This window comes from Rufibacter roseolus (assembly GCF_017916365.1).
GTDB classification, from domain to species: Bacteria; Bacteroidota; Bacteroidia; order Cytophagales; family Hymenobacteraceae; genus Nibribacter; species Nibribacter roseolus.
Window position 1 is genome coordinate 1153432 of sequence record NZ_JAFMSU010000001.1, and the last position, 115343, is coordinate 1268774.

A 115343-nucleotide genomic window follows, 5' to 3' on the forward strand; every position below is an offset into this window, starting at 1 on the left:
TCGAACCAAGGACCCCATGATTAACAGTCATGTGCTCTAACCGACTGAGCTAAGGAGGAGTTTATTACTTTCTGGCCGTGTGACCTTGAATGATGATGCAAAAGTAGGGGCTATTCTGATTGTGTGCAAGTCTTAGCAAATAAAATTTTCATGATTTCTGATAAGTGGCTGAAAATGAAATCAGAAAATTTTCTGTTTAGGGGCTCTTTATTTGAAAATAGCCCCTAAACAGAGGCAGTGCCGCGAAATGCTTTTACCCCGCTGTTCTAGATTGCCTCAAATTGACGCAGGAAACGGGCATCGTTCTCAGTGAACAGGCGCAGGTCCTTGATCTGGTACTTGAGCATGGTGATCCGCTCAATACCCATCCCGAAAGCGAAGCCAGAGAACTCCTTGGAGTCGATGCCACAGTTTTCCAGAACCTGAGGGTCTACCATGCCTGAGCCACCAATCTCCACCCAGCCACTGTGCTTACAGATATTGCAGCCTTCGCCTTTGCAGATAAGACAAGTGATGTCAATCTCAGCGCTGGGCTCAGTGAACGGGAAGAACGACGGACGGAAACGGATCTGGGTGTCTGGCCCAAACAACTCCTGCACGAAGTAATATAAGGTATCTTTCAGGTCTTTGAAGCTCACGCCACGGTCCACGAACAAGCCTTCTACCTGGTGGAACACACAGTGCGCTCTTGCCGAAATGGCTTCGTTCCGGAATACGCGGCCTGGAGACAGCGTGCGGATAGGTGGCTTTTGGTGCTCCATCACGCGCACCTGCACACTGCTGGTATGCGTGCGCAGCAGCATGTCTGGGTTCTTGCTCAGGAAGAACGTGTCCTGCATGTCGCGAGCGGGATGGTTCTCAGGGAAGTTCAACGCCGAGAAGTTGTGCCAGTCATCCTCCATCTCGGGGCCTTCAGACACGTTAAACCCGATGCGCTCAAAGATCCGGATGATCTGCTCCCGCACGCGGGCCAGCGGATGCCGGGTGCCCAAGGCATTAGGCACAGGCGGTAAGGTGAAATCAAGGCCCGCCAGCGCATCTGGTGTGGCATTCTGCTCCAGCGCTTCCTGCACGGTGTCCATCTTCTGCTGCGCCAGCTGCTTGAGCTGGTTCAACTCCTGGCCTACCTGTTTGCGCTGCTCAGGGGCAACGGTTTTCATCTCGTCAAACAGCGCAGCAATCTGGCCTTTGCGGCTCACATACGTATTCCGGAAAGTTTCCAGTTGCTCTTTGTTCTCTATAGCATAGGCCTCTACCTCTTGGGTCAGCCGTTTAATGTTCTCCAATAGCATAGCGCAAAGATAAAGAAGTAATGGTGAATGCGTAAGGTTTTGTAAGGAAGAGCAGCGGCTAGCTGAGCTTGTTGATATGATTTACGCCTGTTTTACGGAAATCGGCTCCTAAACAGATTGCAGGGAAGTGCTTAGGTAGCCTTTCCCTTGTAATTGGCTTAGTTTCTTTGGGAGAATGGTTTGAAGCTGGTGCATCACGGCAGTTGCAAACTGCCGGCCATGGTGGGTCCAAGTCGCAGACTTGAACCATGTCATATTATTCAGAAGACCTCACAGGTTTTCAAAACCTGTGAGGTCTGGGTCGTTCCTGCTAGCGCATTCCCAATTCCAGCCTTTCGGTGGAGCGCCTTGTCAGGTTCCGGTGCCGTTAGGCATTGCGACTGAAAGGAGCAAAGGAAGCTGGCGCAGCGCGAGACCGGAAGGCGGGGCCTCGCGGCCGTGAGCGCACGGAGAGAAACGATGCAACAAATCAGGTTATGCACCCACGCAAATAACGGCGCCACGCCAGCGAAAGCGGACTACAATCCCACAAGAAAACTGAAAGTAAACAGCTCCGCCATGCTAACGCAAACAGACCAAACAAACACAAAAGCATCGGTAAAAAACAAATTACCTCCGTTTACCTACGCCCACCCGCCATTCACCTACTTTCTCTGGGGCTTAGCCTAATTCCCGTTGTGGCGCGCAGCGGTTCTGCCTAGTTTTGGAACATAAATCAGCAAGGTTATGGAAAATCCGAACATAAAACGAGTAGGCGATTACCGGCACTGGGAACGACCTATGGGCAAAGGAGGCCGGGTGGCCGCCGGGTTATTGATCATTGGGGTTGGCGCTATGTTGCTGGCCTACCAGATGAACGCTATCTTCTTGCCGAGCTGGGTTTTCTCCTGGAAGGTGCTTCTAATTGTGATAGGGCTGTTTTCGGGGATCAGGCATTCGTTCCGCAATCCCGGATTCATTGTGCCCATCATCATTGGGGGCGTGTTTCTGTTGGAGGACCTGATGCCTGGTATTCGGCTCAGAAATTTTTTATGGCCGATCATCCTCATGGTGGGCGGTCTTTGGCTTATCTTCAAACCACGGCACACCTGCGAGAAACACATGAAGAACGTAAGGCGCTTCGGACCGCAGGGACCTAACTTCAACCGGACTAATTCCCCCAACGAGAGCTTTTCCAAAGACGACTTCCTGACGGCCACCGCGGTGTTTGGCGGCATCACCAAAAACGTGATCACCAAAGACTTCAAGGGCGGCGACATTGTGACCTTCTGTGGCGGGGCCAAATACAACCTCACCCACGCCGACATGCAGGGAGAAGTGATTCTGAACATCACCGAGTTCTTCGGGGGGGTGAGCCTGATTGTTCCGCCCCACTGGCGGGTTCGCTCTGAGGTGGTCACCATCTTCGGGGGAGTAGATGATAAGAGAGGCTTCGTGGAGGCGGCCCTGGAATCAGACAAAGTACTGGTATTGAGGGGAACTGTGCTCTGCGGAGGCATAGAGATCAAGAGTTACTAATGATATCGGTTGCGCCGGCTTACGGGGCAAACAACTGCTTGACTATGTCTACCTTCAAGAATATTCTGCTGTACCTGGGTTGGGCCTTGCTGTGGGCCCTGGTGCAAACCGCGGTGATTTACCAGGCGGGTTTCCCGGTAGAGCTAGCTTGGAAAGACGCCTCTTTAAGCAGTGGTCTGGTGGTGAGCAGCGGATATGTGATGGCCTTGGCGCTTCGGTTCTATAGGCCGGGCGGACGGCAGGTGGTGTATTTGATGGGCTGGAGTTTGGGCGTGGCCATGATCAGCCTGGTGCTCTGGGACACCGGAATGGAGTACCTGCTGGGGCCGCAAACAGAATACCTGGCCTTTGTGGATAAAACGTTCTTTGTGCGGCTGGCCTTCGCGTGGCTCATGATATTGTTTATTGTGTTGCAGAACTGGCTCTGGTTTTATGCCCGCGAGAAACAGGAAGCCGAGGAGCGCAAAGCGGCCACTGAGAAACTGGCCCGCGAGGCCGAGCTGTTCAACCTGCGGCAGCAATTGCAACCGCACTTCCTGTTCAACAGCTTAAACTCCATCAGTGCGCTGGTGAAAACCCAGCCCGACCAGGCCAAGAAAATGGTGCAGCAACTCTCTGATTTTCTCAGGGGAACCCTGCGGAAAGATGACCAGACCATGGTACCCCTCGCCGATGAACTGCAGCACCTGCAGATCTACCTGGAGATTGAGAAAGTGCGTTTCGGGCACCGGCTGCAGACCCAGGTAGATTACCAGGAAGAGAGCCTGCAAGGGACTTTGCCTTACCTGTTGCTGCAACCCATCGTGGAAAACGCCATCAAGTTTGGCTTATATGATACCATTGACGATATTTTAATCAAGATTACCGCCACCCTCCAGGATTCCATGCTGGTCATCAGCACCCTGAATCCTTTTGACTCCGCGCTGCTGCAGCACAAGCAGGGCACCGGTTTCGGGCTGGACTCGGTACGGAGGCGCCTGTACCTGTTGTACGCCCGCACCGATCTGCTCACCACCCACCAACAAGACAACGTTTTCATCACCACCGTTAAAATACCTCAGAAATTATGATCAAGTGTCTGGTAATTGATGATGAACCCCTGGCGCGGAGCATTGTCTGCGAGTACCTGCAGAAGTACCCAGATATGGAGATGGTGCAGGAATGCAACAACGGTTTTGAAGGCGTGAAAGCCATCATGCAGCATCAGCCGGAGCTGGTGTTCCTGGACATCCAGATGCCCAAGATCAACGGTTTTGAGATGCTGGAACTGGTGGAGGCGGTGCCGGGCGTCATCTTCACCACCGCCTTTGACGAGTACGCCATCAAAGCCTTTGAGACCAACGCCGTGGATTACCTGCTCAAGCCTTTTACCCAGGAGCGTTTTGATGCCGCTTTAAAGAAATGGCGCCAGAAACAGCAGCAGCCGGTACCAGAGACTACGGTGAAAGTGCTGGAAGAAGTGCCCGCCAAGCAGCCCGAGGAGCAGGTGCGCATTGTGGTGAAGGTGAACAACGACATCCGGATCATTCCGGTGCAGGACATCCACTATCTGGAAGCCTACGATGATTACGTGAAGATTCATACTGCCAACGGCTGTTTCCTGAAGAAGAAAACCATGGGCTACTATGAGAAAACCCTGGAGAACCGCCAGTTTGTGCGGGTGCACCGGTCTTACATGATGGCCCTGGACCAACTCACCCGCATTGAACCCCTGGAGAAGGAAACCCACGTGGCCCTGCTCCGCAACGGTACCCGCCTGCCCCTGAGCAAAGCAGGTTACGCCCGCCTGAAAACCGTGCTGGGTATTTAGCGCCTGAAAACCCGAAAAAAGCACCAAAAAATATTTCTAAGAATAAGCCTAAACCCCGGCCGGAAGCCTGGGTAAGGGAACCGTTTTAGGGTTGCTTATGCAAAAACAGCCTCAGAACGGCACCAGTCCTGATAATGATGGTTCCGGTTTTGGTACTCGTTTCCGGGATGTTTTTGAGGGTATCGGCCTTAAACAGCACTCCGGTAATTGTAGCTCTCTGCTGGTCATTTGAACTCGCTTCGGAAAGTTATAAAATCAGATAATCAATGGTTTAGGGCGCTGAAAACATTTGTGATGGAAACTTTGGGAACAAGAAAAGTTTCCATAGGTTTACCCCCGATCAACGGAAACAAATGGAAATCAGAGACAGGATATTGCAGGAGGCACTAGCCCTTTTCTTTCAGAAAGGGATCAAGTCAGTTTCAATGGATGATGTAGCCGCGCGTTTGGGGGTGTCTAAAAAGACCATCTACAAATGGTTCGCTAACAAAGACGAGGTGGTGTTTGAGGGCATGCAGCAGTACATCAAGGGCATGGAAGGAACCTGCAGCCAGGCGCTGGCCTCTACAAGCAACGCCCTGGAAGCCATGTTCCAGATTGTGGAGATGGTACGCGGGCTCATGCGGCAGATGCACCCCAGCATTTTCTATGACCTTCAGAAATATCACCCCACCTCCTGGGGGCTGTGGCAGGAGCATAAAAACAATTTCTTTTTAAAGCAGACCAAAGAGCACATCCAGCGCGGCATCAAAGAGAAGCTGTTCAGGGAAGATATTGACGTGGAGATTCTGGCCAGGCTGCGCCTGGCGGAGGTGGAGCTGGGTTTTGATTCAGAGACTTATCCGGCCACCCGGTTTGACTTGCAGAAAGTGCAGATAGCGCTGCTGGAGCATTTCATGCTGGGGCTGGCCACCCTTAAGGGGCATAGATTGATCAATCAACATAAACAGATCACTGAAGAAGACTAAATGTATGAAAAAGCGCCTCTCCGTTAGTTGGCTCCTGTTAGCCTGGCTCCTCACTGTACTGGATCCTTTGCCGTCCTGGGGACAGGAGCAGTCGTTCTCGCTGTCCCAGGCCATCCAGTTCGCCCTCCAGAACCGCCCCTCGCTTAAGACGCTCCGGAACCAGGAACAGATAGACAAAGCCAAAGTAGGCGAGGTACGCGCCATAGGGTTGCCACAGGTGAACGCCGGGGTAGATATCAGCAACAACTTCATCCAACAGAAGGCCATCGTGGATTTCAGCGCGTTTGGGGGCGGCGGGCAACTCAACAGCTTCACCATCACGCAGCAGCAACTCAACTCGGGGCAGGACATTGTGCTCACGCCTACCTATACCGTGCCCGAGGGAATGTCAGGCCCGCAGGCCATCACGTTTGTGCAGCCCTGGACGGGGGCGGCGGCACTCTCGGCCTCCCAGTTGCTCTTTGACGGTTCCTACCTCATTGGGCTGCGGGCAGCCTCTACCTATACCCAACTCTCAAAGAAAAACACCCAGCAGGGCGAGATTGAAACCGCTGAGCAGGTAAGCAAAGCCTATTACAGCGTGCTGGTGGCCGCGGAGCAGATCAAATTGCTGGACCAGAACCTCACCCGCCTAGACACGCTCTTGCGCCAGACCTCCATTATGAACCGAAACGGGTTTGTGGAGAAGCTGGACGTGGACCGCCTACACGTAAGCTATAACAATCTTAAGATAGACCGCGACAAAGCCCAGCGGCTGCTCACACTGGGAGAGCAACTGCTCAAGTTCCAGATGGGCTACCCCCAGGCCCAATCCATCCTGCTCACCGATCAGCTCAATGAGAACAGCCTGGTCACCGGCAAGCCCAAAATCAACTACAGCGCCTTTGCCTATACCAACCGCGTGGAATACTCCATCTTGGAAACCCAGCGCGACCTGGCCCTTTTGCAGCAGCGCAACATCAAATCTGGTTACTGGCCCCGGCTGCTGCTCAACGCCAACTACGGCTACAACGGCGTGGGAAAATCGGCCTCTAGTCTGCTGGATGTGCGCGCCGGAGCCAACAACACCACTACCCGCAACTGGTTTGATTTTGGGGTGGTGGGCGTGAGCCTGCAGGTACCCATCTTTGACGGCCTGCGCAAAAGCTATCAGGTGCAGCAATCCAGAATACAGTTGGAGAACGTGAAGCTGGGTTTTGAGCAGCTGCAACAGGCCATTGATTTAGAGTTGCGGCAAGCCGATGTCACGGTAGAGAATACCATGAGCGTGTTGCGGGCCCAGCGGGAGAACCTGCAGCTGGCCGAGGAGATTGCCCGCGTGGCGCGCATCAAGTACCAGGAAGGTGTAGGCTCCAACCTGGAAGTTATCACCGCCGAGACCGACCTGCGTGCCGCCCAGACCAGCTACTACAGCGCCCTCTATGACGCCCTCATTGCCCAGGTAGACGCTGACCGGGCCACTGGTGCCTTACTCCTGAAATAAACCCCACCCATGAACCTTTCATCTCTATCTTCTATGAAAATCTACCTCATCGCCGGCTTTATTTCCATGGCCCTGTTCGCCTCTGGCTGCGGGCAGAAAGAGAAAGACAAAGCCACCCAATTAGCCGAACTCAAGAAAGAGCAGGCCGCCCTGGCCAGCCAGATAACCCAACTGGAAACCGAACTGCAGAAAGAAGGCAAGGGCAGTGCGTCCAAAGTGGCCACCGTACCGGTATCGGTGGTGAAGGTGCAGCCCGAGACCTTCCGCCATTACCTGGAGGTGCAGGGCCGCGTGGACTTTGACCAGAACGTGATGGTAAGCCCCAAGGTGCCGGGCGTACTCACCAGCCTGCGCGTGGACCCCGGCAATCGGGTGAGCCGCGGCCAGACCCTGGCCACCATTGACGCTGGCCCGCTGGACCAGCAGATTGCCGCTCTGCGCCCCAATCTTGATTTGGCCCGCACAGTGTACCAGAAACAGAAGAACCTCTGGGACCAGCGCATCGGCACTGAGATCCAGTACCTGACCGCCAAAAACAACGTGGAGAGTTTGGAGCGTCAGTTGGCTGCCATGCAGGCCGCCCGGGCCCAGTACATCGTGAAAGCGCCTATTTCCGGTGAGGTGGACCAGGTAGTTCCCAAGTCAGGAGAGGCGGTGGCGCCCGGTATGGGCATCATCAGGCTGGTGAATGCCAGCAGCGGCAAGATTGTGGCGGAGGTCTCAGAAGCCTACGCGGCCAAGATCAAAAGGGGCGATGACGCGCTGGTGCTCTTCCCCGATCTGAATCGGGAGATCATGACCACGGTGCGCGTGGTGGGCAGCAACATCAATCCCAATAACCGATCATTCACTGTGGAATTGGGCGTGAAGCCTTCTGAACAGGGCAAGGTGAACCTGCGGCCCAACATGGTGGCGGTAGTACGCATCCAGGATTACGCCAAAGAGAATGCGCTCACCCTGCCGCTGGACATTGTGCAGAAGGATGAGCAGGGCAATTTTGTGTACGTGGTGGAGCAGAAAGGCAACCAGCGCGTGGCTGCGAAGCGCAACATTTCCACAGGTACTTCTTACGGCGGTAAAGTGGAAGTGCTCACGGGCCTCAATTCCAATGACCAGGTGATTAGTGCCGGAGCCCAGAACCTCAATGAGGGGCAGCCGGTGAGTTTCTAAGGCGTTTTTCCAAAAAGAGGCCCCAAACGCACCTCGGTGCCCAGGGTTTCCTAACCATGAACCAAATGGAACAGTCTCATAACATCAAGGAATTCAAGCCCACCAGTTGGGCCATTGATAACCGCACCAGTATCTACATCATTGCGTTCATCATCTCCATTGCGGGTATCCTTACCTATAACCGCCTGCAGAAAGAGAACTTCCCGGACATCGTGATCCCCACCATGATCGTGACCACGGTGTACCCCGGTACCTCGCCCTCAGACATGGAAAATCTGGTGACTCGGCCCATTGAGAAGCAGATCAAATCCCTGAACGGGGTCAAGAAGGTCACCTCTACCTCCATGCAGGACTTTGCCATGATCAACGTGGAGTTCAACACCGATGTAGACGTGGAGGTAGGCAAGCAGCGGGTGAAAGACGCCGTGGACAAAGCCAAAACCGATCTGCCCACCGATCTGCCCCAGGCGCCCAACGTGCAGGAAATCAGCTTCTCAGAGATGCCCATCATGTACGTGAACCTCTCGGGGAATTTCAGCGCTGAGAAACTGAAACAGTTCGCCGAGGACCTGCAGGACCGTATAGAGGCCCTGCCCGAGATCACCCGCGTGGACATTGTGGGCGCCCTGGAGCAGGAAGTGCAGGTGAATATGGACATGTATAAAATGCAGGTGGCCGGCGTCACGTTTGGTGACGTGGAGCGCGCCATCTTCACCGAGAACATGACCATTTCCGGAGGCACCGTGCGGGTTGGTGACATGAAAAGGGCCGTGCGCGTAGTAGGTCAGTACACCGATCCGGCCATCATCGGGGATATTGTGGTGAAGTCTCTTAACGGGGGTAACATCTACCTGCGGGACATCGCGCAGGTCACCGATACCTTTGAGGAGCGTGAAAGCTTCGCCCGTCTGGACAATGACCCGGTGATCACGCTCAACATTGTAAAGCGCAGCGGCGAAAACCTCATTGAGGCCTCAGACAAGATCAACGCCATCATCAAAGAGGCGCACGGCACCACCTTGCCCCAGAACCTGAAGATCACCGTCACCGGTGACCAGAGCAACAAGACCCGCCACACCCTCAATGACCTCATCAACACCATCATCATCGGGTTCATCCTGGTGACCTTGATTCTGATGTTTTTCATGGGTACCACCAACGCCTTATTTGTGGGCTTATCGGTGCCGATCTCCATGTTCATCGCCTTCCTGATCATGCCCATGATTGGGTTCTCGCTGAACATGATTGTGCTCTTCTCGTTCCTGCTGGCGCTGGGGATTGTGGTGGATGATGCCATTGTGGTGATTGAGAACACACACCGCATTTTCCACCAGACCAACTGGAGTATTGCCAAATCTGCGAAGATGGCGGCTGGCGAAGTATTCCTGCCCGTGCTGGCCGGGACGCTCACTACGGTGGCGCCGTTCCTGCCGCTGGCCTTCTGGCCCGGCATTGTGGGCGAGTTTATGTTCTACCTGCCTATTACGCTCATCCTCACGCTGATGGCCTCGCTGCTGGTAGCCTTTATCTTCAACCCGGTTTTTGCTGTATCCTTCATGAACCGTGACCATGATCCGGAGAAACAGAGAAAGTCCTTTAGGTTATCTATGATTATCATGGCTGGGGTGGCGCTGCTGAGTTATGCGGTAGGCTGGGCAGGGGTTGGCAACCTGGTGGTAGTGCTCATAGTGTTTGTGGTTTTAAACAAGTATGTCTTCACCGGCTGGATAAATGGTTTCCAGGGTCGGGTGCTACCCGCCTTTATGAGTAGGTATGAGGGTTTGCTGCGCTGGATGCTGGTGGGCCGCCGGCCTTACAAGGTGGTGGCCGCGGTAGTCGGTCTGCTGGTATTCTCCTTTGTGGTCACCGCTATCAGGGTCCCTAAAGTAGTGTTCTTTCCGCAGGGTGACCCTAACTTTATTTACACCTACATCCGGATGCCGGTGGGTACCGACCAGGTGGTGACGGATTCTATCACCAAGGTAGTGGAGAGTAGGGTGTTCAAGGTGGTGGGCCAGAATAACCCCAACGTAGAGTCTGTGATCTCTAACGTGGCGGTGGGCGCCGGTGACCCCATGGCCGGGGGGCAGCAGGCGGAGTCTAACCGGGGGCGGGTAACGGTGGCCTTTGTGGAGTACCAGTACCGCGAGCCGGGCGTAAGAACCTCTAAGTACCTTGATGACATCCGGGAGGCGGTGAAAGGCATTCCCGGCGCCGAGATCACCGTGGAGCAGGAGCAGAACGGTCCGCCGGTGGGCAAACCCATTCTGGTGGAGGTAGCCGGCGAGGATTTCGCTGGCCTCATCAAGGTCTCCAAAGACGTGCAGCGCTACCTTGATTCCCTGCAGATTGCCGGCGTGGAGGACCTGCGTACCGATCTGGAAGATAAGAACCCCGAGATCACCGTGGAGATTGACCGCGTGCGGGCCAACCGCGAAGGCCTGAGCACCGCCCAGATAGGTTCCGAACTCCGGACAGCTATCTTCGGGAAAGAGGCTTCCAAGTTCAAGAAGGATGAAGACGAGTATCCTATCCAGATCAGGTTGGCTGAGCAGTACCGCAAAAACATTGACCAGCTCATGGGTATGGTGCTCACGTTCAGAGATGCCGCGGGCATGGTGCGCCAGGTACCGGTATCGGCGGTAGCCACCATCAGATATTCCACCACGTACGGCGGCATCAAACGCAAGAACCTGAAGCGGGTGATCTCGCTTTCCTCCAACGTGCTGGGCGGCTACAACCCCAATGAGGTGGTGGGCAATATCCAGACGGCCCTGGACCGGTTCCCTACGCCCGAGGGGTACGAGATACGAATGGGTGGCGAGCAGGAAGACCAGAAAGAAACTATGGATTTCCTTTCCCTGGCGGGTATTGCTTCCATGGGCCTCATCTTCCTTGTGCTGGTGACGCAGTTTAATTCGGTTTCCAAATCCCTCATTATTTTATCAGAAGTTATCTTCTCTGTAATAGGGGTATTGTTGGGTTTCTCTGTCTTTAATATGGATATGTCAATAGTGATGACCGGGATTGGGATTATTGCCCTGGCCGGGATTGTGGTAAAGAACGGGATTCTGCTGGTTGAATTCACGGATGTGCTGAAAGGGGAGGGAATGGAGCTGAAGGAGGCGATTGTGATGGCCGGCAAAACGCGTCTGAGTCCGGTGGTGCTGACCGCTACCGCCACCATTCTAGGTTTGATTCCCCTGGCCATTGGTCTCAACTTCAACTTCTTCACGCTCTTTACGGAGTTGGAACCGCACTTTTTCCTGGGCGGCGAGAACGTGACTTTCTGGGGACCCCTGGCCTGGACCATCATTTTTGGTTTAAGCTTTGCTACGTTCCTTACCCTGTTGGTAGTGCCTATGATGTACCTGATCAATGAGAAAATCAAAAGCAAGGTACTTCCCAAACGCCGCGAGAAAGAAGCGGTTCTGGTAGGCTGATTTGTTTGAAAAAGGACCCTTTAAATTTTTACCTATATGATTACCGCCCATATCCCCGCTGTTACCCGCAAAGTCGTTAGAATCATTAGCAAGACCAAGGAGATAAAGCCCTCCCGCCTCCGGGCCTCCGCAAACCTGAACAAGGAGTTTGGTTTTGACACTGTAGATGTAGTGGACATTATCCTAGAGCTAGAGAAACGCTTCAAGATCGTGATCCCCGATGAAGTACCGCTCAACACCGTTGGTGACTTTGTAGACTATGTCTCCAGCCACACCATGCGACAGGCAAGTTAATCCCTTTATTAAAGTGCTCATTTTTTGACTTGGAAAGGCAGAGGGATTATCCTTCTGTCTTTCTTCATTTATAAAGGTTTTGGAAGGTTTTGCGGCTGTTTTGAAGAAACCGGGTGTAAAACAGTTTCCAAGCACATGGTTCCATTTGTTAGAACATAGTCTCCCTTTGAACGTGAAGGGATGACTTCTTCTGGTGATCCTTCTTCTCTCATCCCTGATTCAAGTTTTCAACTTGGACCTATCATGGTCTGCAGTTTGCAACTGCAATGAGGCGTGAGCCTCAAGTTCGCATTTTTCTGTGCATAGCCGGGATTCTCCACTTGAGGATTGCCCAAACGAGAGTTTGAGGCAGCGAGCGGCGCTCTAAAGAGAGCTGTTTACACCTGCCGGTTTTCTTGCAGATCCTTTAAAGAGCAGTTACTTCCTATTTCCTTCCTTACCAAGCCTCATTGCTGCAGATGCGCTCTGCGGGCGTTTGTCACTTTTCTCCTTGATGAGAAAAGTAACCAAAAGAATCAAGAAGCCTCAAACCCGCTGACGCTCGGACAGTGAGGCTTCATTCAAGGTACCACCTGGCTAAAGCTATCTGTTACATAGTCCATGCAGGCCACTACCAAATGAACAGTTCATCCGTGCGCCAGTCCGGGCCTCGGCCTCACTGTAGGCCTTCGCCCCGGCCCGCCGCAGGAGACAGATGGTTATGTTGTCTGCTCGGATTACCTAATTATGTAGAGACCAGGCACCGCCTTGTCTCCAATGGGTCCTCCGTAATCACCGGCAGCTACCGGAAATAACCATCGCTTACTGAAAGGGCGCCCACAAGAGATGCCCCTACATTATCCTCGTCTTTCTCCTCCCTGCCTCGCCCATCCTGCCCGCCGTTGTTGGTGTTATCACCAACAACCGGAAATATGGCTCAGCCGCCTTCTGACGCATTGCAAAATTCCCCTCCTCGGAGGGGCAGGGGTTGGTTGTGTTTCGAAGCTATTTTCAAAGAAACAGCCCAAAATCGGCTGCATTCCCAATTCGCAAATGGGTGTGCTCCAAAACGACTCAGAACTCAGGACTCAAGACTCAGAACTCCTTCAAAAAACCTCCAGGCGATAGGCCTTAAGTTGTTTGTCCAGTCCGCGGGCGTCGCCGCTGATTTTGTCCAGGAGGGCCCAGAAGCGGGGGCCGTGGTTCTTTTCTACGGTGTGGGCCAGCTCGTGAAGGATCACGTAATCGCAGAGGTGCTCGGGGAGGCGCATGAGGTGCAGGTTCAGGTTGATGTTGTTCGTGTGGGAGCAGCTGCCCCAGCGGGTCCTGGCGTTTTTGATGGTCACCTGCTGGAAAGAGAACCCAAGCTGCCGGGCGAAATGCGCCACGCGCTGGGGCAGATAGCGCTTGGCTTCCAACCGAAGGGTGTATTCCACGGCGTTTTTGATGTAGTCCTGCACATCTGCATGTTGCCAATCTATCTGCTCTGGGTACCACACGTACAGCACGCCGTCTTTGATGCGGCTTTTACAGTGGGGCAAGGGATGGGGCAGCAGGAGCAATTGGTGGAACCGGGTCCTGAACTCCACCTCAGGGGAGAACAGCGTTTTCTTGTTCTGTTGCAGTTCCTGAGAAGACAGATGCTTTCTGATCCAGGGGGCTTTCTCCTGCACGAAGGCCTCGGCCTGGGCCAGCGTGGCGCGCTTGGGTAAGGTCACCCGCACGCCTTTGCCGGGTCTTATGCTGATTCTAACGTATTTGGCCGTGGCGCTGGGAACAAACTGCACAAGGCCTATGGTATCAATCTCCTTCTCCAGAATCCCCGATGCAAGGGTGGGGCTGCTTTTCTTCCTCTCCATATCCTGGCAAAGATACGGCTTACGCAGGTAAATCAAGAAGCGTTTTCACCAGGCCTGAAAGCAACGGCATAAAAAAAGCGTCTCCGCAGAGACGCTTTCCAAATCATGTATCAATCCAAAAAGATTAACTGAGCAAAGCCAAATCAAGGTCTCTCACTAACGATTCACTCAATCAATCCTTCATTCAATCTCTCATTCTCACCCCTAGCGGATGTTGCCGCCGTGGTCTGTATCATAGCTGTTGCTGCTGGGCACGCGGGTGCTGTCTGTGGTAGAAGCCCTTACCTCGGGTTCGCCGTAGCCGGAGGGCACGCCGTGGTCGGTGGGGGCTGCGTCATGGGTGGCCGTTGGGTCTATCTCCTGGATGGGGGTGCCTTCCACGGAGTGTAGGCTGGTCACCGGAATATCATGGTGCTGGTTAGGGATAACGCCTCCGGTAGAGCCCTGTGAGCCCGAGGAGTTGTTGCCCATCTGCATGTTGCCTTCGCCGTAACTCTGGTTCTGCTGCGAAGCTGAGGAGCCTATGCCGGAGTTGGAAGGAGCTGACAGGCGGCTGCTGCCGTACTGGCCGGGCGCTTCGTTCTCGTACTTAGGCGTGTGGGCAGATGGGTCTGTGTTAGCGGTGGCAGGCACAATGGCGCTACTTTCATGGGTTCTGCCGTTGGCAACTTCCCAGGCCAGGAACTTGTCCATCTCGGTTTTGATGCTGGTCATAAACCAGGCCAGCAACGTCACATCATCCAGGAGACCAATGATCGGAATCCAGTCTGGGACCATGTCAATTGGCGACAGGAAGTAGATGAGCACGGCCACACCCATCACGATGGTGTTTTTAGGGATGCCGTGGTACTCCCCGCTCACCGATGCCTTGATCAGGCGCGATAAAGTGGTCACGCTCTCCACCGCCTCAGACGCAATCGTCCCGAAGTCCTTTTTCTCGGCCGCCTTCTGGTAGGCATCGTTCAGGAGGGTCTTTATGCGCAGCGGTTGCTTGAGGTATTCTTCGGCCTTGTGCAGAAATCGCTTGAAGGCGGAGGACTTGTGTACATCGTTGGGGTTATCGGTTTGGTTTTCCATATGGTTTTTGACGTTTGAGTAACAGGTGTAAAGGTCAGCGCCTCATTTCCGCATCGGCAAGTAACAAAAAAGAAAGAAGATCAGGTAAGAAGTTAAATGGGGCCGGTGCGTATGATGGCTTGTAACACTTTCTATACTTGTTTTAAGGGTAAATAGTTAGAAACGTCGATGGATAACAAGCTGATTTATGGGCTGTTTTTACATAAACAAGGCAGAAGCAGGAACACAAAAAAGCGCCTGCCCTGTAGAACAGAGCAGACGCTTTTGATATGCTTAAAGCTGCAGCAGATTAGATAGGTCTGCCGGCGGCGTAAAAGTTTCTCTTGTAGTAAGGAGACATAAGGGAGTTGATCATTACCCCACCATTAGAGGCGGCATGGATGAATTTGCCGTCTTCCAGGTAAATGCCTACGTGATAGATGGGTTGGCCGGGTCCGCGGCGGAAGAAAACCAGGTCGCCGGTTTCAAGGGCGTTTTTGGAGACTCTGCTCACTTCATGGAACATGGAGCGTGAGCTGTGGGTAAGCGTGATGCCGTACACTTGCTTGTAGACTTTGCTTACAAACCCAGAGCAGTCTGTGCCGCGTTGGGTGTTTCCGCCGGAGCGGTAAGGGGTGCCAATCCAGTCAGCCACGGTTTCCAGCAGGGCTTTGTCTTCGTCGTAATCTAACTTAAGACCTAGAGATTGGGAGTAGTAGTTGTAGAAAAGAGAGTCTTTGAAAGTGAGACTTTTCTCTTTGGTTACCCCGCTGAGCGGATCGTTAGAACTGAAATTGTTGTGTTCCAGCGCCCATTCCTGGATTTGTTCTGATGGGGTGACCGATAAAGATTCTTCAGAGTAGTTGTTGGCTGAAGAAGGTTGCACTTCATAAAAGAAGGACAGAAACGCAGAGCCTAAGGCTAGTGCAGACAGAATGTAACTTTTCATCATCTGTTTTAATGGTGAAACATCGGGTGGTACCGGCTGCAGCAGAGACCACCTCGCGGCTCTTCCAACTGTCAGCGTCAGAGACGCTTAAAAACAAGAAGAAAGCCCTTTTACAGAAAGTATGCTATTTTCCAACATACTCTCATTATTTCAAAGGTAAATATGAAACCTTTTAAAACCAAACTCGTTTAAAGCCGGATTTATTGTGTGGGAATTGTAAAGAAGGGAAAACGATGCAAGAATGCAGCTTTAAAAGCTTGTCTGCCGTATAATTTGGCAAAAAAGAAAGATGAAGCCCCTGGAAAATAATTTGAAAATTATTGAGAACTCACCTCTGGCGCGGTTTGCCCGCTGGAAGTTGAAGGGCACCAACGTGGCGATGGTACTGGGCAAAACTATACACTTGAGCGGAGTTTCCAAAGAAAATTTTTTACAAGACAGTGCCTGGGTGGCGCATGAGCTGTGCCATGTGCGTCAGTTTCAGGAGCATGGCTACCTTAGATTTCTCTGGCTGTACCTGGTAGAATCTATAAAAGTGGGCTACTATAATAATAAGTATGAGGTGGAGGCGCGCATGGCCGGGGTGAAACAGAATCTGCTGGCCAAGCAAAATCAGGCCCAGCCGCCTTCCGGAGCGGTTTAGGAACTTTCAGAACTTACCATAAAGAAGGGCTGCCGTTTAGGGCTTGTTTTCTGCAAAACAAACCCTAAACGGCAGCCCTTCTAAGTTTTTAGTATTCTTTGCCTTCTAGCTGTTATTGCGCCATTTAATGGTGCAGCCAATGGCTTTGGTGCTGTTTTGCGTCACGGCTTTGCCGGAGAGCAGATTGTCCACGGCAGCCTCTACGTAGCGTTTCTGTACTTTCTCTGGATCACCGGAGTTATCATCTATTGCGCCTATATAGGACACTTTCAAGTCCTGCCCAGATTTGGTGAGAATGTAGACGTGCGGCGTGCGGGTGGCGCCGTAGCGTTTGGCCACTTCCTGGGTCTCGTCATAGAGGTACACAAACGGGAATTTCTTATCGCTGGCGCGTTTCTGCATCTGGGCGTAAGAATCGTCTGGGGAGACTTTCACGTCATTGGGGTTGATGGCGATGACCGGGTAACCCTTGGCCGCATATTTCTTGTGCAGCTGAATGAGGCGGTCTTCGTAGAGCTTGGCGTAAGGGCAGGTATTGCAGGTGAAGGTCACAATAAAGCCTTTGGCCTCTTTCTGGTCGCGGAGACTCACCATCTGTCCGTTTACGTTCTTCAGTTTGAAGTCCGAGGCGGAGTCGCCCACCTGGTAACCGCCATCGGCGGCTTTGTAGGCGGAGGTTCCCAGCAGCGTGAACACGCTGAGGATCAAGAGTAAGTAGTAAGGTTTTTTCATAAGCGTAAGGTTTGTGGGAGACTAAGGGTTATTTGGGAATTTAGAGGTGATGTATTCCTGCAGCTGCGCCAGCGTAATGGGTTTCTCTATGAAAAACCGCTGCTTGCGGCCGTTGTTCACGAAAAGGGTAGCCGGGATGGCGCCGCTCCACGAAGGATCCACTACATCAATCCAGGCATTCTGGTCCGGCTCATCCAGCAGAAAGACGGTGCTCTGCAGCTTGTGCCTTGACACGAACGGCACCACCTTCTTCTCCAGGTCCTTGGCAAAGTCCATGCTCACCAGCACCACCTGAATTGGCTTGCCGGCACTCTGCTTCTGCAGGGCCTCAAAGTTGGGGAGTTCCTCAATGCAGGGTTTGCACCAGGTAGCCCAGAAGTTAATAACGTAAGTGGTGTCTGAGGTGGAGTTAAGGTATTTCTGCAGGTGCGGGAGCTTCACGCTGGCCACCTTTTGGGTCTGGGCCATAGCGTTTCCGGTCAGCAGTAAACTGAAGAGCAAAGCACTGAGACAAAGGATTCTCCGGGGGATCATAGAGACAGTGTATTTCATACCAATGTAACGATTCTGTTTATACCAAAGTACAACTATATAAGATTTTAACATATACGTAACTTATTACACATGTCACAGAAACTCACAGGAAAGAAAATAGCCATTCTGGTTGAAAACGGATTTGAGCAGGTAGAACTGGAAAAACCAAAAGCCGCCCTGGAAGAAGCCGGTGCCGAAACCCACATCATCTCCCCGCAATCAGGGAAAGTGAAGGCTTGGGCCATGACCGATTGGGGCCAGGAGTTCCCCGTGGACAAAGAACTCAAAAGCGCCGTAGCCTCTGACTATGACGCGTTGTTGCTGCCCGGCGGCGTCATGAACCCAGATTACCTCCGCGCCAACGAGCAGGCGGTGGCCTTTGTGCGCGCCTTCAATGACAACGGCAAACCCATCGCCGCCATCTGTCATGGCCCATGGACGTTGATTGAGGCGCAAGCCGTGCAGGGAAGAAAGTTGACCAGCTGGCCCTCGCTTAAAACCGACCTCACCAACGCCGGCGCCAACTGGGTAGACCAGGAGGTAGTCACAGACCAGGGCCTGGTGACCAGCCGCAAACCAGACGATATTCCCGCCTTCAACAAAAAGATGATTGAGGAGTTTGCCGAAGGAAAGCACGACCGGTCCTAAGTTCACCCAACTAAAAAACGAGAGCGCCGATGACATGATCATCGGCGCTCTCGTTTTAGGTCTGTTTTAGCTAAAATAATCCTAAAACAGGAACGGCTAAAAACGCAGAAGGTGCTTCCAAACGGGAGCACCTTCTGCGTTTAAAACCCTATAATTAACGCTTGTTAGAATCCTACGCCTAAATAGACCTGGAAGTTACCTGCTCTGATGTCATTGAGGGCACGGTTGGCGTTGGCCGAGTCAAATTTGCCCAGGTCCTCAAAGCTGCGGTAGTAACGTCCGCCCACTCTGAAGATAAACACCTTGGCCTCAATCCCGGCGGCGGCGCCGTAGTCAAAAGTGTTCAGACCTTCCTTGTCAATCTCCTTGTCGTTTTCCTTGGCGGTAAGCATCACGCCCACCTGCGGACCCGCATGGATGCTGATGTTGTCTGTAAGGCTGAGTACGCCCAAGACCGGCACATCAATGTAATCAAACTGTCTGTCGGCGTCATTGGCGTTCACCTCACGGCGGGTGTAAAGGGCCTCCGGCTGGATGGAGAACACCCGGCTCACGCTGAACTGGGAGTAAAAACCGGCGTGCCAGTTGGTAGAGGACTTGAGGTTGTCCAGCATGTCTTTGCCATCGCCCTGGAGCGAACTAAACAAGACCCCGCCTTTCACCCCGAAACCGCTGTTGGTGCGTTCTCCGCCGCCGGATTCCTCGTTGTGGTTGATGACGCCTCTGTTCAGTACGCGCTCCTGCGCCTGTGCCGCTTCAAAGAAAAATACACTTATTAACAGTAAACAAAGTTTTTTCATAGTAGGTAGTACATTTGGGATAGATAATAAACCCTTTCCGCAGAAACGGCTTGTTCCTCTTATACTATCTCTTGCCTATAATGTTGCAGACAAACATTCTGCGCCAAGACAATGTTGTCTCAGTAACCCAGAAGAGGTTGAAGAGGAATAATCCTAAAAACAGCTTGCCCAGAAATTATGCTTAAGATTGCCTGGTCCCCCGAGTACGCGCACCCGTTGCCGGAAAACCACCGGTTTCCCATGCTCAAATACGAGCTACTTCCGCAGCAGCTCCTCTACGAGGGCACCGTGACGCAGGAGAACTTTTTCCAGCCCACGCCTTTGCCCGAGGAGCGCATTGTGCGGGTGCATGAACCGGATTACTGGCGACGGCTGCACGGGTTGGAGCTCACCCCCTCCGAGATCAGGAAAACGGGTTTCCCGTTGTCTAAGGAGCTGGTGGCGCGGGAGGTCATGATCATGGGCGGCACGGTGATGGCCGCGGAGTTTGCGCTGGAATTCGGCATGGCCATGAACATTGCGGGTGGCACGCACCATGCCTTCACTGACCGGGGCGAGGGTTTCTGCCTCTTAAATGATAATGCATTGGCCGCCCAATACCTCTTGGACGAAGGCAAGGCGCAGAAGATCCTTATTGTGGATCTGGACGTGCACCAGGGCAACGGCACTGCCCAGATTTTCACTGATGAACTGCGTGTGTTCACCTTCAGTATGCACGGCGGCAACAACTACCCATTGCACAAAGAGAAATCTGACCTGGATGTACCCCTGCCCGATGGCATTGGCGATACCGAATACCTGAAGTTATTACGTGAGCATCTGCCCGTCCTCATGGAGCAGGTGAACCCTGATTTCGTGTTTTTCCAGAGCGGGGTAGACGTGCTGGCCTCTGACAAACTGGGCAAACTAGGGCTCACCCTGGCCGGCTGCAAAGAGCGCGACCGGTTGGTGCTGGAACTCTGCTACCAACGCAGGATTCCCGTTTGCGCCAGTATGGGCGGCGGCTACTCCACCCGCATCGCAGACATAGTGGAAGCCCACGCCAATACCTTCCGGCTGGCCCAGCAGATCTTCTTTTAAATGAGTATCAGGTAGCACGTATAATGTAGCAAGATTTTGTCCTGATACTTGATACATGCTACCTGATACGGTAAATCAAATACGGGTTTTAAGTTTGGTATCAGCGCCGCGGAGGAAGGGAAGGGAGCGTTTCAGCGCCAGGTAGATCACCGGCACCAGCAGGAGCACAAGCAGTAAGTAGATCATCACCTTCATGATTTCAAAAAACAGGCTGATGACCATGGCTGATAAAAGGATGGATGCCGCCAAAAGCAGCCAGAATTGAAGGGGTTGTTTTGAGGAACTTCGGCCCATGGGAAAAGTTTTGGTGAAACAATGTGCGGGGCCTCGCCGGTAAAGGTGGGCTTCCGCATTTAACAGGGATCATTCTTCGTGGTAACCGCTGCTTTTATGTTGCGGTAAATACGTATATCTTTCTCTGTTATAGTAAGTTACAAATTATTTTTTGTTTTGGTGCCGTTTTTCTGCAATCGGGCCAAAAAGAATCTGCCAGCGGAAGGCCCAGCGCCACCGCAACCGGTAGCTTTCAATACCTGCCTTGGCCAACGTGCGCTGCCAGTCTGCGCGGGAGAAAGCCCGCAGCACCGAGAGCGGCGCGTCATGCTTTACCAGATACGAGCGCGAGAACATTTGGGTAAGACTCTTGATGGAATAGTAAGCCAGCGGATGCCGGTGGATGTCATTGATGAGCACGGCCACGCGCACCTGGTCTTTCAGTTGGGCCAGGAGGGAGGCCAGTGCCGCCTCCGGGAAATGGTGCAGGAACAGGCTACAGATGACAATGTCAAACTCCTGCTGGGCAAACTCCGGGGAGAAGACATCGGCTTGGCGGTAAGTGATCTCTGGGTAGTCCTGGCTTAGGGCGGTGCTATACTGGAGCATAAAGGCGTTGGCATCTATGCCGGTCAGTTCTACCTGCAGGTTTTTACTCCGCGCCCAGCGGGCCACCATGCGCAGGGTATCACCGCCACCGCTGCCTAGATCGGCTATTCTAAGGGTGTTTTCGGGAAAAGAGGCCAGAAATGGATCCTTTATAACCTGATTTAGGCCGTTGCGCACCACGTCATGCCCGCCCAGCCAGACGTTGATGAACTCCAGTTCCTGCAGGTTCCGGCGCAGGTCATCATTGGCCAGCGACAGGTCATCCATCAGCTCCGGTTCCGTGGACCGCTCGCTAAACATAGTGTACTGAAAGCAACATGGATTCCAGGGTGAGTCCCGGCCCGAAGGCGAAGCTCAGGATGGGCGCCTCGTGGCGACCGGGCTGCAGTTCCTGCCACAGCGCCCGCAGCACGAACAGCACCGTAGCCGAGGACATGTTCCCGAACTGCCGCAGTACCTGATAAGCATGCCGGTTGTCTTTGGCGGTAAGGCCCAGCGCCTCTTCAATTACCTCCAGGATCTTGCGCCCGCCCGGATGGATGGCAAACAGCTCAACCTCCTCCAGCTTCAGGTTCAGCTTTTGAAGAAGAGACTGCGTCAATTGTCCGATGCCCTGTTTGATCAAGGCCGGCACGTAGGAGGAAAGCGTCATCTCAAACCCGAAATCGTGGATGTGCCAGGCCATGTCTTTGTGCCCCGAGGGCGCCAGATCGCAGTGAAACGCGTCCACGCGCAGCGAGAGCGGCGACAGCGGTTTAGGGCTCACCAACACGGCGGCCGCACCATCGGCGAAAAGGGAATTGGAGACCAAATGGTCGCTTTGCTGCTGTTTCTGGAAATGCAGGGTGCAGAGTTCGGTGCAGACGATAAGCACACGGGCGTGGGCATCGGCGCGGCAGATGGTATCGGCTACCTTAAGGGCGTTGAAGGCTGCGTAACAACCCATAAAGTAGATGCAGGTACGCTGCACCTGGCTAGGTAAGCCAAGCGCCTCTACCAATTCAATGTCCAGGCCGGGGGCGTACATGCCCGTGCAACTCACCGTAATGAGGTGGGTGATCTGGCTAACGTCTATGTCCGGAACCTGGGCCAGGCACTCCTCCGCGGCCGCCACTGAGAGCGGCAAAGCATTTTTGCGGTATTCCTGCATGCGGTCGCCCACGGTAGGGAAAGGCTCCAAGCCGGGCGTGTTGGGGTAGAACTCGTACTCGCCGTTCTGGCGGCCGTAGTCGGGGAGGGCGGTGTGGCGCTGGTCAATCCCCGATACCCGGTACAGGGCTTTGAGTTTGCGCGTATCATCCTGGTCCAGCTGAAGGGCCTCGGCCATAAAATCAGCAATCTGTTGCTGAGGAAAAGCATGCGGTGGATTTGCTGTGCCGATGGCGCAGAGGTAACTCTTCATATAATAAGTATAAGCAAAAAATGCGGCAAGATGTTTAAAGAGCCGGATTTGTTTTGCCGGGGCTCTGGGCAGAGGGGGAGTGATGCCCGCCATCCGGAACATACTCATAACCCCGGGTTGGGGTTTTGGCAAAAGAATAAAGCCCGCGAAAGTCCATTAAAAACATGCAAGCCTCCGACTGACAGGCAAGGTTGTTTCAGGTCGATTTTGTAGAAATCAGGCTTAAAGCAGGATGGTTAATGAATCGGTCGTTTCATCTTATGCATTTCAGGAGTTCACCTTATAGAAACTTCCTCCTCGGTCTGTCTCCTGACAGACCGAAATAGCAAGCTGAAAACTGGTTGTTGCTATGTTGGCCTGTCAGGGGACAGACCAAGGAAATGGTATCCGTTTCAGGGCAGTTTTTAGAAAATCAGGCCAAAAGCAGGATGGTCAATTCGAGACTGGAGAATTAAAAAGGCTTGCCGTGCGTGCGCCGCATGATGGCACCCACAGCGCCCGGAAGGTATTTGAGGCTGGTAACCGCCAACTCAGACAGAATAGGCTTCCCGAACAGGCGCTGCACCAGGCGGCCGGTCTGTAACCGGGCGCCAAACTGCCGCTGCCAGGCATTGGAGTAATTGTTTTCCAGTTGGGTTCTGGTTTGCTGGCCGTTCAGGAAGAGCAGCACCTGCTCAGACAGCAGTTTAGCCGAGTGGATGGCCATGGCCATGCCGTTGCCGCACAGCGGCGTGATGAGGCCGGCGGCGTCACCACTCATGAGCACGTGGTCTTCCAGGCAGGCTTTGGGCGCGAAGGAAATCTCGTTGATAACCTCGGGTTGGGGATACAGAAACTCGCTGTTTTGGAGCAGGTCGCGTAGCCAAGGGTTTTTGCCTAGTTCCTGGGCCTCCATCTGGGCTATTGTGCCGTGCTTTTTCAGGTTCTGGCGAGTAGTAAGGTAACAGAAACAGTACCGCTCCTCCTCAATCGCCGAGACTCCGGCGTATCCATCAGAGAAATTGTGCAGCGCAATGACGTGTTTGGGCAGTTGCGTACGGATGTGGTATTTGACCGCCAGGTATGGGGAGCGTTCCTCAAAGAAAGAGCGGTTCAGGCGGCGGTCCAGGGCACTGCGCTTACCGTACGCTCCAATGACCACCGGGGCCTGCAATTGCTCTCCGGAGGAAAGCGTGACGGTGAAATCATGTCCATCAAAAGCTACCTCGGTGGCGCTTACCCCTTGCCGGAACGTGACACCCTGCCGCTGGGCTAACTGGAAAAGGTGGTGGTCCAAAGTGTAACGGCTCACCCCAAATCCGCCCAGATCAAGCGGGGCTTGGAGCGTACGGCCGGTGGGGGAAGAAAGCAGGAAATGGGTTAAATGAGCAGGTTTCAATATCTCTACGTCCACGCCCAGACTCTGTAGAAAGGGGAGAACCTCGTTGGAAATATATTCGCCGCAAACCTTGTGGAAGGGAAACCTTTTCTTCTCTACCAGTGTCACCTCTACGCCCTGGCCCGATAGTTGCAAAGCATTCACCAAACCGGCTAATCCTCCTCCAATGACAATGACTTTGCGGGTAACCATAGGTGCTGGTAAGATGTTGCTTTTATGCTATAATTGTTATTTAAAACAACTCATTTACGTATTTGTTCAGTATAAAATACAAAACCAAGTGTACTCCTTGATCGTTAACAAGTTATAAGTTGATAGATCAATTTAGCATTAAGGCTTAAAGAAAACCCATGAAACACTTTATACTCTTATTTTTTATTTGTCTCACCTTCTTTGACACCTCGGCCCAGGTTAGGACCCGGCCACTGCCAACAGAACAGAAGAGTGAGGCAAAGGTAGACGTAGAAGACCAGTCTATGTCTGTGTACCCCAACCCCAGCACCGGTGTGATTACCATCTCCCTGGCAGGCTTTGAAGGCAAAAAGACCGATCTCCGGATCATGAATGTTATTGGCAACGTGGTGTACCGCGAAGTAATACAAGACCCGGACACCCATTACATGAAAGTGTTAGACCTGAACAAACTGTCTAAAGGATTGTACTACGTAAAACTGGAGGCTCCTGCCTACAGCGAGGTAAGGAAGGTAATTTTGAAGTAACATTCAGCCCCAATAAGTGAAAGGCAAAACCAATGGTTTTGCCTTTTTTATTTGCCATTAACCCACTGAGACGCAAAGGAAAACAATAATTTGCCTTTTGCTTTATGCAGGCAGAAAATGGCCATCCCTTACCGCATACCCAGGCAGAATCAGTTCTTGGTTCAAATGCTCATTGAGGTTAATTCTTTTTGGCTGGTGTAAGGCTAATTTGCTTGTAATAAAGGGAATGACAAAGATTCAGGAATTATACGGAATTGTAAGTGGGAATTACCCGTAAGCACGGTTTGGCCATTTGTACCTTAAACCAAGCCTTTTATTCTTTGTTCTATTTGCCAAAAGATGCACCAGTTTTGTCACAGCCGTAGAAAAGAAGCGGATTTATTTTTTTGATACTTCTAAAAAGAACCTGATTAAGTAGTGGATTCTAGGTGACAGGTAGGTGAAGATGTGCTTTGATCATTCATTAACTCTTGCAAACAGATAATCTCTTATTTGTGGTGCAATTGAATTAGCCTGAAAAGAATTATTGGAATAAATAAAGCAAGGCGTCAAAAATCCAAATAAGACGCTGCAAGTAAACAGGATTCTCAGGATAGGAATGTGACCACGCCATAGGCCGGGTGGGAAGAAAGAAAAGGAGAGTGGCCTCGCCGGGAATCGAACCCAGATCTAAAGTTTAGGAAACTTCTATTCTATCCGTTGAACTACGGGGCCATCTAATGCAGTGCTGCATTGGTCTATTTGCAAAAGTAAAGCAAAATTAATATCAAGAAAATTTTAAAGCCACTAAATCTAACGCACCAACCATTTTTGTTTTCTCTTTTCCTGCCTTAATGAAACAAGTGCCAGGGCTTGTACCAGTAGATCTGGTCTGTGGAACAAGTTTAATTAATGTTTGAAAAGAAAATATTCAGAATAAAGGCAATAATTACCAGAGTAATTCATTTAATAAGAAACAAATTGCGTAGAGGAATTCGTAGTGTAATTTAGTGGGAACAATTGGCAGCTTTTCGCTGAAGAATCAACGTTATTTATATATTTGCATAGATTTCAATCTATAACAACCTAATTACTATGAGAGATCAACTTAAAAGCAAGCTTGACAAGATGCAAATGGAGGTAATCCGCGATTGCCAAAATGTTGAAGATGTTCAATTGATGCTAGGTATTTTCAGCCAAATGAATGAGGCTTTGAATCAAATTCCAGATTCTTTGAACAAGCCTAAAGGCGCAAAAAGAGGCCGTAAGCCAAAAAGCGCAGACGCTAATTCCTAATAAGGATCTAGGGTTTATTTAGAGGAGTGAGGGAGACCATAGACATGGCCCGTCACTCCTTTTTTGTTTTTGGTTGGTTTTTATTTAAACAGGGCAAAAAGCGCCGGTGGGTTAATTTGATCCATGCGAATTAAAAACCGGCGGCCTGAGTATTCTGTGCTGGTTGGGCAAGAAATAACTGTATTTGTTTACGGAATGCATCAGCGCGGGAGACTCTGCAAAAAGGGGCATTAGGCCTCTCCTGGCCACAGTCTGGACTGTAAGCTGCCGGTATTGGAAAAGGCTGGGGAAAGAAGTTGAGGAAAATTTTCAACAACTGCGCCGGAAAGGCAAATGAAGAGGCCATATTCACGTATATGTGGCGTTGGAAGGTAACCCAACAAGCAGATGAACTGGTTGAGATTTCAACTGAACGGCTTCTGACTTAGAATTTATCCATGGAGTCAACAGTAACCAATATTTCATTAGCGCCCCATGAAGCGGATGACACGCAGCCGGCACTGCTGTTCATCCCTGATATAAGCGGCTTCACCCGGTTCATGCATGAAAACGGGGTGCAGTACAGCCGTAACCTTATCGCTGATTTGCTGGAGATCATCATTGAGGCCAACATCCTCAACATGGAAGTCTGCGAGATCCAAGGAGATGCCATCCTGTTCTATAAAATTGGCGAGGCCCCGGCCATTGACCAGATCGTGAGCCAGTGCAAGCAGATTTTCCTGGATTTCCAGAACTACCTGCGCATCATGGAGCGCAATGACATCCTGTCCAGCCCCAAACTCTCTGAGAACAAACTTACCCTGAAGGTAGTGGTGCATTACGGGCGCATCAGTGTGACCCAGATAAGGGACCATATCAAACTCATGGGCACTGATGTGATCCTGGCTCACCGCCTGCTCAAAAACAGCATAGAGGGCTCAGAATACGTGCTCCTGACCGAGGGTTACCTCAACACCCAGGACCCCGAGGCGGTGGCGCACAATTTTGCCTGGTCCCAGCTAAAAGACGGCATGAACAGCTATGAGCATGTGGGGGAGATCCGCTACAAATACGCCTTTCTTACCCCGTTGCGCCTGCTGGTCACCGACCCTGAGGCCGAGCACACCGACAAGCAGTACCCCAACACCTTTTCCCTGCGGGACTATATCAAGGCTCCCGCCGAGCTGGTGCTGCGGGTGATCCAGAATTACCGGCTCAAACCCAAATGGATGCACCGGGTGAAAAGCGCGCGCTTTGACACCAAAAAAGTAAACCGCATTGGCACCAACTACTTCTGCGAGATGGAGAAGGGCGGTTCCATTGAGATGCAGACCCTGCAGAGCCGCGTCACACCCGAGAAAATAGAGGTCATTGAGAAAATGGCCAACTTCAAGATGTTTCCCAACTCCCTTATTTTTTACCACCTGTACCAGGAAGAGGGAAGAACCCTGCTCACCCTGGAATTCCACTACAGCCGGGTATCGGTGGGTGATTACTTCTATGACAACTTCGGGCGCAAGCAGATCAAGGGCTTCATGAAGGCTTCGCTGCTGCAGTTGAAGCACCTTTGTGAGCAGCTGCACCAAAATCGGCAGAAATAAAGGAGAAGATAAGCCTGTAAAGCAGAAGGGGCTGCCGTTTCTACAACGGCAGCCCCTTCTGCTTTGTGTCTTTCTGGATATCCTATCTGGAGATGGCGATCACAAAAGACAGCACCGTTAAGATAATGCCTATCATGAAAATGGTGTAGGAGATACGCAGCAGGCGGTACTTGTTCTTGAGCACGTCTCCCAGGTAGTAGATATCGGTGATCATGTTGTTGTAGAGCGCGTTTTTGTCACGCATGATGTCATGCATGCCGTTCTGGAAATCTTCCAGCGGGATTTTGGTGAAGTTCCCGAAAAACAGCAGGTTAATGCGACGGCTGGTGAGTTTATCGGGCCGCAGGCGGAAACTGGTTACCTCGGGCTGCGCCGAGATGATAGCCGAGATCACCGATGCCAGAGTAGTAGCCAACAGAATGCCCACCGGAATCATAAGGATAGGGTTACGCGTGAACTCAGCGCCAATGATGGAGGACTTGGTGCCCAGGTACGTGATAATGATGGACATGATAATGGCGTTGAGGCTGATCATCATGTTGGCCTTGTTATCTGCGATCGCACTCAGGCTGATGTGGTTGTCATAGGTGCTCTTGAACATGGTCTCAATACCCCGTTTGGGCTGGGCCAGGTCTTCGCGGTTCTTCTTCTCCTTTTTCTTTTTCTTTTTAGCCAGTTCTTTCTGGTGGTTGCGCTGCTCCTGTATATTCTTGCTGAGCTGTTTGGAGAACTTGGCCTGCGCCGGCTGGGTCCGGAAAGAGACGGAAAGCAGGAAGTCCAGCTGGAACTGCGCCCACTCTAGGTCAGAGAAAGTGCGGTCCTGGAAAATCTCCCACTCCACACGCAGGAGCTCGGCGGTGGCAAAGAAAGTTTCCTTCCCAATATTGGCGATGTCAGCGTCCACCAGGAGGTCTTCCAGCAGGTGGTGCGTCGTCTGGCCCTGTTTGGTGGCCATAATGCAGGTGTTCACCTGCGCGATTTTTTCAGGGGGGTATTTCTCTCCTTGAAGAAAGGCGGTGGCAATCTCTACGCTTTCCTCTTCATGATTCTCATAGGTGCTGATATAACCCGTGTCATGGAACCAGGCGGCCAGCATAAGAATCTCCATTTCCTCTGGGTGCAAGTTGCACCCCTGGGCCAGCTCCCTGGCCTCTTTTACCACCTCAAACGTGTGTTTGTAGTTGTGGTAAACCAATTTCTTAGATAGTTTCTCTTTGAAAAGCGTGAACACGTAGTTGCCAGCTTTCCGGATGAGATCTTCGTTTTCCATAAAGATAGGTGAGAGCGATATTGCCCGTAGCACTTGTCTAAAGCAGCAAAAGGGCTGCTTTCAATAGAGTTGAATCCAAAGGTCTACAACGCGAAATAGGGCTTCAAGGTTGACCGTATTCCTTTCCGGGCGCCAGAAGAGACATTGCCCCAGCCTACGGAGATACTGTTTCAAGGCCGTTTTCCCAAGAATGGGCCCTAAACAAAAACGGTCTTCCTGTGTACTGGGACTCCGCCGCGTATCCTGCCCCGCCAATGGGTATTCCTGTAAGTGGCTCTTCAATAGAATGCTAGCATACTTAAGTTTCGCCTGGCTCTGACCAGTCCTAATTCCTGCGCCAGGGTTTAGGGGCTGTTTTTCTAAAACTTGTGCCCAAAAGGCTAGGCATGGGATGAATTCTTTATGAGGCTAGAAGAATTAGAAGAATTTGCTCCGGCAAAATTTCTTCTAACCCTAGCCCCTTTGCGTACGTCATACAGGCAAATATTCTGCGGAAGCTATTCTAGAAGGGCTGGTATAATCTCTGAGGGCCGCTCTCCGTATAAAGACCAAATTTACCGCCTTTTAAATACTTCCCGGCTCGCCGGTTACCGCTTGGGCCCGCAGATTGAAGCTTTGGCATCTATCGTTCATGAAAAAAAAATACAGTCTCCTCTTTTTACCCTTTGCCATTTTCTGGTTCGTGCAGGCATGTACCACGGCTAAACCTTACTATGCCCGCAATGTGGTGGATTGGCAGTCACAGACGCCCAAAGACACCTCCGAGATTGTCTACAGCGTGTTCCTGATTGGTGACGCCGGCGCCCCGCTCACCGATAAACCAGACCCCACCCTCATGCACCTTAAGTCGCAGATTGACCGGGCCGGGGAAAGAAGTGCCGTGGTGTACCTGGGCGACAACATCTACCACAACGGCCTGCCCAAACCAGATGCCTATGACCGGAAAACCGCCGAGGCCCGCATGAAGGCCCAGTTGGATATCCTCAAAGGCTACAAAGGCGAGAAGTACATGATCCCCGGAAACCATGACTGGGGCGGCGGCAGCGGAACCCCGGACGGTTGGGAGGCCGTGGTGCGGGAAGAGCGTTTCGTGGAAGAATACCTGGCAGACAGTAACATTGTGGTAGGCACCGATTTCTTTGTGCCCGGCAACGGCTGCCCCGGCCCGTTTGAAGTGCTCATTGAGGAAGAGATCGTGCTCATCGCGCTGGACTCCCACTGGTGGCTGCACCCCTATGACAAACCCTACGGCGACGATAACCCCTGCGGCGTCACCAGCGAGGTAGACGTGCTGGTGCAACTGGAAGACATCATCCAGAAGAACAAAGACAAGAACATAGTGGTGGTGGGGCACCACCCGCTGTTCAGCAACGGTATCCACGGGGGATACTTCACGCTTACAGACCACCTGTTCCCGCTCACCATCCTGCGCAAAGGCTGGGTATTGCCGCTGCCCATCATCGGGTCCATCTATCCGTTGGCGCGCAAGTACGGCGGTATTGCCCAGGACATTCCGCACCCCAGCTACCAGGCCTATATCAACGGCCTTATGACCGTGTTCTCTAAGTATGACAACATTGTATATGCGGCGGGGCATGAGCACAACCTGCAGTATTTCAAGGCCGGTAAACTGCCGCACATTGTCAGTGGGGCCGGTTGCAAAACCCAGCACGTGAAAAACGGCGGCGACGCGCTCTACGCCGAGAAGTCGCAGGGGTATGCCCGCATCAACTACTACCGCAACGGCGAGGCCTGGGTAGAGTTCTACGCCAAGAACGATGATGATGAGCCCGCCAGGCTGTCCTTCCGGATGCCCATGTACGCCAAGGCCAAACCAGAGACCGAGCAGATCGCCATTTCCAAAGAAGACTATAAAGACAGCACCATCACCACGCCGGCCAACAAGGCCTACGGGGTGGGTGCGTTCAAGAAAGGCTTGCTGGGAAACCACTACCGTAGAGAATGGCAGACACCCGTGACCATTCCCCTGCTGGATTTGCAGCGCGAGAAAGGCGGGCTGGTGCCTTACCAGAAGGGCGGGGGCAAGCAGACCTCTTCCCTTAAGCTTCGCAATGAGGAAGGCCGGGAGTACACCCTGCGCTCCGTGAACAAAGACCCCAGCGCCATGCTGCCAGAGGCGCTGCAGCGCACCGTGGCCCGCGACATTCTGCAGGACCAGATCTCGGCGCAGCACCCTTACGGCGCCTTGGTGGCCGCCAAGCTCGCCGATGCCGCCGGAGTGTACCATACCAACCCCAAACTGGTGTACATCCCCAATGATCCGCGCCTGCGCCAGTACTTGGATGAGTTCAACAACACCGTGGCTTTCCTGGAGGAAGACGCAGACGAAGACCACTCAGACGTAGCCAGTCTGGGCAACGCCACCAACATTATAGGTACCGAGAGACTGCTGGAGCGCAAGCGCAATGACCATGACAACCAGGTAAATGAGCAGGAGTTTGCCCGCGCCCGCCTGCTGGACATGCTCATTGGCGACTGGGACCGGCACGAAGGGCAGTGGCGCTGGGTGGAAACCAGATCCGGCGAAGACAATCGCACTTACCGGCCCGTGCCCGAAGACCGTGACATCGCGTTCTTCAAAGCCGACGGATTTATTCCCTGGCTTGTGAGCCGGCGGTGGGCGGTGCGTAATTTCCAGCACTTCGGGAAAGACTTCGGAGACTATAAAGGCCTCAACCTTTCGGCTCTTTCCGCAGACCGTACCTTCCTGTCCAGCGTTACGCGCGAGCAGTGGATCAAACTGGCCAATGAGCTGAAAGCCTCCATGACCGATCAGGCCATTGAGGAAGCCGTGCGCCAAATGCCGCCAGAGGTGTTTCCGCTCTCCGGGCCCGAGGTGATCGCCAACCTCAAATCAAGACGTGACCTGCTGCCGCAGGTAGCCGAGAAATACTACCTGCACCTGGCCGAGGACGTGGACATTTCCGGCTCTGACAAGCGTGAGAAATTTGAAGTGCGCCGCATTTCAGATGACGAGACCGAGGTGACCATGCGCAAGATCAACAAGGAGGGCGAGGTCTCCAAGGTGCTTTATCGCCGTCTGTTCAAAAACAAGGAAACCGAAGAGATCAGGTTGTACGGCCTGGGCGGCGATGACGTGTTTGAGGTAACCGGCAACACCAAAACCGGCCCTATGGTGCGCATCATTGGGGGCGAAGGCAATGACTCCATCTCAGACAATTCAAGCGTGAAGGGTCCGGTGCGCAAAACCAAGATCTACGATTTCACCGGCGAGAAAAACCAGATCGCCTTTGGCACTGAGGCCGAGGACAAAACCGAGGCCTTTGAGGACGTGAACCTCTATGACCGCGACAACTACAAGATCCCTTACTTCGGGCCGCGGCTGTCTATAGAGTACAACGTGGACGATGGTTTGTTCCTGGGCGGCGGGGTGCTGTACCGCAACCACAAGTTCAGGAAACAGCCGTACGCCTCTGAGCATTACCTGCGGGCCAACTACGCTTTCGCTACCCGCGCCTACAACATCAGGTATGATTCTGAGTTCAAGCAGATCTTCAATGACAAACTGGACCTGGGGGTGAAAGCCGCCATTTTCGGACCGCAGTACCAGATCAACTTCTTCGGGTTGGGCAACGAGACGGAGCAGACCCGGGAGATAGAATACTACCGCGTGCGGATGGCCCGCATGATGGTGTCGCCAACCATCAACACCAGCTTCACCCACTTCGTGAGAATGGGCATCGGGCCGTTCTATGACCGGTATGAGCTGCAGCATTACCCCGGCCGCTACGTGGATGAGATCTTCTCTGAGGAAGTCTTCGGGGTGGAGCAGTTCACAGGGGTAAGGGGCTTTTTGAACCTGCAGGCGGTGAGCACCCCGGTGAACCCGCGCATCGGGTTGAAATGGCTGAACGAGTTCTCCTACTCCCGCCAGTTGGGCGGGGAGGGCCGCAATTTCGGGCGTATTGGCTCTGAGTTCATGTTCTACATCGGGCCAAGGCTGCCGTTCCAGCTTACGTTGGCGGCAAGGTTGGGCGGGGCTCACAACTTCGGGGATTTTCCGTTCTACCAGGCCAATACCCTGGGCGGACTCACCAACCTGCGCGGATACCGCCGCACCCGTTTTGCCGGGCGCACTTCCGTTTACCAGAACACCGAGGTGCGGGTAGAGCTCTTCAAGTTCAATGTGTATTTGTTCCCGGGCAAGTTTGGGATCATGGGTCTGGTGGACCACGGCCGCGTCTGGGCCGACGGTGATGACTCAAACAAAATACACCGCGGCGTAGGGGGCGGTATCTGGATTGACGTGCTCAAGCAGGCCGTGATCAATGCCACTTACTCAGCGGGCGAAGAAGATAAACTGTTCAACGTGAATTTTGGCTTCCTCTTTTAACATGTCTCTTACCACAACCACATATTGCAGCCCTGCCTCTATGAAAAAGCTTTTTCTCCTGATGGGTATTTTAGGCTTGGTTTTCACAAAACAGCCGGTAAATGCCCAAGGCTTTTTCTCTGATTCTCTAAGGGCAGCCCAGGACACCACAGATGAGAAGGAACTGGCCAACCCCTCGGTGGTGGGCATGGGCAAGAGCAAGGGTATCATCATCAGGTATGAGCGGTTGCCGCGGTTTGGCATGCACTCCCGGGGGCAGCAGAGCACCGTGGAAGACGCCCGCGCCGATGTGCTCAAAAGCAACCGGTTTGAGTTTAAGGCCTATGCGCCGCTGGTAAATAACCCGCACTTTAAGCTGGTACTGGGCGGCAGTTACTTTCTGGAAGAGTTCAACTACAAAGAGCCCGAAACGCAGCAATACCCCTTGTACCAGCGGCTGGAAGACAAGAACCTGCGTTCCCTGGACGGGCAGTTGGTCATGCTGAAACCGCTCAACTACAAGAACTACATCATCTTCCGGGTGAAAGGCGAACTCAACGGCGATTACGGCAAACATGATAACGTGAGCTTCACGCGCTACCTGAGAACTTCCATGGAGGCCATTTACGGCTGGAAGAAAAGCCGATACCTGTCTTATGGTTTAGGGGTGCAGTTGGGCTATGCTTTCGGGCGGCAGACCATTTACCCGGCTTTCCTGTACAACCGCACCTTCAACGACAAGTGGGGCGTAGAGGCGCTGTTTCCGGCCAACGTCACTTTCCGGCGCAACTTCTCAGAGAAATCCTTGCTGTACTTGGGCTACCGCATTGATGGCTCTACCTACAACATCAACATCAACACCGAGCCTTTCAACCAATACGAGACTGTGGAGCTCCGGAAATCAGAGATCAAAGCAAGGCTCCGCTGGGACCGCGAAATTTATGACTTCATCTGGTTCGGGCTGGAAACAGGATACCGCTACAACCACAAATTTGACTTGTACGATGGCCGCGCGCGCACTGCCAACCCCCTGATAGAAACCCACATCAAAGACGCGGTTTTCTTTAACGTGGAGCTGTTCCTGGTGCCGCCCCGCCGCTTCCTGAAACAGTAACCAATTTGTTTAGGGGCTGATTTACTGTAAACGGCCCCTAAACGGATTTCAGCTTTGACTTCAACTGAAAAGCCAACGGGCCGGTATCAGAAGATACCGGCCCGTTGGCTTTTCAGTTGGAATAGTTCTTAAACCTGTTGCGGTCCTAAGTAACCGGGAACCCGGCCTGCGTGGCTTTTTCTTTCATGAGCCGGTAAGCCTCATCCTGGGCGTGCACAGACAATGATGGGTCATCAGAAACCCAGTATTGGTTATCTGAGAGACGGGCTTTCTGGTTGTCTTTCATGTGCAGATCCAGCATCTGGCGGGTTTCCTGGCGCAGCACAGGGTCATACACGGGGAAAGCCACCTCTACCCGGCGGTTAAGGTTACGGTTCATCCAGTCTGCCGAGGCGATAAAGATTTTCTCTTCCCCGCCGTTCCCGAAGACGTAGATGCGCCCGTGCTCCAGGTACCGGTCCACGATGCTACGCACCGAGATGTTCTCGCTCAGGCCCGGCACGCCCGGAATCAGGCTGCAGATACCGCGCACCAGCAATTCTATCTTCACACCAGCCTGGCTGGCCTCGTACAGCTGTTTGATCATGCGGCTGTCCTGCAGGGCGTTCATCTTGGCCACGATGTAGGCGGGTTTTCCGGCCCGCGCCAGTTCCATCTCGTGCCTGATGAGTTTTTCTAACCCGTCGCGCAGGTTGAAGGGTGCTACCAGTAGGTGCTCAAACGTCTGGTTCGTGTTGCCGTCCACCAGAAAGTTGAAGACCTTAGACATCTCACCCGTGAGCCGTTGGTCGGTGGTGAAGAGGGCGTGGTCAGTGTAGATGAGTGAGGTTTTCTCGTTGTAGTTGCCGGTGCTCAGGTAGGCGTACTGCACCGCCTGGCCGTCTTCCTGCCGGGTCACCAAACCAATCTTGCTGTGAACCTTGAGGTCCGGTACCCCGAATATGACATTGGCCCCGGCTTTCTCCAGTTTGCTGCCCCAGTAAATGTTTGATTCTTCGTCAAAGCGGGCTTTGAGTTCCACCACGGCAGTAACCAGCTTGCCATTCTCCGCGGCCCTGATGAGCGCCTTGGCTACCTTTGATTTATCGGCTACGCGGTACAACGTAATGCTGATGCTGGTAACGGCGGGGTCATCGGCGGCCTCTTCCAGAAAGCGGAGCACGTAGTCAAACTTCTGGTAAGGGTAATGCAACAGGAATTCCTGCTCTTTCATGGCTTCCAGCATGCTAGGGGCTTTCTCCAGCACCGGGTGGGGCAGCGGCGGTTGCGGCGCATAGTACAGGCCGGGTATCTCAAACTTGGGGAACCCAAAGAAATCACGGAAGTTGTGGAAGCGGCTACCCACCACCAGTTCATCGGTGGTGATGCCAATGTGCTCCAGCAGCGCGTGCAGCAAGGGTTCAGGGGTCTGCGGGTCGTAGAGCAGGCGGCTGGGTCTACCGGTTTCCCGTTTCTTGAGGCTTTTCTTGATTTTGGCCATTAAATTGCCCGATACCTCTTCCTCAATGTCCAGCTCGGCATCACGGGAGAGTTTCACGGCGTAGGCCTCCACCTCGGCAAAACCGGGGAACAGCTCAGGCAAGCCCACCCTGATCACATCGTCCAGGAGCATGACGTAGTGCTCGCCCTGCTCCACGGGCAATTTTACAAAACGGCTCCCGTGTTTTTGGGTAGGAATCTCCAGAATAGCGTATTGCTCCGGCTCCTCCTGCGCTTTTGGTTTCAGGCGCACAATAAGGTACACGGTCTGGTCTTTAAGGAACAGCGGGCTGGGGTTGGCGCTGAAGATGATGGGTGCCAAAAGTGGCTTTATGGTACGCCGGAAATAGTCCAGCGCCATGTCGCGCTGCCCGTCTGTGCACTCGGTCTCGTCAATGAGGTGGATGTGCTCGCGGCGGAGCTCCGGCAGGATCTCGGTCCGGAAAACCTGCCCAAATTCCTGCTGCTGGCGTGATACCTCGGCAATGATCTCCGCTAATTCCGGCAGGGGATCGTCTTCCAGTTTCTCGCGGGTCTTTTTCTTTAGCTTGGCCAGGCGGCGCATGGTGGCCACCCGCACCTTGAAGTATTCGTCAAGGTTGGAGGAGAAAATAGCCAGGAAATTCAGGCGCTCCAGCAGGGGCACCCGCGGGTCTTTGGCTTCCTGCAGCACGCGGTAGTTGAACGCAAGCCAACTCAGCTCGCGGCTTATCTGCGGAACTTCATGAACCAGGGATTTCTCCTGCGAAGGTTTAGTAGGGTCTGTATTGTCTTTTGCCGCCATTCAGGTGGGGATATGCAGGGCAGAACTGGCCCGCGTTAGCGATAGTTTTTTGGAAAGTCGAAGAAAAGGAGCTTGGCGTTGTCTCTGGAGATTTGGCCCCAGTGGCTGCAGTCAAAGCTGAGACCCACAATGCCAGCCGTGGGAATATTGGCGATGCTTTTGTCTGGGCTGAGCTGATTGGCCAGTTCGGTGAACGCGGGGTTGTGCCCCACCACCATCACGTGGTTGTATTCATCGGGCAGAGACTGGACAAAGATGAGCAGGTCCTCAGAAGAGATAAGGTAGAGCTCTTCCTGCACCCCAATCTTGTCTGGCGCGAAATTCAGTTCCTTGGCCACCAGCGATGCGGTGGTGATGGCCCTTACCGCGGAACTGGAGACAACCAGGTCCAGCTTTATTTCCCGTTCCAGCAGCTCCTGTCCTATGAGGGGCGCATCTGTGCGGCCTCTTTTGTTCAGAGGACGGTCATGGTCACTCAGTTCCTCGTACTTCCAACTGGATTTGGCGTGGCGTAACAGATATAGCGTTTTCATATGGCATACATAACATGAAAGCCACAACTGTGGGGCAGCTGCGGCTTTCATGTTTACTGTTTACGCCTGAAAATAGTTGTCTTTACAAGTATGCCACGGCGCCTGTTTCTGGGTTCATTTCTGGCTTGTTTTGCCTGAAAGGGCCCCTAAACGGGTTTACCCTTCCTGAGGTGTATTATGCGGGTAACGCTCAAAATGGATCTTGGACACCTGCTCCAGCAAGACCTGGCGCAACTCATCAATATTGGCCCGGTTTGTGGCCGAGATAAAGATAGCTGGGGTGTGCTGCTTGGCCATGTAAGACGATCTCAGGTCGTTGATGTCCGGTAGGGCGTCCGGGTGCTCTTCCTTCAGTTCCTGCTCTCGCTGCTGCAGGTACAGGTCGGTTTTGTTGAAGACCAGGATCACCGGCTTGTCCGCAGAATGGATGTCTTTCAAGGTATCATTCACCACCCCAATGTGCTCCTCAAACGAGGGATGCGACACATCCACCACGTGCAGCAGCAGGTCAGACTCCCTGATCTCGTCCAGGGTGGACTTGAAGCTCTCAATGAGTTTGGTGGGCAGTTTCCTGATGAACCCAACCGTGTCTGAGAGCAGCAACGGGATGTTCTCAATCACCATCTTGCGCACCGTGGCATCTACCGTGGCAAACAGCTTGTTCTCGGCGAAGACATCGGCTTTGGTGAGCAGGTTCATGATGGTGGATTTGCCCACGTTGGTGTACCCTACCAAAGACACGCGCACAATGCCCGAGCGGGACTTACGCTGCTCATAGTTCTGCTTCTCAAACTTCTCCAGCCTTTCTTTGAGCAAAGAGATCTTGTCCCGCACAATCCGTCTATCGGTCTCAATCTCCGTCTCACCAGGTCCGCGCATGGCCACGCCCCCGCCTTTCTGGCGGCTTAAGTGGGTCCACATGTTGGTAAGGCGGGGCAGCAGGTAGCGGTACTGGGCCAGTTCCACCTGCGCCCGGGCGGTGGCAGTCTGGGCCCGTAGCGCGAAGATGTCCAGGATGAGCAAACTGCGGTCAATGATCTTCACCTCCAGCTCGCGCTCCAGGTTGCGCACCTGCGAAGGGGAGAGATCATCGTCAAAAATGACCATGTCTACCTTGTGCTCTTTCACATAGGCGATAATCTCCTCCAGTTTGCCCTTGCCCACGTAGGTTTTGGAGTCTGGTTTGTCCAGTTTCTGCACAAAGCGTTTGAGGGATTTGGCGCCTACGGTCTCGGTGAGGAACGCGAGTTCATCCAGGTATTCTTTGGTTTTTTCATCGGTCTGCCGGTATTCAGGTACGGCCACCAGCACGGCGGTTTCCTGTTCTTTGGCAGTGATATGGAGTTGGTTTTTCATGTAGTACGGTTACTTTTTAAGCAAAGTGGAATAGAGCGCCAGCGTCTCCATCTCCTGCTCAGAGAGCTGGGAGCTGTAGCCCGGCATAAGGCCGCGGCCGTTGGCGATGACTTCCCGGCGTTCTTCCACGGTAAGGGTGCTCTGTTGCAGATTGGTGGCGCCGCTGGCTTCCTTCTGGCCATCTACTCCGTGGCAGTTGGCGCACAGGGCGGTGTAAATGGCCTTGGTGTTTTCCAGCTGCGTTCCCTCCAGTTGGGCTAAAATAGGATTGCTGGCCTTTCCCGGGTCTGGGGAGGCAGTACCTACTTTTCCGTTGGGGGAAACGGCCACGGCTTCGCCTTTATCAGGACGCATTTTCAGGCTTTTAGTTTCGGCCACACCGTAGACATACAGGAAAATGAGTACTCCTACGGAGGTCAGGAGTTTGCTGTGCCTTCTGATGCCCACAATGGAAAACGGAATGGCGGCCAGCACCAGCACCACTTTGACCAGCAGCCAGGTGGGCAGCGGCCCGTTGTATTGGATCATTAGATAGCCTCCGCTGACCAGAATGAGCGTACCGGTCACTATGTCCAGCATTTTGGTGGAGGTGCGGGTTTTGTTCAGGGTCTCGTGTTTGCCGGTGAAAAGCAGGAACGCCTTTATCAGAAACAGGATCAGGAACAGTACTACTACCAGAACATGGATGTGCAAAGAAGCGGTGCTCACGGTGGTATAAATTGGTAACTGAGGCTTGGTTTACGTGCAAAGTAAGTACAATGGCGCTGAAAACCGATTAACCCCCGGCAGATTCTGTCCGTAGGAGCGGGTTGCTGCCAAATCTGCTGCTATCTTTGTCTTTTGCTTTATTGTACCCCATGCGTATTGCCATTGTTATCAACAAGTCCTGGAATATCTTCAATTTTCGCCTTAGTTTGGTCAAAGCCCTGTTGGCGGCCGGACATGAAGTTGTAGCCATCGCCCCCGAAGACGCCTATTCCGCCAAGCTGGTGGTTGAGGGTTGCCAATTCGTTCCACTACCTATGGAGAGCAAAGGCACCAACCCGTTCAAAGACATGCTGCTGGTGCGCAAATTCCTGAAGGCCTATAAAAGCGCGAAGCCCGACGTGATTCTGCAATACACCATCAAACCCAACATCTACGGCTCTATTGCGGCGCACCTGGCGGGGATTCCCACCATCAACAACGTGTCTGGCCTGGGAACGGTGTTCATTGTGCAGAACCTGGTCTCTAAGATTGCCATGGCCCTGTACCGGTTCTCGTTCCAGTTCCCGGCCAAGGTGTTTTTCCAGAACTCAGATGACAAAGCGCTTTTCCTGGACCGCAAACTGGTTCGCGAGTCCATCACCGAGGTAATCCCCGGCTCTGGCATTGATACCAAACGCTACCTGCCGGCCCCTGAATTCAAACGCCAGCATCCGTTCGTGTTCCTGATGGTTTCCCGAGCGCTCTACGAGAAAGGCCTGGTGGAATACGTAGAAGCGAGCAAAATCCTCAAAGCCAAATACCCCGAGGTCCGCATCCAACTGCTGGGCGCCATTGACGAGGAAGGCAACATCGGGATCAAGCGTACCCTGGTGGAGCAATGGGCCGCTGAAGGCTGGCTCGAATACTTGGGTACCTCAGACAACGTGGCCAGCGTAGTTCACGGCGCTGATTGCGTAGTGCTGCCGTCTTACCGCGAGGGCACGCCGCGTACCCTGCTGGAGGCCGCCTCCATGGCCAAACCCATCGTCACCACCAACGTGCCCGGCTGCAAAGAAACCGTGATTGACGGCTACAACGGCTATCTCTGCGAGGTCCGCAACGGCACCGATCTGGCCGCCAAAATGGAGCAAGTGTATCTGTTATCAAATCCAGAGTTGCAGACCATGGGCCAAAACAGCCGCCGCTTGGCTGAAGAAAAATTCGATGAGAAGTTCGTGATTGACCGCTATTTTGCGGCCATTGAAGGAGCAACCGGTAAAATAGCCAGGAAGTAAATTTGTAGATTTGAAGATGGGCGGATTTGAAGATTAAGGTTCAGGTTTCCTATACTTCACTCTGCTCATAGATTGAGGATTTAATCCAAACCTAAACCACTTTCTATAACTCAAAAGATATCTACTTTAAGACATAAACATGCAAGTAAAGAACTACCCACTAGCGGGCGTGGTGGAAATCACCCCAAGGATTTTTGCTGATGAGAGAGGGGCTTTCCTGGAGACTTTCAGTGCCCGGTTATTTGGCGAAGCCGGAATCACCGAGACCTTTGTGCAGGACAATTTATCGATCTCCAAAAAAGGCGTTTTACGCGGACTGCATTTCCAGAAACCCCCTTACGCGCAGGCGAAACTGGTTAGCGTAACAGTAGGAAAAGCCTTGGATGTAGCCGTGGATATCCTCAAAGATTCGCCTACCTATGGGCAGTATGTTACTTGTATCCTGGACGCTGAGAAACGCAATTCCTTTTTTATCCCGGTGGGGTTTGCCCATGGGTTTGTGGCGTTGGAGGAAGGCACTATTTTCCAGTACAAATGCAGTAACTATTACCACAAAGATTCTGAGGGTGGTTTGCTCTGGAATGACCCTGCGCTTGGCATTCAATGGGGCATTGACAACCCCTTAGTCTCTGAAAAAGACGAAATCCTTCCCACTCTGGAAGGCTTTGAGTCTCCATTCTAAAGCTTGCATATTGATACTCACAAAAGAGCCTCTGCAATTCTGCAGAGGCTCTTTTGTGAGTACCTGTTTTTCTGAAAAATAGATCTGAAACAGGGAATTGAAGAATGGTTTAGTTCACAGCTTTTCCTCTTAATTGCTTTCCCCAACCCACTTTTATTTTCGGCTTGATTTTAGGAAATCACCCCAAAAACAGGCAGTAGCGCCTCTAGCGTTTCTAACATTCACAAAGTGTCTTCTCAGGCGGGTGAATAAGCATTAGCCAATCTCTTCCGGATAACCACTTCTTCATTTTGGGTCTGGTTTTCACAAAAGAGCCTTTAAACATAAAACAAAGCCCGATTCTCATCTTGGACACCAGAATGGATTGAATATAGACTTTTTACTATGGTTAGATTCAGGTAATTAAATATTTCTAATTTTTAATTAGCAAATAGGGGATTGTAGGGTTTGGTTTGTCATCTAATTCCAGTAAGACTACCATCCAAAATGCCATTTGCCCTATGATATCTGGTTAAAAGATAAATCATCCCCCTTCAGTACCACAAACTATTCTTTTTTGTACCAGCCCAGCGCTCTCAGGTAGTGGAAAAAATCCATGTCCGAAGCTGCCTGGAAAGTTATTGCCCCATTTTCTAAACCTATGAACTCCTCCAACACGCTCTCAGCTACCTTTTGCCAATGAAAAGCTACTCTACCAGATTTTTCCTTGCCTTGATTATGTTTCTGCTCACCCTACTGCGGGTGCAGGCGGCAACTCCAAAATCGACTAAGCCAGTCCATTTCATTCAGAACCGGGGCCAGATTCAGAAGGAGAAAAGAAACCTGCAGCAGGAAATAGAATATGTGGCCATGGTGCAAGGCGCGACCATTTACTTCGCCGCGGACCAGATTATCTATAATTTCCAGAAGAAGGAAAGCAGCAGCAAGCAGGGAAAGAACTCTGGCAAGGAGGCAATGAAGGAGTAACAGGTGGTCATGAGGCTGGTCAACGGCAACCCGCAGGTAAAGATCCTGAGCCAGCAGAAAGCCGAGGAATTCTACAACTATTACCTCCCGCATTGCCCTCAGGGCATTACGGGCGTTCCGGCTTACCAGAAGCTGGTCTATCAGGAGGTGTATCCTAACATCGACCTGGTTTTCCATGCCAGCGCTAAAGGCGTGAAATACGATTTTGTGGTCCATCCGGGTGGGAAGGCCTCAGACATCCAGATGCAGTACGCGGGAGTCACAGATATCAGCATTGACAAAAAAGGGCAGCTCCAGATCGTGCATCCGCTGGGAAGCATCCAGGAAGAGGCGCCTTACACCTATCAGCAGAAAGCAAAAGAAGGGGGCTCCGCGGAGGCAGTGGCCTCGGCTTTTACGCTGAAGAGCAAAAACAACATCGGGTTCAAAGTGGGGGCCTATGATATGGGTAAAGACCTGGTCATAGACCCTTTTGCTACTTATTACGGTGGTTCGTTGTTTGAAGAAGCCACCGATGTGGCCACGGATGCCGCGGGCAATATCTACTTCACCGGTAACACCTACAGCGAGGATTTTCCTACCCAGACCGTGAGCGGCGGCTACAACCAGACCTTGCACGGCGGTTCTTATGATGCCTTTGTGGTGAAGTTTGACAAGAACGGGGTGCGGCAGTGGTCTACCTTCTTCGGGGGCGGCAGCAACGAGACGGCGCGCGGCCTGGCCGTGGATGCCAACGGCAACGTGATCGTGACGGGCTCCACCTCCAGCACCAACCTGCCCCGCCTGGCCAACGGCGGCTTTGAGCAGACCACCTTAAATGGATTTGATGATGCCTTTATCCTGAAACTGAGCGCCAGCGGGGCCCGACTCTGGAGTACGTACTACGGCGGGGCCGAGAGCGAGGAAGGGCACGATGTGGCCACCGACGGCGCGGGCAACATCATTGTGGTAGGCTCCACCAACAGCAACAACTTTCCACTGCAGGCGCCAGCCAGCGGCTACAGCCAGCCCACCCGGGGCGGCGATGACGATGCCTTTATCCTCAAGTTCAGCTTTGCCGGCGTGCGCCAGTGGGCCACGTTCTACGGCGGCAGGAATGAGGAAATTGCCACCGGCGTAGCCACCGACCAGAACGGCAGCATCTGGGTGACCGGCCAAGCGTATGGTGCCATGCCGGTGCAGAACTTGGGCGGCGCCTACAACCAACCCAGTGTTGCCTCCACTAATGAGTCAGACGCGTTTATCCTGAAGTTCTCGGGCGGAGGTGTGCGTCAGTGGGCTACCTATTATGGCGGCACGGGAGAAGATTACGGAAGCCGCATTGCCGTGGACGGCGCCAACAACGTGCTGGTTACCGGCACCACCGAAGGCCTTTCTTTTCCGCTCCAGAATTTGGGCGGCGCCTACAACCAGGCCCAGGCCGGTGGCGAGGAAGATGCCTTTATCCTGAAATTCACCAACAGCGGTGCACGTACCTGGGCCACCTACTACGGCGGTCCGCAGGAAGACTACGGCAAAAGCATCGTGGCCGACCGCAGCAACAACATCTACGTGGTAGGCATCTCCGAAGGCATGGGTTTGCCCACCCAGACCATCGCCGGCGGTTATAACCAATTGCAAGGTTCCTCAGAAGACTACACAGACGGCTTCCTGCTCAAATTCAACTCCGCCGGGGCTCGGCAATGGGCCACATACTACGGCTCCCTGCAAGACGATGTATTGAATGGCGTAGCCACAGACGCAGACGGTAATGTGGTAGCGGTGGGTTCTTCGCACAGTACTGACCTGCCCGTGGTCACCAATCAGGGTGGCTACAGCCAGGGAAACACTGATGGCGGCGAAAAGGTGATCGTTCTTCAGCTCACGGGCAACGGGAAATTGTCTACCGGCCAGACTGCCCAGACCATTGACTTCGCGCCTCTGGAGGACAGGTACGGGGAGGGCAGCTTTACCCTGAAAGCCAAAGCCAGTTCCGGGTTGCCGGTGACCTATACCGCCGCCGGCCCGGCCGAGATACTGAGTGGTAACACCCTCTGGATTGAAGGCTTCGGGAAAGTAACCGTGACGGCCCAGCAAAGCGGAAACAGCGTGTACGCACCGGCACCCTCGGTGGAGAGAAGCTTTTGCGCTAAAATAGTAATGCCGGATTACCTCAACGAGGAAGAAGGGAATTACTGCGTGGGCCAAGGGAAATACTCCGTCTATGAGGTGGAAGGAGCCACGTACCAATGGTCGGTTTCGGCGGGAGGAACCATTGTCTCGGCGGTAGGGCCGGAAGTTACCGTGAACTGGGCCACTGCCGGCAAACACACGCTTACCCTTAAAATAACCAGTAACTGCGAACCGGCCGGCAAAACTACCTCCTTTGAGGTAGACGTAGTCACCAGTCCTAAGCCAGGGGCTATCGCCAACATGGTGCCCGCGCAGAATGCCGGAGGGCTGTCGTTGCCGCTTACTTTCTCTTGGGGAGCCTCGGCCAATGCCACTTCCTATGACTTCTACCTGTGGCCAGCCAATTCACCGGTTCCGCCCTCCAGACCTTACGAGGATGACCTCACCGCCACTACTTTCACGGTTTCCTCCGGGCTGGTGAATGGCGTAACTTACAAGTGGAAAGTAGTAGCCAGAACAGAGTGCCAGACAACCGAAAGTGCGGAGCAGACCTTTGCCCTGGGTTGTATCACGCCGGTTCAGCCCTCGGCAATCACCGGCAAGACCCCGGTCTGCGTGAGCCCCGATGCTGAGTTTTACTCTGTGCCTTCTGTGGCGGGGGTAACCTACACCTGGGCTTTGTCCGGAGGCGGCACCATGACTTCTTTTAGTAACATCGCCATGATCACCTGGGCTACTCCGGGTACCTACACCTTGACCGTAACTCCTTCTCTGGCTTGTGGTACCACCGGTCCGGCGCGTTCGGTGCAGATCACGGTCACCCAGATGCAGGCGCCCTCCGCGGTAAGCAATATGCAACCCGCCAACGGCATCGGGGATCTTTCCTTACCCTTGAACCTTTCTTGGGCAGCGGCGGCGAATGCCACGACTTATGATGTGTATGTCTGGCGCGACGGTATCTCCCGGCCTTTCACGCCTAATGGTGAAAACCTGACGGCGCTGTCCCATACGGTCACCAGCGGCCTGAGCAACGGAATTACCTATAAGTGGCAGGTGGTGGCCAAAAACGCGTGTAAGGAGACCGACGGACCTGTGCAGACGTTTATTATCAACTGCGTAACGCCGGCCCAGCCGAGCATTATCACCGGGAAGACCACGGTCTGCCTGGAGCAGCAGCAATACCGCGTCACCAATGTCAACGGGGTGAACTACACGTGGTCAGTGGGGGATGCCGGGATTGTTTCCGGTACGGGCAATTCCGTGGAAGTCACCTGGACCAAAGCAGGCACGCATACCCTTACTGTTACCCCATCGGTGGGTTGTGGACAATCTGGCCCTGCTCGTACCATCCAGGTAACGGTGCAGAACCTGTCTGCCCCGGGCATGGTCAGCAATATGCTGCCCGATAACGGTAAAACTAACGTATTGATTCCTCTGGACCTGAGCTGGAGTGCGGCGGCCAATGCTACTTCCTATGACCTGTACATCTGGCCAGACAACGGCACCAGCAGACCTTCCTTCCCCTTTGAGGACAACCTGACCAATTTGGGTTTCAGGGTAACCAGCGGGCTGGAGTATGGCGTGACGTACAAGTGGCAGGTGGTGTCTAAAAACAGCTGTAACGAGAAAGACGGGCCAGTGCAGACGTTCAAAGCCAACTGTCTTCCTCCGGATCAGCCCAAAGCCATTGAAGGGCTGACCAGCGTTTGCCCCGGCATTTGGAAATATGAGGCTAAAAACTCCAATGCCGCCAGCTACACCTGGCAACTCTCCGGGGGCGGCACCAAAACCGAAACCGGCGCCATACTGACGGTGAACTGGACCACCCTGGGTACGCACACTATCACTGTGACGCCGGTATCCGCCTGCGGGGCGCAAGGCCAGTCCCAGACCCTCACCGTAGTGGTAGGCAACCCGGTAGCCCCGGGGGCGGTCACCAACATGAAGCCCGCCAACGGAGCCCAGAATGTCCTTGTTTCCACTCCGCTTACCTGGGATGCCGTTGCCAATGCCACTTCCTATGATGTGTACATCTGGCCAGAAACTGCATCGGCTCGGCCTCAGTTCCCCGCCGCTTCCAATTTGGTGGGACCAGCCTACACGCTTAACCAGAAGCTGGCTTCTGATGTGGTGTACAAGTGGCAGGTGGTGGCCAAGAACAACTGCCGCCAGACCGATGGGCCGGTGCAGACTTTCCGCACGTTCCCGCTCCCAGACCTGACCATTGTAAGCAAAACCATCCAGGTCAGCGCTACAAGTGGTGCTACCATTCCAGTTACCTGGGAGGTGAAAAATATCGGCAAGACCGGCACCGGGAATACGCAGTGGGTAGACCGGGTGTACCTGTCCACCGACCTTGACCTGCGCCGTGATGAAGACCAGTTGCTGGGTACTTTCCCGCAGGTGACCTATCTGCAGCCCGAGCAGTCTTACAAACAGGTGCAGGACGTAACCCTGCCAGCTACCCCCGGTACTTATTACCTGTTTGTCATCACCGATAACGAGCACGCCAACTGCGCCGGAGCCCTCACCGGAGACCAATGCTCGCTAGGTAGATTGACGGGCAAGGAAACCCTGCACGAAGGCAATGAGCAGAACAACTTTGTCTACCAGACCCTCAACATCCAGGTAGGCCCTACGGCCGATCTAAAGGTACTCTCAGTGGGTACGCCGACGGATGTCTTCAATGGCAGCAGCATCAACGTAACTTACTCGGTGCAGAATATTGGCGAGGCGAGTGCCCTGGGTAAGAAAACCTACGCCAGCGGCGTGATGCCCCAGACGCAGGTAGTGGGCGGACGCGGTGCCAGATTAGGACCAGCCGCCAGCTGCTATGACCATTACTGGATAGACGGCATTTACCTGTCCTCAGACAACCAGTTCTCGCCCGCGGATGATATCTACCTGGGGTACTCCTTCGTGAGCCTGAAAAGCACCACCCAGAAAGATGTTTGCGGCAACTTTACCGGCGTGCCGCTGCCCAGAAACGAGACCTACAACCTGGTAGCCCCCGTGACGCTGCCCATCAATAAAGTAGGGAAGTTCTACGTGTTCGTGGTCGCGGCTGATAAAGACGGGGTAGACGAAGGTTCCCGCCTGAGCAACAACGTGAAAGCCAGCGGCGAGATCACCATCAAACTGACACCACCGCCTAACCTGGCCGTGACTGCTGTGAGCGGTCCGAACACCGCAGTAGCCGGAACCGAAGCTTCTTTCTCCTGGACCGTGAAAAACAGCGGTGCTTCCGCGCCCAGGGCTACTGAAAACGTGTGGCACGACCACCTGTACATCTCCAAAGAAGCCACTTTCAACAAAGAGAACAGCATCAGCCTGGGCAAGTTTTACCAGACCCAGGGAGCGGATTTTGTAGGTGCCAAAGGAACCTACACCGAGACCAAGAGCATCAGGATACCGGAGGGCATTGCCGGGAACTACTACGCCTACCTGGTCACTGATGAAGACGACAAGGTTTTTGAGCACACTTTTACAAATGACAACCTAAAACGCAGCGACAAGCAGATCACGATCTCCGCCGGTAACTACGCTGAGTTGGAGGTCTTGAACGTGGAGATGCCCACCGAGGTCATTGCCGGAAGAGAGTTCAAAATCAAATATCAGGTCAAAAACAGCGGCACCGGCAAACCGGGTGCTGAGTACCAGGATGCGGTTTCCTACTCCACCACGGCCACCTGGGACCCTACCCGCGAGATAGGAACCCAAAGGTTCACCGGCCAGCCGGAGCCTTCCCAGACCCAGAACCGCGAGATGACGGTAAGGGCCCCTAACATGGAAGGTGACGCGTACTTCTTTGTGCAGACCGACCCTCGTAACAGGATCTACGAAACCAACGAGACCAATAACCTCAAAGGATTCGGGACGAAGGTGCGCATCAAACTGGCTCCCCTGGAACCAGACTTGGAAGTGTCTGCGCTCACCGCCCCAACCGTGGCCCAGGCCGGAACCTCCATCAAACTGGACTGGAAGGTCTTTAATGAAGGCAACGGCAGTCCCATTGTCTCTTCCTGGGCAGACGGAATGTATCTCTCCAAAGACCGGGAACTGGACCCCACAGACATCGTGCTTTTCTTCAGGAACTTCCGCGTGAGTGGGCTGGAACCGGGCGCCACTTACAACGCGACCTATACTACAGAAATCCCCAGAGGATTGTCCGGTGCCTATTACCTGATCCACCTGGTTGACCCAGATAAACTGATCTCCAATGAGGTAAACAGGACCAATAACCTGCAGGTGAAGGAAATCACCCTTTCTTCTTCCCCGGCCGCTGACCTAGCGGTGACCAAGGTGGAGGCGTCTAACGTGGCTTTTGCCGGTCAGTACCTGAAGGTGAAATTCACCATCACAAACCAGGGGCAGGGAACGGCCGTGAGCAAGATCAGTGACCGGTCTTACTGGCATGACGCCATCTGGCTGGGGCTTGATCCGGCGCTGGCTTCCACGGCTACGAGTCAGAATCTGGGCAGCAAGGTAAGGACCGTTACCCTGGCCAAAGGAGCCAGCTATACAGACAGCGTGGAGCTGGACGTACCCAAATACCTCAATGGCGATTATTACCTCTTTGTGCGCACCGATAACCAGGACATGGTCTTTGAGCACGACAAAGAAGACAACAACCTGTCCATCGCCTTGCCGCTGAAGATCACAACAGCGCCTCCGGGCGATCTCATCGTGGAGAAAGTGAACCTGACCCCAAGCGTGTACCTGGGTGAGAATCTGCAGGCCGCTTACACGGTGAAAAACGCGGGTACGGTACCAGCGGTGGGCAACCTGCGCAACAGCGCCTTCCTGTCAACCGACGCTACCCTGAACGCGGCCTCGGATGTGCTGCTGAATTACGGCGAGACCCGCATCAACCTGGAGCCGGGCCAAACGGTTTCCGGCACTTTGATGGCCCCGGTTCCGGGCATGCTCCCCAACAGCTACCAGGGAATCTTGCTGGCCAACTCCAGCAACGCGGTGCACGAAAGTAACCTTAACAACAACCAGAAAGTAGGAGACACCCCGGTCAACGTGAAGATCAAGTCACTCTTCCTGAACGTGCCGGAGATTGCGCCGCTCAAACTCAATGACCAGCTATTCTACCAGGTGGCTGTTACCGCCGACCAGGACCTGTTCCTGACCTTAACCAGCGACCAGAACTACGGCCTCAACGAGGTGTATGTGGCCTACAACCGCATCCCTACCGCCGCCAATTTTGACTTCAAGTACACCGATGTCAACCGGCCTAACCAGAAAGTACTCATTCCGCAGACCAAAGCCGGGAACTACTATGTGCTGGTAAGAGCGTCTTCAGGATTCGGGGGCAGCCAGAACGTGACCTTGCTGGCCAAAGCGCTGCCGTTCTCCATTATGAGCATCACGCCTAACCGTATGGGCCAGGGCGTGGTGAGCAGCACCTTGCTGGGCGCCGGGTTCCGCCAGGGCATCAGCATCACTTTGAAAGGAAGTAACGGTACCACTGCCGCTACCGCGGAGGTGGTGAAGATGGTCAACAGCATGGAATTGAAACTCCGCTGGGACCTGACCAACACGCCTAAAGGAATCTACGACCTGGTCGCCACCAACCCGAACAATCAGCAGCAGATTCTGGCGAAAGGAGTAACCGTGGAAGCCGCGAGTAAATACGCCGTAGACTATGTGCCGCAGGCACCCAACGTATTGCGCCGGGGCAAAGGTGGTCTGTACACCTTCTCCTTCCGGAATACTTCCAACGTGGATATCCCGGTGCTGCATGGTACGCTTACCGTGCTGGGCGATGCGGATGTGACGGTGGAGAAAATAGAAGGCAAGTTCCTGACCGGTTCTGACTGGCCCATCGCGCCCGGCATCCCCAACACCGATTACACCGTGGTAGGTGGCGCCAAGGAGGTTCCGTTTATCTCCCGCAACGTGGCTCCGGGTGAGCAGATGACCATCGCCCTCAACGTAGGCCTCAAGGATTTCAAACTGAACAGATTCCCGCTCACGGTGAAACTGCTGGCCTATTCCAAGAGCACGCTCATGACCAACCTGAGTGAGCAGATAGAGATTTCCCGCCGGGCAATCCTCGCTGATCCGGCCCTGCTGAAGGCAGACCAGGTGGAAGGATTAATCACTCTGGCTGGAAACCAGCGTAAATTCGGGCAAGCCGTCATGGCTACCCTCATCTCCAACGGGCTGCTCTCCTCCGCAGACACCACGGGTTTTGATTACACCTGCCCGGTTTGCGGACCAGTTCCTTCCAATCCGCAGTCGCCGCAGTCAGAGGACCAGAACCCCGAGGTGATGGCCTTTGACTATGATCCGGGGGCCAGCCCAGGTTCCACCATCATGCCGACGGCTACGTTTGCGCCGGGGCAGGACTACCTGTGGGAAATCAACAAGTACAATGGCAATGCCGGGGCAGACCCGGGCTGGGACCTGGTGAAAATCAACGGCCGATTGAACATCACCGCTACGGCGCAGAACCCCTTCGTGATCAGGGTTTCCTCGCTGGACTATGACAACTACCCAAGCTACCTGGCAGGCTGGCACCCAGCCGTGGACAAATGCTGGCCAATCGCCGTGGCCGAGGGCGGTATCACCGGTTTCTCTGCAGACAAATTCGCCATTGACACTTCCCGTTTCGTGGCTTATAACTACACCTACAAAGGCAAGTTCTCGGTGAAAGTAACAGGCAATACACTTTACCTGTGTTTTACCGCATATGTGCCCAAAACGGGAGAGCCTGGTGTGCCCGGCGCCCCGGGTGGTTACGGTGAACCCGGTAGCCCCGGCGGACAAGGCGGTCCTGGCTCAGGCACCATCAGCCCGGGTGCTGGTGGACCAGGTGGAGCCGGCGGTCCTGGCGGCGGAACCGGTGGCGCAGGTGGTAAAGGTGGTGTTGGCGGCCCAACAGGTCCGGGCGGTCCCGGAGGCCCAGGTGGGCCGGGTGGCCCGGGCGGCGGATCTGGAGGTGAAGGCGGTGAAGGTGGTCCGGGTCCGCAAGGCCCAGGTCCCGAGGGTCCAACCGGTCCTACTGGTCCGGTTGGTCCTGAACAGCCAGGTACTCCTCCGGGCACCCCGCCGGGAACGCCTCCGCACAGAAGACCTACGTCCCGACCAAAAGGTCCGGGTTCTTATCGGTACAGCAAGTCTTATATCCCAGACTGGCCGCAACAGCCGCAGAACCCAGATGACAACCAACCGCCCACCACGCCTAAAAAGTGTGATGAGACCATTTTCTCTGAGGATGACTGTAAAAAAGGACTCGACTTCCTGAACCAGATGGTGAAAGTACGCACCGGCGCCAGCGATCCGTATTCAGCGGTGATAGGCTCAGTGTCCACGGCTACCTCAGAATGCTACACCAGTGCTATTATTGGGGGCGTGGGTGATGCGGTGAACACCACCATTGGTATCGTGAAGGGCGGTCCTACGCCGTTGGTCATCACCAGCGCGGTGCTCAATGCCGGTAAGTTCGGGTTGTCTCTTTATAGCTGCTCTTTGCCAGAAGGAGACCGGAAACGCGATGTCCAGTTTGTGATTGACCTCATTGGTTGCTTTAACTCTTCCAGTGCGCTGGAGTTAGGAATTAACGTGGCCAGCTGTTTCGGGAAATTGTTCTTCTGCACCGATATCGTGGCGTCCTGTGACCCGAACGAGATCATCGGGCCCGTAGGCTTCGGGCCGAACCGGATGGTAGCCTCTACTGTGCCGATGGGCTATAAGGTGACGTATGAGAATGACTCTACCCGGGCCTCGGCACCGGCCCAGCGCGTGCGGGTAACCGTGCCGCTGGACAAAGACCTGGATCCGCTGAGCTTCCGGTTAGGTTCCTTCGGGTTCGGGCCGTTCAACTTCAACGTACCTGCCGATTTGGCCAGCTACCAGACCACCCTGGCGCTTTCTGATTCAGTGGGCTACAACGTGGAGGTAACCGCCGGGGTAGACGTAGTGGAGAATGAGGCCTTCTGGATTTTGCAGACCGTTGATCCAAGCACCGGCTTACCGCCCGCCGATCCGTTGAAAGGCTTCCTGCCTAAAAACAACGCCAGCGGCGCCGGCGAAGGCTACGTGACCTATACTGTGCTGCCGAAGAACACGGCCGTGACCGGAGATACCATCCACGCCCGAGGCTCCATTGTCTTCGATACAAATGACCCAATTATCACAAACCGGGCCCAAAACATCCTGGACGCGAAGGCCCCTGAATCCAAAGTGTCGGCTTTGCCGGCCCTGGTGGAAGCGACTACGCCGGTAGCCATCACTATCCAGGACGAGGCGAAGGGCAGTGGGGTGCAGTCTTATGACCTGTATGTGTCTGAGAACGGAGGGGCGTTCATCCTCCTGAAAGCCAAGCTGAGCGCCAGCGCGGCCTACACCTTCAAGGGAGAGCCGGGCAGAACCTACTGCTTCTTCTCTATAGGCAGGGACAACGTAGGAAATCTGGAGCCGATGAAGCTGACCGGCGAGGCTTGCTTGCTGGTGAAAGGCACCGATAACACCAAGAAAGTGGCCGTGCTGCAGCCTAACGGTGGCGAGCAGTACTGCCCGGGCACTCCTGTCAAGATTGCGTGGGGAAGCCAGGGCGTGCAGAACGTGAACGTCTCTTACTCGGCCAACGGCGGCCAGACATTCCAGAGCATCGCCACAAACCAGACGGCAACCGGTTCGCTCAACTGGGCAGTTCCGGCTACGCTGCCGGCCTCGGATAACTTCGTGATCAAGGTGGAAGATGCTACCTCTACTAGTCTGAAAGACGTGAGCGACAAAACCTTCACCGTGGGCATTACCGCACCAGTGAACGCCGGCGCTGACCAAACCATCTGCCAGAATCAGGCTGCCTTTGCTCTTTCCGGCGCTAGTCCGGCAGGCGGAACCTGGAGTGGAACCGGCGTAAGTGCCAACGGAACCTTCAACCCGGCCACGGCAGGCGTAGGAACGCACACCTTGACTTACACTGTACCGGTGAACGGCTGTACCACCAGCGTCACGAAGAAAGTGACCGTGACCACAGCCGCGGCGGTAACCCTGGCTAATCTGGCCCCGGTAACCGAGACCACAGCACCATTTGCCTTGACCGGCGGCTCGCCGGCCGGAGGTACCTACGCCGGTATGGGCGTGGTGAACGGAACCTTCAACCCTGCGTTGGTAGGCACCGGAACCTTCACCATCACCTACACCGTGGACGGAAACTGCGGCGCCTCGGTATCTAAAGTAATCGCGGTGAACCCAGTCATTCAGGCTCCGGGGACCTTGGCAGCGGAAGCAGTATCCGGTTCTCAGATCAACCTGACCTGGACCGACAATACTACTTCAGAGACCGGGGTAGTAGTGGAAAGAGCGCTCTCCCCAGCCGGGCCGTTCTCCGTGGTAGCCACGCTGCCTGCGAACACCACCGTCTACGCAGACAAGGGGCTCGCCTCCAAGACCACGTACTACTACCGCGTGAAGGCCATCAACGCCACCAACGCGCAGTCTGACTACACCGCCGTGGTCAGTGCCACCACCAAGAATGACATCACGGACTCACCGTACGGCCTCAACAACACCTACGTGAAGCTGTTCCCGAACCCGACCCGTGACAAGGCCCAAGTGGAATACCTGTCAGAGAAAGGCTCGCAGAAAGTGACCATCATCCTCTACAATGCCCTGGGTACGCCAATCCTGGAAAGGGAGGTGAAAGTACAGGGCGGATTGTTCAAGACCGAGTTGGATCTGAACAACCTGGCCACCGGTGCCTACTTTATGCGCCTGATTGACAAGGATCAGATCTTCTACAACAAGGTGATCAGGCAATAAGTAGCCCTGCTTTTAACAGAAAGGGAGACCATGAAAATGGTCTCCCTTTCTGTTTTTACGGGTAAGTTAATGGCGTTCGTTTCGGGGGTTGTTTTCTCAAAAACAGGCCCGAAACAGAAATGGTCTAAAGTGTTTTTGGGCTGATTTTCTGAAATCGGGCTCTAAACGAAGAACCCAACCCTCCCCCATAGGAGGGGAATCCAGGAATGCCTTAGCAGCTTGTTCAGCGGCAGTTTCGGTTGTTGGTGATAACACCAACAACGGCAGGTGAAAGACCTCGCAGCGTCCGCAGGTCCTGCGAGCGTCTGGGCCAATCGCGACGTTTACAGCAAATCCACCATCGTTTCCAGACCAATGCCGCGGGAGCCTTTGATCAGGACGTGGCTGTTGCGAACAGGGTGATCGGTGAGCCATTGCACCAAGGCGCTTTTCTCGGCGAAGTAGCGGAAATCGGGGTTCACCTCGGCGGCGTAGCGCATCTCCTTGCCGCAGAGAAACACCTGCGCGAAGTGCTGCTGGTTTAGTTGCTCACCCAGGGCGCGGTGTTCTGCTTCGCTTTCCTGGCCTAGCTCCAGCATATCGCCTAAGATAACCACTTTAGGCTCACCGGCCATCTGCCCGAAGTTGGAGACCGACAGAGCCATGGAGCTGGGGTTGGCGTTATAGGCATCCAGCAGGATGGTGTTGGTGTCTTTCTGTACAATCTGGGAGCGGTTGTTCGTGGGCACGTAACCGGCAATGGCGGCATTGATGTTTTCGTGCGGCACCCCGAAAAACTGCCCGATACATGCGGCGGCCATCATGTTCTCAAAGTTGTAGGAACCCATCAAACGCGTGTGCACTTCCTCGCCGTTGGCGGCGCGGTAAATAACCTGCGGGGCGGCTTGCAGCAGTTCGGCAGAATAATCGTCTTGGTGTTGATAATAAGTGACTTTGCGCGCGATTCTGCGTACCATGCGCATGAGGTGTTCGTTAGAAGTATTCACGAAGACGGTGCCATCGGCTTTGTCCAGGTGCAGGTACAGTTCGCTTTTGGTGCGGGCCACGCCTTCCAGGCTCCCAAAGCCCTCTAAATGCGCTTTCCCGATGTTGGTGATGAGGCCGTGGGTGGGCAACGCATAAGAGCAGAGTTCGGCAATATCACCAGGGTGGTTGGCGCCCATCTCAATGATGGCCAGCTCGTGCTCGGGCTGGATGCTGAGAAGCGTGAGCGGCACGCCTATGTGATTGTTGAGGTTACCTTTGGTGCAAAGCACGTTGAATTTCTGGCTGAGCACCGCATTGATAAGTTCTTTGGTGGTGGTTTTGCCGTTGCTGCCCGTGATTCCGATGAAGGGAATGCTCAGTTGCAACCGGTGGTGCAGCGCCAGTTCCTGCAGGGCCTTGAGCGAATCCTCTACCTGGATGATGTTGGGTCCGGTGATGCTGGGGTCCTGTACCACTGCGTAGCGGGCGCCTTTATCCAGCGCCATCTGGGCAAACTGGCTGCCCTTGAAATTGGGGCCATCCAATGCAAAAAAAAGCGTATTATCTTGTTCTGCCCGGGAATCGGTGCTTACCTTCCGGCATTCCAGGTATTTCTGATACAGGTGCTCCACTAGCTCCGCCATAGAAAAGAGTTATTTTGTACGTCTAGGATACGAATAAATGAACAAAGCATTAAAGGTACTAGCCTTTTCCTTAAGTTGGGTAATGGGCTGGACGCAAACTGCCGATGCGCAGAACCCCACCAGGCTGCAGGAGGTAACCGGACCCACTGTGCAGAACACAGCCGGTCAACCTCTGCGCCTGCCCTGGGCAGGAGGGTTCAACAGCCCTCAGTTCTCGGCCATCGACCTGAACCAGGACGGACAGCAGGATCTGTTTGTCTTCGACCGGAGCTCGCAGCGCGTGGCCACTTTTCTGGCGGTGCAGGATAATGGAACTTGGACCTACCGGCACGCCCCGGAGTATGAGAACTCCTTCCCCAAAGAACTACGGTTTTTTGCCCTGCTTCTGGATTTCAACTGCGATGGCGCCCCAGACCTGTTCACGGCTTCTAACCAGGGGCTGGTGGTGTACACCAACGTCTCTTCTGCGGGCACTGGTATACGGTTCAACCTTACGCACCCTACCGTATTTTTCAACACCGATGCCAACCTGCTGGTGGGCTCTGAAGACATGCCCGCTATTGTAGACATGGACAATGACGGTGACCTGGACATTCTTACCTGGGAGTGGTCTGGCGGCACCAAACTGGAATATTACCGCAACGAGCGGGTAGAGCAGGGGCTTAACTGCAACACGCTCACCTTTACCCGCACCTCCTCGTACTGGGGGCAGGTGACCCGTTGCGTGGGAACCTGCAACAATTATCGCTTCAATGAAAGCTGCCCTTCTACCCACCATATCGGTGGCTCCAGCGTGCTGCCCCTGGATCTGGATGCCAACGGCGTACTGGACTTACTCTCAGGTCATGACGATTGCCCTGATCTGGCCAGCCTCTACAATACCGGCACCAATGCCCAACCCAAGATCACCCGTGCCGAGTACAACCTGCCGCCTCATATCTCCGGGCAGCAGTTCAGCGTTTTTCCCGCCGCCTATTACCTGGATGTCACCTTTGACGGCGTGCCCGATCTGGTGGTGGCGCCCAACATGACCTCCAACTCGCACCAGAACGTGAACTTGAAGAACTCGGTGTGGGTGTACCCCAATACCGGTACGGCTGCGCAGCCCGCCTTCGCCAGTTTAAAACAACCTTTCCTGCAGGACCAGATGGTGGACGTGGGCGAAGGCGCCGCTCCGGCCCTGGGCAACCTCATCGGGAACGAAGCTTTGGATCTGTTGGTGGGCAACACCGCCGTGCTGGAGAATGGCCGCTATGCCGCCTCTCTCACCTTACTCCAAAATAAAGGCACTTCTACCGATGCGCTATTTGAAAGCCTCAACTCAGATTACCTGGGCTTCTCCGCCTTAGGTTTGCAACTGTTGAAACCCCAACTGCTGGACATCAACGGTGACGGGAAAACAGACCTGGCCTGGAGCGCTTTTATGTCTTCTACCAATACCGTGGAGTTTAAGTATGTCTTGAACGAAGCTTCGGGCGGACAGCCCGCCGCTTTTACCCTGGCCAATGCTGTAGGCATCCCAAGCATTCTGCTGTTCAAAGGCGATACGCCTTACCTGTATGATGTAGACACCGATGGAAAGTTAGACGTACTAATCGGCCGGACCTCCGGCAGTCTCACGTATTTCCGCAACACAGGCACCAACACCAGCCCCAACTATACACTCATCTCCGAAGCATTTGGCGGTCTGGCCACCGATGTAGAGCGTAAAAGGCTCCAGGTCACCGTCGCCGATGTAAACCAGGACCAGAAACCCGATCTGCTCGCCACTGATGACAGCGGCAAACTCCGGGTGTTTCCTGCCTTTCAGGACCATCTCTCCGGTACCTTTCCGGTTGAAGAGAACCTGCTGTGGCAACCTTTCACGCAACAGTACGGGGAAGCAAACTTCGGCTCGGGCATGGTCCTGGCAACCGGTAACCTGAACCCCGATGCCTTGCCCGAGATTATCATCGGAACGCACGCCGGAGGCCTCCGCTTCGTGAAAGCCATCTCCGAACCTCTGGGCATCCAGAACCCCACGGCGGAACGCTCCTTCGGCAAGGTTTTTCCAAATCCAGCCGATAAACTGGTGCAGATCATCACGGAGAAAAACGCTACCTACCAACTGCACAACGTAGCAGGCGCTCTGATCAGGAAAGGGAAAACAACAGCCGGCAAATCCCAGGAAATCTCCACCGCTTCCTTACCCGCCGGCCTCTACCTCCTGCGCCTCCAAGCCGCTGATGGCCGAGTGGTGACGCATAAACTGGTAGTGAAGCACTAAATCACAATGAAGAACTGGTGCTTGATATTAGAAGAGTTGATGCTGAAGCACTAGAAAGAGGAACCCATTTTAAAGCTGTTTTCTGGTAAACAGCCTTAAAATGGGTTCCTCTTTCTAATGATTATTGGTGATTCTGTCGCCTCCATAATTTTTCCCTCTGGTTCAAGTCTGTGACTTGGACCTACTATGGTCTGAAGTTTGCAACTTCAGTGAGGCGTGAGCCTCAAAAACAACATTTGAGAGGGAATTTTAAACAGCGTTTAGGTAGCGTCTGTCTAGTTCGCCCACAAGATCCTTTCAGGATGACAAAAAGAGTATGAGGATGACAAGGTGGAAGTGAGGAGGACAAAAGAGGGAGCATTCTCTCATTCAGTCCATCACACATCCACTCAATCTCTCATTCACTCAATCCCTCACACCTCAATCGTGAACGCATCGGCGTCAATGTCCCAGGGGAGTTTGCGGCGGGTTTCTTCCAGGTGCTCGCGGGATAGCGTGATTGTGGAGACGGCTTCTTCGTGTTCATGGTGTACCAGTTCCTCGCCTAGTAGGTTGTAGGCCGCTGAGTCGCCGGAGTAGGTGTGGCCTTTGGCATCGGTGCCCACGCGGTTCACGCCTATGCAGTACACCAGGTTCTCAATGGCGCGGGCCCGCAGCAGGGTTCGCCAGGCCAGGCGGCGGCGGTCTGGCCAGCTGGCGATATAGATGAGCACATCGTAGGAAATAGGCGTATTGCGGGACCAGACCGGGAAACGAAGATCGTAACACACGAGCGGGCAGATTTTCCAGCCGTTCAGTTCCACAATCAACTTTTGGGTGCCAGGGGTGTAGGCTTCGCACTCACCGGCCATCCGGAAGAGGTGGCGCTTGTCATAGTGCTCCAAGGTACCACCGGGGCGCATCCAGATGATGCGGTTGTAGTAATTTCCGTTCTCGGTGATGATGAGGCTGCCCATGACCACGGCGTTGCGCTCCTGCGCCATCTGCCGCATCCAGGCCACCGATTCGCCGTCCATTTCCTCAGCCAGCGCCGGGGCATCCATGCTGAAACCGGTGGTGAACATCTCGGGCAGAATGATCAGATCGGTTTTGGGAAGCCCTTGGATTTTCTCCTGGAACTTGGTGCGGTTGGCGGCGGCATCGTGCCAGGCCAGATCTAATTGAAGAAGGGAAACGCGCAGGTCAGACATCGAGGTAAAGAAGAATTAGGAATCTGGAATTAGGAATTGGAGAGATAAACCCTGATTTTGATCCTTCAGGAGAACCTATCTGCTCTATCCCCCGATAAAAGTACTCACTTCTGTTTACATCAAAAATCCCGTATGGAGATTCAAAAGAAAAAGATTGCCATTGACATGGACGAAGTCATGGCCGACCCCATTGCCAAGTTCATTCAGTTATACAACAAAGACTGCGCCTTGGAACTCACGCTGGAGGCCCTGCACGGCAAAGACGTGCACGAGGTGGTGCCGCCCGAGCATTCCCATAAAGTCTGGGAGTACATCAACGCTGAAGGCTTCTTCCGGGACCTGGAGGTGATCCCAGACAGCCAAGAAGTTATTAAAGCCCTGATGGAGAGATACGATGTTTTCATTGTGAGCGCGGGCATGGAGTTCCGGAACTCGCTCATTGATAAGTTTGACTGGCTGCAGGACCATTTCCCCTTCATCAGCTGGCGCAACTACGTGCTCTGCGGGGACAAAAGCATCATAGGCGCAGATATCATGATCGATGATCGCCCCCGCAACCTCCGCACCTTCTCCGGCGACCGCAAACTGCTCTTCACCTCGCCGCATAATGTGAACATCCATGAGTTTGAGCGGGTGAGTACGTGGAGGGAAGTAGCGGAGAAGTTGTTGTAAGTATTTCCTTTTTGGGATGTTTTCTAAAAAAGAGATTAAAAACCAGAATCGCTTTCCTTGGGGGCAGTGTCCCCCTTTGAAGGGGGTAGGGGGATGACAACGCTCGCTGATTTTCTCTTTCCTGGTTCAAGTCTGCGACTTGGACCTAATCCCCTCTTTCCTCTGGTTCAAGTCTGTGACTTGGACCTAACATGGTCTGAAGTTTGCAACTTCAGTGAGGCGTCAGCCTCAAGCTCGGGTTTTGGTTTTCTATGGCGCGGATTTACTTCCGTGACTCACTTTTTCTGCCTTTGCTTCCTACTCCCTTCCCTACTAAATTCATTGCTGCAGTTGCGCCCTGCCTGCGTTTGTCACTTTTCTCCTTGATGAGAAAAGTAACCAAAAGAATCAAGAAGAAAAGAAACTCGCTGCCGCTCAGACAGTCTTTTCTTCATTCTCTGTGACACCCCGCTGCTGTTCCCTGTTGCATAGCAAGCTTACGCCACTGCCATTGGTTAAGCCACTGCCTACGCTCGTCGGAGGTTGGGTTACGCACGCGCCCAACCTCCGCCTCCCTGCATGTTAGCTGCCTTGCCAGAAGAGCCGCTGCAATGCCTTCATTGTCCTGCGGACGGGCGTGATGATCCAACGGTTCTAGCCTTTCTCCCGCGCTGATATGGTGCGCCGCCATTGTTGGTGTTATCACCAACAACCTGAGCTGCGGTGAAAAGGCAAGGGCAAAGGTGATTTATCCTACAACTCAGGACTCAAGACTCAGAACTCAGGACTACAACTGACACAGTCTTTCCGCCGCAGCCCGCAATGTCTCCTCTTTCTTGGCGAAGCAGAACCGGATCACCTGGTGATCTAAGCCATCGTGGTTGAACACAGAGACGGGAATTACGGCTACGCCGGCTTCTTTGGTGAGCCATTGGGAGAAGTCCACGTCAGACAGGTCAGAGATTTGGGAGTAGCGGGCCAGTTGGAAATAGGTGCCGGCGCAGGGCAGTAGTTCAAATTTGGAAGGCGCTAACAGCGAGGCGAACAGGTCCCGTTTCTGCTGGTAGAACAAGGGCAGGGTAAGGTAGTGCTCCTGGTTGTCAAGGTACGCGGCGATGGCGTGCTGCAGCGGGGTGGCCGTGCTGAAAGTGAGGTACTGGTGTACCTTCCTGAACTCACGGGTTAGCAGCTCCGGCGCGATGCAGTAGCCTACTTTCCAGCCTGTGGTGTGGTAGGTTTTTCCGAAGGACGAAACCACGAAGGCGCGTTCAGCAAGGGCCGGTACCGTGAGCACGCTGCAGTGCGGCTGCCCGTCAAAGACCATGTGCTCGTAGACCTCGTCGCTGAGGATGAGGAACGGGTGCTGCTGGGTAAGGCGGGTGAGCGCATCCAGGTCAGATTGGTTCCACACGGCGCCGCTAGGATTGTGCGGTGAGTTGATGATGAGCAGGCGCGTTTTAGAGGTAAGCTTTTCCTCCACTTGTTGCCAGTCTACACTGAAATCTGGAAAGCGCAGGGGCACGAACACCGGTACGCCGCCGCTGAGTTCAATGGCCGGTACATAAGAATCGTAGCAGGGCTCCAGCACAATCACCTCATCGCCGGGCTGCACCACGGCGGCAATGGCTGCGAACAAGGCCTCGGTAGCGCCGGAGGTCACCGTAATCTCCGTTTCTGGTTGGGCGGCGTAGCCGTACAGCAACTGCGTTTTCTGGCTTATTTTCTGCCTGAGCGATAAAAGGCCGGGGCTGGGCGCGTACTGGTTAAGCCCGTTCCGCATGGCCTCCGTCACCAGATCCACCAGCTCCGGCGGACAGTCAAAATCGGGGAAGCCCTGTGACAGGTTGATGGCCCCGTGCTGCAGAGCCAGTTGGCTCATGGTAGTGAAGATGGTGGTGCCTACGTTCGGAAGTTTACTCTGCAGATGAATGCTCATGCGTTTAAAGCCTGTTTTGGTGAAAATAGGCAAAAAACGGATTGGGTCATGAAGAAGGTCATGAAGAAGGCAGCATGGACTGCACAATTTCCTGCAGGGTAGGCACTACCTCGCGCTCAAACCAGGGGTGGCGCTTGAACCAGGCAATGTTCCGGGGCGATGGGTGCGGCAGCGGCAGGTATCTGGGTAAATATTCCTGCCAGGCTTCTACAGTCTGGGTGAGGGTGGCTTTGGCATCCTGGCCCAGAAAAGCCTTTTGGGCGTACGTGCCTATAAGCAACGTGAGCTGAATGTTGGGCAACAGTGGCAGGAGCTGCGGGTGCCAGTGCTGGAAACACTCGGGGCGGGGCGGCAGGTCGCCGGACTTGCCGGTGCCCGGATAGCAGAAGGCGGTGGGCACTATGGCTACGTGGGCCTCGTTGTAGAATTCATCGGGGGTGAGCCCCAGCCAGCTGCGCAGCCGCTTGCCGCTCTGGTCATCCCAGGGAATGCCCGAGGCATGTACTTTGGTGCCGGGCGCCTGCCCCACAATGAGTAGTCGTGCCGAGGTTGCCGCCCGCAGCACCGGCCGGGGACCGTGTGGCAGGTGGGCGGCGCACAACTGGCAGGCCCTTATCTGGGGAAGGAGTTCTTCTAGCATGGGGTGAAGGCAAAGGTATCTAAGGGCAAATTTCTGAAAAAGAGGCCAGAAACGCCTGCAAAAAAGAAGCCGGTACCAAATGGCACCGGCTTCAAGACTGTTTTACATTTTCCTAGGCTTCCAGGTAACCGTCAACAGACACCTCATCTTCCGGGAAAGCCCGGAGCAATAAGATGGAGGCGACTACACTGGTCAAAGCAATGGCAATCATGAGTGCTTTCATAGTCTTCTCTTAAGTGGGCACCCCTGGTTAGTAGTACCGGGGGTTGTTGTTTCGCGGGTTGTTGGAGCGGTCATCGCCGGAGTCTGTCTCATCTGACCAACGGGGACCTCTTTCAGCGCCTCGGTCATGGCGGGAGCGGTACTCATAGTCGTGGTCATGGCGGCGGTTGTCATGGCCATGGTCGTGGTCATCTGAGTGACGGTTCCGGGTGAAGATGTTCTTCACATCATGCCATACTTCGCGCAGGCCTTCTCCCATGTCGTTTAGGATATCGCCTTTGTCATGGTCCATGCGGCGGCCGTCATTTGAGGTGTAGCGCTGCTCTCTGTACCAGTCATGGTTGCCGCTGCCGTAACGGTAGTCATCGTCTTTGTAGCGACTGCGCGAGCCGGGGTACTCATTGTACGGGTTGCTGTCTGGGCGGGGCAGTTCCTGGTGAACGCCTCTCGGCTCCATGTAGCCCCCGCGGTAGTAGTTCTCATTGGTGTCATCGCGGCGGCGCTGCTCAGAGATTCTGTTGTCTGGGTGAATGCGGTCATGGCCCTGGCCGTAGGAATCCTGGCGGGCAGAATAGTTGCCGCGTTCATCGCCGTAGGGCGAGAAGTGGGAGTTGCTGTTATTGTTGTTGAAAGCCGATTGGCCTGGCTGACGCTCAGACTGCGGGGTGCTGTTGCCGCGACCATCGCCGTAGTTCAGGCTGTTGGGGTTGCGGTAAGAGCTGTACTCACGGTTGCCGTAGTGTTTGCTTAAACTGGCGCCACGGTCTGCGTTGGAGTTACGCTGATGGGTGTCCTCGGGGAAGTGACTTCTGGTCTGGTTGCTTGGCCCGGTGTGGAAGTTGTTCCCGTTGTCCCAGTGGTTGTCATGCGAACGCTCAGAATGCTGGTTCCGCTGCTGGTCCCGATAATATAAATCGCGGCCTACTCTGTGGTTTTGGGCTTCGTTGTCCCGGCTGGGGTTGAAGCCGTTTCTTTGATTATCGTCCATGATTTCTATCGTTTAAATATCAATTAAAATGCCCACCGGTGCCGGTGGGAAATGTAAGTATGTGTACGATAGCGTTTGCGCAGGGTTAAGATAGCGGGGTTTGAAGATTAGTATTTTTACGGTGTAGGCCTTGAGAGCCAAGGCGGAGAAAGCTTGTGGATAACCTTTGCGGAAGAAAAGAGTAAGTGGGAGAAATTAATTTCCAGCTTACTTTTTATGAAACAATACTTACCTCTGTTGGGTGTTTTCCTGTTGTTCTTTTTGGTGATTTCTGGGTTTGCGTACGGTAAGCCTAAAAAAGTAAACATGGCTTCTGAGGCTATTGTTACGGCGCAAACCACAGCGCTCATCCGCTAGACTACCGCATGGAATCCTTCAGATAAACCGGCATCCTTTTTCTATTCCTGGCTTTATTCTTTTTTACAAACCAAACCACGCCACTCCAGCATAAACAAAAGGGCGGCCCTGATCTATTTCAGGGCCGCCCTTTTGTTTATAGGCGTAAAACGCTTGAGGTTTATGCAAAGTGCTGCTTCAGGATCTCGCGCACATGGGCTTCTTCCAGCGGCTTGGAGATGTGCTGCTCCACGGCGTTGTATTTCTTCAGTTTCTCCAGGTCATAGAAGCTGGCCGATGAGGTGAGCATCATCACCAGAATGCATTTCTGGTATTCCTCAGGCAACTGGTGGTACTGGTCCAGAAACTCAAACCCGTCCATGACCGGCATCTTGATATCCAGGAACATGAGGTCGGGGAGGGGTTGCCCCTTGGCGATGGCATCGTTCAGAAACGTAAGCGCCTCTTCTCCGTTGGTGACCACTTCAATGCGGTCTGCTATCTCCATGCGGGTAAGAAGCCGCTTGTTTAAATAATTGGTGGTTTCGTCATCGTCTACCAACAAAATGAGGTTTAACCTTTTCATAGGGCAAATATAGAAAGCGCTTAGTCTATTGAACGCTGTTTCTGAAATAAATTGTGAAAGTGGTGCCCTGGTCTACCTGGCTGTCTACTTCAATGCGGCCGCCGTTCTTCTGCACAATGCGGTTAAGGATGTACAGCCCCAGACCGGAGCCCTCCACGTGGTTGTGGAAGCGCTTGAACATCTGGAACATCTTGGCGCCGTGTTTCTCCATGTCCATGCCCATGCCGTTGTCCTGCACCGTGAGCACCGTGTAGCCATTGACGTTGCTTTGCGTGTGCAGGCGCACCACGGGCGCACGGTCTGGAGAGCGATATTTCACCGCGTTGCTGATAAGGTTATAGAAAATACTCTTGAGGTTCACCCTGGAGTACAACAGCGTGTCTGCCTCTGCAAAGTCGCAGGTGATGTGGGCGCCGGCTTTCTGGATGAGGTCCTGGATGCTGAGCTGTACCTCATCTACCAACTCAGACAGTTTGATTTCTTCCTGGTGCGCGTCAATCTCCTTCTGCACTTTCACAATCTCCGCCAGGTCTGAAATGGTGGCGTTGATCTGCTTGAGGGATTTGTTGAACATACTGATGAGCAGCTGCGCATCTGGGTCATGGAAGGTAGCGTTCTGGGTAAGCTCCTGGAAGATGCCGGCCATGTTGATGATGGGCAGCTTTAAGTCATGGGAGGCGGTGTAGACAAAGCTGTCCAGGTCCTCATTGATACTGCGGAGCTCGCGGTTAGTTTGCTCCATGAGTTCTTCATTGCGTTTCTGGTCTTCTATTTCGGTACAGGTGCCAAACCATTTGACAATGTTTCCTTCCTGGTCGCGGAGCGGGAGGGCCCGGCCCAGAAACCAGCGCCACTCCCCGTCAGCGGCCCGCCTGAACCGGTACTCCACCTGGTAGGGTTCGCCGGTGCGCAGCGAATAATGCCAGCGGGCGAAGGATCGTTGCCGGTCATCTGGGTGCAGCAGGTCATTCCACACTTTGGGGCCTTTGCTGGCCTCTACGTCAAAACCGGTAAATTCAACCCACTGCTTGTTAAAGTATTCATGGTAGCCCACTGCATCTGTGGTCCAGACCAGTTGGGGCATGCTGTCTGCCAAAAACTGGAAGTTTTGGGTGCTTTCCTGCAGGTCAAGCAGCATTTGCTTCTGGTCCTGGATGTCTGTGTGGGAACCCACCCATAAGGTGATGTTGCCTTCTTCGTCACGCATGGGTACGCCGCGTACCAGAAACCAGCGGTACTCTTCTTTCGCTTTGGTGCGCCAACGGTTTTCCACCATGAACGGCTCGCCGGTTTTAAGCGAGTGGCTCCACCCGGCATGCGTCTTGGCCAGGTCATCTGGGTGGATAAAGTACTCCCAGCCCCAGCCATTAAGTTCTTCCTGCGTGGTGCCCAGGTAGTCATACCATTGCTGGCTGTAATACTCTACAAACCCGTCTGGCTTGGCGGTAAAGGTCATGTGGGGCAGGGCATCCAGGATTTTGAGGGTGCGCTCATGCGAGACTTTCAGTTCCTCGGCTAGTTTCTGGGCTTTTTCCCGTACCCGCACCCGCTCAGTTACCTCCACTACCACAATAATGATTCCTTCCACCGCTCCCTCCGCATCAAGCAGGGGTTGGTACATGAAGTTGAAATAGCCTAGCTCCAGTTCACCGTTTCCGTTCCGGTCTAAGTAGGCAGGGGTCTCGGTTCCTAAGTACAACTCCTTGGTGGCATACACTTTCTCCACAATGTCAAAGAAGCCTTGTGTCTCCAACTCAGGAAGCGCCTGGCGGAACGGTTTGCCTACGGTTTCGCGGCCGCCAATCAGTTGCTTGAACTGGGGGGTGACAAAGTCCACGATCCAGTCCGGGCCTTTGAGCACGGCGAACTGAACCGGTGATTGGGACAGCATGCGCTGCACATACTCATCGCGCTCTTTGAGCTTGGACTGGATATCTTTCTGGTCCTGGATGTTGGTGTCTACCCCAATCCAAGAGTTAATGGTGCCATCTTCATTGATGAGCGGGGTAGCGCGTATGGTGAACCAATGGTATCTGCCATCTGAGGCCCTTCTAAGCCGAGCCTCATTCACGTACTCCTGGCCGGTCTTCAATGACTGGCTCCACCTGTCAATGGTAAATTTTAAGTCTTCTGGATGGACAATGTGGTCCCACCCTTCGTCTGGGCTGGTATTGCCCGTGTACTCATACCAGGCTTTGTTGTAGTAATGGATGTACCCATCGGCGCGGGCTACCCAGGCAATCTCGGGAATTCCTTCCAGCAGCGCGCGCACGTGCTGTTCACGCTCCTTTAGCTCGGCGGCGTATTTGTTTTTCTCTGTCAGGTCCAGCATGGCCCCAATCATGCGGATGGGTTTTCCGGCTTCATTGCGGGCCACCAGACCACGGTCAAAAACGTGGGCGTAAGTGCCGTCTGCTTTCCTGAACTGGTATTCATCCTGCCAGTTGGTTCCGCCGTTGTCAATGACGTGGTGAATGCCTTCCACCACCCGTGCGGCATCCTCGGGGTGAAGACGGCCATACCAGGAGTTGATGTCGTGCTCTATGTCTTCTTGTTTGTAGCCGAAGGTGACTTTGAACCCATCGTTCCACCAGATGAAATCATTGGTGAGGTCCCAGTCCCAAATCACGTCATTGGTGGCCTTGGCCAGGAGCTCAAACCGCTCCAGGTTTTCTTTGGCCAGGCGTTCATTTTCCTGCTGGCGCTCTATGTCAATGAGGGTGCCCAGCATACGGTACGGCTTGCCTTCATCATTGTACAGGATGTAGCCATGGTCCATGACATGGGTGTAGGTGCCGTCGCCTTTGAGGAAACGGTATTTGCCAGACCATACCTTCTCCTGTTTCTTGACGGCCTCCGAAATGCTTTCCCGCAGCCCATCATATTCAGACGGATGTACGCGGGCATCCCATTGGGCAGGGCTTTCGCCGTCTTCAGATACCTTGTGGCCAAAGACCTGCTCAAAGTTCTTGCCCCAGTAGAATTTGCCGCTGGCAATGTCATAGTCCCAGGAAGAACCGCCCGAGGCCTCCACAAAGGCCCGAATGCTGCCTTTAGTGATTTCCTGCTCCTGTTTGTATTTGTGAGCCTCCGTTACGTCTACCACGCTGTGGATAAGGTACTGGACCTCGCCGGCAGCGTTCAGAACCGGTTTGTTGGAGGGCTGCCAGTATTTCTCCTCAAAGCCTCCGCCCATTTCCTGTGGTCGGGTCACATCGTAGCGCTGCAGGGCCATGGTGTGTTCCACCTTATGGGTCAGGGCATAGTGCAGTGACTGCTTCAGGTTCAGCTCGCTGTTTAAACCAGGTACTGCCGGGTTATCCGGGAAAACATCAAACAGGTATTTGCCTATGATGGAGGAGTCCTTTAAAGTAGCTTCTAAGTAGGCATCGGTGGCTTCCAGGATAATCAGTTCCGGGGACAGGAAGAGGTGCAATCCCGGAATAGCCCTGAGGAGAGAAGGTAAAGCAAGAGGAGCAGAGGTGGAAGAAAGCATCATGTGCGTCAACGCATTAAATACTGGGTAAGATGCCCGCCAGGAAATTTTCCTGTAGCATACTAGTCAATAGCCGGTTAAAAGAAAAGTAAAACCTGTTTAGGGGCTAATTGTTAGAAATCAGCCCCTAAACAGTTTTACACCTGCATTTCCCCGAAGATGGCTTTGGCCTGCTCCAGCGTGGAGACATCCTCTACCGTCACAATCAGTTTATCTTTGGCCTCTTTCAGGCGGGAGCGGCGGGAGTGCTGCTGCACGTACCGTAAAATACGACTGAAGGTTTCTGAGTGGAAGAAGGCCTCGTTGTTCTGGCTGGGAATATACCCCTTGAGAGTGTCTTTCTTGAGCGTGAGTTTCTCAAAACCCAAGTGGCAGGCCTCCCAGCGCATTTTCACGATGTTCACCAGCTGCTCCACTTCCGGCGGCATGGGCCCGAACCGGTCTACCATGCCCTCTGCCAGTTTCTCCAGGCTCTCCAGGTCTTTCACACGGTCCAGCTTGCTGTACATCTGCAGACGCTCAGAGATGTTGCTGATGTAAGAGTCTGGGATGAGGATCTCCAGGTCGGTCTCCACGGTGCATTCCCGTACCGGTTCCACCAGTTTCTCCAGGTCGGTGTCTTTGAAGAACAGGTCGCGGAACTCGGTTTCCTTCAGCTCCTGCACGGCCTCGTCCAGAATCTGGTGGTAGGCCTCAAAACCCAGGTCGTTGATGAACCCGCTCTGCTCACCGCCCAGCATGTTGCCCGCCCCGCGGATGTCCAGGTCACGCATGGCAATCTTGAAGCCCTCGCCCAGATCAGAAAATTCTTCCAGGGTACTCAGGCGCTTGCGGGCATCGGAAGGAAGTCCAGACACCGGTGGCGTTAACAGGTAGCAGTAGGCTTTCTTGTTGGAACGGCCCACGCGCCCGCGCATCTGGTGCAGATCTGAAAGCCCGAACATGTGCGCCCGGTTAATGATGATGGTGTTGGCGTTAGGAATGTCCAGCCCGCTTTCAATGATGTTGGTACTCACCAGCACGTCATACTCGCCCTCCACGAAGCGCATCATGCGTTTCTCCAGCTCCTCGGGGTCCATCTGGCCGTGGGCGTAGGTTACCTTGGCATCGGGTACCAGTTTGAGGATGAGGTTGGCCATCTCCTCAATATCCGAGATGCGGTTGTGCACAAAGAAAACCTGACCCTTGCGCTTGAGTTCATGGGCCACCGCGTCGCGGATGAGGGTGTCTTCAAACACGTGCAGCTCGGTCTGTACCGGCTGGCGGTTAGGCGGTGGCGTCGCGATTACTGACAAGTCACGGGCGCCCATCAATGAGAAGTGCAGCGTGCGCGGAATTGGGGTGGCGGTAAGCGTGAGCGTATCTACGTTCACCTTGATTTCCTTCAGGCGGTCTTTCGTTTTTACCCCGAATTTCTGTTCCTCGTCAATAATCAGGAGGCCCAGGTTTTTGAACTTGACGTCTTTGCTGGCCAGGCGGTGCGTGCCGATGAGGATATCGGTTTTGCCTTCGCCCACGCGCTTGAGGGTTTCCTTTATCTGCTTGGTGGTCTTGAAGCGGTTGATGTACTCCACGTTCACGGGGAAGGCCTCCAGACGATCCCGGAAAGTTTTGTAGTGCTGCATGGCCAAAATGGTGGTAGGCACCAGCACGGCCACCTGCTTTCCATCACAGGCCGCTTTAAATGCCGCCCGGATAGCCACCTCCGTTTTTCCGAAGCCCACGTCGCCGCAGACCAGCCGGTCCATGGGGTGCGGCTGCTCCATGTCGTTTTTCACGTCCTCAGTGGCCTTGCCCTGGTCTGGGGTGTCTTCGTAAATGAACGAGGACTCCAGCTCGGCCTGCAGGAAACCATCGCGGGAATAGGCGTAACCGGGCGCTTTCTTGCGCTTGGCGTATAAAGAAATGAGTTCGGCGGCAATGTCTTTGACTTTGCTCTTGACCTTCTTTTTCTTGTTCTCCCATTCCTGCGAGCCTAGTTTGCTCATGGTGGGCGGCGTGCCTTCCTTGCCGGTGTACTTTGAAATCTTGTGCAGCGAGTGGATACTCACGTAGAGCAAATCATCATCGCGGTAGACTAACCTTATCGCCTCCTGCAGGCGGCCACCTACCTCCACTTTCTCCAGCCCCGCAAACCGCCCGATGCCGTAGTCCATGTGCGTTACGTAGTCGCCGGGCTTGAGCGTGCGGAGTTCTTTAAGGGTAAGCGCCTTGGATTTAGAGTAACCTTCGCGGGTTTTGTGCTTGTAGAAGCGTTCAAACAGCTGATGGTCTGTATAGCAGACCAATTTCACCAGATCGTCCACAAAGCCCTCGCGCAGCGCCAGCATCAGGTGGTGGAAGCGCACGTCGTGGTCCAGTTCATCAAAGATGGTGGTGAGCCGGTCAGCCTGGCGCGGTGATTCAGCGGCGATGACGTTGACGAAGTCCTTGCTCTGGTTCTCGTGCAGGTTGGCTACCAGCCGCTGGAAGTCTTTGTTGAACGACGGCTGCGGATGCGCCTGGAATTGCACCACCTCGGCGTTCTTGAAGTTGAAGCGCTTGCCAAACTCCACCAGCGTGAACGTTTCCAGGGCCTTTTTGAAAGACTTGCCAGATTCAAACAAATCTTCTGGGTTGGAGACAATCTGCACGCCCGCGCTGTGCTCCAGCATCTCTTTGAATGCCTGCTCAGCCTTTTCAAAAGACTCAGAGACCACCTCTACGGTCTGGCGGTAATCCTTTACCCAGATCTTGCTGTCATCGGGGATGAAGTCCAGGAACGATTCCCGCGTCTCTTGCAGCAGTTTGGTCTGCACGTTAGGGATGATGGAGATCTGCTTTTTCTGCTCTACTGAGAGCTGCGTGTTAGGGTCAAACGTCCGGATACTCTCAATCTCATCACCGAACATCTCCAGGCGGAACGGCAGTTCGTTGGCGTATGAGAACACATCCACAATGCCCCCACGCACGGCAAACTGACCGGCCTCGTAGACGAAATCGGTGCGTTCAAAGTCATAGCTGGCCAGCATCTCCGTTAGGAAATTCACATCCAGTTTCTCGCCCACCTTTGCGCCCAGCGTGTTGGCCACCAAAGACTTCTTGTTGATTACCTTCTCGGTGAGGGCCTCTGGGTAGGTCACGATCAGGGCTCCGGCGCCGGCCCGGTTGTTCAGGCGGTTGAGCACCTCGGCTCGCAACAGGATGTTGGCGTTCTCGGTGTGGTCAAACTGGTAGGCGCGCTTGTACGAGCTGGGAAAGAGCAGGACTTCCTGGCCTTCTTCTAGCAGGTTGGAAAGGTCACTGTAAAAGTAAGCGGCCTCCTCGCGGTCATGCAGGATGAACAGGTGCGTGCCCGGCTGCATGGTCTGCAAGGCAGACGCCACCACGGCATCAAGGCTGCCCACCAGTCCTTTCAGTTGTATATGTTGAGGTTCAGGAGTCTGCAGGCGTTGGGCCACGGTTTGCACCACGGGATCTTGCCGGTACAGCTCCAAAAATTGAGTTGCTTTCAAGGGTAAATCTTTTCTAGAAAATCAGGGGCAAAGCTAGCCATTCTTGCCGGTTAAGGAAACGAAGAGCAAGAACGCTTAGTTGCCCATAAGCCTAACGGTACAGGCCTCTCTATCAACAATGTTTTGGGCATATTTTCTCCAAAACAGGCAAAAAAGAAGAACACAGGCCCAACACAATTTCAAGGTAATTTGTATACACAGTGAAATATATACCCTGATTGCCTTATTTTTGGCGCTGCATTCCTTCCGAAGCCTAACCTCTGTATATGGAATTCTTTGATTATTTCATCAATATCCCTGAGAACATTGTGATTGTTTCTCCTGAGTTCAAGATTCTGGCTGCCACAGACCGGTACCTGAAAACCACTATGCGCAGGCGGGAAGAAATCATAGGGAAGGTCTTTCTGAAGGAAGTGTACCAGGAACCAACCATTTCTTTTGAGGAGAACCCGGTGATCATCTCCATCAAGAAAGCCATGGAAACCAAGCAGGTCGATTACCTGGACGTGCTCAGATATGACCTGGAAAAGCCGGCAGAAGATGGCGGCGGCTACGATACCCGCTACTGGGAGGCATCACACACCCCGGTGCTGGACGAGGCGGGCAACGTACGGTTCGTGATCCAGAACACCTCTGATGTAACGGAACGCGAACTGGCCAAACAAGCCCGTAAAGCCAGTGAGGAGAAGTTCAAGTTCCTCACTGATGCCGTGCCGCAGCTGATCCATACCGCCGAGCCAAACGGCGCCTGCACCTACGTGAACCAGCGCTGGCTGGACTATACCGGTCTGCCGTTTGAAGAATTCATGGGCAGCAGCTGGCAGAAAGTAATCCACCCAGATGACATTTACCGCGTTACAAACCGGCAGAAAGAAGCCATTTACGCCGAGACCGAGTTTCAGGCCGAGCTGCGCATCAGGAGCAAAGACGGCAGCTACCGCTGGTATCTGGTAAGAAGCCTGCCCATGAAAGATGAACAGGGCAAGGTAATTATGCGCGTGGGCAGTGCCAACGACATCCACAGCACCAAACTGATGGTGCAGGAGATACTGGAATCAAATGAGCAGATGTCTGTCCTGTCAGACCAGGTGCAACAGGCGTTCCAGAAAGCCGAGGATCAGCGCCTGACCTTGGAGCGCCTCATTATGCAGGCACCCGCTATCTTTGCCATCCTGAAAGGGAAGGAGCACCGGTTTGAACTGGTGAACCCGCAATACCAGCAACTGATGCCCGGCAGAGAACTTACCGGAAAAAAGGTGAAGGAGGCAGTGCCGGAGGTGGTTGAGCAAGGATTCTTGCAGATCCTGGACAATGTCTATACCACTGGTCAGCCTTTTGTGGCCGAGGAAATTGGCGTGGAAATGGACTGGAACAACACCGGTCACAAGGAGAAGCGTTACTTTACCACCACCTACCAGCCCCTTATTGAGGCAGACAAGGTAACTGGCATCATTGTTTTTGGGTATAATGTCACAGACAAAGTAAAGTTAAGACAAGAGTTGGAAACACTCAGAAAAGGGTAACGCCCCAATTGAGGTTTAGAACTATCTATTAGAAGTAGTTTTGCTGCAAATGAATCAAGCGCAGGTAGATTTCCAACAATTACGGATTAAGCATATTCTGTTTAAGTCAAAAGTGCGTTCTGTGCTTTACGGCGGCACGCATGATGCTGACTTTTTCTCGCGTAACGGACCCATCAACATCTGGTTTAACTCTGTGGGGTTCTCCAGATACAGAAACGTTGCTGAAGTTCTGGAGCTGAAGCAGGTTCAACAAGACCTAAGCTCCGCCGCCGATGCTCTGTTTAGCCTCTATGACCGCGGTAAGATTGACGAAGCCCAGAACGGCCTTGCCAGGATTGAGGAGTTGTCTGGCCAGTTCCTGGAATTACTTTCTAGGTTAGAAGGCAAGTTAGCCGCTTAGGCTTCAAAAGATATAAAAGCAAAGAGCGCTGTTCCCTGGGGGGCAGCGCTCTTTGCTTTTTAGAGGTCTGGTATTTTGGTTTAAACCTACGGTGCAGGCTTATTCCCCGTCCTTCAACTTCCCTTCCATCTTCTTTTTGAATTTATCCACCTTAGGCGTAGAGACCGCGCGCATGTACGGGTTGTTGGGGTTGTTGCGGTAGAAATCCTGGTGCTCTTCCTCGGCGGGGTAGAAGGCTTTGAAAGCTACTACCTGGGTCACAATAGGGGCCTGGAACGCCCGGGCACTGTTCAGTTGCTTGATGTAGGCATCTATCTGGGCTTTCTCCTCTGGGGTGCGGTAGAAGATGGCCGAGCGGTACTGGGTTCCTTCATCGGGGCCCTGGCGGTTGAGGGTGGTAGGGTCATGCGCCGCGAAGAATGCTTCCAGCAGGGTATGGTAAGAAACCACCTTGGGGTCATAGTAAATCTGAACGGCCTCGGCATGGCCAGTGAGCCCAGTGCTCACCTGCTCATAGGTAGGGTTCTTGGTGGAGCCGCCGGTGTAGCCAGAAACCACGTCATAGACGCCTTTCAGCTTCTCGGCGGCTTCCTCGGTGCACCAGAAACAGCCACCCGCAAAAGTAGCCACAGAAAGGCTGTCGCGGGAAACAGTGGGCTGCTGGGCCGATGGTTTGGCAGACGTAGCGGCTTGTTTTTCTTTCCGACCCTGGGCGCAGGAGGTGAAACCCAACAGGAATATACAGGCAAAAAGGAGAAGTCTCATGATTTGGATACTAGGTAAAGTACATATGAGTAGAACCGTAAAAGTACGGTAAAAGTTTAGGGGCGCGCCGGCCCGGGGTGGGTAACTTTTTAGGTTTGGCTTCGTCCAAAGAAGAGTTCACTAACCTTTCCGTAAAACTATGGCAGAATCTGCGAAAACCACTACCGACCATAACACTATCAAGAAATGGGCCGAGGCCCGCGACGGCAAACCCGCCTCGGTGAAAGGCACCGGAAACGGCGATGAGGCCGGCCTGCTGCGCATCAACTTCCCGGGTTACGCCGAGGACAACCTGGAGGACATCACCTGGGAAGAGTTCTTCGAGAAATTTGAGGAAAAGAAACTGGCTTTCCTCTACCAGGATGAAAAAGACAGCCGCTTCTCCAAGCTGGTGAGAAGAGAGAAATAAGTTGTATGCGTATGTTTCTCTTGAAGCGTTTAGGGTCTGAATCCTTTAAAACAGGCTCTAAACGCTTTTTTCTTGCCAGCGGCAGAAAATTGAGCAATATCATTCCTATTTATTTGGACTAATTCTAAACTGATGCTATTTTTGTAGTGTTCCCTTTTGAGCAGATCAGTTGAATTGCCTTATGCCAACCCCCCAGAACCTACAAGAGCTATTCCGGACCATATACGGCGCTGTTTACCAGTGCAACAGGTATAACTGCTATCTTGTGGAGTTCGCCGGCGGCATTTCGCCTTTCAAAGTGAAGGATTTCCTGGCCCTGAAGCAGCACGTAGACGCCATCAACGTGGAGGCTATGTTGGAAGACCCCTCCCGCGCCTCAGATGTACATGTGCTCATGCCCTACCGCTCAGAGCGCTGCTTCGTGTTGACCCTCACAGACGTGCTGCATTTCCAGGAATTGCTGCAAGGCGCCCGCGCGATGATGTCTTTGAACAGTATGCTGTACGAGTGCCTTTACGCTCCCGCTGTTTACTAAGTCTTTCTTCTTCTTTTTTATTTCTCGTTTTCTCTTTTCTTTTTTCCCTTGTTTGGGCCTTTTGTTCGTTTAGGCCTTTTGTTGTCTGTTCCGGCTTATAAGATTGATTTTCTGAATAGCTTGATTTCCGTTTTAAGCATGTTTTCTGGAAAATGCATGTCAAACGTAAAGTCACCCTTTGACGGGGTAGGGGATGATTTTTTCTACTGATTATTTTACTTCCTCTGGTTCAAGTCTGAGACTTGGACCTACTATGGGCTGCAGTTTGCAACTGCAGTGAGGCGTCAGCCTCAAACTCGCATTTCGCTCTGCATAGCCGGTAATTCATTGCATATCCAATCACTTCCACCAAAACAGGGATTCTCCCCTTGAGGGGAGATAAAGAGGGGTGTTTACATCTGCCGGTTTTCTTGCAGATCCTTTAAAAAGCAGTTACTACCTATTTCCTTCCTCACCAAGCCTCAGAACTGCAGCCGCGGTCTGCCCACGTTTGTCACTTTTCTCCTTGATGAGAAAAGTAACCAAAAGAATCAAGAAGAAAAGAAACTCGCTGACGCTCAAACAGTCTTTTCTTCACTTTCTGTGACACCCCGCTGCCGCTATTTATTGCATAGCGAACTTACGCCATTGCTGTTGGAGAAGCCACTGCCTGCGCTCGTCGGAGGTTGGGTTACGCATGCGCTCAGCCTCCGCCTCCCTTCATGGAACTGTCTTGCCTGAAGAGCCGCTTTAATGCCTGCATCGTCCTAGCGGACGGGTGGAGCGTTGTCGTCCTTACCTTTTTTCTACGGGTTGGGGGATGTAGAGACAAGGCATGCCTTGTCTCCCACGGTTCCAATGCAATAAAAGGCAGCTATCGGAAATCAACCGGAAATAACCGACGCTACCTGAAAGGGCACGCACAAGAGATGCCCCTACATTTCTCACCGTTCTCCGCGTAACCCCGCCCACCGTTGTTGGTGTTATCACCAACAACCAAAATTATGGTTCAACCGCCTTCCCACACATGGCGGAACTCCCCTCCTCGGAGGGGTAGGGGTGGGTTACGCGTTCAGGAGCCATTTTAAAGAAAACAAGTTCAAAACACAGCTACAACCTTATCAGGCGCCTCTTATCCCTTCTACAGACCTGAATTTAGACTGAATCTGTATTACGCCAAAAAGGGCTTTGGCAAGAACAAAGAGCGGCTTTAACCGGTATATTTGAGTTAGGCCGCTTATCCAAGTCAGGCTGCAAAAGGAGATACAGACCATGAAAGATTTACTGAGATTGCGTACCTCTCTTTCAGAAGAAATAGAAACGCTCTTAAACGAACAGATAAAAGTTGAGGCCCATTCCTCGGCTACGTATTTGGCCATGTCCAGCTGGTGCAACCGCCAGGGGTATGACTACAGCGCCGATTATTTCATGAAGCAGTCGCATGAGGAGCGTGAGCACATGCTCAAACTGTTCAACTTCGTGGGTGATCTGGGCGGACACGCCATTTCTCCCGAGGTGGTGAACATTCCGCAGGAGTTTGACTCTTTCCGCGATGTGTTTGAAAAGGCCCTGCAGCAGGAGATTTTTGTGACCCAACAGTTCAACCGTCTGGCCGACCAGTGCATGAAGTCACGGGATTACATGACGTTCCAGTTTCTGCAGTGGTTCCTGAAAGAGCAGGTGGAAGAGGAGTATGTGGCTCGCCGCGCCCTAGAGCTATTTGACGTGATCGGTGAAGAAGGCACCGGCCGTTGGGAGATTGACAAGCACGTGCGCAAAATCAAATATGATAACGACACCGCCGGCGAGTAACCTTTGTAGAAGGCTTCCCGTATAAAAAGCAAAACCCCTCAAGCCCGTAAGCCTGAGGGGTTTTTTATTTGCCCAACACCTGTTCCCTGAAAACCTGCAGAATCTGTGCTTCGCTCATATCGTGGAGCCAGATGTTCTGCGGCTGTATACTGAAGATAGGGCCGTGCTTGCAACGGTCAGTACAGTCAGTTTTAATGATCTCTACCTCGTCTTTCAGGCCGGCCATTTTCAGTTGGTCGCGCATGTTCTTCCGGATTTCCTTGCCGCCGCGTTTCTGGCATTTGCCGCTTCCGCAGGCGTAGATTACCTGGCGTGGGGTGGTTGGGTACTTACTCATATAAAGCGTGGATGTCTCCTCTCTTGTACGGCCCCGGTCTAGAATGGCTGTCCTATCTTTGTTTCGCCTGCCGTTTCAATGCCTTTTGTTTTCCGGTTTTAAAACCGATTCTTTAAAATCAGCCATAAAACAAGAAAAGCCGCTAAAGGCGTTATTCTTCGTAAGCGTTGCGTTGCCGCTGGGTTTTGTAGATCTGCCAGATGTAAAGCAGGATGCCGCCGGCCAGTAACCCGTAAATGGCATAGGTGAGCGCCCCGTTGTTCTGCTGGTACACGGTGTCTTTGCCCTGGAAAAAGGTGAGGTTCTTGGCCGGCGCAGATAAGCCGTACAGCCGGCGCACACCGCCGTTTTCCAGCACATCTTCCCGGTCGCTGTACTCCACGCGCAGCCGGTCGCCGGGTTTAAGGGCGGCTTTGAAGGCAGTGGTATCAAAGGCGGCTTCCTGCTGACCGGAAAGCTCAAACCGCTCAGCGAATTCTTTAAGCCAGATGCCGTAGTCTCTATTTCCCTCAGGGGTTTTCTTGAATGAATAGTTGATCAGGGTTCCTTCCTTCACCATCAGGTCCTGTACATGCTTCACCTCCTGCGTCAGGTTCTTGAAGACCAGCAGACCTAAGCCCATAATGATCAGAAGAATGGCGGGCATGAACTGACCCGAGATGGGCAAAGGGAAAGTAGGAACGCCTAAAGTGCGTCTACCGCGTTTTGACATAGTATGTTTGAATAAGATAAAGTCCTAAAAGTATTAAAACTATGCCGGTAATAGAAGAGTTCGTTTAAGGCAGGCTTCTTTCAGGTAAAATTAAATATGGCGGAACTGCCGTTCCTAGGGTCTAGATAAATGTGACTTTAGCAGTATTAATCCTTTTAGATGGTTCACCTGGTTATTTCAGAATTTCCACCCATCCTTTGGCGGTGTTGCCTTCCGTGTCTTTGAGGATGTAAAAATACGTGCCTTCAGAGAGGTTGCCGCCGTCCCATTTCTGGTTGTAAATTTTTTGCTGGTACACCTGTTTTCCCCACAAGTCATACACAATGATCTCGGTGGGGAAGCAACTGAAGTGCTGCACAAAGGTCTGGTTTTTATCATCGCCGTTGGGCGTGAAGATATTGGGGATAAAAGGCGGCTCCACTACCACTTCTCCTACCTCCAGGGTTTCCTGGCAGCCGTTGCCGTACGTGGCAATCAGGGTGACTTTGTACTTACCCGGGGTTTTGTATAGGTGCCGGGGCGAATGCTCATCTGATTGGGTGCCGTCCCCGAAGGTCCAGGTAAAGGTATCTGCGTTGGTGGTGCCATTGGCAAAGGCCGCGTTGAAAGGCGCGTAGCCCGAGATGGCTGGGTTGTCAGGGCAACTGTTGGCGAGTTGCGCTTGCATGGTGGGCACCGGCGGCATGTTGATCACCTTGGTATCTGTCACCGGGCAGGGAGCTGAGATGGAGTAAGAGGCGGTGATGGTACCGGTAAAGCCGGGCGGCGGTGTGAATACACCCGTAGGGGAAACGTTGGTGCCGCTCCAGGTGCCTCCCGCAACGTTGGCCCGCAGCTGGAAGGGTGCGAGGCTGCCCGGGCACAAAGTGGTATCAGGACCAATCTCTACCAGGGGTAGAATCACCTCAACGGTAATGGAAGCAGAGCCGCAGATGCCGTTAGAGCCGTCACTGCGGTAAGTGATCACGTGCTTGCCCACTCCAGCCACCGATGGGTTGAAAAGGGAATCGGTGACGCCTTTCCCGGAGAAAACGCCTCCTGCCGGCGAACCGGTCAGTTGGATGAGTTCCTTTGAGTTTGCGCAGTACTGGTTTTCAGGGATGGTGAGGGTATGTGGCACGGGTGGTGTCACGACCATGACCATGGTGTTGGAGATGGCGCAGGAACCGGTGCCTGTCACGGTATAGGTGAGCGTATGGGAACCTACCATATCCAGGGTGGGCGTGAACTTGTAGGCTCCGTTCACCTTAGAAACCCCATTGCCGGTCCAGACGCCTCCGCTGGGGGAGCCTGCCAGGTTCACGGGGCCGGCCTCCAGGCAAATCTCCTGGTCAGGTCCGGCATCGGCGCGTAGTTCCTCGGCAAAATCAAACTTGAAGGCAGCGTTGTTGCAGTTCAGGCTGTTGTTGGTCCTGGAGTAGTAATTGGCCCCGGCCGGGATGGGAAAGTTTGACTTAGCCTGGCACCCCCCGCACACCGACTGGTACACGTAGCCTTTCTTGTCAAAGCGGCTGGTACCGCCGTCAACGTGCTCAAAACTTCCGCCGGTAATGTTCTGGTTGCCGCCGAAGAAAGTGGCGTAGAGGAGCTCTCTGGCGTTTGTGCCCAGTTGCATGAGGTAGAAGTCGCCTCCGTCTGTGGTAGTCTGGGCGGCTCCTGGAGTGATGGGCAGACCCGTAGTGGTGCCGTTGCCGTAAAACCCGCCATTGTTACTGCCGCCCCAGCCAGAGACGTAGATGCGCTGGCAGTCATCCACCAGAAAAGCGGTGGGCGAAATGTCAATGGTGGTGCGCCCGGCGCCGAACACGGTAGACCAGGCGGTGGTGGACAGGTCATTGCTTAATTTATGCAGAAACTGCCGGCCGCCCTTGTTGCTGTAGGTGCCGCTGGTCACCGGGTAACCACCCAGGGTCTGACCCAGCAGGTACACGGCGTTGTCGCCGTCCAGTTGCAGGAAATAGGTTTGGTCATAGGCCTGGGTGCCCAGGAAAGTGGCCGCCATGATAGAAGAGCCCGTGTTGCTGATCTTCAGCACAAAACCGTCTGTATTGCCCGCGGAGGTTGGTTTAAGTCCTTTGGCGGTGCCGGGAAGGGTGGTGCTGGTAGTACCGCCACAGACGTACACCTGCCTATTTGGGTCCAGTTGGATGGAGTAGGCCGCATCTGTGCCGGTGCCGCCGTAATAATTGGCCCAAAGTACCTGGCTGAGGTCCGGAGAAAGCTTGCAGATGACCGCATCATTTGACCCGCCGTGCATCTCTGACCGGAATCCGTTCGTGGCGGGGAAATCATCAGAAGAGGTGTTGGAGGCGATGTACACGTTCCCGTCCGGGTCGGTGATGATGTCGCCGCGGTACTGGTCGCCGTAGTTCTGGACCAGGGTGGGCAGCGAGTTGGGTCGGGCCAGGAGACCGTCGTTCTGACTGCCACCCAGGAAAGTGGAGGCCAGTAACTTGTCGCCGTTTTTGCTGAGGCGGGTAATCACAAGGTCAGACCCGGAGGTATAGGAAGGGTTGCCGCCCGTGCCGAGCGGGGTGATAGGATCACCGCCTTTAAACGTGCGGCTCAGCGCCGACGCAGAAGTAGGGTAATCGGCGGAACTGGAGGTGCCCATAACCAGGAGTTCATCAGAGGCGTTCACTACCAGGCTGTGCGGGGTCTCGGTGCTGCTGCCGCCAATGTAAGTGGCATACAGGCGGGCTGCGGGGCCGCTTACCTTGGTATCATACTTGATAATGGCCATGTCCCACATGCCATTGAAAGCCATGTCAAAGGCGCCTGTGTTGGTGGGGTACCCGGTGCCGGAGACAATCCCCCCAGAATACATGTTGCCCTCGCTGTCATAGGTGGCGGTGTAGCCCCAGTTGTCGGCGATGGAGCCGGTGAAGGAGGAAAATTCTACCACCGGGTCAATCACCAGCGGGTAGCGGTTATCAAAGCCATCGGGGAATTGGAAGGTGACGGTCTGGCCAGAGAGTTGGTAAAGGCATTTGACTTCCACGCGCCGGTTCTGCACCATCTGGTAGGCCACGGGTTTGTGCTCCTTTACATCACCCACCGAGGTCTCGACCTGCAGGTTGCCGTCTTGCAAGGACAGTTTGGTGGCGCCTTTGTACCTGATTTTGATCTGGTCTGGCGAAGTGCCCGGTGCCACATGCAAATCATACTTCAGCCTGCCGGCCTGCTCATAGAGCGTAAGGTCTACCCCGTTGTAGAGGCCTTTGTAACGCACCTGCCGGAAGCCCCGGGCACCGGAGCCCCACTTTTTGGGGTCCTTGCCCAGATAGTAATTCCGGGTCCCTTCGGTGACATCCTGTGGCTGTAGCACCGGAGCCGGATTGGCATTCTCAAAGGTGACGGAGTAGGCGTGGCTCTTAAAGACATCGGGTGCGGCCGAGCTGCGCAGGGTGGACCCAGCCGCCTGAGAATGCCCGTGGTTTCGGGCTGCTGCTACGGCCGTGGAGTCATGCAAGACGTACATAAAGCCGGTGGGCTGCAGAAACATCTTGCCGCCCCAGACATCAGCAGCGAAAGCCACCTGAGCGGGCCATTGCCCTTTGTTCTCCACAAACTCCAGCGTGCGGGAGTCCATGATATTGGTTCTGCTCTTTACAGCCTGAGGCGTTGGCGTAGGCGCAGGTGCCGTGGCCCCCGTAAAGAATTCCAGCAGGGTCCAGAGAGCAGAAACAATAAAAAGGGGAGGGGGCAGGCTCATTGTCAGAAATTGAAACTTCTGACTAAAATAAACTAATTTTCCTATAAATCAGCTTCCTGGCCGCTTTTGTTTTTAGGTTGACTTCAAAAAAATAGGCAGAAAACCCAATTACCAGCCCATTCTTTCTTTAAGGGAGGTGATATGCCCCACGTGGTGCTCCCCGTGCCAGGCGTACATACCCGCAACCTGAAACAGATAGGTCTCGCCGCTCTCCGGATGGATGTAGGACCGGTGCCATTCTTCCATGCAAAGAGAGCGGAGCAGAATAATCCAACGCTGGTGCAGGGCTTCCAGCATCTGCAGGGAAAGCGCAGGGTCTGCCCAGTGCGCATCCAGAAGGTAAGCCCAGGATGATTCTTCGTAAGGTTTGATGGTTGGGGTATTCTCTGTGAGGGCCAGCCTTACCCGGGTATAGGCGTTGAGGTGGCTGTCGGCGAGATGGTGGACCACTTGGCGCAGGGTCCAGCCGCCGGGGCGGTAGGGCGTGTCCAGTTGTTCATTAGACAGGTTATGGATGGCGGCGCGCAGTTTGGCGGGCAGTGCCTCAATGGCCGTGAGCGACTGCTTCACAAAGGCAGACCCATATAAAGGGGGCGCCTCATATCTTCCTACAGGGTAGCGTAAAAGTTCAAGGGGCAGTGTTGGTGTTTCCATGCAGATACAGGACTAGTCTCAAACAAATCTAACGAAATAGACTATTCTTGGCTGCGTTTTGGGGCTTTATTTTTAAAACCGGGGGTAAAACTATTTTACCGCAGAAGACCCGCCAGATCTTGGGCATGGGCGGTAGAAAAGGGCTGAAAACGCGAGGCGCCCCTGGCCTCGGGCCAACCTTGCAGGAGGGTTCTAAACGCAGCGCTGTTCTGCACGTGCAACTGGGTTAAGGATGCTTGCAGTTGCTGCCGAAGTTCTGCGGGAAGAGAGGCTTTCACCACCACGGGGCCCAGCGGAATCTGGCCCGAGGTCCAGAGCAGGGTAATGTCTTCTGGGTGCACCTGCCAGTTCTGGAGCTGGTGCAGGAGCTCGTCCAGGCCGCAGGCGCCTACCTCGGCTAGGCCGGATTTCACCTGCTGCACTACCTGGGCATGGCTCTGGGTATACTGCACTTCCTCGAAAACTTCTTCCAGCGGTCCAAAGCCATTCTGCCGTAGAAACTGGCGCTGCAGGTGATTCCCCGAGGTGGAATGTTCCCCAGCCAGTAAGATGCTGGTAGGTCCTGGTCTGTTCTTAAGCTCCTCCAGACGCTGAATGCCTGACAACCGGCTGGCGAAAAGGCAAGCCTGGTAGTTCTTTTGCCCGGGAGGCGTTTCCAAAGTTACCAGAGATTGAACCGCTGGCACGGCATCATGGGAGAGCAGCAGAAAACCATAAGTGTTCACCAGCGCCACATCTATCTCCTGCGCCCTGATGGCCGTCAACAATGCCGGGATAGTGGGATAGCTCACTGCCTGCACCGGTCTGTGCAAGGTTTGCTCCAGGTGGCGGGCCAGCGGCTGCAGGTTTTCCAGCCGGTTGTGCTGGTCAAGGGCGTAGGTGGCCACCACCAAAGGGTGTTTCTGTTTTTGAGAAAAGGCGAGGTGGCAAAAGGTGAAAAGTAGGAAAAACAGGAAAATGGCTTTCATGGCTCGGCTGGAAAATGGTTTCCGCAAAGCTATGGTCAAGGTGCCGTCCGCAGGTATCGGCCGAAGGCCAGATTATGTCCCGGATGGTTCAGCGGTGAGTTTGCCTGGCGTGTGGCCGTACTGCTGCCGGAAAGCCTGCACAAAATGTGAAGGGCTCTCGTAACCCACCGCATCAGCTACCTCGCTTACGTTGGCGTTGGTGTGGCGCAGGAGAAAGTGGGCGTGCTCCAGCCGACGCTGCCGGAGCCACTGGCCCGGGGCCATGCCATACGTCTGCCGACACGCTCTTTTGAAGCCAGAAAGGCTAAACCCGCCCATAAACGCCAGTTCCTCCAAGGTAACCGGCCGTAGGAAATTCTTCTCCAGGAGCTCGGTCAAAGAGGGGCGGGCCACCTCCTGCAGCTGCGCCAGAAAGTTTCTGAATGCGGGTCCTGCGGTATCATGCAGCCAGAGTTGCCACAGTAGTTCCTGCAGTTTCAGGTGTAGCAGCGGCGCCGGCGCCAGGGACGGGTCTTTGAAGAAAGGCACCAGGGTCTGTAGGTACAGCGCCAGGGAAGAGTTCACCGGGAATGTGAAGCCAGCCTTTTGGGAAGGCTCTGCGGTTGATCCATGCAACGCCTGGGCCTGTTCCTGGGCAAACGTCTGCAAGAGGGAAGTAGGCAAGAAAAACAGCAGGCTTTCATACCGATCATCCTGGCAGCGGCGCGAGGACATGAGGTAAGAACCTTTTTTGATCACGCCTCCGGTGCCGGCGGGCATCACCAGATCACCTTGTGGGGTATGCACCTCTTTCTGGCCATGCAGCACCACCATAAACAGGTGATTATCTAGTTGCACCTGGGTCTGGACCGAGTCCTGGAACCGGCGGTATTCCACCAGCGTGGCTTCTTGCGCAGACCAGGCCACCCGATCCGGCAACTGCGCGAAGAACGAGGGGATAGCGATGCGGGAAGGCGTTGCCGATAGCAGGGTAGACATACTGGTCACAGTTCTGGGTACAGAACGAAAGTACACTTTTTGCGCAACAATGTACAGGTGCTGCGGGTTGTAGAACAGGCGCTGTTTTTAACTTTATTCTGAGAAAACAGGCCCTAAACGTAAAACGCATTCCCATGCCCGAGTTACCCGAGGTAGAGACTTACCGCCGCTTCATTGACGAGACCAGCTTGTTCCAGCGCATTGCCGAGGTGGAGGTGCAGGACCCCAAGCGGCAACTGCAGGTAGACCTGGATGATTTCAGGAGGGCGCTGCGCGGAAACCAGTTCACCCAGACGGCCCGCATCGGCAAGCAGCTGTTCCTGGAAACCGCCCGAGGCCCCATCGTGACCATGCACTTCGGGATGACCGGCGATGTGGCTTACTACAAAGATGAGGCAGATACCCCGCGCTTTGCCCGGGCCATTTTCCATTTTGAGAACGGCTTTAAGTTCGCTTTCCTGGACTCCCGCAAGTTCGGTCGGCTGGGGCTCACCCAGAGTGTTGCGGCCTTCCGGCTACAGAAGAAACTGGGTCCCGATGCGATCACCCTCACTACCGAGGAGCTGACCCAGGGCCTGGCCAAGAAGAAATCGGCGATCAAGGCGCTGCTGCTGGACCAGCGCATTGCGCCCGGCGTGGGCAACTGGATTGCCGACGAGGTGCTGTTTCAGGCCCAACTGGAACCAGAGCGCCCCGCCGATTCCTTGCAGCCCGCTGAGATTGACCGCCTGGCCGCCTCCATCAGGGAAGTGCTGGAAACCGCCATCGCTGCCGAGGCCATCTACCGCGATTTTCCCTCGCATTACCTTATCCACGCTCGCGAATGGGACGAAGCGCCCGCCTCTCCTACCAAAGACGCCCACCTTCACTGCCCCCGCTGCCAAACGCTCATCCAGAAGAAATACGTAGGCGGCCGCGCAACCTACTTCTGCCCCAATTGCCAGATTTAACGCCGGCGTAATTTTAGGTTTGTAACGTCTGTTAAACGAAGAGGTGGTTTGGGCGATAATGTGATTCCTGTAAAGTATATTCGGCAGTACAGTTTAGGTTAACTATCTTTTTAGGCTGGTAGATATAGCACGGATAAGCCGAATAACTCCGGTTAACCAATAATTGTGGTGAATTTGAAATTATAAAATAGAATCTAATAAGCAGTTGAGAATATCTCAGATTCAAAAATGAATTAGAAAATTTAGATGAACCAAGCCTTACTAAATGACTTATGCGCAATGACTTTCTTTACCTGGATTTTGGTCGGGAATGCGAAGCGAAGGTATCATTGGAGATACCTAAGGGAAGTAAGAAGTGACTTCAGACCATTCAAAACCGACGATGAGTTCTCTAGGTCAGTCAACATGAACGACCAGAAGGAATATTGGAACAACGTCGGGGTTACATTTACACTGCTGCTGCCATATTTTCGAAGGGCAAAGGAAGTATTTGAAAGTCATGATGCAAGGAGATATGCTAAAACGGTAAATTACCTGCTGGTATCACAGTATTTTCTATTGGTGCTGTTGGTTTGGCTGCTCAAAGAATCTGACATTAAGTTTGGAATTGGATAAAGCTTTAAAACAATAAATGCTTTTTGGGGCTCTTTCCCTGAAATGAAGCACAAACTGGATAAATAGTTATAAATCCAAAGGAACAAACTCGCCCAAACAACATCTAAATGCCAGCATCGGCCGACTGCCTTTTCCGGCGTTTACACAAGTACGTTAGACCAAATAAGAAATGACAAAACAGGCACTCTTTACTCTGTTAAGCTTATTGCGCATTCTCTTGTAAACGGCACCTTCAACTAACTTTCTTATAACGAAGTTGAGACAGTTGGATTCTTAAAGATCAAATGGAATGGATATTCAATTATATCTAGATAGGATAAATTTCAACAGGCAAGTTTCGGTAAGCAAAGAGGTGCTTTTTGAGCTTCAGGCAGCTCATTTGCTGAGTGTGCCTTTTGAGAATCTGGATATTCACTATAACCAAAAGATAAAGTTAGATACAGACGCCATTTACAAAAAGATAGTGCTCAATCGCAGAGGTGGGTTTTGCTATGAATTGAATGGGCTGTTTTATCAGCTTCTCAAGGGCATAGGCTTTGATGCCCGTATGGTATCTGGCAGGGTGCACATCAAAGACGAGAATTACGGGGCAGAATATGACCATATGGCTATTGTGGTTGGTGTAAACGGAAAGGAATACCTGGTGGATGTAGGCTTCGGGAAGTTTTCTTACAAACCCTTGGAAATATCACTAGGCGTAAACCTGCAGGATGAGTTCGGGTTGTTCAAGTTTGACAAGGCCTATGATGATTACCTGAGAATAAATCTTTTCAAAGACGGAAGTTGGGTTCCGCAGTATTTATTTGATCTAAAAGGAAGAGAGTTCCAGGAATTTGGGGAAATGTGTGGGTTCCACCAGACAAGCAAAGAATCTCATTTCACCCAAAAGAAAGTTATTTCCATAATTACCAAAAACGGCCGGAAAACGCTCAGCAATAATCAACTCAAGATTACCGACGGTAATACCGAAAGTATAATAGAGTTTGAGGAAGAACTCTTTGAGTCTAAGCTCAAAGAATATTTCGATATTGAAATAAAAAGCAGTCGCTAACAAAGTATAAACCCCAGCTAGGCAGACGCCGGTGCCGTCGTTTATTCAAATTGTTATCATCTAATTTAGTTTCTCGTTAAATACAAATTCATGAAGAATATATTCGGGCTGCTGAGCCTATTTGCCCTGGCTATTCTGGCTTTCAAACCTGCTGATGATATAACTGGTTCAGACCTCTCAGATGACAACGGCTGGGTGGAACTTATCAATGGGAAAGATTTAACTGGATGGAAAGCCACAGAGAACCCTGCTACCTGGTCAGTAACGGATGGCCTTTTCCAAGCCGACGGAAAACGGTCCCATCTGTTTTATGAAGGAGAATACCTAAAAGACGGTTTCAAAAATTTTGAACTGGAAGTGCAGGTGAAAACTTTCAGGCTGGCTAATACTGGCATCTATTTCCATACCAGGTACCAGGAAACAGGCTGGCCCAATAGCGGCCTGGAAATACAGGTAAACAATACCCATATTGGAGAAGGGGACTATGTAGAACTCAAAAAAACGGCCAGCCTTTACGGGGTGCGGAATTTATACAAAACATTTGGCCAGGATGGGGAATGGATGACGGTAAAAGCCCGGGTAGAAAGCAACCGTGTGCAGGTTTGGCTCAATGGCATGAAAACGGTTGACTACCTGCAGCCCGAGAAAACATTTAAGACCGTTCCACGACTTGGAAAAGGAACGTTCTGTCTGCAGGGGCACGATACCTTGAGCAAAATGCAGTACAAAAGTTTTAGGGTGCGCCGCTTGCCAGATGACGCCCGTTCTAACGCGGTTGCTCCTGTTCTGGGTGCCTGGCATGACAGCCTCGTAGTGCTGCAGGGCCGTCAGTTTGCTTTTATTGATTTAAATCCAAAGACCACCTTGTCAGCAAAAGAACTTGCGGACTACCTATATACCACGGGCATCAATGTTTCCATGGTAAAAAGCCCTGCCTCTGCAAAAGAACTTGCAACAGCTAAAAATCTTCCCCTTTTTACCGGTATAAAAGTGACTGCTACAAACCAGGCAAAGGCTCAAGCATCAGCCGCGGACTATATTGTTGGTGAAAGCACTGATGTAAAGACGGCACAGGCATTGCTGAAAGGAAAGAAAATCAATATCTGGTCTCACAAGGGCAGAGCCCTGAACAACCCTATGGCCGCAGAACTGTTGGACTTGGCAAAGCAAAACAACATTGCCATTGAAATAGACAATATAAGCAAGAGCCCGTCGGTGGAGATCATAAAGATGGCGAAGGCCAAAGGCTGTAAATTCACATTCGCAGGACTGGTACCCGCTTCAAACATGCAAAAATCAATGTATGTGGCAAGGGCCATAAAAGAGGCGAATCTTACTTATAAAGACCTTTACATTCCCAAATGGTAGCACTTTTAGACAGGGCTTGATTCACCTTGGCTTTATGGTGCTTCAAAGCTATGCTGTGGACTAGAAACCAACGACAAGATGGTGTAAACGCCATGCTGCATTACCGGCTGTCATTCATTTAAATTAGCACTTATGCGACTTTACTTCTCCAGGGTTCTTAGCATCTTCTTTTTATTGATTCTGTTTAGTGCCTGTACCCGAACGGGTAAGACAGGAGCCGAAGTAGGCGGGCAATTCAACGTGGAGGAAGCGACGATTGCCGATATCCACACGGCTTTCAAAAATGGCACCTGTTCCTGTGAGCAATTGGTGAAAACCTACCTGCAGCGGATAGAAAAGTACGACCAGCCAACCAAATTAAACGCCATTGTCCTCACCAACCCTAAGGCGCTCCAACTGGCCCGGGACCTGGATGCAGAATACCGGAAAACGAAAAAGCTGCGGCCGCTGCATTGCATTCCGCTCATTGTGAAAGACAATTTCAATACCAAGGGCCTGCAAACCGCTGCGGGCTCGCTGGCGATGAAAGGCTTTGAGCCGGAGACCGATGCCTACCAGGTGCGGGTGTTGCAGGAAGCCGGCGCGCTGGTACTGGCAAAATCGAACATGGCCGAGTGGGCCTTCAGTCCCATGGTCTCCATCAGTTCCATCGCGGGCGAGACGCTGAACCCCTACAATCTGGGGCATGTACCGGCCGGATCCAGCGGCGGAACGGCCGCAGCCGTGGCGGCCAACCTGGGCAGCGTGGGTTTGGGTTCTGATACCGGTAACTCCATTCGCGGCCCTTCTTCGCATAATGCCTTAGTGGGCTTCCGTTCTACGTTAGGCCTTACCAGCCGTGCGGGCATCGCCCCGCTTTATTTGCGCAACGACGTGGGCGGCCCCATGGCCCGGACGGTAGAAGACGCTACCCGGATACTGGAAGTGATTGCGGGTTACGACCCGGCTGACCCTTTAACAGAACACAGCCAGGGCAAGGTGCCGGTCAACTACCGCCAGTTCCTGGATAAGAACGGCTTGAAAGGCGCCCGCATTGGCGTGCTGCGGGTACTGAGTGACAAAGATCCCGATCCGCAGGTAAAAGCGTTGTTTGAAAAAGCCATTGCAGACCTCAAACGCCTGGGTGCCGAAATAGTAGATCCCTTCGAAGTCCCCAATTTTGCCGAGGTGAGCGAGGACCAATGGTGTTCCGTTTTCCAGCATGATATAAACCAGTACCTGGCTTCTCTGGGACCCAAAGCACCGGTGAAAAATTTGCAGGAAGTGGCGGCCTCAGGCAAGTACTCGGCCTACATTAAAGAAAACTTAGAGTACGAACTGAGCCAGACTACCGCACCGGCTCCTGATGCCATCACCTGCGGCGATGCCTACCATGATACCCGCCGCATCGCTTTCCGGGAAGCAGTGACCGGAGCCATGAAAAAGTACCGGCTGGATGCAGTCATTTATCCCACCTGGAACCACCCTCCTGCCAAAGTGGGCGATTTCAAAGGCTACAAAGGTGACAACAGCCAGATCATTGCGCCACATACGGGCTTACCTGCCTTTACGGTACCCATGGGGTATACCTATGACAACCTGCCTGCCGGGCTGCAGTTCCTGGGTGATCTATTCGCAGAACCCACGCTGATCAAGCTCACCTATTCTTATGAGCAGGGCACAAAGCACCGCAAGCCGCCGGTGCGGTTTAGTGAATAGCCAATAGCCTATGGGGTATTACCCCTGAAACGCCTCCACCAACCACAGGTAAACACCCTTCTTGGCCCACTGCCTGGTTGCGGTTGGTTCATAGTTGAATGTTAAAAGTTGACCCAAATGATAGCTGAATTACATAAGCTTTATTCCCGTGATCTTGACAGGTTGAAGGCAGAGATGGAGGCATTCCAGGTTGAAAACAATCTTTGGAAGACAAAAGGAGAAGTAAAGAATTCCGCTGGTAATTTATGCTTGCATCTAAATGGTAACCTAAGGACCTTTATTGGAAAGAACATAGGCAATAATGACTATGTGAGAAACCGCGATGCGGAATTTAGCTTAAAGGATGTTCCCAAAGGGATATTATTAGCGCAAACTGAGGAAACGAAAACCATTGTTTTGAGCACCTTGAGCCAATTGAGTCCAGAAGATTTGGAAGCACCTCACAAGGAAGAGGCCTTGGGATATCCTATGTCTAATGGATTTTTCCTCATGCATTTGCTCGCGCACCTGTCTTACCATTTAGGGCAGATCAACTACCTGAGGCGAGTATTGGAAGAATAGTCGCAGCCCACCATACCTGTGCCGTAACACCGTCATTGCATAGCCTAAACCTTGAAGTCCCTACCAAAGATGAAAAGGATCCACTTATTTGAATTTGAAGACTTTCCATGGTTCCCCAATTGGCTCAGGGTTAGTTTAACCAGGTTGATGGTGGTGATGCACAGATTGCTAGGCACCCATAAAGACTTAGTTGAATTGGTGAACAAAGTCATGGCCTATGCGCCCAAGCTCGCCATCATAGATTTATGCTCGGGCAGCGGAGGGGCTATGCTAGCCGTGGCGGAGACCCTGAGGGCAGAATATAGGCTGCAGGATCTAACCCTGATCTTGACAGATCTGTACCCCAACAAAGAATTAGCCCACCAAATCAACACCCGCGGCAGCTCTTCTGTCGCCTATGTTACCAAACCCATAGATGCCGCCAATGTGCCCCCTGATCTGGTTGGGGTAAGAACCATGGTGTGCAGTTTCCACCATATGCCGCCGGGCACGGCAAGAAACATCCTGGTCAATGCCAAAGAAAGGAAACAGCCCATCTGCATCTATGAAATAAGCGACAACAGTTTCCCCATCTCGTTGTGGTGGGTAGCTTTGCCTTTGAATTTCATCGTGGCCTTTTTCATTACCCCGCTGGTGAGGCCTTTGACCTGGCAGCAGATGATCTTTACGTACCTGCTGCCCATTATTCCCTTTTTCTTCGCCTGGGACGGTGCCGTATCTAACGCCCGGACCTATACCCTGCATGATCTGGATGTACTGCTGGAAGGCTTGGGTGCAGATGATTACAGGTGGGAGAAAGGGATCATCGGCGGCAAGGCCAAAAAAATGTATTTACTTGGTTTCCCGATGGCAAATCAATAGGGTTCCGGTTCCTGCCAAAGCTCCCACCTTAGCCAAGCCGTTGGAATGGAGATATGACCTATCCTGGTGCCAAGGCTGAACTGAAAAGAAGTTGCCACCTAAGTGTTTTCTGCCTATTTTCTGTAAACTTCAATAAAACCCCCATGCCCATGAATCTACCACAGCAATTAGCCCGGCACCTGAGAGAAGTTCATTTCGGGGAGAACTGGACAGACGTCACCATAAGGGAACATGTTTCTGATATAACCTGGCAGCAGGCTACAGCCAAGATCTCTTCCCTCAACACCATCGCGGCTCTGGTGTACCATATCAATTACTATGTGAAAGCGGTATTGCGGGTATTAAGGGATGAACCCCTCAACGCCAAAGATGCCAACAGTTTCAACCATCCGGCTGTTGACTCACCGGAAGACTGGGAGAGATTGCTGCAAGAATCCTGGACCGATGCCGAAGACCTGGCCCAATTAGTGGAGCAGTTGCCGGAAAGCAAACTAGGTGAAACCTTTGTGGAGGAAAAATACGGCAGCTACTACCGCAACATCCAGGGGGTGATTGAGCATGCCCATTACCATTTAGGCCAGATAGTGCTGCTCAAAAAGCTGTTGTCCCAGCCGGCCGAGGCGAGTGTAACGCAAAGTGTCCATTGAATTTCTCTCTGCCAAAAGCAGCATTAGCCCTGTTCCTCAACCGGTAGGGAGCCGGCGAGTAGCGTTTCCATTTTAACTCCGTTTTATGAAAATCCTCCTGGAAACAGAAAGATTAAGGCTGCGGGAGTTCACGCTCCAGGACACGGCTTTTATCATCGCCCTCATGAACAGTCCCGGGTGGCTGCAGTTCATAGGAGACCGAAACATCAAGACTCAGGAGCAAGCCAAGTTCTACCTGCAACACGGCCCCCTGAAAAGCTACTTGCAGTATGGGTACGGTTTGTCTTTGGTAGAGCGCAAAGAAGACGGCCAGCCTATTGGCATGTGCGGCCTGGTGAACCGGGATGGCTTACCACATCCCGATCTGGGCTTTGCCTTTCTCCCTGATTTCAGCGGACAGGGGTATGCCTATGAGATGGCCAGCACCGTGGTGAAAGATGCCAGCACCCGCCTGCAAATCCCAACCATCCTGGCCATCACCGCCCCAGATAACGCAAGATCCATCCGGCTTCTGGAGAAAGTAGGGCTGAAACTCCAGAAGACCACCCGCTTGCCCAACAGCCAGGAAGACCTGCTGCTGTTCAGTAATTAATTCATTCCCATCAACCCAAAGGGCAGATGACCGGCGAAACAGATTTAGCCACCATGCTGAGGACCTTAGAGCCCAAACTGAACCTCGGTGATTACGTCTTCTGCGTGGTGCAAGACCCGGCAAAGATAGACCTCACCCAGGCGCTCATGACTTTCCGGGAAGCCGAAGGCCTCACCGTGATCCTCAGAAAAGACCTCGCCGATGCGTTGCAGCTTGCCTATTCTCTTACTGCAGCTTGGATCACCCTAACAGTCCATTCCTCGCTGGCGGCAGTAGGCTTAACGGCGGCTTTCTCCCAAGCCCTGGCAAACAAAGGGATAAGCTGTAACGTAGTAGCCGCTTTTTACCACGACCACATTTTTGTGGACAAACAGCACGCACAGGCCGCAATGAATGTTCTGAAGGACCTCTCCAAAAAAGCATAAGCCCTGCTTCCCGCCAGGGGTCTGGGAGTTACCATCCCTGCCTGTTCAAGGCAGATTCTCCCCTCAAGGGATTTCACTTAAGCCGCAACGGTTTACGCCTGTTTTCCCAAAAATAGGCCCGAAACATAAAAGCTGGATCTGTGGTGAATGTTCCGGTGAATTGGTATCTTAGGTATTCCACTGAAAACAGGGAGTATTCCGAAGCGCGGTTTAGGCTGTTTTTAAAAAAATCGGATTAGAAACAGGAATCAGTTCTCGCTCAGAAGAGAAGTCAAAGCCTGCATGAAAACAACCCAAGTTTCCGCTAAGCCTCATCACTCACTCACTCTCTCATTCTCTCACTCACTCATTCTACCAAACTAACAACCATTCTGCTGTTGTAATGCAATCTATGCACCTGTAGAGGTTTGATGATGTGTAATTATTAATGTTTGTTCATTTTTTTTGAAACTATTTATGGTGTTTTGAGTTTTTACCTTCATATTTGATAATCGTTAATTAAAAGATGTAAGTATCGTGTGTGGAATTGTTTGTGCTTTCGATTTAAAAGAGTCATCTGAGGCGTTGCGGCCGCAGATTTTGGAAATGGCGAAGTGTATCCGGCACCGTGGACCGGATTGGAGCGGGATCTACAGCAATGAGAATGCGATCCTGGCGCATGAGCGGTTGGCCATTGTAGACCCTATCTCGGGGAAACAGCCTTTGTTCAGCCAGGACGGAAAACTGGTGCTGGCCGCCAACGGTGAGATCTATAACCACCTGCAACTGCGCGAAAAGCTCACTATCCCTTATAATTTCCAGACCAATTCTGACTGCGAGGTCATTCTGGCGCTTTACAAAGAGAAAGGCACCCAGTTCCTGGATGACCTCAACGGCATCTTCGGCTTCGCTATCTATGATATCGAGAACAACGAGTACCTCATCGCCCGCGACCACATGGGCATTATCCCGCTGTACATTGGCTGGGACCAGAACGGTACGTTCTACGTGGCCTCTGAATTGAAGGCCCTGGAAGGGAAATGTGCCAAAATAGAGTTGTTTCCTCCGGGCCATTACCTGTCCAGCAAAGAAGAAGGCTACCAGAAATGGTATGACCGCGACTGGATGGAATACAAGAACGTAGCCGAGAACGAAACCAACATCCAGGCTTTGCGCGAGGCCTTGGAAGCCGCCGTGCACCGCCAGCTCATGAGCGATGTACCTTACGGGGTGCTGCTTTCCGGCGGACTGGATTCTTCCATCACCTCAGCCATTGCCAAGAAATACTCAGAAAGACGGGTGGAAACTAACGACCAGGAAGCCGCCTGGTGGCCGCAGCTGCACTCCTTCGCCATCGGGTTGGAAGCTTCCCCAGATTTGGCCGCCGCGCAGAAAGTTGCCGATCACCTGGGCACGATCCACCACGAAATCAAGTTCACCATCCAGGAAGGGATTGACGCCATCAAAGACGTGATCTACCACCTGGAGACCTATGACGTGACCACTGTGCGCGCGTCTACGCCCATGTACCTCATGGCCCGCGCCATCAAAGCCATGGGCATTAAAATGGTGCTCTCCGGCGAGGGCGCCGATGAGATTTTCGGGGGATACCTGTACTTCCACAAGGCACCTAACGCAAAGGCCTTCCACGAAGAGAACGTGCGCAAGCTGGAGAAGCTGCACATGTATGACTGCCTGCGCGCAAACAAATCCCTGGCCTCCTGGGGCATTGAGGGCCGCGTGCCGTTCCTGGACAAAGAATTCATGGATGTGGCCATGCGTATCAATCCGCAGGACAAAATGATCAACGGCGAACGAATGGAGAAATGGGTGCTTCGCAAAGCGTTTGAAGACTATCTGCCCGCCAGCGTAGCGTGGCGCCAGAAAGAGCAGTTCTCAGACGGCGTAGGCTACAACTGGATTGACACCCTCAAGGAAATGGTGAACGCCAAAGTGAGCGATGAGCAACTGGCCAATGCCCGTTTCCGGTTCCCCATCCAGACGCCTTCGTCCAAAGAGGAGTACTACTACCGGTCCATTTTCTCCAAGCACTTCCCCAGCGATGCCGCCGCGCTCTCGGTACCATCTGTGCCGTCTGTGGCCTGCAGCACGCCTGTCGCGTTGGAGTGGGATGCCTCCTTCAGAAACCTGAACGACCCATCGGGCAGAGCCGTGGCCAACGTCCACGCCAAAGCCTACCAGCAGGAAGTCTTGCAATAAGCTTCTAGGCCCGAAGCCATAAAACAGAACCGCCACCTGTTGTGAAAACAGGTGGCGGTTCTGTTTTTATACCGAATGCGAATAGAGCCTGTTTTTCAAAAATCCCCTCCAAAACAAAATCTCCCCCAAAAGCTGTTCTACAGCCAATTGCTTGAAAAGAGCCAGAAACAACCAGGCATCTCAACGGAAATGTAGTGCTTATTTTGAGCTCTGCTGCACGTGCTCTGCAAGTACTTCCTCTACAGAGGTCCATTGAATGCCAGGGTAACGGTCATTGTCCAGCGGCGCCAGTTTAGGCAGGCCGCTGAACATGTTCCGCATATACTGCATGCCCTGCCAGGCGGGAAAAACCTCCTCTTTCTGCGGGAAGACCGCTTTTGTGAACCTGATGATTCTGTCTAGTCGGCGCAGTTTTCCGGCCTTGAGCAACTTGAAGGGATGCCCGGTAGCCTGGCTGGCGGCATCCTGCAAGCCCCGTGCACTCAGCACATCGCCGGCTACCCGCAGGTAACGGGGCGCGGTGTCATCCAGGGCGGCAGCGGCGGTGAAGGCGGCAGTGTCTTCAGTGGTGGTGAAGTCCAGCGGCTGGTCTGCGTTCTCCCAGTACACCACCCGTTTAAGCGGGAATAAGACCACCGGCGCCTGGCCGGTGAGCAGGTCAGAGAACATGCCGTTGAGTATGGAGGTAGCCTTGATGGGGGCCTTGTCCAGGCGCTCTTTGAATTCCTGCCGCAGATCCAGGTTGCGGTTTGTGCCAGGGGGCAGTTTGGTGAAATCGATCGCGAAATCAGAGGGGACAAAGCGGGGCACGCCGGCCTCCACTGCCGCCTGCAGCAGCGCCGTCTGGGCATCGAGAATCACTTCCTCAAGGCCAGACAACGCCGATACCACGCAGGTTGCGCCGGAGCAGGCTTTGACCAGTTCTGCATGGTTACGGTAATCAACTTCCACCAGCGTGGCGCCTTTTGCCCGCAAGGCCGCGGTTTTGTCACCTGTGCCTCCGGTGCGTACAAGTGCCCGCACCCGGGCGCCGTGTTGCAGCAGGTGCCGGGCAATGCGCCCGCCCAGGTCACCGGTTGCGCCGGCTAAAACAATAAGGGATTTCTCAGGGGTAAGAGGGTGGTCAACTGCCATAAAGTACTTTTCAGGATATCTACCTTAACCGCGTACCGGGGCAATTGTTAGGGAAATGGGAGTTTAAGAATAAAAAAATACTTGTCCATTTTTCGGTTGCGGTCCCGTTTTGAATCATCTTTCTTTGGGGAATAAAGGCTGATTTCCAGAAAACAGGCCCAAACGGAAAGTCAAAACACGTGATAACACTCAAGGTATGCTGGTCACCAATCAGAAAGACGTAGACAAATACTACAAAGCCCTGCTGGCCAAAGATGAGCAATTCATTGGTATCTTTTACGTGGGCGTGAAAACCACCGGCATCTTCTGCATCTCCACGTGCCGGGCGCGCAAACCCAAACGGGAGAACGTGGAATTCTACACCGAGGCCCGCGAACTGCTGCAACACGGCTACCGACCCTGCAAGGTCTGTAAGCCCACCGAGCAGGCGCACCAGCCACCGCCCGAGGTGCGCCTGCTCCTGCAGATGGTGAAGGAGAACCCTAAACGGAGAATTCAGGACTACCAGATAAGGCAGCAGGGGCTGGCCCCAGAGAAGATCAGGAGATGGTTCAAGAAACACCACGGCATCACTTTCCAGACCTACCAGCGCATGATCAGGATCAATACCGCCTTCCAGGAGCTGCAAAGCGGTAAAAGCGTGACCCATTCGGCCTTTGATGCCGGCTATGAATCTCTAAGCGGTTTTAACTATACTTTCAAGAAAATGCTCGGAAAATCACCAGAAGACACCAAAGACAAATCCGTCATCCTGATGACCCGGCTCACCACTCCCTTAGGCCCCATGTACGCCTGTGCCACGGCTGAGGGCGTCTGCCTGCTGGAGTTCACAGACCGAAGAATGTTGGAAACTGAGTTCCGCGACCTTCAGAAAAGACTCAATGCTACCATCCTGGCCGGGGAGAATGACCACCTGAGGCAGTTGAAGGCCGAGGTGGAAGAGTATTTTGCCGGCACCCGGCAGGCGTTCACGGTGGCGCTCCACACTCCGGGAACAGAGTTTCAACAGAAGGTCTGGCACGTGCTGCATGACATCCCTTACGGTACCACCAGCTCTTACCAGCGCCAGGCCGAGAGATTAGCCATGCCCCAGGCGGTAAGAGCCGTAGCCTCGGCCAATGGCCACAACCGCATCTCCATCATCATCCCCTGTCACCGCGTAATTGGCAAGAACAACCAGCTAACCGGCTACGGCGGAGGCTTGGAAAGAAAGAAGTGGCTCATAGAGCATGAACGCAAAAATGCGCTTTGCCAGGTATAGCCCAGAAAAGGGTAGTAGGTACTAAAAATAAATCTCCCTGTTTAGGGCCTGTTTTATAGAAACAGGCCCTAAACAGGGAGATTTATTTTTATGAGAAAATTTTAGAAAGGATACCCGATGGCCAGGTTCAGCACCCCGGTGCCGAACAGTCCGGATTTAGGCCGACCACCGTTGGGGTAGGTAGGGTCGCGGAGCGGATAGGCCAGGTCCACGCGTATCACAAAGAACTGCACGTCAATCCTGATGCCGGCGCCGGCGCCCACCGCCAGCTGGCTCATGAAGTCTCCGCTGAACTTACCGCCGGGCCGGGTAGGATCTTCGTTTACAAGCCAGATGTTACCAGCGTCCACAAAGAAGGCGCCTTTCAGGTACGGGTCCATCAGCGGGAACCGGAACTCGGCATTCCCTTCCAGCCTGATGTCACCGGTCTGGTCAAAATAGGAGAAGCTTTGGGAGACTTCGTTGCCGGGTTCCTGTAATGCCGTTGGATTGTAAACACCGGGTCCTAAGCTGCGGGCCGGAAACGCCCTGATGCTGTTAGGACCGCCAATGCCGTACTGCTTGATGTACGGAAGCACGTTGGAGTTGCCGTAGGGCAAACCGTAGCCGCCCAGAAAGCGGGTAGCCAGCACCAGTTTTTCAGTGAGGTTGAAGTAGTAGCGGGTTTCCAGGTCAAACTTAGCGTACTGCGAGAGCGCCTGTCCCCGGAACGTGTTCGGGAACTCCGGATCAGCGGGCCGTTTGTTTTTCACCCGGTAAAAGAGTCCCCACAAACCACCCGAGAAATCAAGCCCGGGGCTGATGTAGAATTGGTGGCTTCGCCCTTCAACCCCCAAGGTATTGTACACCAAACGGTAATTACCGCCAATGATCAACTGCTGGTCAAAAGCCCGGGCCAGGAACGGACGTTGTGCCAATTCTTCCTGGAAGGCGGGGGTAGGGTTTAGCAGCCGAGAGTACTGCACCTGCACGGGGTTGATCTGGAACTCAGTGGTGGCGTATTGCCGCCAGGAGTACCCGTACTCAAAGTTGAAGGAGTTCTGCTGAAAGAATTCCTGCCGGTTGATGAACCGGAAACCCAACGCAAACCGCGTTCTGGGCTGGTACATACTGCTGGCGATCCGGATATTGAACGGCGAAATGATACGAGGCACGTGCATCTCAGCATCGGCTCCTACCTCCATGGAGGTGAGACCCGAACGGGCACTATCACCGCTGATCTGCGATTCAAAAGAGCCTACCAGGTTAATGAGCAGCAGCTCGGCACCGCGCAAGGCATTCCGGTTCCGGAAACTGACCGTAATACCCGGGCCTGCGTACCCGTTGGATTTCTGCACCGTTTGCACCTCCGCCCTGACCGATTTTTTCTTGGCTTGGGTCAGGAGGATATCGGCATTGATACGTCCATCCAACCCGATAGAATCCAGGGGTGTGAACCGCACCTCGGCAAACTTGAATGTTCCCAAATCCATGAGGCGGTTAACGGTCTGAAGGTGGCGTTTCCGGCTGTAGAGGTCGCCGTTTTCCACGAAAACCGCATTCAGAATGGTTTTGGCCTTAAAGGTTTCTTCGTCTGGATAGTACTTGTAGTCTTTGAATTGTACCGGTGCCTCACTATCGCCAATGGAGTCGCCCAGGGAATAGTCGGTGTATATGCTCACCTGCTTGTAGCGGTACGGGATCAGGGCCTTGGTAGGAGCTGTGTCCTTCAGGCGCACATAGATGTTGACCTTGTTGTTCTGGGTACTATCTACGTGGTAAATCAGATAGCTTTCGTCAAAAAAGAAGAAGCCTTTCTCTTTCAGGATCTCGTTCACCCGCAGGCGCTCGGCAATGAGTTTTTCCAGGTTGTAGGGGTCATTCACCTTCAGCAGGCTTTGGGGTTCCGTCGCCCTGATGGCCATGGAGACGCTGTCGTTCCCCTGCGGAAACTGGATCTGCTGAATGATGTATTGCTTACCCACCGTGGCGGCATAATGCACCTGCGCCATCTTGCGCTTGCTGGTGGTGTCTACGGTGTGTTCCAGGGTGGGGGAGAAATACCCGTTATTGTACAAACGGTTGATCATGGCTCCTTTCACACGGTCTGGGTGCGCCTCGCTTAACAAAACCGGCGGCTCTCCCAGGCGGGTTTTAATCCAGTTGGCAATGCCTTTGCGTTCACGGTTTCCGCCCATGGCGTTGTAGATCCAGAGCTTGGGCCGCATGCCCAGGAAGGAGGTATTGGGCTGAGGCCGGATGGCGGCGTTCAGTTCCGGTTCCAGGGCTTTGGTGTCTGTCTCAGGGTAGGGAGAAGTCACTGTGATGTCACCGCCAATGTAGAGGTAGTCTCCCTGGGGAACGCTTTTGGTGCTGCTGCAACCCGCCAGAAAAGCCAGGAGAAACAACAAGGAAAGTGCCCTGGAAAGGGAGAGGGTAGAGAAGGTCACGTGTCTATAAAGCGATGTCATTTATTTTGCTTTGCCAGTATTTCTAAAGAGTTCAGCGAGGCTGTCATATTCACGCACGAAAAGCAGGGAAACACCGGTGCGCTGCAACTGTCCGTCCAAGAAGCCTTCATAGGAATTGTTCCGGAAAGCCCGCAGCCGCAACCGCCCATCTTTGGTCACCGAGTATTCCACTGACACGTCACCCGCGAAGGCATTTGAGCCGCTGTTGTTCCCGTTGCCGGTGTTGCCCTGGTCATTGCCGCCGCCCAACGGAATGTCTGTCCCGAAGCTTACGGTCAGCCGGTCGTTGAGGAGCTGGCGCTGCATGGCTACGTTCAGGTCTGTGCGGCTCTGAGCATCGCCGGAGGAGTAATCATCATAGGAGTTCAGGCCCAGTTCAATTCCCAGCCCGCCCAGGTACTGGCCAGTCAAGTTATTGAGCTGGTCAGAGAGTACTTTGCTTGCACTACCACGCAGGGCACTATTGATACCGCCTCCGGCCGAAGACGCCAATGGGTCCTGCGCCATGAACCGGCCAAGTACCAGTAGGGAAAAGACCTGTTTGGTGCGCTCAGATTCCTGCGTTGGTTGGCTTAGCTGGTCCAGGCGGGCACGTACTTCTTCCACCATGCCCCCTTTTGCTTTCTCATCCAGTTCAATATTGAAGGAGATAGCCGGGTTCATGAGTTCGCCTTCCATGTTCAGGCGAACATCAAACGGCAGTTTGTTGCGGAATTGACCGGCGCTTCCGGCATCTACCCCGGCGGTTTGGCTCTGGATAAGTTCCAGCGGAGCCGCGTCTACGTTATAGATGGCCGTGATATTGGCATCGGCGTCCATCATGTCACCGGTCCAGACAATGTAGCTGGCAGGGTCAAACGCAAACTCACGTTTCACCAGTTCATACAGGTTCATGGAGTAGAGGCCTTCGGTGACATCATAGCGACCCGACAACGTGATGTTTTCAGTTACATCATAGCCTACATTCAGGTTTGCCTCGCCCCTGATGGTCAGGTTGTCGCCCGACTCTGGATCTACAATCACGGTGATGGGCGTTTCATCGGTTAAATTCAGGGTCATGGTCATTTCAATTCCTGTGACCTCGGCCTCCACCGTATCTATCTGCTTTTGGCGGTTGATGCGGCGGTTGCGGGTGCTGTCTGGGTCTATAAAGACCACAATCCCCTCGCGGTTCACGCCCGCTTCCTCCTGTGGCATCACATAGGTCAGGTTTGAGTTAGGCGCTACTGTTACAGTGGTGTTGATGACTGGCACGTTCAGGTCTCCCGTGATGCGGGTGTCGCTGTCCAGGAATACGCGGCCGTAGTACAGCTCATTGTCAGCGGCGGTGCTGTTCATGACCATGAAGTCATCGGTAGTAGCCCGTAGATCAAATCGGTAATCAGTGAAGTTAGTGGTAAGGATGGCTCCATTCACAGTGGCGCGGTTGTTCAGGGAATCTAGCATGACAAAGTCGTTGAACTGGATGCCTTCATTGTTCACGCTCAGGCGCTCATCAGGTACCCGGAACGTGGAATTGAGCATGGCTAGGTTGAAGGTAGCCTCTCTAAACTGCAGGTCGCCCACAATGTCTGGGTCTTCCAGGGTGCCCCTAATGGCTACATCGCCCGCTAAATTACCTCCCAGGTTTTTAACCATTCCCTGGGTGAATGGCTGCAGGCTGGCCAGGTTCAATTGACCCAGATCCAGGTCAAAGGACATCGGTTTGCCTTCGGTGGTGAGGTAATATCCTGCCAGGGTTACGTTGTTGCCGTAGCCGGATAGGCGGGCCGTCATGTTGTAGCGGTTGGCAGTAGGGTTGCTGGCCTGTAACGTGAGGTCACCTACCGGGAATGTCTCGTACTCTAAACCGGTGAGGGCCATGTCTGCGGTAAAGCTCATGTTCCCTGATATGTCATTGACGGTAGCTTTCCCGTTCAGGGTACCAGCCACCAGACTGTCTTCCTGCAGAATGGCGCGGGCCAGATAGCCTACGTCTACATTGGTCAGGTTGACATCCAGCGGGGAGTTCTGGGCCGTTGGGTTTTGGCTTTGCAGCGCAATGGCCATGGGCCCGTTAGATAAGCGGAGATTGTTCGCCACTACCGCTCCATTGTTGGTGTAGTACCGTACAAAATTGTTTGGCCCCACGGTCCAGGCATCGCGGTTAATGAGCAAATCTGGAGCGACGTTCACTTCAAACCCATTGGTGATTTGTCGCAGCAGTACACCAATAGCCGATTCTTCCTCTCCGGTCCTGCTTTGGTTCGCTGCGCGCAGGGCTACGGTGTTGTTCTGCACATTCCCACCTAGCACAATGTTGTTCACCCTAAACGTGGTGTCCTGCCGGATGCGCTCTGCCCGTACGTTATAATTCAACTGTTTGGGGTCTGACGAGACATTCAGGGAAATGGAGTCTAGCCGCATGCCGGTATAGCGTACGCGCGGTACACTGGCTACCATCTGCAGATTGGCGGTCTGGCTATTGTAGTTCCCGTACAGAGTATCTAAACTCAGGCGGGTAAGCCCGGGCACGAAGGCCTGGAACACGCGTGGTTTGTGCAGGGCCATATTAAAGCTGAACTGCCTTGCGCGGGAACTGGGTTTGTAACCGCCATTCCCCAAGTCATAATACCGACTGATGTGGTTCATCAATTCCGGCCCGATGTCTCCTAAACCGATGTTCCCGTTCAGGTTGGCGGTGATCACGTCTGAAAGCACCCGCAGTTCGGTCTGGCCGGGCTTTTGCGTTAGATTTACAGAAAGTGAGTCAAACTGGAGCGGGCGGTTGTTGCTGGTAAGGGCGGTGTTGCGGGCAATGATGGAGCCGTTCAGGCTGTTGGCATCACCGCCTCGTAAATCAGCGATGATGTCGCCGCGCAGTCGTAAGTCCTCTGGGTACAGTTTCAGGGCCTGGAAGTCTATCGCTCTCAGGTTGGCGTTCATGGCGATGGCCGGTTGGGCGCCCCGAAGGTTCACGGTTCCGTTCAGCGCAAAATCCAGGTTCTGGTCCTTGGTGCTATTGGCTTTGATGGCGTAGCTGTTGCGGTTGGCATCTACATCGAAGTTCAGGTCATGGTAGTTGTATCCGCCGTATTCAAAGCTCTGCACGGTACCGTCAATTTTGGCCACCATGGTCTCAGGCGTGATGCCGGTTCCGTTGATATTAGCGACCAAAGAGGCTCTGCCCAGGGTTTTGTCATTCATCAAGCGTCCCAAGTCAAAGCGCATCAGGCGCACATTGCCCTGGATGCGTTCCTGTCCTTTGGTGCGGCCCGGTGTCATGTCAATTTTGGCAATCGCATTCCCGAAGGTGGTACGCACGGTGGCATCTACGTCAAAGGCGGTCATGGTCCCGCTGAAGGAACCTTGTACGTCCATGGACGGTGGCAATGTGATGTTGGCCGGTAAGGTGCCCGCCGGCAGCAAAGATTTCACGTCGGCGGCGGTGGTATGGAAACGGTTGATCTGGAGGTTGGCGGCCAGGTTCTCTGGGTTAGGCAAGCCCCTGATGCGTCCGCTTAAAGCCAAATCTGTGTTGCGCCAGCCGCTCACACGCACGTTACTCAGCAGCAGGTTATCCATGCGGCCGTTCACCACTCCACTCAGGCGCACGGTCTGGCCCAGGTTGCCCGCCAGGGGCGGTTGGTTCACCAACGCAGGTTGCAGCAAGGCAACATCCCGGAACCCGATGTAGGTGTTCTGCAGATCTGCGGAAAGGGTGAGCTTGCTCAGGTCCTCGGCAGCGGTCTCCAATGAAGGATAGCCTACTTTGATGCGGCGCGCGATGCGGCTGTGGCCCGTTTCCAGCACCAAATCTGATAATTCGGTCTGAACCGAGTCAAACAGGATGCCGGCCGTGAACTGCTTTACCTCAAAGCCGCTTTTCTCCTGGAACGTGAGTTGCTCCAGTTGGGCGGTGGTGCGGTTGGTGCTGTAGTAAAGGTCGTTCAGTTGCAGGTTGAGGTTGCGGGCCATGAGGTGGTTGTAGTCCATGCCGCGGGCCTGGCGGGGCACATCGTAGTTGTCAAAGGCGGCATCTACCTCGGTCACGTTCAGTTTGTCCAGGGTGAAGACCCAGTTCACGGGCTCGCCGGTGGTTTTGGAAACAGCTTCCTCAATGGCTTCCACGGCTTCGGCGGGGTTTACCACGCGGTACTCGGCGGGCATCTCGGCGTTCTGGGCGTAGGCCAGGGTACTGTTGTGCAGCTCCAGGTTGCTCAGGTCGATGCGCGAGTTGATGAGGTCAATTTTCTCAGAGGCCATGCGGGCCTGGCCCAGGTTCACGTCAATGTACTGTTTGGCAACCCCGTTGCGGTACTTCAGTTTCACCCTATCCAGCGCGACTGTCTTGAGCCCGAACTGCATGGTCAAAGGCTCAGACTCGCCCTCCGGCGGAACCTTGGTCTGCACCATGTCTACATAGGTGTCGCGCAGCGTGATGTCGCCTATGCGGTAGATTTCTTTGGTGAGGTCCAACTCGTCCATCTTCACGTTGAGGTTGCCCACGCGGGTACGCACGTTCTGTCCGTTCACCTCGTCGCGATAGGTGAGGAAGATGTTCTTGAAGTTAATGGTGCCTATGTCATAGGTGAAACCGGCGCTGGTGGTGTCCTGAACGGTGGTATCGGTGGGGGTGGCGAAGGCCTCTAGTATGTAGTCAAAGTTGGAGACGCTGTCTGGCAGGGTGCGGTAGATGTGGGCCGTGGCGTTTTCCAGTTCCAGCGATTTAAGGGCCACTTTGGATTGAATGATGCCCAGGATGTCCAGGTTGGCGGCCAACCGCTCAGAATACCAGAGCGTGTCGCCTTTCTGGTCTTCCAGGTACACGCCTTCCAGCAGGATGTCTTTGCGGAAATCACTGCGGAACTTACCAATGCGTACCTCCGTGCCTATCTTGTTCTGCAGGTAGTTCTCTGCCTTGCTGGCGGCAAAGTCCTGCACCTTTGGTATCTGAAGGGCCACCAGGAGGAGCACCACCAGCACCAACAACCCGCCAATTATCCAGAGAAGCACGGCGAGTGTTTTAAGCGTATATTTCTTAACAGTATGCGTAGACAAAATAAATATAGTAGCAGTTTTGGGAGATGCTACTTGTACTCAAGTTATATAGCTGCGGTTACATATATCCTTGTTAAAGAATAGGATTAAACCATTTTTTAAGGGTTTTTCTCCAAAAATGGCCCTAAAATACCTGCCATTGTATAGCCGTGAAACCAGTCACTGGCTTACCCTTGCAGAGTGGCTTTACCCTTCCCCTTTGCTTGCGTATGTTTTACAAAAAGAACCTTTGATGCATCCCTCGCCTACCCAGCCGGAAACACCCGGTAAAACCGCCCTGAACCACGAACGCCGGCAGCTTCTCCGGCGCATTCAGCACGCCCTGGAAGGACCTATGATCTTTCTGGGCTTTGTGTGGCTGGTCTTGCTGGTAGTAGAACTGATCTGGGGGCTGGGTGCGGTGCTGCAAATGCTCAACTACGCCATCTGGATTGTTTTCATCCTAGATTTTGTCCTTCGGTTTACCCTGGCGCCAGAAAAAGGCGCGTTTCTGAAGACCAACTGGCTCACCGCTATTTCCCTGGCGGTGCCTGCCTTGCGGGTTTTCCGGCTGACCCGGTTTGTGCGGGTATTCAGGACGGTGCGGGCGGTAAGGGGCTTTAGATTGGTGCGGGTCTTGAGTTCGTTGAACCGGGGCATGAGAAGCCTGGGCGCCACCATGGGTCGCCGGGGCTTTGGCTATATGCTGACCCTTTCGCTGGCTGTTTTATTTTCAGGGGCCGCCGGCATGTACGCGTTTGAAAATGAGGTGGCAGGAGGTATCTCTTCTTACGGGGAAGCGCTTTGGTGGACGGCCATGATCCTGATCTCCTTAGGCAGTGAGTACTGGCCAAAAACCCCCGAGGGGCGGGCTTTATGTTTTGTGCTGGCGCTTTATGGGTTTGCCGTATTTGGGTACTTCACCGCTTTGCTGGCCAGTTTTTTCCTGGACCAGGATGCTGCGAGCAAAAACTCTGAAGTAGCCGGAGCTACCCAAATTGAGCAGCTGCACCTGGAAATGAAACAACTACGGGAAGAATTAAGGGCTGTCTTGGCTTTACAGCAGACCCCCAAGGCACCGGCAGGCGAAATAGACCCACCCGGCAACCCCAAGGCAGAGGTTTGATCAGATTTCAGGAGGGACGTTATCTGTCTGAGCAGCTTTGATCTGCTTTGACCAGTTTTCGGGTGTCAAAGCCCAAGGCTTGAGCTTTTTGCGTGAGTTGTTCCTGCACCGTTGCATCCAAGGTACGGGTGCGGGCCAGAATCCAAAGGTATTTCCGGTCAGGGGAGCCCACCAGGGCATGGGAGTAATCATCGGCCAGGCTCAGGATCCAGTAATCGCCCCGGAAAGGCCAGAAGAACTGCACCCGCAGCTTGGCGTTGTTGCTGCCTTCCACCGGGAAGGCTTTGCCCAGGGCACCATCTTCTTTGCCGCTCGCGCTGCCTTTGCGGCAGGAGTTATTCACCTCCACGTAGCCTTCTCTGGGCGTGTACACGGCGGTAGTGCAGTGGCAGCCTTTCTCAAAACGGTTGGGGATGAGCGCGATCTCGTACCACTTGCCGGCATAGCGCTGCAGGTCCACAGAGGAGACAGTGGGCAAAGGGGCGGGTTTGGGTTTGAGGGCCAGGAACAAAGCTCCTACGACCAGCAAACCAACGCCAACTCCGGCAAAGACAAGTGATTTTTTCATGACAGGATAGATAAAAGATTGCTCCCGCTCCCATGGTCTGGCAAAAGCAGGTGGCAAGCGGAGCAATGCCTTTATCCGGCGCTGTTAGTAAAGGGGCTTGCGCATCTGGTAATGCTGCACCTCGCCAAAGAGAAGGTGGGTTGGATACTCTTCTGTAAACCCGTTACGCTTGTAAAAGTTTTTGGCGTACTCGCGGGCCTGCACAATGAGCTCTTTGGCGCCCATTTTGCGTGATTCTTCCTCCACGGCCTGCAGTAAACGGCGGCCTACTTGTTTGTTCTGGTACTTGGGGGCTACAGACAGGAATCTGAGCTGGGCCTCAGAGTCGGTTTCCATGTGCACGCGGCAACCACCCATGATCTCGCCAGTGTTTTCGTCAATGGCCATCAGGTGGGTTGCTTCGCTGTCGTCGTCCATGCGTTCGCTGCCTACCGGCTGATGCCAGGGCTTGCGTAACATTTCGTAGCGTAACCGGTAATACTGCTCAAACTCGTGAAAGGTAGAGGGCTGAATAATTTGCATGACTGCGTTTTTAAGCTCTTTTCCGTAAAATTTCGCTAAACTAGTAACTTTGTTCGGCATCCTGATACAAAACCGTATAAATACCTGTCATTTTAATTAACACAACTACCATGCCTTCATTTGATATCGTGAGCAAAGTTGATCCGCAGACCCTAGACAACGCCATCAATACCGTTAAGAAAGAAATCCAGAGTCGCTATGACTTCAAAGACACCAAAGGCAGCGTGGAGCTGGACAAGAAAACCAATATGGTGCACATTGTCACCGAGAATGACATGCGCCTGCGCCAGATTGAAGACATTATCCTGAGCAAAATTGTAAAGCAGCAGATAGACGCCACCGCGCTGGACTTCAGCAACGAGGCCACGCCCAGCGGTCCCATGATCAAGAAAGACGTGAAGGTGCGCGCCGGCATTGACAAAGAAGACGGCAAGAAGATTGTCAAGCTCATCAAAGACAGCAAGCTGAAGGTGACCCCCGCCATCATGGACGACCAGGTGCGCGTGACCGCCAAAAAGATTGATGACCTGCAGGAGGTGATTGGCATGCTGCGCCGCGCCGAGCTGGGTATTCCGCTGCAGTTCGTGAACATGAAATCATAAGCGGGCCTGCCCGTACCGTAATTATACTTTAATTGAAGGCGGCAAACCCTGGTTTGCTTAACCCAGTTCCTGAGACTGCGTTTAAATGCCTTTACCTGCTCCCTTTTACGCACTATCTGAATAAATAAAACTATGTTTGATGTATTCTCCAGCCCAGATGTCTGGCTAAGCCTCCTCACCCTTACCTTTATGGAAGTGGTGTTGGGGATTGATAATATTGTGTTCATCTCCATTGTGGTATCGCGGCTGCCGCGCGAGCAGCAGGCCCGGGGCCGCACCATCGGGCTGATGCTGGCCCTGGTGTTCCGGATTATCCTGCTGTCTTTCATCAGCTACATTGTGAACGCGAACCAACCGCTGTTCACCTGGAACCTGCCGTGGCTGGATGAGCCGTTTGCTGTTTCCTGGCGCGATATTATTCTATTTGGCGGGGGCTTGTTCCTGCTGGCCAAGAGTACCACCGAGATCCACAACAAACTGGAAGGCGAGGAAGAGGAGCATGGTGCGGCGGGCGGTACCGCTACCATGGGTAAGATCCTGGTTCAGATTGTGATGGTAGACATTGTGTTCTCCTTTGACTCTATCTTAACAGCCGTAGGTTTAGTTGACCACGTGATTGTAATGATCATGGCGGTGATTATTTCTATGGGTATCATGCTAGCCTTTGCCAAGTACGTGAGCGATTTCGTGAACACGCACCCAACTGTTAAGATGCTGGCCCTTTCCTTCCTGATCATGATTGGGGTAATGCTGGTGGTAGAGGCGCTGCACGCCCACATTCCTAAGGGCTACATCTACTTTGCCATGTTCTTCTCCCTGGTAGTGGAAATGCTGAACATGAAACTGCGCAAGAAAACCTCCCCGGTGCAGTTGCGCCAGAGCGAGATTCTGGAAGAAGACATCACCGTGCAAGGGCGTTGATAAGTCCTTCCAAAACAGAAAGCAGAAGCGGGAACCCGGTCATCGGGTTCCCGCTTCTGCTTTTAGGGTTATTGGCAAAGCCGGGTTTGTATAAGCCTTCTTTCGTTGTTCCTTTTTTAAGCTCGTTTTTGAAAAGAAGGCCAGAAACGGTTTTCCCATTTTCGCAGATATAGTAAACCAATCTCCCAAAAACAAACCCAGTGTGCCGGTTTCCGTTTTGAGGCTGTTCTGCCAAAGTAGATGAAAAGTTTATCTATTAGTAAATCCTTTTAGCAGAACCATTGTGGTGATTTAACCAATACAAAGCGAATTTTCAGTTTTTTGCGGCCAGTTAGCGGGGTGCGCTTGCTTTTGCTGTTTTTAAATTTTATTATTAAAAAGCCATTTTGTTGATACTCTCACAACAAGGGGGTAGGTAATGTCTTTCAGGTTGTCATTACCTTATTTTAAAAGCAAAAAACACCACCCAAACCCAACAAACAACTAAGCTAACCATCTTCTTTTATGGCCGATAATCATTACGATGCCATTGTCATAGGTTCTGGTATCTCCGGCGGCTGGGCTGCCAAAGAACTCACTGAAAAGGGCCTCAAAACCATTATGCTGGAGCGGGGCCGCAACATTGAGCACGTCAAAGACTACGTTAACGCAAATAAACACCCCTGGGAACTGCCTCACCGCGGCGGCCGCACCCAGGAAATGATTGACAACTACCCGGTACTCAAGCGCGACTACACCCTCAATGAGGCCAACCTGGACTACTGGGTGAATGAGAAGGAAAGCCCCTACGTTGAAAGCAAGCGTTTTGACTGGTACCGTGGCTATCATGTAGGGGGCCGCTCCCTCATGTGGGGTCGCCAGAGCTACCGCCTCTCTGACCTTGACTTTGAAGCCAATGCCAAAGACGGCATCGCGGTGGACTGGCCTATCCGTTACAAAGACCTGGCGCCGTGGTACAGCTACGTGGAGAAATTCGCGGGCATCAGCGGGTCCAAAGAGAACATTCCGCATTTGCCGGACGGCGAGTTTTTGCCGCCCATGGAACTGAACTGCGTGGAGAAAGACGTGGCTGCCCGCATCAAGTCGCATTACAAAGGCAACCGGCACCTGATCATCGGCCGCACGGCCAACCTCACCGCGGCGCATAACAACCGCACCAACTGCCAGTACCGCAGCAAATGCTGGCTGGGCTGCCCGTTTGGGGCGTATTTCAGCACGCAGTCGGCCACGCTGCCGGCGGCTATGGCTACGGGCAACCTCACGCTGCGGCCGCACTCCATCGTGACCAAGATCCTCTATGACAAAGACACCAAAAAGGCCAAAGGCGTGGAGGTGCTGGATGCGGAGACAAACCAAACTTATGAGTACTTCGCCAAAGTGGTGTTCCTGAACGCCTCCACGCTCAACTCCACTTGGGTTTTGATGAATTCGGCCACCGATGTGTGGGAAGGCGGTTTGGGCAGCAGCAGCGGCCAGTTAGGCCATAACCTCATGGACCACCACTTCCGGGCCGGAGCCAAAGGCGATATGGAAGGCTACGAAGACAAATACTATTACGGCCGCCGGCCCAACGGCATCTACATCCCAAGGTTCCGGAACATAAACGGCGAGAAACGAGACTACATCCGGGGCTTCGGGTACCAGGGTAGCGCCAGCCGCACCGGCTGGGGCCGCGAGATCGCGGAAATGGGCATAGGGGGTGATCTCAAAGACGCCATGTGCGAGCCCGGCGGATGGACAATGGGCATCAACGCCTTCGGGGAGACGCTGCCTTACCACGAGAACATGGTGAAACTGAGCAAAGACAAAAAAGACAAGTGGGGCCTGCCGGTGCTGGATATTTCCTGCGAGATAAAGGAAAACGAGCACAAAATGCGCAAAGACATGGCCAACGATGCCAAAGAGATGCTGGAGATTGCGGGTCTCAAGAACGTGGAAACCTATGATGCCGGTTACGCCATGGGGCAGGGCATCCATGAAATGGGCACCGCCCGCATGGGCCGCGATCCTAAGTCATCGGTGCTGAACCAGTACAACCAGGTGTGGGATGCGCCCAACGTCTACGTGACAGATGGCGCGGCTATGACCTCGGCGGGCTGCCAGAACCCATCGCTCACCTATATGGCCCTTACTGCCCGCGCTGTGGACCACGCCGTTAGTGAATTGAAAAAAATGAACATCTAAAACCCCTCTATAGATAATCTCATGGCCGAAGAAGAAAACAAGCCTGCCCCGCAGGACAACACCCGCCGGCAGTTCCTGAAAACCGGCGCCCTGGCCGCAGCCGGGTTCATGATTGTGCCCCGCTACGTGCTGGGCGGCAAAGGCTACACCGCCCCCAGCGATAGGTTAAGAATTGCCGCCGTGGGCGTAGGCGGAAAAGGCGAAAGCGACATCAAGAGTTTCTATGACAGCGGCAAAGCCGACATAGCCTTCCTCTGCGACGTGGACGACACCCGCGCCGCCAAGTCGCGGCAGCGGTTCCCCAAAGCCAAATACTACAAAGACTGGCGCGAGATGTTTGACAAGGAGAGCAAGAACTTTGACGCCGTCTCTGTCTCCACGCCAGACCATAACCACGCCGTGACCACCATGGCGGCCATGCAGCTGGGCAAGCACGTCTACGTGCAGAAACCGCTCACCCATGACATCTACGAGGCCCGCATGCTCACCGATGCCGCCAAGCGCTACAAAGTGGTCACCCAGATGGGTAACCAGGGCGCCTCCGGCGACGGCGTGCGCCAGATGCGGGAGTGGTATGATGCCGGGCTCATTGGTAAGGTACACACCGTCTACTCCTGGACGGACCGCCCCGTATGGCCGCAAGGCATCCAGTGGCCCGCCACCAAGGGCGAGGTGCCCGCCGGGCTGGACTGGGACCTTTGGCTGGGCACCGCTCCTTACAAAGAATACGTGAACAAACTGGTGCCCTTCAACTGGCGCGGCTGGTGGGACTACGGCACCGGCGCTCTGGGCGACATGGGCTGCCACCTGCTGGAGGCTCCGTTCAGAGTGCTGGATTTGACCTATGCCACCGATGTGCAGGCCAGCGTGGGCACCGTGTACGTAGACGAGTTCAAGCGCGGGTACTTCCCCGAGAGCTGTCCGCCTTCCAGTCACGTGACCCTCACGTTCCCCAAAACTGATAAAACCAAACAGCCCGTCACCATCCACTGGATGGACGGGGGCATCCAGCCGGAACGCCCCGAGGAACTGGGCGCCAATGAAGTGTTCGGAGACGGCGGCAACGGAACGCTCTTCGTGGGCACTAAAGGTAAGATGATGTGCAGCACCTACGGCGCCAATCCGCGTTTACTGCCTACTTCGCGCACCAACGAGGTAAAAGTGAAGCAGAAGCTTGCCCGGGTACCCGGCGGGGCCGAAGGTCATTACGCCCAGTGGGTAGAGGCTTGCTTGGCCGGTTACGGCAAGATGGAGGTAAGCTCTCCGTTTGAAATCGCCGGTCCGCTCACCGAGGCCCTGCTCATGGCCAACCTCGCCATCCGCGGCACGGACGTGCGCCGGCCCGCCGGCAACGGCTTTGATTATCCAGGCCGCGGCGTGAAACTGCTCTGGGACAACCAGAACATGCGCGTCACCAACTTTGATGAGGTAAACCAGTTTGTGAAACGCGACTACCGCGCCGGCTGGACCTTGGGGGCTTAAATTAGGAAGTTCCTATAATTTGGAGTTGTCGCATTCCGTCCCCCTGTGAAAGGCTAGGGTTGATAAGGCTCCTCCTCGGTCTGTCCCCTGACAGACCGAAAGGGTACAGGAAAAACAGCCTCCAATGGTTTGGCCTGTCAGGGGACAGGCCAAGGGAAAGAGTTGTCGCATTCCGTCTCCCTTTGAAGGGGGTAGGGGGATGACAAGGTCGCTAGAGGAAGGAAAAGCTTTGGCTACGGATCTTGGGCAACCACAAGGGATTGCCCCTACATACGAAAATGCCATTATCGACAAGATTATTCAGCCCAAGCCTGCAAAGGGGGAATGGAAGAAATTTATCAGTTTAGACAAGATTTTAAGAAAATAAGCCATAAAAGGTTTACTTATGAATAGAAGAGAAGCGATTGCCGCCGTGGGCTGGATTCTGGGCGGTACCCTCATCGGGGCTGAGTTCCTGGTGTCCTGCACCAGCAGTGCCGCCAAGGTGAACAAGATGTTTGACCAGGACCAGGTCACGTTTCTGGATGAGGTAGGGGAGACCATTCTGCCTGCCACCAGCACGCCCGGCGCCAAGGCCGCCAAGATTGGTTTGTTCATGGCCAACATGGTGCAGGACTGCTACACACCAGAAGACCAGAAGATTTTCATGAAAGGCATCTCCCAAGTTGATGAAGAAAGCAAAAAGAAGTTCGATAAGAAGTTCATGGAAGCCTCGCCGCAGCAGCGCACCCAACTGCTGACTCAGCTGGACAACGAGCAGAAAAACCATCAGAAAAACAAAAAGGAAGAAGAGCCTAACCACTACTTCCGGATGATGAAGGAGCTGACTTTGCTGGGTTTCTTCACCTCCGAGGTGGGTGCTACGCAGGCGCTTCGCTACCTGCCGGTGCCTGGCCGCTATGACGCCTGCATGCCTTATAAGAAGGGCGACAAAGCCTGGGCCACCTAAGCCTTTGGCTTGAACGGTTTGCCTGGCTTAGAATGGTTTCCGCCAGAAAGTGCTTCCCGCTTTTGCGCTCAAAATTAGAATTTGGGGCAGAAGCGGGAATTGCCGGATAAAACGCCATATTTAAGCTGGTTTTGGGAAAACAGGCCTAAAACGAAACCTCGGCGCTGCTGCGGCAATTGAAATCAGCCATGGCTAAGGTCAGGCACCGGAACCGGAAATGAGTGACAGGAAATACCAAAGCATCTATTTAACCTTAACTTACAACCACAGAATTACGCGTACACCCTATGAAAAAAGTATTCCTTCTCCTGAGCTGCTGCGCTTTCATGGCAGCCTGTAACAGCAATTCTTCCACCACCAATGAAGGGGCGGTAGCCAGCACAGACGCAGATTCAGCCTCCTCGGCCTCCATGAGCGCGGCCACCCGCCAGCCAGATGCAGACACCGCCAGTATGGACATAGGAACCAACCGCTCCGCCGGCACCGGCGGTGGGGAAGTGCACGAGAAAGGAGCTCAACTGATCGCCAGTTCAGATTGTACCGGTTGCCATAGAATAGACCAAAAGCTGGTAGGGCCGGCATACGAGGCCGTGGCTGAGAAGTACGAGAACAACGAGAAAGACACTGAGTACCTGGCCGGTAAAATCATCAAAGGCGGTAGCGGCGTTTGGGGACAAGTGGCTATGACCGCGCACCCTAACCTGAGTGAGGAAGATGCAAAGCAAATGGCCCAGTACATTCTGTCTCTTAAAAAATAAAGGCATCCTATGACGACCCTCCGCCACCTTCTCCCGCTACTGGTTCTGGGCGCTCTGGGCGCCTGCCAATCTTCCACGCATCAGACTTCTATGACGGCCAACGAGAAATCAAGTGGTTCTGCCTCTGAAGCCTGGCAGCCACTCTTTGACGGTAAAACCACCCAGGGCTGGCATACCTACGGGCAGGCCAAAGTAGGCAAGGCTTGGAAAGTGGAAAACGGTACCCTGCACCTGGATGCTGCCCACAAGCAGGACTGGCAGCCCGGTGACGGCGGCGATATTGTGACGGCGGAGAGTTACGGTAACTTCCATCTCAAGCTGGATTGGAAAATCGCGGCCAACGGCAACAGCGGCATCATTCTGTTTGTGCAGGACGAGCCCACCAAATACCCCAACACCTGGAGCACCGGCCCCGAGGTGCAGGTCCTGGACAACGCCGGTCACCCCGATGCCAAGATCCACAAGCACCGCGCCGGTGACCTGTATGACCTCATCGCCAGCAACCCCGAAACTTCTAAACCCGCCGGTGAGTGGAACCAGGTAGAGGTCATCAGCAACAATGGGCGTCTGGACATCTTCCAGAACGGCACCAAAGTGGTTTCCACCACCCTCTGGGACGATAACTGGAAAAAGATGGTGGCTGGGAGCAAGTTCAAAGACATGGCCGGTTTCGGGGCGTTCAAATCAGGGAAGATCGCGTTGCAGGATCACGGTGATGATGTGTGGTACCGGAACATCATGATCAAGCGGCTGTAGGCCCTCTGTTAAGAGAATAACGCAATGTCAGATAAAAACAGAAGATCGGCCATCAAGGGCATCCTGGCCGGAACGGCGGCGCTTACCGCAGCCGGGCCTTTGGCCTGTTTTGGCCAAAACGAGCCCAAAACAGAAGCTGCCTATACTTTGAAAGGAAACCTCAACCACTCGGTGTGCCGCTGGTGCTTCAATGAGTTGTCAGTGGAGGAACTCTGCGCCGCCGCGAAGGAAATAGGCCTTAAGGGCATTGACCTGGTTGGTCCCAAAGACTGGCCCATTTTGAAAAAACACGGCCTGGTTTCCACCATGTGCAACGGCGCGGAGATCAGCCTCACCGAAGGATTTAACCATCCGCAGTACCACGCCACGTTGGTGAAAAACTACTCAGAGATGATCCCGCTCGTAGCCAAGGCCGGTTACACCAACCTCATCTGCTTCAGCGGGAACCGCAACGGCCTGGATGATGAAACCGGGCTCAAAAACTCGGTGGAAGGTCTCAAAAAGCTGTTGCCCCTGGCCGAGAAGCACAAAGTGGT

The 115343-nt window shown here is 53.6% G+C and carries 84 protein-coding genes and 2 tRNA genes (2 of these 86 only partly in view); 48 read left to right on the forward strand and 38 right to left on the reverse strand.

What is annotated here, in order from left to right:
• Nucleotides 1–59 (reverse strand) — tRNA-Asn (locus J3P35_RS04785); it reaches 15 nt to the left of the window's first position.
• 207 nt (nt 60–266) lie between these two features.
• Nucleotides 267–1292 (reverse strand): phenylalanine--tRNA ligase subunit alpha, encoded by a 1026-nt coding sequence (pheS, locus tag J3P35_RS04790; protein WP_210463219.1) that lies wholly within the window; start codon nt 1290–1292, stop codon nt 267–269.
• A gap of 726 nt (nt 1293–2018) precedes the next feature.
• On the opposite strand from pheS, the gene J3P35_RS04795 reads away from it, so the two are divergent.
• The 8 genes from J3P35_RS04795 (at nt 2019) to J3P35_RS04830 (ending at nt 11978) form a co-directional block, all read left to right on the forward strand.
• Nucleotides 2019–2810: a LiaF transmembrane domain-containing protein gene (locus J3P35_RS04795; protein ID WP_210463220.1), complete on the forward strand. Its 792-nt coding sequence runs from the start codon at nt 2019–2021 to the stop codon at nt 2808–2810.
• A gap of 44 nt (nt 2811–2854) precedes the next feature.
• Nucleotides 2855–3880: a sensor histidine kinase gene (locus tag J3P35_RS04800; protein ID WP_210463221.1), complete on the forward strand. Its 1026-nt coding sequence runs from the start codon at nt 2855–2857 to the stop codon at nt 3878–3880.
• Nucleotides 3877–4620, forward strand: a complete 744-nt coding sequence (locus tag J3P35_RS04805) for a LytR/AlgR family response regulator transcription factor (RefSeq protein ID WP_210463222.1) — start codon at nt 3877–3879, stop codon at nt 4618–4620. The genes J3P35_RS04800 and J3P35_RS04805 overlap by 4 nt, the downstream gene beginning before the upstream one ends.
• A gap of 353 nt (nt 4621–4973) precedes the next feature.
• On the forward strand, nt 4974–5588 hold the full coding sequence (locus J3P35_RS04810) for a TetR/AcrR family transcriptional regulator (RefSeq protein WP_210463223.1): 615 nt from the start codon (nt 4974–4976) through the stop codon (nt 5586–5588).
• Nucleotides 5589–5592: 4 nt separating this feature from the next.
• Nucleotides 5593–7071 carry a TolC family protein gene (locus tag J3P35_RS04815; protein ID WP_210463224.1) on the forward strand — a complete coding sequence of 493 codons (1479 nt, stop codon included), beginning with the start codon at nt 5593–5595 and terminating at the stop codon, nt 7069–7071.
• 9 nt (nt 7072–7080) lie between these two features.
• Nucleotides 7081–8241, forward strand: coding sequence for an efflux RND transporter periplasmic adaptor subunit (locus J3P35_RS04820; protein WP_246849951.1), 1161 nt, complete (start codon nt 7081–7083; stop codon nt 8239–8241).
• A gap of 65 nt (nt 8242–8306) precedes the next feature.
• Nucleotides 8307–11684, forward strand: coding sequence for an efflux RND transporter permease subunit (locus tag J3P35_RS04825; RefSeq protein ID WP_246849953.1), 3378 nt, complete (start codon nt 8307–8309; stop codon nt 11682–11684).
• A gap of 36 nt (nt 11685–11720) precedes the next feature.
• Nucleotides 11721–11978: an acyl carrier protein gene (locus tag J3P35_RS04830; protein WP_210463225.1), complete on the forward strand. Its 258-nt coding sequence runs from the start codon at nt 11721–11723 to the stop codon at nt 11976–11978.
• A gap of 1085 nt (nt 11979–13063) precedes the next feature.
• On the opposite strand, the gene J3P35_RS04835 is transcribed toward J3P35_RS04830, so the two are convergent.
• The 3 genes from J3P35_RS04835 to J3P35_RS04845 all read right to left on the reverse strand — a co-directional run bounded on the left by J3P35_RS04835 (nt 13064) and on the right by J3P35_RS04845 (nt 15824).
• Entirely contained in the window at nt 13064–13816 is a 753-nt protein-coding gene (locus J3P35_RS04835; protein WP_210463226.1) for a M48 family metallopeptidase, read from the reverse strand.
• 204 nt (nt 13817–14020) lie between these two features.
• The gene (locus J3P35_RS04840) at nt 14021–14893 is read right to left on the reverse strand and encodes a YkvA family protein (protein WP_210463227.1); all 873 of its coding nucleotides are present in this window, start codon (nt 14891–14893) and stop codon (nt 14021–14023) included.
• Nucleotides 14894–15182: 289 nt separating this feature from the next.
• Nucleotides 15183–15824: a C40 family peptidase gene (locus J3P35_RS04845; RefSeq protein WP_210463228.1), complete on the reverse strand. Its 642-nt coding sequence runs from the start codon at nt 15822–15824 to the stop codon at nt 15183–15185.
• A 286-nt stretch (nt 15825–16110) separates the two neighbouring features.
• Here J3P35_RS04845 and J3P35_RS04850 point away from each other — a divergent pair, with 286 nt between their 5' ends.
• The gene (locus J3P35_RS04850; RefSeq protein WP_210463229.1) at nt 16111–16464 is read left to right on the forward strand and encodes a hypothetical protein; all 354 of its coding nucleotides are present in this window, start codon (nt 16111–16113) and stop codon (nt 16462–16464) included.
• Between the two features lie 105 nt (nt 16465–16569).
• Here the strand turns inward: J3P35_RS04850 and J3P35_RS04855 are convergent, their stop codons facing one another.
• Both J3P35_RS04855 and J3P35_RS04860 read right to left on the reverse strand, forming a co-directional pair.
• Nucleotides 16570–17196 carry a thioredoxin family protein gene (locus J3P35_RS04855; protein WP_210463230.1) on the reverse strand — a complete coding sequence of 209 codons (627 nt, stop codon included), beginning with the start codon at nt 17194–17196 and terminating at the stop codon, nt 16570–16572.
• 21 nt (nt 17197–17217) lie between these two features.
• Nucleotides 17218–17664: a TlpA family protein disulfide reductase gene (locus tag J3P35_RS04860; RefSeq protein WP_246849955.1), complete on the reverse strand. Its 447-nt coding sequence runs from the start codon at nt 17662–17664 to the stop codon at nt 17218–17220.
• A gap of 156 nt (nt 17665–17820) precedes the next feature.
• On the opposite strand from J3P35_RS04860, the gene J3P35_RS04865 reads away from it, so the two are divergent.
• Nucleotides 17821–18378, forward strand: a complete 558-nt coding sequence (locus tag J3P35_RS04865; RefSeq protein WP_210463232.1) for a type 1 glutamine amidotransferase domain-containing protein — start codon at nt 17821–17823, stop codon at nt 18376–18378.
• 164 nt (nt 18379–18542) lie between these two features.
• Here J3P35_RS04865 and J3P35_RS04870 read toward each other — a convergent pair whose 3' ends face one another.
• On the reverse strand, nt 18543–19178 hold the full coding sequence (locus J3P35_RS04870) for a porin family protein (protein WP_210463233.1): 636 nt from the start codon (nt 19176–19178) through the stop codon (nt 18543–18545).
• Between the two features lie 177 nt (nt 19179–19355).
• Here J3P35_RS04870 and J3P35_RS04875 point away from each other — a divergent pair, with 177 nt between their 5' ends.
• Entirely contained in the window at nt 19356–20258 is a 903-nt protein-coding gene (locus tag J3P35_RS04875) for a histone deacetylase family protein (protein WP_210463234.1), read from the forward strand.
• Between the two features lie 75 nt (nt 20259–20333).
• On the opposite strand, the gene J3P35_RS04880 is transcribed toward J3P35_RS04875, so the two are convergent.
• The 4 genes from J3P35_RS04880 to J3P35_RS04895 form a co-directional block, all read right to left on the reverse strand.
• A complete protein-coding gene (locus J3P35_RS04880) occupies nt 20334–20552 on the reverse strand; it encodes a hypothetical protein (protein WP_210463235.1) in 219 nt (72 codons plus the stop codon).
• 144 nt (nt 20553–20696) lie between these two features.
• Nucleotides 20697–21440, reverse strand: coding sequence for a methyltransferase domain-containing protein (locus J3P35_RS04885; RefSeq protein WP_246849957.1), 744 nt, complete (start codon nt 21438–21440; stop codon nt 20697–20699).
• A complete protein-coding gene (locus J3P35_RS04890; protein WP_210463236.1) occupies nt 21433–22542 on the reverse strand; it encodes a type III polyketide synthase in 1110 nt (369 codons plus the stop codon). Before J3P35_RS04890 ends, J3P35_RS04885 begins: the two co-directional genes overlap by 8 nt.
• Before the next feature lie 451 nt (nt 22543–22993).
• Nucleotides 22994–24112: an NAD(P)/FAD-dependent oxidoreductase gene (locus J3P35_RS04895; protein ID WP_210463237.1), complete on the reverse strand. Its 1119-nt coding sequence runs from the start codon at nt 24110–24112 to the stop codon at nt 22994–22996.
• 158 nt (nt 24113–24270) lie between these two features.
• On the opposite strand from J3P35_RS04895, the gene J3P35_RS04900 reads away from it, so the two are divergent.
• Entirely contained in the window at nt 24271–24639 is a 369-nt protein-coding gene (locus J3P35_RS04900) for a T9SS type A sorting domain-containing protein (RefSeq protein ID WP_210463238.1), read from the forward strand.
• A 642-nt stretch (nt 24640–25281) separates the two neighbouring features.
• On the opposite strand, the gene J3P35_RS04905 is transcribed toward J3P35_RS04900, so the two are convergent.
• A tRNA-Arg gene (locus tag J3P35_RS04905) sits at nt 25282–25353 on the reverse strand.
• Nucleotides 25354–25713: 360 nt separating this feature from the next.
• On the opposite strand from J3P35_RS04905, the gene J3P35_RS04910 reads away from it, so the two are divergent.
• A complete protein-coding gene (locus J3P35_RS04910) occupies nt 25714–25914 on the forward strand; it encodes a hypothetical protein (protein WP_149089523.1) in 201 nt (66 codons plus the stop codon).
• Nucleotides 25915–26351: 437 nt separating this feature from the next.
• On the forward strand, nt 26352–27494 hold the full coding sequence (locus tag J3P35_RS04915; protein WP_210463239.1) for a DUF2652 domain-containing protein: 1143 nt from the start codon (nt 26352–26354) through the stop codon (nt 27492–27494).
• Nucleotides 27495–27576: 82 nt separating this feature from the next.
• Here J3P35_RS04915 and J3P35_RS04920 read toward each other — a convergent pair whose 3' ends face one another.
• Nucleotides 27577–28764, reverse strand: a complete 1188-nt coding sequence (locus tag J3P35_RS04920) for a Pycsar system effector family protein (protein WP_210463240.1) — start codon at nt 28762–28764, stop codon at nt 27577–27579.
• Nucleotides 28765–29395: 631 nt separating this feature from the next.
• Between J3P35_RS04920 and J3P35_RS04925 the strand changes: the two genes are divergently transcribed.
• Both J3P35_RS04925 and J3P35_RS04930 read left to right on the forward strand, forming a co-directional pair.
• On the forward strand, nt 29396–33139 hold the full coding sequence (locus J3P35_RS04925; protein ID WP_210463241.1) for a metallophosphoesterase: 3744 nt from the start codon (nt 29396–29398) through the stop codon (nt 33137–33139).
• A gap of 40 nt (nt 33140–33179) precedes the next feature.
• Nucleotides 33180–34232 carry a DUF6268 family outer membrane beta-barrel protein gene (locus J3P35_RS04930; RefSeq protein WP_210463242.1) on the forward strand — a complete coding sequence of 351 codons (1053 nt, stop codon included), beginning with the start codon at nt 33180–33182 and terminating at the stop codon, nt 34230–34232.
• A gap of 145 nt (nt 34233–34377) precedes the next feature.
• Here J3P35_RS04930 and ppk1 read toward each other — a convergent pair whose 3' ends face one another.
• The 4 genes from ppk1 to J3P35_RS04950 form a co-directional block, all read right to left on the reverse strand.
• Nucleotides 34378–36495, reverse strand: coding sequence for a polyphosphate kinase 1 (gene ppk1 / locus J3P35_RS04935; protein WP_210463243.1), 2118 nt, complete (start codon nt 36493–36495; stop codon nt 34378–34380).
• A gap of 35 nt (nt 36496–36530) precedes the next feature.
• Nucleotides 36531–37028 carry a SixA phosphatase family protein gene (locus J3P35_RS04940; protein WP_210463244.1) on the reverse strand — a complete coding sequence of 166 codons (498 nt, stop codon included), beginning with the start codon at nt 37026–37028 and terminating at the stop codon, nt 36531–36533.
• 156 nt (nt 37029–37184) lie between these two features.
• Nucleotides 37185–38384: a GTPase HflX gene (hflX, locus tag J3P35_RS04945; protein ID WP_210463245.1), complete on the reverse strand. Its 1200-nt coding sequence runs from the start codon at nt 38382–38384 to the stop codon at nt 37185–37187.
• Between the two features lie 9 nt (nt 38385–38393).
• Nucleotides 38394–39092, reverse strand: a complete 699-nt coding sequence (locus J3P35_RS04950; protein ID WP_210463246.1) for a c-type cytochrome — start codon at nt 39090–39092, stop codon at nt 38394–38396.
• A 149-nt stretch (nt 39093–39241) separates the two neighbouring features.
• Here J3P35_RS04950 and J3P35_RS04955 point away from each other — a divergent pair, with 149 nt between their 5' ends.
• The 4 genes from J3P35_RS04955 (at nt 39242) to J3P35_RS04970 (ending at nt 53906) form a co-directional block, all read left to right on the forward strand.
• A complete protein-coding gene (locus J3P35_RS04955) occupies nt 39242–40366 on the forward strand; it encodes a glycosyltransferase family 4 protein (protein ID WP_210463247.1) in 1125 nt (374 codons plus the stop codon).
• 139 nt (nt 40367–40505) lie between these two features.
• Nucleotides 40506–41048 (forward strand): dTDP-4-dehydrorhamnose 3,5-epimerase, encoded by a 543-nt coding sequence (gene rfbC / locus J3P35_RS04960; RefSeq protein ID WP_210463248.1) that lies wholly within the window; start codon nt 40506–40508, stop codon nt 41046–41048.
• A gap of 717 nt (nt 41049–41765) precedes the next feature.
• Nucleotides 41766–42014, forward strand: a complete 249-nt coding sequence (locus tag J3P35_RS04965) for a hypothetical protein (RefSeq protein WP_210463249.1) — start codon at nt 41766–41768, stop codon at nt 42012–42014.
• Nucleotides 42015–42023: 9 nt separating this feature from the next.
• The gene (locus J3P35_RS04970; protein ID WP_210463250.1) at nt 42024–53906 is read left to right on the forward strand and encodes a DUF7948 domain-containing protein; all 11883 of its coding nucleotides are present in this window, start codon (nt 42024–42026) and stop codon (nt 53904–53906) included.
• A gap of 323 nt (nt 53907–54229) precedes the next feature.
• Here the strand turns inward: J3P35_RS04970 and J3P35_RS04975 are convergent, their stop codons facing one another.
• Nucleotides 54230–55516, reverse strand: a complete 1287-nt coding sequence (locus tag J3P35_RS04975) for a UDP-N-acetylmuramoyl-tripeptide--D-alanyl-D-alanine ligase (RefSeq protein WP_210463251.1) — start codon at nt 55514–55516, stop codon at nt 54230–54232.
• A 37-nt stretch (nt 55517–55553) separates the two neighbouring features.
• Here J3P35_RS04975 and J3P35_RS04980 point away from each other — a divergent pair, with 37 nt between their 5' ends.
• Nucleotides 55554–57782 carry a T9SS type A sorting domain-containing protein gene (locus J3P35_RS04980; protein WP_210463252.1) on the forward strand — a complete coding sequence of 743 codons (2229 nt, stop codon included), beginning with the start codon at nt 55554–55556 and terminating at the stop codon, nt 57780–57782.
• A 413-nt stretch (nt 57783–58195) separates the two neighbouring features.
• Here the strand turns inward: J3P35_RS04980 and J3P35_RS04985 are convergent, their stop codons facing one another.
• On the reverse strand, nt 58196–58972 hold the full coding sequence (locus J3P35_RS04985; RefSeq protein WP_210463253.1) for an amidohydrolase: 777 nt from the start codon (nt 58970–58972) through the stop codon (nt 58196–58198).
• 132 nt (nt 58973–59104) lie between these two features.
• Between J3P35_RS04985 and J3P35_RS04990 the strand changes: the two genes are divergently transcribed.
• The gene (locus J3P35_RS04990) at nt 59105–59644 is read left to right on the forward strand and encodes a 5' nucleotidase, NT5C type (RefSeq protein ID WP_210463254.1); all 540 of its coding nucleotides are present in this window, start codon (nt 59105–59107) and stop codon (nt 59642–59644) included.
• A 766-nt stretch (nt 59645–60410) separates the two neighbouring features.
• Here the strand turns inward: J3P35_RS04990 and J3P35_RS04995 are convergent.
• From J3P35_RS04995 to mfd, 6 genes are all read right to left on the reverse strand, one after another.
• The gene (locus J3P35_RS04995) at nt 60411–61559 is read right to left on the reverse strand and encodes a pyridoxal phosphate-dependent aminotransferase (protein ID WP_210463255.1); all 1149 of its coding nucleotides are present in this window, start codon (nt 61557–61559) and stop codon (nt 60411–60413) included.
• Between the two features lie 58 nt (nt 61560–61617).
• Nucleotides 61618–62199, reverse strand: coding sequence for a uracil-DNA glycosylase family protein (locus J3P35_RS05000; protein WP_210463256.1), 582 nt, complete (start codon nt 62197–62199; stop codon nt 61618–61620).
• A gap of 250 nt (nt 62200–62449) precedes the next feature.
• Complete coding sequence (locus tag J3P35_RS05005; RefSeq protein ID WP_210463257.1) at nt 62450–63409, reverse strand: hypothetical protein; 960 nt, start codon at nt 63407–63409, stop codon at nt 62450–62452.
• Between the two features lie 517 nt (nt 63410–63926).
• On the reverse strand, nt 63927–64331 hold the full coding sequence (locus J3P35_RS05010) for a response regulator (RefSeq protein WP_210463258.1): 405 nt from the start codon (nt 64329–64331) through the stop codon (nt 63927–63929).
• Between the two features lie 25 nt (nt 64332–64356).
• A complete protein-coding gene (locus tag J3P35_RS05015) occupies nt 64357–67830 on the reverse strand; it encodes a PAS domain-containing protein (protein ID WP_210463259.1) in 3474 nt (1157 codons plus the stop codon).
• A 134-nt stretch (nt 67831–67964) separates the two neighbouring features.
• A complete protein-coding gene (gene mfd / locus J3P35_RS05020) occupies nt 67965–71321 on the reverse strand; it encodes a transcription-repair coupling factor (RefSeq protein WP_210463260.1) in 3357 nt (1118 codons plus the stop codon).
• Nucleotides 71322–71587: 266 nt separating this feature from the next.
• Here mfd and J3P35_RS05025 point away from each other — a divergent pair, with 266 nt between their 5' ends.
• Together J3P35_RS05025 and J3P35_RS05030 are read left to right on the forward strand one after the other, a co-directional pair.
• Entirely contained in the window at nt 71588–72844 is a 1257-nt protein-coding gene (locus tag J3P35_RS05025; protein ID WP_210463261.1) for a PAS domain-containing protein, read from the forward strand.
• Between the two features lie 49 nt (nt 72845–72893).
• Nucleotides 72894–73244, forward strand: coding sequence for a histidine kinase (locus J3P35_RS05030; RefSeq protein WP_210463262.1), 351 nt, complete (start codon nt 72894–72896; stop codon nt 73242–73244).
• A 99-nt stretch (nt 73245–73343) separates the two neighbouring features.
• On the opposite strand, the gene msrA is transcribed toward J3P35_RS05030, so the two are convergent.
• Complete coding sequence (gene msrA, locus J3P35_RS05035; protein WP_210463263.1) at nt 73344–74009, reverse strand: peptide-methionine (S)-S-oxide reductase MsrA; 666 nt, start codon at nt 74007–74009, stop codon at nt 73344–73346.
• A gap of 139 nt (nt 74010–74148) precedes the next feature.
• On the opposite strand from msrA, the gene J3P35_RS05040 reads away from it, so the two are divergent.
• The 4 genes from J3P35_RS05040 (at nt 74149) to J3P35_RS05050 (ending at nt 76744) form a co-directional block, all read left to right on the forward strand.
• Nucleotides 74149–74418 (forward strand): hypothetical protein, encoded by a 270-nt coding sequence (locus J3P35_RS05040; protein ID WP_210463264.1) that lies wholly within the window; start codon nt 74149–74151, stop codon nt 74416–74418.
• A 181-nt stretch (nt 74419–74599) separates the two neighbouring features.
• Entirely contained in the window at nt 74600–74953 is a 354-nt protein-coding gene (locus tag J3P35_RS05045) for a hypothetical protein (protein ID WP_210463265.1), read from the forward strand.
• Between the two features lie 388 nt (nt 74954–75341).
• Nucleotides 75342–75539 (forward strand): hypothetical protein, encoded by a 198-nt coding sequence (locus J3P35_RS22270; RefSeq protein ID WP_394371260.1) that lies wholly within the window; start codon nt 75342–75344, stop codon nt 75537–75539.
• Nucleotides 75540–76204: 665 nt separating this feature from the next.
• Nucleotides 76205–76744 (forward strand): ferritin, encoded by a 540-nt coding sequence (locus J3P35_RS05050; protein ID WP_210463266.1) that lies wholly within the window; start codon nt 76205–76207, stop codon nt 76742–76744.
• 64 nt (nt 76745–76808) lie between these two features.
• On the opposite strand, the gene J3P35_RS05055 is transcribed toward J3P35_RS05050, so the two are convergent.
• The 6 genes from J3P35_RS05055 to J3P35_RS05080 all read right to left on the reverse strand — a co-directional run bounded on the left by J3P35_RS05055 (nt 76809) and on the right by J3P35_RS05080 (nt 84108).
• Nucleotides 76809–77081 carry a (2Fe-2S) ferredoxin domain-containing protein gene (locus J3P35_RS05055; protein ID WP_210463267.1) on the reverse strand — a complete coding sequence of 91 codons (273 nt, stop codon included), beginning with the start codon at nt 77079–77081 and terminating at the stop codon, nt 76809–76811.
• Between the two features lie 151 nt (nt 77082–77232).
• Entirely contained in the window at nt 77233–77793 is a 561-nt protein-coding gene (locus tag J3P35_RS05060) for a hypothetical protein (RefSeq protein WP_210463268.1), read from the reverse strand.
• A 172-nt stretch (nt 77794–77965) separates the two neighbouring features.
• Complete coding sequence (locus J3P35_RS05065; protein WP_210463269.1) at nt 77966–81508, reverse strand: DUF7948 domain-containing protein; 3543 nt, start codon at nt 81506–81508, stop codon at nt 77966–77968.
• A gap of 108 nt (nt 81509–81616) precedes the next feature.
• A complete protein-coding gene (locus J3P35_RS05070; RefSeq protein WP_210463270.1) occupies nt 81617–82162 on the reverse strand; it encodes a YfiT family bacillithiol transferase in 546 nt (181 codons plus the stop codon).
• Nucleotides 82163–82257: 95 nt separating this feature from the next.
• Nucleotides 82258–83130, reverse strand: coding sequence for a phosphate/phosphite/phosphonate ABC transporter substrate-binding protein (locus J3P35_RS05075; RefSeq protein WP_210463271.1), 873 nt, complete (start codon nt 83128–83130; stop codon nt 82258–82260).
• Nucleotides 83131–83202: 72 nt separating this feature from the next.
• Complete coding sequence (locus J3P35_RS05080) at nt 83203–84108, reverse strand: helix-turn-helix transcriptional regulator (RefSeq protein ID WP_210463272.1); 906 nt, start codon at nt 84106–84108, stop codon at nt 83203–83205.
• A 134-nt stretch (nt 84109–84242) separates the two neighbouring features.
• Here J3P35_RS05080 and mutM point away from each other — a divergent pair, with 134 nt between their 5' ends.
• From mutM to asnB, 10 genes are all read left to right on the forward strand, one after another.
• Nucleotides 84243–85058 (forward strand): DNA-formamidopyrimidine glycosylase, encoded by an 816-nt coding sequence (gene mutM / locus J3P35_RS05085; protein ID WP_210463273.1) that lies wholly within the window; start codon nt 84243–84245, stop codon nt 85056–85058.
• Between the two features lie 904 nt (nt 85059–85962).
• A complete protein-coding gene (locus J3P35_RS05090) occupies nt 85963–86724 on the forward strand; it encodes an arylamine N-acetyltransferase family protein (protein ID WP_210463274.1) in 762 nt (253 codons plus the stop codon).
• Nucleotides 86725–86919: 195 nt separating this feature from the next.
• Nucleotides 86920–88092 carry a DUF1080 domain-containing protein gene (locus J3P35_RS05095; RefSeq protein WP_210463275.1) on the forward strand — a complete coding sequence of 391 codons (1173 nt, stop codon included), beginning with the start codon at nt 86920–86922 and terminating at the stop codon, nt 88090–88092.
• A 132-nt stretch (nt 88093–88224) separates the two neighbouring features.
• Nucleotides 88225–89790 (forward strand): amidase family protein, encoded by a 1566-nt coding sequence (locus J3P35_RS05100; protein WP_210463276.1) that lies wholly within the window; start codon nt 88225–88227, stop codon nt 89788–89790.
• Nucleotides 89791–89907: 117 nt separating this feature from the next.
• Nucleotides 89908–90351 (forward strand): DinB family protein, encoded by a 444-nt coding sequence (locus J3P35_RS05105; RefSeq protein ID WP_210463277.1) that lies wholly within the window; start codon nt 89908–89910, stop codon nt 90349–90351.
• A gap of 156 nt (nt 90352–90507) precedes the next feature.
• Nucleotides 90508–91212: a hypothetical protein gene (locus J3P35_RS05110; RefSeq protein WP_246849961.1), complete on the forward strand. Its 705-nt coding sequence runs from the start codon at nt 90508–90510 to the stop codon at nt 91210–91212.
• A 149-nt stretch (nt 91213–91361) separates the two neighbouring features.
• Nucleotides 91362–91859: a DinB family protein gene (locus tag J3P35_RS05115; RefSeq protein ID WP_210463279.1), complete on the forward strand. Its 498-nt coding sequence runs from the start codon at nt 91362–91364 to the stop codon at nt 91857–91859.
• Nucleotides 91860–91944: 85 nt separating this feature from the next.
• The gene (locus J3P35_RS05120; protein ID WP_210463280.1) at nt 91945–92451 is read left to right on the forward strand and encodes a GNAT family N-acetyltransferase; all 507 of its coding nucleotides are present in this window, start codon (nt 91945–91947) and stop codon (nt 92449–92451) included.
• A 26-nt stretch (nt 92452–92477) separates the two neighbouring features.
• A complete protein-coding gene (locus J3P35_RS05125) occupies nt 92478–92876 on the forward strand; it encodes an ACT domain-containing protein (RefSeq protein WP_210463281.1) in 399 nt (132 codons plus the stop codon).
• A 516-nt stretch (nt 92877–93392) separates the two neighbouring features.
• A complete protein-coding gene (gene asnB, locus J3P35_RS05130) occupies nt 93393–95075 on the forward strand; it encodes an asparagine synthase B (protein ID WP_210463282.1) in 1683 nt (560 codons plus the stop codon).
• A gap of 198 nt (nt 95076–95273) precedes the next feature.
• Here asnB and J3P35_RS05135 read toward each other — a convergent pair whose 3' ends face one another.
• Nucleotides 95274–96209 carry an NmrA family NAD(P)-binding protein gene (locus J3P35_RS05135; protein ID WP_210463283.1) on the reverse strand — a complete coding sequence of 312 codons (936 nt, stop codon included), beginning with the start codon at nt 96207–96209 and terminating at the stop codon, nt 95274–95276.
• A gap of 196 nt (nt 96210–96405) precedes the next feature.
• Here J3P35_RS05135 and J3P35_RS05140 point away from each other — a divergent pair, with 196 nt between their 5' ends.
• Nucleotides 96406–97470 carry a bifunctional transcriptional activator/DNA repair enzyme AdaA gene (locus J3P35_RS05140; RefSeq protein WP_210463284.1) on the forward strand — a complete coding sequence of 355 codons (1065 nt, stop codon included), beginning with the start codon at nt 96406–96408 and terminating at the stop codon, nt 97468–97470.
• A 101-nt stretch (nt 97471–97571) separates the two neighbouring features.
• Here J3P35_RS05140 and tamL read toward each other — a convergent pair whose 3' ends face one another.
• Nucleotides 97572–99920, reverse strand: coding sequence for a translocation and assembly module lipoprotein TamL (gene tamL, locus J3P35_RS05145; RefSeq protein WP_210463285.1), 2349 nt, complete (start codon nt 99918–99920; stop codon nt 97572–97574).
• Nucleotides 99921–104915 carry a translocation/assembly module TamB domain-containing protein gene (locus J3P35_RS05150; RefSeq protein WP_210463286.1) on the reverse strand — a complete coding sequence of 1665 codons (4995 nt, stop codon included), beginning with the start codon at nt 104913–104915 and terminating at the stop codon, nt 99921–99923. It lies immediately after the preceding gene.
• A 277-nt stretch (nt 104916–105192) separates the two neighbouring features.
• Between J3P35_RS05150 and J3P35_RS05155 the strand changes: the two genes are divergently transcribed.
• Nucleotides 105193–106065 carry an ion transporter gene (locus J3P35_RS05155; RefSeq protein ID WP_210463287.1) on the forward strand — a complete coding sequence of 291 codons (873 nt, stop codon included), beginning with the start codon at nt 105193–105195 and terminating at the stop codon, nt 106063–106065.
• 19 nt (nt 106066–106084) lie between these two features.
• On the opposite strand, the gene J3P35_RS05160 is transcribed toward J3P35_RS05155, so the two are convergent.
• The gene (locus J3P35_RS05160; RefSeq protein ID WP_210463288.1) at nt 106085–106633 is read right to left on the reverse strand and encodes a lipocalin family protein; all 549 of its coding nucleotides are present in this window, start codon (nt 106631–106633) and stop codon (nt 106085–106087) included.
• An 84-nt stretch (nt 106634–106717) separates the two neighbouring features.
• Nucleotides 106718–107155 carry a GNAT family N-acetyltransferase gene (locus tag J3P35_RS05165; RefSeq protein ID WP_210463289.1) on the reverse strand — a complete coding sequence of 146 codons (438 nt, stop codon included), beginning with the start codon at nt 107153–107155 and terminating at the stop codon, nt 106718–106720.
• Between the two features lie 110 nt (nt 107156–107265).
• Between J3P35_RS05165 and J3P35_RS05170 the strand changes: the two genes are divergently transcribed.
• The 8 genes from J3P35_RS05170 to J3P35_RS05205 form a co-directional block, all read left to right on the forward strand.
• Nucleotides 107266–107757, forward strand: a complete 492-nt coding sequence (locus tag J3P35_RS05170) for a YajQ family cyclic di-GMP-binding protein (protein WP_210463290.1) — start codon at nt 107266–107268, stop codon at nt 107755–107757.
• 132 nt (nt 107758–107889) lie between these two features.
• Entirely contained in the window at nt 107890–108678 is a 789-nt protein-coding gene (locus J3P35_RS05175; RefSeq protein ID WP_210463291.1) for a TerC family protein, read from the forward strand.
• A gap of 504 nt (nt 108679–109182) precedes the next feature.
• Nucleotides 109183–110862 carry a GMC oxidoreductase gene (locus J3P35_RS05180; protein WP_210463292.1) on the forward strand — a complete coding sequence of 560 codons (1680 nt, stop codon included), beginning with the start codon at nt 109183–109185 and terminating at the stop codon, nt 110860–110862.
• A 21-nt stretch (nt 110863–110883) separates the two neighbouring features.
• Nucleotides 110884–112344, forward strand: a complete 1461-nt coding sequence (locus J3P35_RS05185) for a Gfo/Idh/MocA family protein (RefSeq protein WP_210463293.1) — start codon at nt 110884–110886, stop codon at nt 112342–112344.
• A 385-nt stretch (nt 112345–112729) separates the two neighbouring features.
• Nucleotides 112730–113293 (forward strand): gluconate 2-dehydrogenase subunit 3 family protein, encoded by a 564-nt coding sequence (locus tag J3P35_RS05190; protein WP_210463294.1) that lies wholly within the window; start codon nt 112730–112732, stop codon nt 113291–113293.
• A gap of 287 nt (nt 113294–113580) precedes the next feature.
• On the forward strand, nt 113581–114051 hold the full coding sequence (locus J3P35_RS05195; RefSeq protein ID WP_246849965.1) for a c-type cytochrome: 471 nt from the start codon (nt 113581–113583) through the stop codon (nt 114049–114051).
• A 9-nt stretch (nt 114052–114060) separates the two neighbouring features.
• On the forward strand, nt 114061–114807 hold the full coding sequence (locus J3P35_RS05200) for a 3-keto-disaccharide hydrolase (RefSeq protein ID WP_210463295.1): 747 nt from the start codon (nt 114061–114063) through the stop codon (nt 114805–114807).
• Between the two features lie 24 nt (nt 114808–114831).
• Nucleotides 114832–115343, forward strand: the 5' portion of a protein-coding gene (locus tag J3P35_RS05205; protein WP_210463296.1) for a hydroxypyruvate isomerase family protein. The gene runs 376 nt beyond the window's last position; the window shows 512 of its 888 coding nt (coding positions 1–512); its start codon is at nt 114832–114834; its stop codon lies off the right edge, out of view.

Excerpts from the sequence above, each read along its gene's own strand:
- pheS (WP_210463219.1), bottom strand. The coding sequence starts at position 1,292 with ATGCTATTGGAGAACATTAAACGGCTGACCCAAGAGGTAGAGGCCTAT.
- J3P35_RS04795 (WP_210463220.1), top strand. The coding sequence starts at position 2,019 with ATGGAAAATCCGAACATAAAACGAGTAGGCGATTACCGGCACTGGGAA.
- J3P35_RS04800 (WP_210463221.1), top strand. The coding sequence starts at position 2,855 with ATGTCTACCTTCAAGAATATTCTGCTGTACCTGGGTTGGGCCTTGCTG.
- J3P35_RS04805 (WP_210463222.1), top strand. The coding sequence starts at position 3,877 with ATGATCAAGTGTCTGGTAATTGATGATGAACCCCTGGCGCGGAGCATT.
- J3P35_RS04810 (WP_210463223.1), top strand. The coding sequence starts at position 4,974 with ATGGAAATCAGAGACAGGATATTGCAGGAGGCACTAGCCCTTTTCTTT.
- J3P35_RS04815 (WP_210463224.1), top strand. The coding sequence starts at position 5,593 with ATGAAAAAGCGCCTCTCCGTTAGTTGGCTCCTGTTAGCCTGGCTCCTC.
- J3P35_RS04820 (WP_246849951.1), top strand. The coding sequence starts at position 7,081 with ATGAACCTTTCATCTCTATCTTCTATGAAAATCTACCTCATCGCCGGC.
- J3P35_RS04825 (WP_246849953.1), top strand. The coding sequence starts at position 8,307 with ATGGAACAGTCTCATAACATCAAGGAATTCAAGCCCACCAGTTGGGCC.
- J3P35_RS04830 (WP_210463225.1), top strand. The coding sequence starts at position 11,721 with ATGATTACCGCCCATATCCCCGCTGTTACCCGCAAAGTCGTTAGAATC.
- J3P35_RS04835 (WP_210463226.1), bottom strand. The coding sequence starts at position 13,816 with ATGGAGAGGAAGAAAAGCAGCCCCACCCTTGCATCGGGGATTCTGGAG.
- J3P35_RS04840 (WP_210463227.1), bottom strand. The coding sequence starts at position 14,893 with ATGGAAAACCAAACCGATAACCCCAACGATGTACACAAGTCCTCCGCC.
- J3P35_RS04845 (WP_210463228.1), bottom strand. The coding sequence starts at position 15,824 with ATGATGAAAAGTTACATTCTGTCTGCACTAGCCTTAGGCTCTGCGTTT.
- J3P35_RS04850 (WP_210463229.1), top strand. The coding sequence starts at position 16,111 with ATGAAGCCCCTGGAAAATAATTTGAAAATTATTGAGAACTCACCTCTG.
- J3P35_RS04855 (WP_210463230.1), bottom strand. The coding sequence starts at position 17,196 with ATGAAAAAACCTTACTACTTACTCTTGATCCTCAGCGTGTTCACGCTG.
- J3P35_RS04860 (WP_246849955.1), bottom strand. The coding sequence starts at position 17,664 with ATGGCCCAGACCCAAAAGGTGGCCAGCGTGAAGCTCCCGCACCTGCAG.
- J3P35_RS04865 (WP_210463232.1), top strand. The coding sequence starts at position 17,821 with ATGTCACAGAAACTCACAGGAAAGAAAATAGCCATTCTGGTTGAAAAC.
- J3P35_RS04870 (WP_210463233.1), bottom strand. The coding sequence starts at position 19,178 with ATGAAAAAACTTTGTTTACTGTTAATAAGTGTATTTTTCTTTGAAGCG.
- J3P35_RS04875 (WP_210463234.1), top strand. The coding sequence starts at position 19,356 with ATGCTTAAGATTGCCTGGTCCCCCGAGTACGCGCACCCGTTGCCGGAA.
- J3P35_RS04880 (WP_210463235.1), bottom strand. The coding sequence starts at position 20,552 with ATGGGCCGAAGTTCCTCAAAACAACCCCTTCAATTCTGGCTGCTTTTG.
- J3P35_RS04885 (WP_246849957.1), bottom strand. The coding sequence starts at position 21,440 with ATGTTTAGCGAGCGGTCCACGGAACCGGAGCTGATGGATGACCTGTCG.
- J3P35_RS04890 (WP_210463236.1), bottom strand. The coding sequence starts at position 22,542 with ATGAAGAGTTACCTCTGCGCCATCGGCACAGCAAATCCACCGCATGCT.
- J3P35_RS04895 (WP_210463237.1), bottom strand. The coding sequence starts at position 24,112 with ATGGTTACCCGCAAAGTCATTGTCATTGGAGGAGGATTAGCCGGTTTG.
- J3P35_RS04900 (WP_210463238.1), top strand. The coding sequence starts at position 24,271 with ATGAAACACTTTATACTCTTATTTTTTATTTGTCTCACCTTCTTTGAC.
- J3P35_RS04910 (WP_149089523.1), top strand. The coding sequence starts at position 25,714 with ATGAGAGATCAACTTAAAAGCAAGCTTGACAAGATGCAAATGGAGGTA.
- J3P35_RS04915 (WP_210463239.1), top strand. The coding sequence starts at position 26,352 with ATGGAGTCAACAGTAACCAATATTTCATTAGCGCCCCATGAAGCGGAT.
- J3P35_RS04920 (WP_210463240.1), bottom strand. The coding sequence starts at position 28,764 with ATGGAAAACGAAGATCTCATCCGGAAAGCTGGCAACTACGTGTTCACG.
- J3P35_RS04925 (WP_210463241.1), top strand. The coding sequence starts at position 29,396 with ATGAAAAAAAAATACAGTCTCCTCTTTTTACCCTTTGCCATTTTCTGG.
- J3P35_RS04930 (WP_210463242.1), top strand. The coding sequence starts at position 33,180 with ATGAAAAAGCTTTTTCTCCTGATGGGTATTTTAGGCTTGGTTTTCACA.
- ppk1 (WP_210463243.1), bottom strand. The coding sequence starts at position 36,495 with ATGGCGGCAAAAGACAATACAGACCCTACTAAACCTTCGCAGGAGAAA.
- J3P35_RS04940 (WP_210463244.1), bottom strand. The coding sequence starts at position 37,028 with ATGAAAACGCTATATCTGTTACGCCACGCCAAATCCAGTTGGAAGTAC.
- hflX (WP_210463245.1), bottom strand. The coding sequence starts at position 38,384 with ATGAAAAACCAACTCCATATCACTGCCAAAGAACAGGAAACCGCCGTG.
- J3P35_RS04955 (WP_210463247.1), top strand. The coding sequence starts at position 39,242 with ATGCGTATTGCCATTGTTATCAACAAGTCCTGGAATATCTTCAATTTT.
- rfbC (WP_210463248.1), top strand. The coding sequence starts at position 40,506 with ATGCAAGTAAAGAACTACCCACTAGCGGGCGTGGTGGAAATCACCCCA.
- J3P35_RS04965 (WP_210463249.1), top strand. The coding sequence starts at position 41,766 with ATGTTTCTGCTCACCCTACTGCGGGTGCAGGCGGCAACTCCAAAATCG.
- J3P35_RS04970 (WP_210463250.1), top strand. The coding sequence starts at position 42,024 with ATGAGGCTGGTCAACGGCAACCCGCAGGTAAAGATCCTGAGCCAGCAG.
- J3P35_RS04975 (WP_210463251.1), bottom strand. The coding sequence starts at position 55,516 with ATGGCGGAGCTAGTGGAGCACCTGTATCAGAAATACCTGGAATGCCGG.
- J3P35_RS04980 (WP_210463252.1), top strand. The coding sequence starts at position 55,554 with ATGAACAAAGCATTAAAGGTACTAGCCTTTTCCTTAAGTTGGGTAATG.
- J3P35_RS04985 (WP_210463253.1), bottom strand. The coding sequence starts at position 58,972 with ATGTCTGACCTGCGCGTTTCCCTTCTTCAATTAGATCTGGCCTGGCAC.
- J3P35_RS04990 (WP_210463254.1), top strand. The coding sequence starts at position 59,105 with ATGGAGATTCAAAAGAAAAAGATTGCCATTGACATGGACGAAGTCATG.
- J3P35_RS04995 (WP_210463255.1), bottom strand. The coding sequence starts at position 61,559 with ATGAGCATTCATCTGCAGAGTAAACTTCCGAACGTAGGCACCACCATC.
- J3P35_RS05000 (WP_210463256.1), bottom strand. The coding sequence starts at position 62,199 with ATGCTAGAAGAACTCCTTCCCCAGATAAGGGCCTGCCAGTTGTGCGCC.
- J3P35_RS05005 (WP_210463257.1), bottom strand. The coding sequence starts at position 63,409 with ATGGACGATAATCAAAGAAACGGCTTCAACCCCAGCCGGGACAACGAA.
- J3P35_RS05010 (WP_210463258.1), bottom strand. The coding sequence starts at position 64,331 with ATGAAAAGGTTAAACCTCATTTTGTTGGTAGACGATGACGAAACCACC.
- J3P35_RS05015 (WP_210463259.1), bottom strand. The coding sequence starts at position 67,830 with ATGATGCTTTCTTCCACCTCTGCTCCTCTTGCTTTACCTTCTCTCCTC.
- J3P35_RS05025 (WP_210463261.1), top strand. The coding sequence starts at position 71,588 with ATGGAATTCTTTGATTATTTCATCAATATCCCTGAGAACATTGTGATT.
- J3P35_RS05030 (WP_210463262.1), top strand. The coding sequence starts at position 72,894 with ATGAATCAAGCGCAGGTAGATTTCCAACAATTACGGATTAAGCATATT.
- msrA (WP_210463263.1), bottom strand. The coding sequence starts at position 74,009 with ATGAGACTTCTCCTTTTTGCCTGTATATTCCTGTTGGGTTTCACCTCC.
- J3P35_RS05040 (WP_210463264.1), top strand. The coding sequence starts at position 74,149 with ATGGCAGAATCTGCGAAAACCACTACCGACCATAACACTATCAAGAAA.
- J3P35_RS05045 (WP_210463265.1), top strand. The coding sequence starts at position 74,600 with ATGCCAACCCCCCAGAACCTACAAGAGCTATTCCGGACCATATACGGC.
- J3P35_RS05050 (WP_210463266.1), top strand. The coding sequence starts at position 76,205 with ATGAAAGATTTACTGAGATTGCGTACCTCTCTTTCAGAAGAAATAGAA.
- J3P35_RS05055 (WP_210463267.1), bottom strand. The coding sequence starts at position 77,081 with ATGAGTAAGTACCCAACCACCCCACGCCAGGTAATCTACGCCTGCGGA.
- J3P35_RS05060 (WP_210463268.1), bottom strand. The coding sequence starts at position 77,793 with ATGTCAAAACGCGGTAGACGCACTTTAGGCGTTCCTACTTTCCCTTTG.
- J3P35_RS05065 (WP_210463269.1), bottom strand. The coding sequence starts at position 81,508 with ATGAGCCTGCCCCCTCCCCTTTTTATTGTTTCTGCTCTCTGGACCCTG.
- J3P35_RS05070 (WP_210463270.1), bottom strand. The coding sequence starts at position 82,162 with ATGGAAACACCAACACTGCCCCTTGAACTTTTACGCTACCCTGTAGGA.
- J3P35_RS05075 (WP_210463271.1), bottom strand. The coding sequence starts at position 83,130 with ATGAAAGCCATTTTCCTGTTTTTCCTACTTTTCACCTTTTGCCACCTC.
- J3P35_RS05080 (WP_210463272.1), bottom strand. The coding sequence starts at position 84,108 with ATGTCTACCCTGCTATCGGCAACGCCTTCCCGCATCGCTATCCCCTCG.
- mutM (WP_210463273.1), top strand. The coding sequence starts at position 84,243 with ATGCCCGAGTTACCCGAGGTAGAGACTTACCGCCGCTTCATTGACGAG.
- J3P35_RS05090 (WP_210463274.1), top strand. The coding sequence starts at position 85,963 with ATGGATATTCAATTATATCTAGATAGGATAAATTTCAACAGGCAAGTT.
- J3P35_RS05100 (WP_210463276.1), top strand. The coding sequence starts at position 88,225 with ATGCGACTTTACTTCTCCAGGGTTCTTAGCATCTTCTTTTTATTGATT.
- J3P35_RS05105 (WP_210463277.1), top strand. The coding sequence starts at position 89,908 with ATGATAGCTGAATTACATAAGCTTTATTCCCGTGATCTTGACAGGTTG.
- J3P35_RS05110 (WP_246849961.1), top strand. The coding sequence starts at position 90,508 with ATGCACAGATTGCTAGGCACCCATAAAGACTTAGTTGAATTGGTGAAC.
- J3P35_RS05115 (WP_210463279.1), top strand. The coding sequence starts at position 91,362 with ATGAATCTACCACAGCAATTAGCCCGGCACCTGAGAGAAGTTCATTTC.
- J3P35_RS05120 (WP_210463280.1), top strand. The coding sequence starts at position 91,945 with ATGAAAATCCTCCTGGAAACAGAAAGATTAAGGCTGCGGGAGTTCACG.
- J3P35_RS05125 (WP_210463281.1), top strand. The coding sequence starts at position 92,478 with ATGACCGGCGAAACAGATTTAGCCACCATGCTGAGGACCTTAGAGCCC.
- J3P35_RS05135 (WP_210463283.1), bottom strand. The coding sequence starts at position 96,209 with ATGGCAGTTGACCACCCTCTTACCCCTGAGAAATCCCTTATTGTTTTA.
- J3P35_RS05140 (WP_210463284.1), top strand. The coding sequence starts at position 96,406 with ATGCTGGTCACCAATCAGAAAGACGTAGACAAATACTACAAAGCCCTG.
- tamL (WP_210463285.1), bottom strand. The coding sequence starts at position 99,920 with ATGACATCGCTTTATAGACACGTGACCTTCTCTACCCTCTCCCTTTCC.
- J3P35_RS05155 (WP_210463287.1), top strand. The coding sequence starts at position 105,193 with ATGCATCCCTCGCCTACCCAGCCGGAAACACCCGGTAAAACCGCCCTG.
- J3P35_RS05160 (WP_210463288.1), bottom strand. The coding sequence starts at position 106,633 with ATGAAAAAATCACTTGTCTTTGCCGGAGTTGGCGTTGGTTTGCTGGTC.
- J3P35_RS05165 (WP_210463289.1), bottom strand. The coding sequence starts at position 107,155 with ATGCAAATTATTCAGCCCTCTACCTTTCACGAGTTTGAGCAGTATTAC.
- J3P35_RS05170 (WP_210463290.1), top strand. The coding sequence starts at position 107,266 with ATGCCTTCATTTGATATCGTGAGCAAAGTTGATCCGCAGACCCTAGAC.
- J3P35_RS05175 (WP_210463291.1), top strand. The coding sequence starts at position 107,890 with ATGTTTGATGTATTCTCCAGCCCAGATGTCTGGCTAAGCCTCCTCACC.
- J3P35_RS05180 (WP_210463292.1), top strand. The coding sequence starts at position 109,183 with ATGGCCGATAATCATTACGATGCCATTGTCATAGGTTCTGGTATCTCC.
- J3P35_RS05185 (WP_210463293.1), top strand. The coding sequence starts at position 110,884 with ATGGCCGAAGAAGAAAACAAGCCTGCCCCGCAGGACAACACCCGCCGG.
- J3P35_RS05190 (WP_210463294.1), top strand. The coding sequence starts at position 112,730 with ATGAATAGAAGAGAAGCGATTGCCGCCGTGGGCTGGATTCTGGGCGGT.
- J3P35_RS05195 (WP_246849965.1), top strand. The coding sequence starts at position 113,581 with ATGAAAAAAGTATTCCTTCTCCTGAGCTGCTGCGCTTTCATGGCAGCC.
- J3P35_RS05200 (WP_210463295.1), top strand. The coding sequence starts at position 114,061 with ATGACGACCCTCCGCCACCTTCTCCCGCTACTGGTTCTGGGCGCTCTG.